Below are 95200 nucleotides of genomic sequence, written 5' to 3'. Positions count from 1 at the left end.
AGCGTTGGAGGATGCCGCGGCTTGGGATGAGGGCCGCGGGAGAGTGTTATGGCTCGGGTTCCGTCTCCAGCTCCCGCCTTGATCCACGTCGTTCCGGCGCCTTGAGCGACAAGCGCAACGTCCAAGAGAGCTCCTGAGGTGCCCCGCAGGGGCCTCGAAGGACGAGGCGGCATGCCGGCGTCTGCCGAGCGGTCGGGAATCAAGACGCGGTGCGCGACACCTCGGCCGGAACTGCAGTAAGATAGCCGGCAAGCTCGACCCTATTGCGGCCGCCGCGCTTGGCGGCGTAGAGCGCCTTGTCGGCGGCGCTCAGCATGGTGTCGAAATCGAGCGGCGTCGACCGGCCGGGCGCAACGCCGACGCTCACTGTGCATCTCAACACCTCACCGTCGATTGGAATCTCTCGCGCCTCGAAGGCCCTGCGGATCCGCTCAGCCGTCAGTTCTGCCCGGCCGGGCATGATCTCCTTCAGCACTATCGCGAATTCCTCACCGCCGAGCCTCGCGGCGGTATCGCCTGGGCGGCAATGGGCGGTCAGTTCCTCGGCGAAGACGGTGATCACTCGGTCGCCGCTCGCATGGCCATAGCGGTCGTTGACCGATTTGAAATGATCGATATCGAAGACGATGACGGCGGCGGTGGTGCCCATCGGGCGCGTGCCATACTGATCGAAGACGGCGCGGCGGTTGAGTAGGCCCGTCAGCGGATCGGTGATCGCCTCGAGACGATGGCGGGCGGCGAGCCGCCATTGATGCAGCGCCAGCGACAGCGCGCCGATCCCGGTCATGCCGGCGATGCAGACGGCGAGGCTCAGATCCTCCGCCCAGTTGCTCGGCGCCTTGCCGAGCACCAGCTTTCCATCGGCGATCAACACGGCGGCGCAGAGAACGAAGGAGATTGCCGTCAGCGTATAGAGTGCCGCAATGCCGAGGAGCGGCGCCGGCGCTTCGGCGCGGGCGAGCCAATATTGCCGAGCGGTGGCAAACAGCAGCAGGGCGATGGCGAGATTGTCGGCGATGAAGGCGAGGCCGTCGTAGCCGGCAACCATCGGGACGATGGAGAAAGCCATCGCCGCCAGCGCCCGGCTGGCGATGGCAAGGATTGACAGGCGGCCTGACAGGAACTGTTTGCCCGCGCCCCAGATGGTGGCAAAGCCGGCATGGAACAGCACGAAACTGCCAATGGCGGAGCCTATATCAGGCCTGCTCACATAGGCGCTGTAGATAAAAATGCCGCTGACAACGAGGACGAGACCGATGGTGGCGGTGAGCAGCACGGTTTCGGTCCGGCGCACAAGCCAACTGCCCATCAGGGTTACGGCCAGGCAGGCCGCGGAGACGCCGAGCGCCAACAGAAGGGAGTTGTAGTCAAGCATCATGCTTCTTCAGTCTCCGCAGCGGTGTCGCGCCGGACGATCGGCAGCTATGGGGTCCGCGAAGAGGAATGCCTTATGCATCCGTTAACAAATGATGCACTGCACAATGAAAATGTTACGCGCCTAACGTCACTGCAGCACTTAAAATGAATATTCTATTTAAAATAGAAAACGCAGCAGGCGAGTCCCTAGATCAACACCTGCCAATGAACGGGAAACATCGGATCGAAAACCGTCACCGGACCGGCGCCGGTTTCTATCTTGGCGGGAAAGATAACCGGCTCTGCCTGCTTGGAAAGCGTGATGCGTTCCTCGTTCGGCGACAGCCCATACCAGGCCGGTCCGTTCAGCGAGGCGAAGGCTTCGAGCCTGTCGAGAGCGCCTTCCTCCTCGAAGACATGCGCAAGGCAGCTCATCGTATTGATCGAGGTGTAGATGCCGGCGCAGCCGCAGGCGCATTCCTTCAGCGGATCGACATGCGGGGCAGAATCGGTGCCGAGGAAGAAGCGTTTGTCGCCGCTTACGGCGGCTGCGCGCAGCGCTAGCCGGTGGTTCTCGCGCTTGGCGACCGGCAGGCAGTAATAATGCGGGCGGATGCCGCCGACCAGGATGGCGTTGCGGTTGATGATCAGGTGGTGGGTGGTGATCGAGCCGGCGAGATTTGATTTGGCCGCCTTGATGTAATCGATGCCGTCTGCGGTCGTCACATGCTCCATCGTCACCTTCAGCTCCGGCAGGCGCCGCCGCAGCGGATCGAGCACGGTGTCGATGAAGACGGCCTCGCGATCGAAAATATCGACGTCGGGCTTCGTCACCTCGCCATGGACGCAGAGCGGCAGACCGATCTCAGCCATGCGCTCGAGCACCGGCATCGCCTTTTCCATGTCACGCACACCGCCATGCGAATTGGTGGTGGCGCCGGCGGGATAAAGCTTGACGGCGGTGATGAGGCCGCTCTTTGCACCCTCCGCCACATCGTCGGGGCTGGTATGTTCTGTGAGATAAAGCGTCATCAGCGGCTGGAAGCGGTGGCCGTCCGGCAGCGCCTTGAGGATGCGCTCGCGATAGGCCTTCGCATCCGCTGACGTGACGACCGGCGGCACCAGATTGGGCATGATGATGGCGCGGGCGAAGGTGCGGCTCGTATCGGCGATCACGCCTTCCAGCATGGCGCCGTCGCGCAGATGCAGGTGCCAGTCGTCGGGACGGCGGATGGTGATCGATTGCATGGCAGGCCTCCGAAGCGATGCGTCTGCCGCCTCGATAGCACTAAAGCGCGGCGGGTCAAACCGGCTTCATGCGACGCCGTCGCCCTTTACGCAAATCTGATCCCGGAGCCGTTCAAGACGTCCGGGCGGCATGCATCATACATCAAATGAACAATCGCGTCGGCGTCACGCCAGCGCAATCTCCAGCGTCACGTCGGCTGGGCGACGGTTTTCGAGGATCAGCCGGCCGTTCGGCAGGTCGTTGCCGTAGACTTTGGCGCTGGCGGCTTCTTCGCTGAGATTGTAACCGCGCCAGCGCGCCCAGAGCCGCTCTTCGAGAACCTCGATCGGCGGCGCCAGCATGATCGAAAAATCGAAGATGCCGTCGAGTTCGGCCCATTTACCCTGTGTGAAGAGCAGATAATTGCCCTCGACGATGATGAAGCGGTCCTCGGGATCGATTGGTCTGGCGGAAGCGATGGCGAGTTCGCGGGAGCGGTCGAAGACCGGCGCCAGAACCTCCTGGTCGGCCCGGCGGACGGCGCGGATGATATCGAGGAAGCCCCTGACATCGAAAGTTTCCGGGATGCCCTTGCGCGACAAGAGGCCGCGTTCGATGAGGATGGCATTGTCCATGTGGAAGCCGTCCATCGGCAGGACTGCGGCGCTTTCGCCTTTGGCTTTCAGCGCCGCCGCCAGATTGTCGGCCATGGTTGACTTGCCCGCTCCTGGCGGCCCGGCGACGGCAATCAGGAAACGTTTGGCATCGCCGGCGCGGGAAAGCACCTCGCCGGCGATGTCGTCGATGCGCAGGCTCATGCCGCAACGGGCTCCGTCGGCACCGCCTTGGCGCCGGTCATGAAGGCGACGGCGTCGGACATGGTGTATTCCTTCGGATTGATCACCGTCAGCCGCCGGCCGAGACGGTGGATATGGATCCGGTCGGCGACCTCGAAGACATGCGGCATGTTATGCGAGATCAGCACGATCGGCAGGCCGCGGGCGCGCACGTCGAGGATGAGTTCCAGCACGCGCCGGCTTTCCTTGACGCCGAGGGCGGCCGTCGGTTCGTCCATGATGATGACCTTCGAGCCGAAGGCTGCGGCGCGGGCGACGGCGACACCCTGGCGCTGGCCGCCGGACAGCGTTTCCACCGCCTGGTTGATGTTCTGGATGGTCATCAGCCCGAGTTCCGACAGCTTGTTGCGCGCCAGCTTTTCCATGGCCGGACGGTCGAGCATGCGGAACAGCGAGCCGAGCGGGCCCTTCTTGCGGATCTCGCGGCCGAGGAACATGTTGTCGGCGATCGATAGCGCCGGCGACAGAGCAAGGTTCTGGTAGACGGTTTCGATGCCGGCTTCGCGCGCCTCCATCGGCGAGCGGAAATGCACCTGCCGGCCTTCGAGCGTGATCACGCCCTCGTCAGGGGTGACCGCGCCTGAAATCGCCTTGATCAGCGACGACTTGCCGGCGCCGTTATCGCCGATGACGGCAAGGATTTCACCCGGATAGAGGTCGAAATCGGCATTGTCGAGCGCGGTCACGCGTCCATAACGCTTTACGAGGCCGCGGGCGGTGAGAATGGGTTCGACAGCCATGGTCATACCGAAACCTTTCTGATCCACTGATCAATGGCGACGGCGGCAATGATCAGCACGCCGGTCAGGAGGACTTTCCATTGCGGATCGGCACCGAGCATGTTGAGGCCCATCGACACGACGCCGACGATCATGGCCCCGAACAGCGTGCCGAGAATGGAACCGCGGCCGCCGAAGAGCGAGATGCCGCCGATCACGGTCGCTGTGATCGCCTGGAGGTTATAGTCGGTCACCGCCGAGGACGGGGAGATTGAGCCGTTGCGGCCGATCGACACCCAGGCGGCGAAGGCGGCGATGACGCCCGACAGCGTATAGACGGTGAGCAGCACCCTCTTCGTCTGGATACCGGAGAGCTTCGCCGCTTCCGGATCGTCGCCGACCGCATAGACATGCCGGCCCCAGGCGGTGTGATTGAGGATGTACCAGAACAGGAGGACGAGCAGCACCATGGCGATGACGCCGAGGGTGAGCACGGCGCTGCCGACCTTGAAGCTCGCGGCGAAAAGATGCAGCAGCGGCGCCTGTTCGTCGACATCGGTGTCGCGGATCGTCTCATTGGCGGAATAGATGAAATTCGTCGCCATGACGATATTCCAGGTGCCGAGCGTGACGATAAAGGGCGGCAGCTTCATGAAGGCGACGAGGAAGCCGTTCAGCAGTCCGCACAGGCCGCCGACCAGCAGGCCTCCGATCACCGCGATCGGCGTCGGGATGCCGTAGGTGATGGCGACATTGCCCATGATGACGGCTGAAATCACCATGATGACGCCGATCGACAGATCGATGCCGGCCGTCAGGATGACCAGCGTCTGGGCGGCGCCGAGAATGCCGACGATGGCGATCTGCTGCAGGATCAGCGTCAATGTGTATGACGAGAAGAAACGCCCGCCGAGCGCTATTCCGAAGATGATGATCGCCAGTACGAGTACGATCAGCGGCACGGCGGCCGGTGTCGAGTGCAGAAAGTGCTGGGCACGCTTGATCAGCGGGACGCCCTGGTGCTCGAAGGAGGCGACGTTCTTGTCGCTGCCGTCGAGGACGCGTTCGAATTCCTGTGCTCCGGTCATGGTTCCTCCTCCGCATCCGCGCGCCGAACCCGCGCGGAGGCCGTCACCCCTGTTGATCCGTTCGTTGCTTAGCCGGTGGGCGACGGCACATCGTCCGTCTAAAACGGCCGGGGATCAAGCCCCGGCCGGTGCGCTTTCAATCAAGCGGGGCTCAGCCCCAGCACTTGTCGGTGCCTTCCTTGGTGTCGATCGACTTGAGGCCGGAAACCGGCTTGTCGGTGACGAGCGAGACGCCGGTATCGAAGAAGGACTTGCCTTCGGTCGGCTTCGGCTTTTCACCTGAGTCGGCGAACTTCTTGATCGCCTCGATACCGAGCGACGCCATCAGCAGCGGATATTGCTGCGAGGTGGCGCCGATGACGCCTTCCTTGACCGACTTGACGCCCGGGCAGCCGCCGTCGACCGAGACGATCAGCACGTTCTTTTCCATGCCGACGGCCTTCAGCGCCTGATAAGCGCCGACAGCGGCCGGCTCATTGATCGTGTGGATGACGTTGATGCTCGGATCCTTCTGCAGAAGGTTTTCCATGGCCTTGCGGCCGCCTTCTTCATTGCCGTTCGTCACGTCATGGCCGACGATGCGCTTGTCGTCTTCGTCGCCGATCTTGTCCGGGTTCTTCGGATCGATGCCGAAGCCCATCATGAAGCCCTGGTCGCGCAGAACGTCGACCGTCGGCTGCGACGGCGTCAGGTCGAGGAAGCCGACCTTGGCGTCCTTGGCCTTGTCGCCGAGGGTTTCCTTGGCCCACTGACCGATCAGTTTGCCGGCGAGCAGGTTGTCGGTGGCGAAGGTGGCGTCGGCGGCATCGGCTGGCTCGAGCGGCGTGTCGAGCGCGATCACCAGCAGGCCGGCGTCGCGGGCCTTCTTGACCGCAGGCACGATGCCCTTGGTATCGGAGGCCGTCAGCAGAATACCCTTTGCGCCGTCGGCGATGCAGCTTTCAATCGCTGCGACCTGGCTTTCGCTGTCACCGTCGATCTTGCCGGCATAGGACTTCAGCGAAACGCCGAGTTCCTTGGCCTTGGCCGTCGCACCTTCCTTCATCTTGACGAAGAAGGGATTGGTGTCGGTCTTGGTGATGAGGCAGGCGGAAACGTCAGCCGCCATTGCCGGAGCAGAAAAAGCAACACCGAGCGCGAGCGCGCCAAAAGCGAGAACTGATTTCTTCATGAACTCCTCCCAGAGTTTGCCGGCGCCGCCCCTGCGGGCCGGAATTTTCAAATGTGACACTTCGCTCAGTCGCTGTCGCTCCAAAGCCGCCCGTGTCCTTGACGATGGCAATTAAGAGCGAAAGAAATCCGCTTGTCAATAAATAAATCCAATTGAATTATTAATTCCATGTGGCATGCTCGATGGAATTAGGGTGTCTGCGCCGCGGGTCTCGGAGGCGCAAGGGACGCCCTACCGCTTTGAGCTGCTGCAGGTTTCTCAAATCGTCTCGATCGGGAAAGTGCAGGAGGCGAACGCTCGGGAGGAGCGGCCATGTCGACTTTGGATGGACCGGAACACACACCGGTCCCGCCGCCGATTCTAAATCCGGCCGGGGGTGCGAACCAGGTCAGGGTGCGCGCCTATAACGAACGGCTCGTGCTGTCGCTGGTGCGCCTCTACGGTGCGTTGTCGAAGGCCGATATCGCGCGCCGCAGCGGGCTTTCGGCCCAGACCGTCTCCGTGATCATGCGGGTCCTGGAAAAGGAAGGGCTGCTGTCGCGCGGAGCGCCGGTGCGCGGCCGGGTCGGCCAGCCATCGATCCCGATGCATCTCAATCCCGACGCCGTCTATTCCTTCGGCCTGAAGATCGGCCGGCGCAGCGCCGATCTGGTGCTGATGGATTTCGTCGGCCGCATCCGGATGCAGCTGCACCGGACCTATGCCTATCCGCTGCCGCATGAAATCCTCGCCTTCGTCACCTCGGGCATCCGCGAGATCGAAGACCAACTCGACGAAAAGCAGCGCGGTCGCGTCGCCGGCCTCGGCATCGCCGCGCCTTTCGAACTCTGGAACTGGGCCGATGAGGTGGGAGCGCCGCCGGGCGCCATGGAGGTCTGGCGGGATGTCGACCTGCAGGCCGATATCGCCGCGCGCGTCTCCCATCCCGTTTTCCTGCAGAACGATGCGACCAGCGCTTGCGGCGCCGAACTCGTCTTCGGCGTCGGCCCCTCCTATCCTGATTTCGTCTATTTCTTCATCGGTTCCTTCATCGGCGGCGGCATCGTCCTGAATTCGTCGATCTTTTCCGGCCGTACCGGCACGGCGGGCGCGATCGGGCCGCTGCCCGTGCGCGACAGGAACGGCGAAACCAAGCAGCTGCTCGAAATCGCCTCGATCTTCGTCTTGGAAAATATGCTGCGCGAGCGCGGTATCGATCCCGAACCGCTGTGGTATTCCGCCGACGACTGGGTGGATTTCGGCGAGCCGATGGAGGCGTGGATCCAGGACAGCGCCAAGGCGCTCGCCCAGGCGATCGTCGCCGCCGCCTCGATCGTCGATTTCAGCGCGGCCGTCATCGACGGCGGCTTTCCCCATTGGGTGCGCAGCCGCATCGTGCAGGCGACGATCGACGAAGCCGCCAAGCTCGACCTGCAGGGCGTTGTCATGCCCGAAATCATCGAGGGCGCGGTCGGCGCGCAGGCACGCGCCATCGGCGGCGCCAGCCTGCCGATCTTTGCGCGCTATCTCACCGACCAAAACGTACTCTTCAAGGAGGTAGACCATGCTGAAGGGACTTGATCCGCTCTTGAGCCCGGAATTGCTCGCAACACTTCGGGCGATGGGCCATGGCGACGAAATCGCCATCGTCGACGGCAATTATCCCGGCGTCGAACATGCGCGCCGGCTGATCCGGCTCGACGGCCACCATCTCATCCCTGTGCTCAATGCCGTGCTCAGCGTGCTGCCGATCGACGATTTCGTGCCGGAAGCGATCTTCCGCTCGACCGTCAAGGCCGAGCGCGACAAGCTCGATCCGGTGCATGAGGAGATGATCGACTGCTGCGCCCGTCACGAACCGCACCGTCAGGTGGTGCCGCTGGTCGGCCAGGATTTCTACGGTCGGGTGCGGGCCGCCCATGCGCTGATCCAGACCAGCGAGCCCAGGCTCTATGCCAACATCATCCTGCGCAAGGGCGTGATCTATCCGAAGGAGGCAGGCGCTCAGCCGGGCGAGGTCGATCCGTTCGTCTACTAAAGGGTCGGTGCGCTTCCGTCACCCGTCGATTTCGACTTCCGCTTCGCAGTTTACCGGCGCATTCAAGGGGATGGCCATGCCGATGGACGAGCGGGCGTGGGCGCCGACGTCAGGCCCGTACAGCTCGAGGATCAGATCGGAATAGCCGTTAGTGACCAGCGGCGTCTCGTTGAAGCCAGGAGCTACGTTGACCATGGCGAAGACGCGAAGCCATGCCGTGACCCGATCGAGGTCCCCGACGGCCCGCTTGAGACTGGCGAGATGGGCGAGCGCAACGAGCCGCGCCGACGCGTAACCCTCCTCCGGCGAAACCTCGGCGCCAACCTTGCCAAGCGGATTTGCCAATGTTCCGTCGCGGTTGCATGCGACGTGGCCCGAGATGTAAGCGCGGGTGCCGCGCAGGCGAACCCAGGTGAAGGGCAAGCGCAGTCCGTCGCGAACCTTCAAAGGCTCGGGCAACTCCAGCCCCATTCCGGCCAGCCGTTGTTCGATAATGGCCATAATGCACCTCCCGGTGTGATTGGAGCATGCCGCGCCAAAGCCTGAGGCGGCTTTGCGCCGGGAACCGCCGGACAGTTCCGAAGCGACATGCATCACGGTACGATCTCGTCGAGCTCCGGCATCAGAACGACGCTTTCATTCGCGGCTGCGTCGTTGCGGGCGCCGAGGAATTCGGCGTCTTCGCTGCAGCGGTTGACGGCGACATGCGGAACGCCGGCCGGAATAAACAGGTAATCGCCGGGGCGGACCGTTTCGCACCGTTCAAGTGCTGCCCCCGACCAGATCTCGATCTCCCGACCTGCGATCATCAAGAGAGCCGTCTCGTGTCCCTCATGGCGATGGGCGCCGGTTCGCCGCCCCGCGGGCAGCGAAATCGTCCCGAGCCACAGCATGGTTGACCCAGCGCTTTCAGCTGAGACGCCGGAGCAATAGACCGATCCCTGCCTGGCGACATGACTGCCGCCGGCGCAGACGACCTTGGCGAGGAATGCTTCAGACTCTTTCGGTTGCGCTGCTTCCTTGATCATCGCTCTCACCACTTCGACCACTGCGATGGAGCCACTCTGCGCGCTCAGCCGCCGCAAGTCCTGAAGCGAAGCCGAAAAATTCCGAAAAGCTGCGAAATCGGCGTATCATTCCCGCCATGAAACCCCCACACCTTGTATTCGGCCGCTTCGAATTCATTGCCGAGAACGGATGCCTGCTCCGCGACAACATGCCTGTCGCCATCGGCGCCCGCGGCGCCAACCTGCTTGGCGTTCTGCTGTCGGCAAAGGGGGGTGTGGTCTCGAAGCCGGAATTGATGGATGCGGTCTGGCCGGGATTGGCCGTCGAGGAAAGCAATCTTTCCGTTCAGATTGCTGCCCTTCGCAAGCTCCTCGGACCTACATTGGACGGAAGCGAATGGATCGTCACGGTTCCACGGGTGGGGTACAGATTTTCGGGTCCGGTGGAGAGGCGGAGCGAGACAGCCGAGAGCGGCTGGCACGCACAAACCGGGTCGATGCCCGCGATCGCCGTCCTGCCGTTCGAAAATCTCGGCGGCGATGTGGAGAGACAGTATCTGGCCGAAGGCATTGCCGACGACCTGATCATGGCGCTCGCCCGGCTCAGATGGTTCCGCGTCGCCTCACGCGGGGCAAGCTTCGCCAGGAGGAATGGTTCCGGGGACCCGAGGTCTGTCGCGCTGGAACTCGGGGTCGATTTTCTGGTGGAGGGAGCCATCCGGCATACCGGCGATCGGATCCGGATATCGGTGCACCTCGCGGACGCCCCGAAGGGCGCCACCGTCTGGTCCGAGCATTACGATCTTCGACTGGCCGAGCTATTTGCCGTGCAGGACGCCATTGCCGAGCGGATCGCAGCAGCGATCGAGCCCGAACTGCTGTTGCGCCACGGGCTTCCGATCGCTCCGCACACCGGCAACATCACTGCCTGGGATCTCGTGCGGCAAGGCATGTTCCAGTTTCACAAGGTGACGCAACCCACCCACCTTCTCGCACGGCGCTTCTTCCGCGAGGCCGCCGAGCTCGATCCCATGCTTCCGGAGGCGCAGATCTGGCGGGCGCGGGTCAATGCCGGCCTCATCGCCTACGGCTGGACGGAAAACCCCGCCGCAGACGGGAAGGAAGGACTGGATGCGGCGCTGCGGGCGATCTATCTCGATGCGCGCAACCCCTATTCGCACTACGGGCTGGCGATCGTCTCGGCCTATACGGGCAGGGCCGAGCAGGCGATCCTGGCGGCGGAACGATCCATCGAACTCGGTTCGAGCTTCGCCCTGGGGCATCTCGTCCTCGGCATGGCTCGGCTTTTTTCGGGCGACGCTGCCGGGGCGCGCAAGCCATTGGCGCACGGCCTCGAGCTCAATCCGCACGATCCGCAGAACGGCGTCTGGTTCAGCCTGCTGATGCTGGCATTGTTCTTTTCCGGCGACGTCGAGGGCGCGCTCGATACCGGACGCCGGGCGCTGAAAGCGCGGCCCGACTGGCCGGCGCTGCTGCGCATCCAGGCATGCTGCCACGCGGCCGCGGGACACCGCCAGCAGGCTCACCGCCTTGCTGCCGCGGCACGCGATCTTCGCGAAGCTGCCGGCGATGCACTTGCTCCGTTCAGAGACAGCAACACGGAATGGACGGCCCGCCTGAACGCGCTGCTGCGGCAGGCAGAGCTTTGAAACTCGTTGACCGCCCGGAGCAATGACCGAAATGGTTCGTCAAAGCGGGGCTCGATCGCAACCCCGCACCTCTGCAAGGAGAAAGCAATGGACGACCATATCAAAATTCTCCAGCACATCTACGAGCGCTTCAACGAACGCGACATAGACGCCGTGCTGGCAGCGCTGGCCGAGGATGTCGTCTGGGCCAACGGCATGGATGGCGGCCAAGTCCATGGGCGCGAGGCGGTGCGGGAATATTGGACGCGTCAGTGGTCGATGATCGATCCCCACGTCCAGCCGGTCGGTTTTCACCGGACAGCGGACGGCGCAATCATTGCCGACGTCCGGCAGTCGGTCCGTGACCTGCAAGGCCAACCGCTCGAAGGAGAGAAGACGATCGGGCACGTGTTCCGGTTTCGGGACGGCAAGGTGGTCCGCTTCGACATTCGGGATGCCGCCTGAATTCGGCGAGCCGGGTCACCTCCTCTTCCCGGCGGCCTTTGAGGGTCGAGATGCAGCACGTCGATCTCGGCGTCGAGCGCACTGAGGTGAATCCAATTTGCGATGAAGATATCCGTTGCGCGCAGCGAAACGCCCAAACCTTCGCCGCGGAAACGCGCCATTAATCTTCGAAGACCACACTGAAATCCGGATTTACGAATGCCCGCAGTCTGGCCAGTGATCGAATTGCCGATGCCTTTGGCTCCACCCTATGAGTCGTGGCAGTCTTCGGCGCCGTCGATGCCGGCATTCGGCGGCAGGTCGTCGATCGGAATAAGGTCGGGGACGATGCGGTCTTCCGAGCTGGCCATGATGGCTCTTCACACACCAGGAGCCTGTTCATATGCCTCGCGTCCGACCCACCAGACCGCAGATGGAGATCCTGGCCTGGCTCTCGTGCTTCCTGCTTCTCTTCTGCTTGTCCTGGCGCTTCCAATGGCATGAGGGGCTGGATGAGTTCATCGAAAAGCATCATGACTTTCCACTGGACCACGCGCTGCTTGCCCTCAATATGTCCGGCTTTCTCGGGCTGATCTACTCGGCGCTGAGAATCCGGGATCTCTCGATAGAGGTTGACCGCAGGCTGCAGGCCGAAAAGAACGTGGACTGGATTGCCTGTCACGACACGCTAACCGAACTACCTAACCGCAGATTTCTGGAATCCGTCTGCGCGCAGTCGATGATCGATCAACGGGCGCAGGAAAGCAATGCCGTGTTCAGCATCGATCTCGACGGCTTCAAGAAGATCAACGACCTCCTCGGGCACGATCACGGCGATGCGGTGTTGAAGGCCGTCGCTCAGCGGCTTTCTTCCCTCTTTCCGCGTGATCACATTTTCCGCCTTGGCGGCGACGAGTTCGTCGTTCTGGCGCGGCGCACCGGAAATGCCGATCTCGTCGCTTTGGGAAACCGCATCGTGAGCGCGATCAGCAAGCCCTTCACATTCAATGGCGTCGCCGTCGATCTTGGCGCCAGTGTCGGCCTCGCGCTCCACCCTGAAAACGGCGACGATCTAAGCCAGGTCATTCGCCATTCGGACTGTGCGATGTATGTGGCGAAAAAGCAGGGGCGCAATCTGGTGAAGTCCTTTGTCCCTTCGATGCAAGAGGAGCTGGCGAAGCGAATCCGGGTGGAAGCGGATCTGCGAGCCGCCATCAAGAATGCTGAGATCGTCCCGTATTACCAACCTCTCGTCGACCTGAAGACGAAGGAGATTATCGGTTTCGAAGCGCTGGCGCGCTGGAAGACGGCATCCGGCGAATTCATCCCGCCGAACGAGTTCATCCCCGTGGCGGAAGAGGCCGGTCTGATCGTCGACCTGACGGACCAACTGCTGCGCCACGCCTGTGGCGATGCGCTTTCCTGGCCAAATCATCTGGTCCTGTCGTTCAACCTGTCTCCGATCCAGCTGAGCGACCGGTTGCTGGGCCTCAGGATTCTGAAGATATTGGGCGATGTCGGTCTGCCCGCGCATAGGATCGAGCTGGAGGTGACGGAGAGCGCCATCATCCAGGATGCCGCCACCGCCCGGATCGTCCTCGACGATCTGGTGAACGCCGGCGTCCGGATTGCTCTCGACGACTTCGGGACGGGCTATTCCAGCCTCTCGCAGCTCTCCAACTACCGGTTCGACAAGATCAAGATCGACCGGAGTTTCGTCGCTTCGTTCGAAACCAACGACAAGCAGGACAAGGTGATCAAGGCCATTATCGCGCTCGGCGCGGGCCTCGGCGTGACGATAACGGCAGAAGGCATCGAAGAGGAAAGCCAACTTCAACGGCTCCAGGATCTCGGCTGCGACATCGGCCAAGGCTACCTGCTTGGCAGGCCGGCACCGGCCGAGAGCCTTGCCGCAGACCAGATCAGCGCCAGGATTGCCCAACGTCGCTGATGGGCGGCAAAGAGGGTTCTCTTCCGGTGGCAAGTTGAGACAAGAAGTTCTCGCTTGCCAACGGCTCCCTCGGGACGTCGGTGATGGAGGGTGGTATGCGGGTCCGCCAGACCCCCTCCGTATCGCTGGTACGGGCTAGACCCTGGCGCAAACCGTCTGGAGCCACCGCACATTCGGCACCGCTCGAACGGTCAAATCTCCCCTGCCGACGGCCCCCAGACGTCCGTCAGGGCGAAGCCGCCGGGATGCGGGTCGAAGGGATCGAGCGCGACCTGGGTGAGGCCGAAGGTGAAGCCGCGGCCGGTGATGGTGGGGATGACCGCCGGGCGGCCGGCGACCTCGGTCACTGCCTGCAGGCCGACCTCGAACTCCGAGCCGATGATCGATTTCGAGGTGAAGACGTCGCCGACCTTGGCCTTGCCTCGGGCGTAAAGGGTGGCGAGATTGGCGGAATTGCCGGTGCCGCAGGGCGAGCGGTCGGCGCGGCCCGGCCACATGGTGGTGCAGGTGCGCACCGTGCCATCGGCCTCGGTGTCGCGGAACATCACATAGGCGACGCCCGAGATTGCCGGAATTTCGGGGTGGACGACCTTGATGTCGCGATTGATCAGCTCTTTCAGGATCATGCCGGCCTGAACGAGGCCGGCCGCATTGGCCTTCTCGATCGTCAGATTGATCTGGCCGACATCGACGAGGGCATAGAAGATGCCGCCATAGCAGAGATCGGCTTTGATCTTTCCCCAATGCGGCGTGTCGATCTCGACGTCGAGCTCATGGACGAAGGAGGGCACCATGGTGAGCCTGACCTTCTCGCAGCGCCCGTCATGGCAGGTCGCCACCGACTTGACGAGGCCGGCGGCGGTCTCCAGCGTCACGATCGTCTCAGGCTCCTTCATCTCGACGATGCCGGATTCGAGAAGCGCCGTCGTCACGCAGATCGAATTCGAACCGGAGCTGGCATGTGCCTGATCGGGCTGCAGGATGATGAAGGCGGCGTCGGCGTCGGGGTGCCTTGCCGGCAGCAGCAGGTTGACCGAGCCGATCGGGGCACCGCGCGGCTCCAGGCAGAGAAAGCGGCGGAGCTCGTCGCCTTTCGGATCGGTGTTCAGCCAGTGCAGCTGCGCAGCGATGGTTTCGCCGGGAATCTTTGGAACGCCGCCGATCGCGACGCGGCCGATCTCGCCCTCGGCATGAACGTCCAGCAGCTGTATCGTGCGCTTCCATCTCATCTCGAAACTCCAGTTCGGGCGTGACGGCTGACGCCGCCGACTCGGTTCCAACTTTTGTTTTAATGCAATTCCCGGCAAAATCGCGTCCCGCTTTGCCTGGGAAAACCGCTTCACACTTTTCCTGGAATTGCTCGCAATCAGTATCGGTCTATGCGGAACGGGGTTATATCGACCGACGGTTTTGCTCGGCTCACCATATCGCCGATCAACCGCGCTGTCGTTGCGGCATATGTCAAGCCGAGATGGCCATGACCGGTCGCATAGAAAACCCCCGGCATTTTCGAGGACGGCGAAATGATGGGGATCGTATCGGGCAAGGCCGGGCGATGGCCCATCCACTCCGTCGCCTCCTCGACCTTCAGACCCGGAAGCGCCCGCTGGGCGTGCCGCACCAGCACGCGCGGACGGCGGAAATCGGGCGCGGCGTCGAGGCCGGCGAGTTCGACATTGCCGCCGACGCGGATGCCGCCGGCCGTCGGGGTCACCATAAAGGCGCGATGAGGCCAGATCACTGAATAGCGCATTGAAATGCCCGGTTTCATGATCTGCGTGTGATAGCCGCGCTCGGTCTCGAGCGGAATCGGTTCGCCGAGTTTTGCGGCGAGGAAACGGGTGTGGACGCCGGCGGCGAGCGCCACGAAAGCGGCCTCGATCCGACGTCCGTCATCGAGGACGACGACGACCGTGCCATCGCCCTTGCGCTCGATGTTGCTCACAGCGCCGGAGGCGAAGGCTGCGCCCGCGGCGATGGCTGCGTCAGTCAGCCTGACGACCAGCCTATAGGGATCGCGGATCGACTTGTTGTCCGGCAGCAGCACGGCCTTGGCGATGACAGGCGAAAGGGCCGGCTCATGATGTTGGATGGCGCCATTGCTCAAGACCTCGAATTCGAGGCCGTAGCGCTGCATCATGGCAAGATGGCCACGGTCTGCGGCAAATTCCGCCTCGGTCTCGTAAATGGCGAGACAGCCCTCCTCCGTCATCAGCTCGGACGCGCCGATCGCCTGCAGCATCTCCCTGAAATCGCCGAGCGCCCGCAGCGACAGGCTCATGCCGGCATCCTCGATTTCCCGGAGCCGCGAAGGCCGGCCGGCCGCGAGGAAGCGCAGGAACCAGGGCAGCATCCGCGCGGCATAGGACGGCCGCAGCCAGACCGGGCCTTCGGGGTCGAGCAGCCAGCGGGGAATCTTCTTCCAGGTCGACGGGCCGGAGCCGGCGGCGAAATCGAGCGCGATGCTCGCCATATTGCCGAAAGAGGTGCCGCGCCCGGGCTCTCCCTTATCGATCAGCGTGACCTGAAATCCACGCCGCTGCAAATCGAAAGCGATCGAGGCGCCGATCACGCCCGCGCCGACGACGACCACCTTCTTCTTCGTTTCATCCGTCATGCAATCAACCCACCCGCACGGCAGACAGTATTGCCGTTCGTTAACCTGATATATCAGATCAGCGGTGCTGCCTACGAATTTTTACCGGCTTTCGGGCAGACCGGCGCCGACGCTGTCGCCGACCGAACCGACGGTATTGTCCATCGACTGGCCGAGCCGCTTCAGCTGCGCATCGTAATTGCGCCGGGTGCGCGGATCGAAGATCGCGATCGGCGTGCTGACGGCGACGCTGACGGCACTTCCGGCGGTCTGGGCAGCCCCCATCGCCACCGCACCGACCGCCTCGCCGAGACCGACATTGGAATCGGTGATCGTCTGGCCGGCGATCAGCCGGTCGCCGATCAGCTTCACCACTTCAGGGCTTTCGGCGAATTTCCCGTGGTTCAGCCTGTCGCCGCCCTTGAGCTTGGTGAGATCGAGCACGGTGATGCCGGCCCGCCTCCAGCTTGCTGCGATAGGGCTCGGCGGAGGGATCGATCTGGCCGAGCCGGTCGACATTGCCGGAGATGCGCCGCGACAGCGCCAGCGCCCGATCATCCCTGGAGACGAAGATGGTGAAATGCGGCTTGTCCTTGCCAAGGCTCATGAACTGACGGCCGAAGACGTCGACATCGAGATCCGGCGAGGCAAGGATAACATTGTTGATCTTCGACGCGACCTTACCGTTGCGGATCGCCATCTGCCGGAGCGCTTCGACGGTCAGCCAGGTGCCCATCGAGTGAGCCATGACGGTGACGTCGCCAACGGCCGGATTGGCGGCGGTACGGGTCAGCAGCTCCTCCAGCGCATCGCGGGAATAGTTGGTGCTTTCCTTGTCGTAATTGTAATCGAAGATGCTGGCGCGCGACGGCCAGGTGAAGACGACGGGGGCGACGTCGGCACGCGAATCGTGGACGATCTGCGCGAAGCGATAGACCGCGTCCTCATAGCGGTTGTTGAAGCCGTGCACGAAGACGAGCACGCGGCGGCTCTTCGGCATATGGCTCTTCAGCCAGCTCTCGCCTGCCCGCTCGCCCTCGAGCGGATCGACGGAAACGGTGACGAAGTCACGGAGCGGATCGGCCGGCAGCCGCTTCGGCCATTGCACCTGGCCGACCTTGCGATTGGCTTCCGGCGGGATCGAGACGTCGACGGCGTTGACGGCAAGCCCGGTGCCGCGTTCGCCGGAGAAAAGCACGGCCGGATTGTCGTCGGCAGCGCGCGTCGTCGCCACCAGGAGATCGACTTTCGACGTGCCCGGCGGCACGGTGCCGGCCGCCTGCATCACCCCGACCGGCCTGCCACCGCAACCGGCGAGCATTATTGTTGCAATCAGAAGCCCTGCCAGAGCCGCACGCGTGCCGCGCCATTTGCCGATCATGACCAAACTCCAACCGGTTCACGCGCCGGACGGACGGCACATGTTCAAATAGTCCGGCGAAGGCTGTCGAGTCAAACCGCACGCGGAAAGCAGGCCCGTGCGAAATGGTATTGGGGAAAAAGAAAAGAGCCTGGCGCGGGAGGAGGTGCGCCAGGCTCTTGATCCTGACCGACAACTGGGAGGAGGAGTGCTGTCGGTCCGATGTAAGAGCGCTTGGGAGGAGGAGTGCGCTGCTTACGAAGATAGTGATACCCCATTCATTTGATCGGGAATAGCGAAATTACCGCAATGCAGCAATGCACTAAGCGCAATGCTTGCCCAGAAAATGACAGGCGGACGCCTCATTTTGCAGCATGTTTGACCGGCTGGTCAAAATTTTGACTAAAGATCGGTCAGCGGCGGCAGCCCCTTCCGGCTGCCGCCACATTCTCCCCGCGGGCAAAGGGAATATGCCGCGACCTCTCCGTCCCTCGCCAACCTCTTGCAGGGCACGTCCCCTCGCCCCGTTTTACGGGGGTCTGCAGGACGGGTCGAGACCAGTGGCTCGCCCAGGTAAGGGTTAGGGTGAGGGGCGGCCATGCGGCGAAACGCAGCCGCCGCCGCAAGCTTGCATTGCCCCTCAAGCCGCCTTGAAGACCTTCCGGCCCTCGGCGTCCAGCGCCGCGAATTCCTCATCCGACAGCGTGATGTCCACCGCCGCGACGTTTTCTTCCAAGTGCTTGACCTTTGACGTGCCGGGAATCGGCAGCATCACCGGGCTGCGCTTCAGCACCCAGGCGAGCGCGATCTGGCTGGGGGCGGCATTGTGCTTCCTGGCGATCGTATCAAGCAGCGAGCCTGATTGGGCGAGATCGCCGGCGGCGAGCGGATACCACGGGATGAAGCCGATATTGTGCTTTGCGCAATAATCGAGCACGTCTTCACTGGTGCGATCGACCAGATTGTAGCGGTTCTGGACGGTGGCGACCTTGAAGTGCTTCGAGGCCGCCTCGATTTCGGCGACGGAGACTTCGCTCAGACCCGCATGGCGGATGAGACCGGCATCGAGCAGCGACCGGATCGCGTCGAACTGCTCCTTGGCCGGCACCTTCGGATCGATGCGGTGAAGCTGCCACAGGTCGATCTGCTCGACGCCGAGATTGCGCAGGCTCTTATGCGCCTGCTGGATCAGATATTCCGGGCGGCCGACGGGCAGCCAGATGTCGGGACCGTGGCGGGTCAGGCCGCCCTTGGTGGCGATGACGGATCCGGCGCCATAGGGATGCAGCGCCTCCTTGATCAGCCACTCGGAGACATCGGGGCCGTAGGAATCGGCCGTATCGATGAAATTGACGCCAAGCTCCGGCAGGCGCTTCAGCGTCCGGATGGACTCGGCATGGTCGTCGGGCTCACCCCAGATTCCTTTACCGGTAACGCGCATGGCGCCGAAACCGAGACGATTGACCTCGATCTCGCCGCCGATCCTGAAGGTGCCTGACTTGGCTGCGTTGTGACTGGACATGATCTTTCCTCTCTTGGTCAATAAAATCGTTCAATGTCGTTGAATTGGCCGAAGCCGCTCGCTTCACCGGCGCGGGGATGCCGAACTGGCGAAGATGGTTTCGGTTCTGAATGTCTGCCGTGTCTGGTGATGCCCGGCATGGTGATGACCCGGCCGTCGCGGCGATATCGGACATGCGGCCGCTGCGACGCTTGCAGATATAGGACGGGTCCGCGGGGATAACAGGGAGAGGCCGAAACATCGTCCCTCGACCGGCTGCCGCATGCGGGGATATATCGGCCGGGCTGCGTCGAAGCCTGTCGCTTCCGCTCAGCCGGTGCCGCGTTCAGCCGGCCGATTCGCCGGAAAAGGCGGCCACTTCGATCTCCGCGTCACGGAATCTCAGACGTTCGCGCGAGAGTTCCAGCGGCTTGCGGCGCGAGATCCGGTAGACGGAGGCCGGCGGCAGGTTGCGAACCGTACCGCCGATGCGCACCGCCTTCAGGCCGAGGCGGTCGAGGATCGGCCGCGGCACCGGACAGCGCGGACCATAGGTAAATTGATAGACCGCCCCGCCCGGGCGCATATAGGTGAAGACGCCGGCAAGGATCGAGGCGATCTTGCGCGGCGACATGGACAGAAGCGGCAGGCCGCTAATGACGGCGCCGACCGGTTCTCCCTCGAAAATATCGGCCTGGGCAAGGTGGGCTGCGTCCATTTGCAATATCCGCGCCGCCGGGAACCGCGTCTGCAGCGCATCGATGAATTCCGGGCCGTATTCGATCAGCGTCAGATCCGCCTCGCTGATGCCGCGGGCGAGCAGCGCCCGGGTGAAGACGCCCGTGCCCGGGCCGAGCTCGATGATCGGCCCATCGAGCTCCGCAATTTCGCTGGTCATGATCCTAGCAAGGGAATCACCCGATGGCGCGATGGCGGCCACCCGAAGCGGATTGCTGATCCAGGAGCGGAAAAAATGCAGGAAATCCGAGCATGCAGCCTTTGCGGTCATGACTGTCCCACCTGTCTGAAATTCAATTGATTATGAATGCGACCATCGCGGCCAGCATGGCAATTCCAAGGCAGAGACGTCAATCGCCCTTGTGAGCCGGCATTTCCCACCTCTTTTCCTACCGGCGTCCGGCATTTTTGCATCTGCGGCGGCTTTGACATAGCGAGCGCCGTCGTCTGCGGCGAAAAAGGGCGGCCGGGAAGCCGCCCCTCACCGCCACCGCAAAGCGCCCGGTTAATAGTTGCAGCCGGAGCTGCTCGTCGGGTTGAAGCCGAGCTTGCAATCCATGTTCAGCGGCTTCTTCGGGTTCATCATGTAGGGCGAGGCCATGCCCTTCGGGCTTCCTTCATCAATCGAACCGGTCGTGCCCCTGTCGTGCTGCACGCGGGTCTCATCCTGGACAACCTGCTGCTTGACCGAGCCCTGCTGCGTCGCGCTCGACTGGAGGGGTGCCGCTTGCGCTGCGAAGGCGGAAAGGCCGAGCATCGCACCGAGGGCTGCGGCCGCCAGGCCGCTCTTGAACGTCGTGATCATTGTCGTCTCCTTGGGAGGATCAGGTGAATTTACGCCGAGGAGTTAGGAAGCGGATCTGTCACAATCTACCGCATCGCAACAGAGGTCACGAACATGTGAGCGGCGCCCGAAACAGGAAAAAGGCGGCTCGCGCCGCCCCTTTCATTTGCCGGCTCAGTAGCCATTATCGCAGGGCATGCTGCCGGGACCGATCGATCCTGAAAACGTAGGGTTGCACATCGTCGGAGCCGCTGGTCTGTTCACCGGCTGGCGGATGATGGAACCGGTGGCGCCGGCCTCGACACCGAAAGCGGCAAGCGGATACCAGTAGCCATCGGAGTGACGGCGGGTGCCGGGGCGCTCCGTTCGGAAGCCGCGATAGCCATGCCAAAGACCGGGATGCGGCTTATACTGCACGGTTTTTACGTAGGAAATATTGGGCGGCCGCACCGTTTGAAGGGGAGCGGCTTCAGCTTGGCCGATCGGCGCGAGGACGAGAGGCACGCTGAGCGCGACGGCGGAACGGACAAGATTGAACATCTTCATGATAAACCCTCCTTCGTGGATTTATCCTGGGAAAATGCCTGTCCCAAGTGCGCAGTTCCGCGCGCACGCACAGTTTCCAAAACTCGTGATTGCAGGCGATCCCGCGTGAGTTTTTCGCGAGAAAACGTGAAAGTCGCGACAGCAAGAATGGCGCGAGGGGGCGCTGGCTAAGAATGCGAATTCTCTGTTCTCAATTCGCGTATAAAGCCCGGTAACCCTGGGCGGACAGGCAGGCGACATATTGGCGATGGGCAGCGGCGCGCGCCGTCGTTTCCTCTTCCAGCGCATCGGCCTCGGCATAGCCGGTCAACTGGGCGCGCAGATGATACTGCTTCTTCGCCTCGTCATACATCGCGTTGCCGTCGGTTACGCAGATGCCTTGGGCGACGGCAGGCGGATTGACCGGCACTCCGATGGGCAAAAGCACCGGCGCGTTCGCATGGTCGACGCAGCCGGCAAAGGCGGCCATCGTCGCCGCCGCGCCCAGAGCCCGAAAACTTCCCATCGCCATGCATTCCCCCGGCTGAAACGCCTCAAACATCATTAGGCTCGCGGATACACGAGCAAGGTTGCGCGAAACTAGACATGCCGGCAGCAGGCAACCACGCCACTAGAGCTTTTCGGGGTTAGATTGAAGCATTCTGACGGAGCAGGTTTTCGTCAGGGCAAAGGCGATTGGAGACGGGCATACCCCCAGGTACGTCCGAGCCGATCGCCTTTGATCCTGGCTAGAGATGCCCGGCCCACCGGCCGCACCGCTCCGCCGTGGCGAAGCGATTAGTGCGTCCGGCGATTCCAAAGTCTTGTAGACTTGCCAGGCAAATCTGCGGGAGGGTTGGCTGAAACGGGCCGCCTGATCGACCGGCCGACTCCGTTTGAGCCAACAGAATGGTTCAATCTAACCCGGAAAAGCTCTAGCTCCTGGTTTGATCTTGCGGGACTCATGAGGTACTCCCCAGCAAGATCTATATAGCACTGCGGAATCCCGAAATTGGTTGGGGCATTGAAATCATTGCGTGTTCCACGCCTCGACTTCTCACGAGGCGCGGCGAATTTCGGGATCCCGAAGCGGGGGAATTTCGCAATCCCGATGTGGCGTTTTTTTCTTCCTGCCGACCCGCCCGCGTTTGTCTGCGGCAGGCTTGCGGTCTATCTCCGACCACTTCCGGCACCTCTCCGCCGTGCATCGCTGCCAATCGTTCGTTGGCGGCGCGCCTTCATGGTCGCCGACAAAAGTCAGCGTGAACAGGTTGGGATGCGCGACACCGCTGCCCGCCCGGCCGCGGCGAACTTTGATAAGGCCCTTATATTCCAGCTTATCGAGGGCATCGGCCACATATTCACCGGTGACGCCGTAAGAGACGAACTGCGCGTGCGTCACGACAAGTTTGCCATTTTCCAGGGCGGCATGCGCGGTGTGCTCGATGATGATGCGGAAGAAGGCGCGGCTGGCATTGGCGCTCAGCGACGTGAACGCCGCCGATTCCAGCAGCTGAATCGTCAGCCATTGCCAGCGAAGGCTGCTGTCGTCGTTCCCGCTCGGCGGCGCGGTATGTTTGCGCACAAGCGATCGCGTCTTGTCGGCACTGGTTCGGCTCTTGTCGCGAGGATTGAATTCCGCCATCAGCCCCTCGTCTCGGCTGCCAGCACGTCCTTCCGAGAAACGGCAGAAGAACTCATTTTTTCAGGCGTGCGGAGGGAAAGACCCACCCAAGCACCCATATTACCAATCACTGCAAATTCTTCGACATTCAACATTCCATGGTTGCAACGGTGAGCAATCTAGCGTAAGAACGTTTCATGAACTAGGAAAATAATCTTAGAACGTTTTTGATATCACCTGATGGGTAATTGCGGGGAGGCCAGAATGCGAAAGAGTGGCATGAGGGAGAAGGGCGCGATGGTCTACGGCCAGCGGCTGATGGCATTGATTTCAATCTTGCTGGGGAGCGCCGTCCAGGCTTTTCCCTGCGATCAGCCAATCATGATATCGAATTGGTCGCTCTGCGCGATCGCCAATGTGAGCGACGAGGGTGGCCAGGCTGATTGGAAAGCCGTGCCTGCATGGACTCGTCAGAAAGCCATAAGCGCGTATTTCGGAAACGAGCCGCGGCTGCTAGCAAACCATGGACTCTGCAACGCCAAGTTTCAACGCGTCGTGCTCTGCCTGCCGGGATGGGACATGGGCGACCCGGATGAGTGCTCCTATCTGATTTGCAGCGGCTATTACTCATCCATGTCCGGGAAGAAAGACAGGGAAGACTTTGAGAAAGAGTTCAACTAGGCGATCTTTCGATACTTTTCGCTTTCCTCCATTGGGACTGAGAATCAAGCGGCGAAAAGAAGCGACTGCCGAAAAATAGGCGAGCCGAGTATGCCGATGTTTCACGAGCAGCTCACTGCTCCAGAGAACATCTTGTTCAGGCGGCCACCTCGCCACGCCGACTGAATTGTCTTATGTGAGCAGGCGGCGGAGAATACGCAGTGGAGATCCTGCAATAATGCAGACCCTATGGAAGAAGCCGGTGACGCTTGCCCTTGAAGGCCCGGATCAGTGGGTGGTCATCCAGACGACCCAGGCCGCAACATGGGCGCTGATCGAAGATTGGCCGACAGAAGAGGGCCCTGCGCTCGACAGAGCGTGTGCGGTTTGCGCCGATGTCATATCCGGCAAACGGAGCCGGGAGGAGGCGCGGCAGGCGTTCATCGAAGCTGCGATCGAAGCCCGGATCCCCATCAAGGAATGAGCGACATGCCCCGGTCTAGCATTCTCGCGGCCAACCTTCCCGCCGCTTCGAGCGCATTCCCGGAAAAGCCGCCGAAGCGCCCGCGCGACAGATGGTCAATGTCCATTAGCTGCAGCGCGCCGATGAAGGCGACGGGATCAGGCCAGCAGAGCAATTCGTTGGCTTGGTCAGATCGTGAAAAGCTCGTGGGTGCGATAGGCTGGAAATGATTTAGGCCAGCCAGGCACTTTCGCACTGGACAGGCCCGCAAGCCCTTTCGGGAGGTTTCTGTTGCGTCGGTGCGCGGAACCCGATCAAAGTTTGTGATGGTTGACGAGATAGACCGCCGTTCCGGCGATGATCAATCCGGCGATGGGCATCAGGAGCAGCGAAATCATTTCCATCGTCGTCATGGCTTCATCCTTTTGAGAACCGTGCTTGCCGAGTAATGTAATGTACATGCGGTCAAAAAACAAACGATGCTGACCAGCATCAGGAAAAGGGTCGGGCCGCCGGAATTATACAGGCTGGAAAATACAGGGGCCAGGCCGCCGACCGCAAACACCGAAATGCCGATGCCGTTCAGGAAGGTCGCAAGCAACTTCAGCCGCTCATTATGGATGGTAACTGCCAGTTTGTCGAAGTCGGGTTCGGTCATGGATATCTGCTGATGAAGTGACGGACAGAGGCGGGAAACGCCTATGATATTCGGAACCGATTTTCCAAAACAGGAGGTAGCAAATGAAGGGAAAGAATGGCGCACCCGAAGAGATTCGAACTCCTGACCCCCAGATTCGTAGTCTGGTGCTCTATCCAGCTGAGCTACGGGTGCGTGGCAGAAGCGGCGGCGCCGCTTGCGTGGGCGATCCTCTAAAGGGTCCTTTCGGACATTGCAAGAGCATTTCTGAAAAAATCGCTCTTTGTCTGCAACGGCCACGCTCCGGCGAAACTCCCATCACTTCTCACCCTGTGTCCGATTGCGGTAATCATCCAGTGAAACCGGGCGATCGGGGATCTCGATGCGGAACTGGGTGCCGACCGTCGGCTTTTCCACCAGCGCGATCGTGCCGCCATGGGCGAGCACCAATTCGCGGGCGATGGTCAGGCCGAGGCCGGTGCCGCCGGAACGGGCCGAGCCGCGAAAGGCGGCAAACAGGTTCTGGCGCGCCTTCAGCGGCATGCCGGGACCGGTATCGTCGACCGTGATGCTGACGACGCTGCCGACACGCTGGGCGGAAACGGTGATGCGCCTGATGGCGCCGGGGCCGCCCTCGCCCGGCGAAGTCAGCGCCTGCAGAGCGTTGCGGCAGAGATTGTGAATGACCCGGAACAGTTGCTCGCCGTCGGCATCGACCTCGAGATCGGCAGCGAACTGTTCGACAAACTCGATGCCGCTTTGCGGATCGATCGCCAGCATATCCTTGACGTCCTGTGTCAGTCCCAGCAACCGAACATGGCGGCGGCGCGGCGCCGATTCGCTCGCCTTGCCATAGGACAGCACCTCCGTCGTATAACCGACCGCGCGGTCGATGGTGCGCAGCAGCTTCGGCGCGAAGCTCTTGACCATCGGATCATCGACATCGACGAGCCGGTCCGACATCAGCTGCGCGGAAGCCAGAATATTGCGCATATCGTGATTGATCTTTGAAACGGCGAGGCCAAGAGCGGCAAGGTTCTTCTGCTGCTTCAGCGTCTTCTGCAGCTCCATCTGCATCGAGGTGAGATTGCGGCCGGCCACCGCCAGCTCGTCCCGGCCGCCGTCGCCGATATAGATATGGGCCGGATTCTCGGGATCGGAGGAGAATTGCTGCATGCTGCCGGTCAGCCGGCGAATCGGGCCGATCAGAATGCGGTTGATCGCAAAGAAGATCAGCGTCGCGGTGAAAAGCGAGATCAGCACCGACAGCAGCAGCACGTTGCGGGAATAGGCGAACATCGCCGTGCGCAGCGGCCGATCCTTCATGACAACCTCGACGCCGATCTTGTTTTCACCAACCGGACCATAGACGCGGATCATCCTGCTGCCGCCGAAAACCAGGGTGTCGAGCGCGTCGCGGATCGCCGTCAGCGGCGGCACGTCGGTGAGGTCATAGGATTCGTCGACGGAGGTCGGCATGTCAGTCGTTGCCAGCAGCCGCGAAGTGCCTTCCTTGCGCAGTACGATCGCCTTGGTGCCGGTCGCCTCCAGCGTTTCCTTCTGCAGGGCGCGCGGCAGCTCGATCGGCTGCAGCCCGTCGATGACGATGGCGGCGGCAGCGGCCGTGTTCAGCCTGTCCTGCAGCCAGCGCATCCGCATGCTGGCGACGGAGGGAAAGAAAATCAGGATCTCGGCAAGCATGATGAAGACAACGGTGAGCCAGAGCAGCTTGCCCGAAAGCCCGCCGAAGAAGCCGGACGGGCACCGCCCCTTGGCAGCCTCGGTGGCTGCTGGGGGTTCTGCCGAAGGATTGTCGCCCTGGTTTCGCACCGGCATTCTTGTCTCGCCCGATCGGCAGCGCTTTGGCCACCCTTACCGTTGGAGCTTTATATTAGACCAATAGGTTCCGCTTTCAAATCTTTGCGAGCGGCGTCACGTCGCCACAACGAAATGCTGCCGAAGGCGGCGTCGTGATTCGTTATGTTGGTGCAATTGCTCTCTGGTTGGCGCGACGGGCGGCCCCTCATCCGCCTGCCGGCACCTTCTCCCGTAAACGGGGCGAAAGGACATGCCGCACCGGCCTCCTCCATCTCAACGTCGCGCCTGGCACGTCCCCTCGCCCCGTTTTACGGGGAGAGGGTCAGGGTGAGGGGCAGCTACTGGGCGTTGGAAAAGTCTCAGAACTCTTCCCAGCTCTGCTCGGCTGCAGCCGCACTGCCGCCGAAGGCGCGGGCGACTTTGGCGATCGCGCGGTGGGCGGGTGAGGCGACCGGCTGCCTGTGCGGCTCGTTGCGTACAAGCGCCACGGGCGCCACCGCATCCGAAAGCTTGAAGCGGGCAATGAGGTGCACCAGCCCGTTGGCTTCGGCTGAAAGCCGGTGCGTGGCGGCAGAGGTTTCTTCCACCATTGCAGCATTCTGCTGGGTCACCTGATCCATCTGGTTGACGGCGGTATTGACCTCCTTGAGACCGGTCGACTGTTCGACCGCGGCCGTGGCGATCGAATGGATATGGTCGTTGATGGCGATGACGCGGGTGCCGATTTCCGACAGCGCCTCACCGGTCGCCTGGACGAGTTTGACGCCGACCTGCACCTCATCGCCCGATTTGGTGATCAGTGCCTTGATGTCCTTGGCGGCGGTCGCCGAACGCTGGGCGAGTTCACGCACTTCCTGCGCGACCACCGCGAAGCCCTTGCCGGCCTCGCCGGCGCGGGCGGCCTCGACCCCGGCGTTCAGCGCCAGGAGGTTGGTCTGGAAGGCGATCTCATCGATCACGTTGATAATCTGGCTGATTTCGCGCGAGGCCTGCTCGATGCGGCCCATGGCCTCGACGGCGTTGCGGACGACGACGCCGGAGCGGCCGGCATTTTCCTTGGCTTCTGAAACCATGACGGTCGCTTCATGCGCCCGCTCGGTGGAGTTCTGGACGACGGCTGTGATCTCGTCGAGCGCGGCGGAGGTCTGTTCGAGGGCCGCCGCCTGCTGCTCAGTGCGCTTCGACAGGTCGTCACTGGCATTGCGCAGCTCGGATGTGTTGCCGTTCATCGCTTCGGTCGTCTCGCGCACTTCGCGCATCGTCGCCTGCAGCGTTACGAAGCTGTTGTTGACGTTCTGCTGCAGCTCGGCGAAGGCGCCCTGGAAATTGCCGTTCATCGTCTGGGTCAGATCGCCTTCGGCAAGGCTTGCGATGACGCGGCGGGTCTCGCCGATTCCGGCATCGACGCTCGACAGCAGCGTGTTGATATTGCCGGCGAACTGGTTGAGGTTCTCGTCCTGATAGTCCTTGTCGATGCGATGGCTGAAATCGCCGGCCGCAGCCGCGGCCACGACGACCGACATGCTCGACTGCAGATCGTCGCTCTTGGCGCGCATCGCCGCCTCCTGAGCGTTCAGGCGCTTGACGGCAAGGCCGTTCTCCTTGAAGACCGCGACCGCGGCGGCCATCTCGCCGATTTCGTCCTTGCGGCCGGCAAAGGGAACCTCGGCGTCGAAATTGCCGTTGGCGACCTCCTTGATCGCGTGGGTGACGCGCTTGATTGGTCGGCTCAGATGGCTGGTGCCGATATAAAAGCCCATGCCGATGCCGACCGCGATGCCGATGCCGGTAATGCTGAGCACGAGCATCAGGACCCAGGAGCGGAAACTTTCGATCTCGGCGTTGACGGCCTCGAGCGCCGCCTTGTCGGTAGCGACGACCGCATCGATTTCAGCCTGGAAAGCCTTGCGATTGGCGCGATTGGCCTCGTTATTGCCCTGCTGGCTGGCGGCCTCGGGCCCGACCTCGGTGCCGAGGCGAGCCGTTTCCGTGCGGAAGGTGCGAAATTCAGCGGCGCGGGAGACGAGCTTGGCGAAGTTGGCCTTCTCGCTTTCGGGAACGAGCGGCGCCCAGCCGGCGATGACCTTGTCGATCTCATCGAGAGCGGCCGTGATGCCCTTGGCGAAGTTCGGCGTATCCTTGATCGTCTTCGCCGCATAGATGCCGCGCGACTCCATGACGACAGCGGTGACGAAACGGTTGAGGCGCTCGCCGGCATAGGCGCGTGCGGCGGCCTGTTCGTAGGCCGTCAGGTTACGGCTGTATTCGCGCATGGCGGACAATGCCGTCGCGCCGATCAGAAGCGCCACCGCACCCATCACGCAAACCAGCAAATTAATTTTCCCGCGGATCTTCAATGCAGTGCCTCCTAGCTACCCCAAACTGCCTGGAAAGCAAATTCCCAGCCGATGAGCCGACTATCGACGAAATTCATTAAAGTTGGATTTCTAATATTTACGATTATGACCACTGAAAATAAGCCATGCCGACGCCTGCCCAGGCTCAAGTCACTGAAATTTGTGACTTTCTTCCCCAATGGCGACAAAGTACAACCTTCTGGGGCAAAGAAAGCTTGTTAATACTTGTGTGCGAAACCACGGGCTGGCCAGCATTACCGGTGAAATGATCTGTCATAATTGACTTTGGCAGACTTCATCCGTATAAGCCGCCGCACGTCCGGTCACCTAAGGCCTTCATGGCCCGCCCGTTCGAAAAACAACGCTCCTTGCATCATGCAAATTCAAGAAGGGCCGCACTCCGCGGTGTTTAAATAAATGAAGCGTACCTACCAACCATCCAAGCTTGTTCGCAAGCGTCGCCACGGCTTCCGTGCGCGCATGTCCACGAAGGGTGGCCGCAAGGTCATCGCTGCCCGCCGCGCGCAGGGCCGCAAGCGTCTCTCGGCTTAAGGCCGGGTTGCCCGATAAGAGATGGCGGGCGAATTGACGACCAGTGAGAAGAAACACGCTGTCGGGCGGCTGAAGAGCCGCCCGCAGTTTCTTGCCGTGCGCGAGGGCGAAAAACGCCGGGGAGGACTCTTCCTTCTGGAAGTCCTCGACCGGAAGGACCCCGACAGCCAGGCCCGAGTCGGTTTTACAGTCACCAAAAAACATGGCAACGCGGTCGAGCGGAACCGCATGCGCCGCCGCCTGAAAGAGGCGGTGCGGCTTCATGCGGGGTTTGCAATGAAGCCCGGACACGACTATGTGGTTGTCGCGCGCAGGGACGTGCTCGACGCGTCCTTCCAGGAATTGGCCGCGGAATTGAAATCCCGCGTGGAAACCAGGCCGAAACACCGGCGCCCAGGAAACGGACGCCCCAGGAACCTATGATGGAAAACAACCGCAATTATTTCATTGCGATCGCTCTCTCGGTGCTGATCGTCCTCGGCTGGCAGTTTCTCTATATGAATCCGCGCATCGAAGCCCAGCGCAAGGCGCAGGAAGCCCAGAAGGCGCAACAGCAGACCGAGCAGACGCAGCAGCCCGCGGCAGGCGGCCAGGCACCGGCCCAGACGACCGGCGCGGCCCCGTCCGGCCAGGCGGCCGCGACGGCGACGCGCGAGCAGGCGCTCGAAAAGACCCCGCGTATCGCCATCGACACCCCTGCCCTTTCCGGCTCGATCAACCTTGCCGGCGCCCGGCTCGACGACCTGAAGCTCAAGGGCTATCACGAGACCGTCGACGACTCGAGCCCGACCATCACGCTGTTCAGCCCGGCCGAAACCAAGGATGGTTACTTCACCGAGCTCGGCTATATCGGCAGCGCCGCGACCGGTGCGGTCCCCGGTCCCTCGACGCTGTGGACAGCGCCGGAGGGCGCCAAGCTCACCGAGAAGACGCCGGTGACGCTCTCCTATACCAATGACAAGGGCCTGACCTTCACCCGCACGATCTCCGTCGACGACCGCTACATGTTCACCGTCGCCGACAAGGTTCAGAATTCGGGCCAGGCTCCTGCCTCGCTTTCCTCCTACGGCCGCGTGACGCGTTACAACAAGCCGACGACCCCCTCCGTCTACGTGCTGCACGAAGGTTTTATCGGCGTCATCGGCGACGACGGCCTGATCGAAAGCAAATATAGCGCCGTGGAGAAGGAAGCCGTGGCCCCGGCGAAATCCACCGGCGGTTGGCTCGGCATTACCGACAAATACTGGGCGGCGACGATCGTACCGCCGCAGACGTCAGCCTATGAGGCGCACTTCTCCTATTTTTCCGACGGTCAGCCGCGTTATCAGGCCGACTATAAGGACGATGCCTTCAGCGTTGCGCCGGGCCAGACGGTCGAGCTCAAGAACCTCGTCTTTGCCGGCGCAAAGGAAGTGCCCGTCATCGACGGCTACGAGGCCTCCTATTCGATCCCGAAGTTCGACCGGCTGATCGACTGGGGCTGGTTCTATTTCATCACCAAGCCGATGTTCAAGCTGATGGACTTCTTCTATCGCTTCTTCGGCAATTTCGGCGTGGCGATCCTCTGCACCACGATCGTCGTCAAGGCGCTGTTCTTCCCGCTCGCCAGCAAGCAGTACGCCTCGATGGCGAACATGAAGCGCATGCAGCCGAAGATGGAGGAGCTGAAGGCGAAATTCGGCGACGACCGCATGGGGCTGCAGCAGGCGATGATGCAGCTCTACAAGGAAGAGAAGATCAACCCGATCGCCGGCTGCTGGCCGGTGGCGCTGCAGATCCCGATCTTCTTTTCGCTCTACAAGGTGATCTATATCACCATCGAGATGCGGCACGCGCCCTTCTTCGGCTGGATCAAGGACCTTTCAGCGCCCGATCCGACGACGATCGTCAACCTGTTCGGCCTGCTGCCCTTCGAGGCGCCGACCTTCCTGCATCTCGGCGTCTGGCCGCTGATCATGGGCGTCACCATGTTCCTGCAGATGCGCATGAACCCGACGCCGCCCGACCCGACGCAGGCGATGATCTTCAACTGGATGCCGCTGGTGTTCATGTTCATGCTGGCAAGCTTCCCGGCCGGCCTCGTCATCTACTGGGCCTGGAACAACACGCTGTCGGTGATCCAGCAGTCGGTGATCATGAAGCGCCACGGCGTGAAGATCGAACTCTTCGACAATCTGAAGGGCCTGTTCCGGCGAAAGACGGCGCCGTCGAAATGATGCTTTCAAGCCCCGCTTCGGCGGGGCTTTTCATTTCCGGCCAACTTGTGAAGCAAGACGCTGCCCGCCTGAAAGCTTGACATCCGCCGCCAAAACCACGAAGCCGACAGAAGACTGAACCCGGAGATTGCCGAGCCCGCATGCCCGAAAACGAAAAGCCACTCTTCGGCCAGCCATGGATTTTTATCCGCGGCATCCCGTCGCTCAACTTCCTGCCGCCGGAAGGACCGCCGGAAGTGGCCTTTGCCGGACGCTCGAACGTCGGAAAATCGTCTCTCATCAATGCGCTGGTCGGTCAGAAAGGTCTGGCGCGCACCTCGAACACACCGGGGCGCACGCAGGAACTCAACTACTTTGTACCGGACGGATATTCCGGCGAAGCGGGCGACCTGCCGCCGACAGCGATCGTCGACATGCCGGGTTATGGCTATGCGCAGGCGCCGAAGGAACAGGTCGACAAGTGGACGAAGCTCGTCTTCGATTACCTGCGCGGCCGCGCGACGCTGAAGCGCGTCTACGTGCTGATCGACAGCCGCCATGGCATAAAGAAGAACGACGAGGAGGTTCTGACCCTGCTCGACAAGGCGGCCGTCTCGTACCAGGTGGTGCTGACCAAGACCGACAAGATCAAGGCGCCGGCCGTGCCGAAGCTTCTGGCCGACACGGCGGAAAAGATCCGCAAGCGCCCGGCCGCCTATCCCTACGTGCTGTCCACCTCGTCCGAAAAAGGTGACGGGCTCGATGACCTGCGCCAGGCGATCGCCGAAACCGTCGGCATTGCAGGTTGGAAATAAAAGCGGCGCTCCGCAGAGCCCCCGATGCCTCTGCCGATACGGATAGTTTTACATCGTCGGCAACAGCACTTTATCGACGACGTGGACGACGCCCTCGTCCTTGTCCTTGTCCTTGTCCTTGATTATCTTGGCGACGGTCCTGGCCATCGCATCGCGCGAGGCATCGTTATGGCCGGTGCACCTTGCCGCTCGCAATGACCGGACCGGTCACCTGTCCGCTCGGCGAGCCGCCGAAAGGCTCTAGGCTGACGGCAAGGGTTGCGCCATCGGCGACAATATTGCGCAGATCGGCGGGAATGACGAGTTCGCCGCTTTCGCCGGGCTGGAAGATGCCGAGCGATTTCGGCGCGCCGCTGCCCGGCACCAGCCAGAGTTCGAGCGATTTCTCCTCCGGCTTGCCGGCGGCAACAGGCACGATCTTCAGTCGGCCGCTCTGGATCTCATAGGAGGCGCGGAGATTGATCGCGTTGTTTTGGCCCGAAAGTTCGGCCACCAGCGGTGCCGGCCCCTGCGGCTGCGGCACAAGGCCGGAGGCGAAGATGACGGCACTGACGGCGACGACGATGCAGGCGAACGCCAATGAGCGCCAGAAGACCGCCGAATTCCACAGCCCCTGCGAATAGGATGCGGGTTTTCCGGCCTCGCCGAACAGCCGGGACTCGATCTGCTTGAAGGTTTCCCGGCTCGGCGCGACGCCGTCATATTCGTCGTTGAAGGCGGAGAGGTTGGTTTCCCAACGGCTGACGATCGCCGCAAATATCCGATCGCGGCGCATGCGCTCTTCCACCACCCGGCGATCCTGCTGCGATAGGACGCCCAAGACATATTCACCGGCGAGGACCTCGTCGCGGGAGCGGTTTCCCTTGCTTTTGTCGGGCGATGTCATCGTTCCATGCACTCTCTCAGTTTCAAGAGGCTGCGCCTGAGCCAGGTCCGCATCGTGTTCAGCGGAACGCCGAACTGATCCGCCAGTTCCTGATAGCTCAGCCCTTCGACATAAGCCCGTTTCACGGCGACCGCACGATCAGCTTCCAACTCTTCCATGCAGGTGTCAATCCGCCTTCCTTCATCCTTCGTCACCGTCTGTCTTTGCGGGTCGGGTTCGGAAGCGGCAAGATCGTAAACGCTCTCGAGTTCGTAGGTGACGGGCTTGCGCGCACGCCGCAGATCGATCGACCGGTTGCGGGCAATTGCGGCCAGCCACGCCGAGGACGATCCCGCGGCTGCCCGGAAGCTTCGAGCGCGTTGCCAGAGCTGATATAGACTTCCTGCAGGCATCCTCGGCCTTCGTGCGGTCCTTCAAGATGCGCAGGCAGATTGCGAAAAGTTTCGGTGCAGTCTGGTTGTGGAGGACAGCGAATGCCAGGCGATCGAGCGCGACGCGGCCGATCAGGTCCTTGATCTCATCGCCTTGCGTGCGTTCCCCATATCGTGCCTCGCTCAGCCGGCGGGTCCAACTCCTTTGGCTCCGTGCCAGATACGAAAAACTATTGCGGTCTGGATTATTCCCTCTGTCAGAAACTTGCGATAAAAGGCCCGCGATCAACTCCTGCGGGGTCCCCATGAACGAGTCCGAAAGCGAAATCCAGGCACGTCTTCTCGCCCAGGCGCTGCCTTTCATGCAGCGTTATGAAAACAAGACGATCGTGGTGAAGTACGGCGGCCATGCGATGGGCAATCCCGAGCTCGGCAAGGCCTTTGCCAGCGATATCGCGCTTCTGAAGCAGTCGGGCGTCAACCCGATCGTCGTCCACGGCGGCGGCCCGCAGATCGGCGCGATGCTGACCAAGATGGGCATCGAATCGAAATTCGAAGGCGGGCTTCGCGTCACCGACCAGAAGACGGTCGAGATCGTCGAGATGGTGCTCGCCGGCTCGATCAACAAGGAGATCGTCGCGCTGATCAATCAGACCGGCGAATGGGCGATCGGCCTTTGCGGCAAGGACGGCAACATGGTCTTCGCCGAAAAGGCGCGCAAGACCATCAAGGACCCGGATTCCAACATCGAGCGGGTGCTCGATCTCGGCTTCGTCGGTGAAGTGGTGGAGGTCGACCGCACGCTGCTCGATCTGCTCGCCCGCTCCGAGATGATACCGGTCATCGCGCCGGTGGCGCCGGGCCGCGACGGCGCGACCTACAATATCAACGCCGACACTTTCGCCGGCGCCATTGCCGGCGCGCTCAACGCCACCCGCCTGCTGTTTTTGACCGACGTTCCCGGCGTGCTCGACAAGAAGGGTCAGCTCATCAAGGAACTTTCCGTCGCCGAAGCGCATGCGCTGATCGCCGACGGCACGATCTCGGGCGGCATGATCCCGAAGGTCGAGACCTGCATCGATGCCATCAAGGCCGGCGTGCAGGGGGTCGTCATCCTGAACGGCAAGACCGCCCATTCCGTCCTGCTCGAGATCTTCACCGAGCACGGCATCGGAACGCTGATCGTGCCCTGATCAAGGACTCTGCGCCCTTCAGCGGAACGAGGGCGCATCTTCCTCACGCCGGCGCACCGCCTGCCCAACTCTACGCTCCTCCCGCGCTCCCTTATCCGGTGACCCGACGGCATAGGATTTGCCGGAGCAAGGTTGCGTAGCCTCTGCATCAGCCGCGTCAGAGGATAAGCGCAAAACCCCAAGAGAGCCTCACCCTGAGGCGCCCCGCAGGGGCCTCGAAGGGCGGGGCGGGTGCTCGGACGTTTGATGAATGAAAGGAGCGGCGTTGGCGCATGTCCTTCGAGGCTCCGGCCTTCGGCCTGCGCGCCTCAGAGTCTGTGAATCTTTTGGATTTCGTCGTTTTCAAAAGAGCTAAGTCATTGATTTAACGCGCATTGAAAAATTGGAAAATCGATAGATTCACAGGCTCTCAGGATGAGGACCGTTGAAGGATGCCCGCGCCGAAGCAAAGAGGTGTTGAAGGATCGCATCCCATGCAATAACTGGCATTGAAGCGCGGCAAGGCAGAGCCAATGCGGGTGCGCCCTCAGCAGAGGATATGGATCATGCGCCTCAATCAGGTGACCGTTACGATGCCTGACCTCGATGCGGGCTGGCATTTCTACTACGTCCTCGGTCTTCGCCCCGTTGTCGATGCGCGTCCCCGGTATGCGCGTTTCGTCTGCCCCGATGGGGACAGCACTTTTTCGCTTCACCAGGGCGAGAAAGGCGGCGGCGGGACGACGGTCTATTTCGAGTGCGAGGATCTGGACGAAACGGTCGCCAAGCTTAGCGCAGCCGGACTTCGGTTCGCAAGCGGGCCGGAGGACAAGAGCTGGCTGTGGCGTGAGGCGGAGCTGTTCGATCCCGGCGGCAACCGCGTCGTTCTTTATTTCGCCGGATCCAACCGCGTCGATCCGCCATGGCGGGTGGGATGAGCGGCCAATCTTCGCGCCGAGAGGTCGCAAATCGTACAATGAAGCCTTGGCAAGATTTCGAATCGTGCTTTAGGTTGCGCCCCGAAAATCAACGGCTCGAGCAAAAAGATGCGCCTTACAGACTGCTATAACTTCCACGATTTCCGGCGCATGGCCAAGCGGCGTCTTCCAGGGCCGATCTTCGACTATATCGACGGCGCCGCCGATGACGAGGTGACGTATCGGCGCAATACCGCAGCCTTCGACAATTGTGATCTGGTGCCCGATGTTCTCAAAGGGGTGGCCGAGGTCGATATGTCGGTGACGGTCATGGGGCAGAAGCTCGCCATGCCGGTCTATTGCTCGCCGACGGCGTTGCAGCGGCTGTTTCACCACCAGGGGGAACGGGCGGTCGCGGCGGCGGCGGCGAAATACGGCACGATGTTCGGCGTCTCCTCACTCGGCACGATCAGCCTGGAGGAGGCCAGGCAGATCAGCGACGGACCTCAGGTCTATCAGTTCTATTTCCATAAGGACCGCGGGTTGAACCGCGAGATGATGGTGCGGGCGAAAACGGCGGGCGTGCAGGCGATGATGCTGACGGTCGACAGCATCACCGGCGGCAACCGCGAGCGCGACAAGCGCACGGGTTTTTCCATTCCCTTCAAGCTCAATCTCGCCGGCATGATGCAGTTTGCGATCAAGCCCTCCTGGGCGATCGGCTGGATGACGCATGAGGGTTTCCGGCTGCCGCAGCTCGAAAACCATGTCAAGATGGATGGCGGCGCGCTGTCGATCAGTCGCTATTTCACCGAAATGCTCGATCCCTCCATGTCGTGGAACGACGTGGCCGACATGGTACAGGCCTGGGGTGGGCAATTCTGCCTGAAGGGCATTATGTCGGTGGAGGACGCCAAGCGCGCGGTCGAGATCGGCTGCACCGGCATCGTGCTGTCCAACCATGGCGGCCGCCAGCTCGACGGCTCGCGCAGCGCCTTCGATCAACTGGCCGAGATCGTCGATGCCGTCGGCGACCGGATCGACGTCATGATGGATGGCGGCGTGCAGCGGGGAACGCATGTTCTCAAAGCGCTGTCGCTGGGGGCCAAGGCCGTCGGGCTCGGCCGTTACTACCTCTTCCCGCTGGCAGCCGCCGGACAACCCGGCGTCGAACGGGCGCTGGAGACGATGCGCACCGAGCTCGAGCGCGACATGAAGCTGATGGGCTGCACCTCGGTCAGCCAGCTGACGCGGCGCAATCTGCGCTTCCGTTCCTGAGCAGAGCGATCATTCCGGGCCGCAACCTTTCCTCGGGATGCGGCCTCGCGCGGATTGGCCTCAGAGCAGGCTGTAGATCGCCGCAGCCTCCTGCCTCAGCTTTTCCATCATCGACCGGTAAGGCCCCGGCCCATAGCTGATGCGGCCGACCCCGAGCTTTGCCAATGTTTTCACATCAGGCGCGCCCGTCCGCATCATGATGTTGACCGGCAGCGACGAGGCTGCGCAGATCTTTTCGATCAAGGCGGGATCGATCAGGCCCGGAACGAAGAAGCCGCTGCCGCCGGCCGCGGCGTAGGCCCTGCCCCGCTCGATCGCCTCATCCACCAGGCCGGTATGTTTGGAGAGGTCGCTCTCGGCCAGGAAGAGGTCGGTACGGGCATTGACGAAGAAAGGCATGTCTTTGCTGTCGGCCATGGCGCGAATGGCGCGGATGCGGGCCGCCTGGCTTTCGACCGGATAGAGCCCCTCGCCCGCAACCACCCGATCCTCGAAATTGATGCCGATGACGCCGACCTCCATCAGCTTGGCGACATTGGCGGCCGCACCCTGAGGGTCTGCCGAATAAGCCCCTTCGAAATCGACCGAAAGCGGCAGGTCGACGGCATCGGTGATGGATTTCGCCGTCTCTACAAGCACCGACATCGGCAGTTTCTCGCCGTCGGCAAAGCCATGAGCTGCGGCAACCGACCAGCTTCCGGTGGCAAGCGCCTTGGCGCCGGCATCGGCGACGGCCTTCGCCGTCCCCGCATCCCAGATATTGTAGAGGACGATCGGGTCGCCCTTCTTGTGAAGCGCGCCGAATGCCTTGGCCTTTTCAGTCCGGTTCATGCTGTCTCCTCCATCCTTGTCTCCATGCTGATCTTCTCTTCGTGGCGCAGCAGCCATTGCTTGCGCCAGAGGCCGCCGCCGTAACCGGTCAGCGAGCCGTCCGCACCGAGGATACGATGACAGGGCACGATGATGGCAAGCTGGTTGGCGCCATTGGCGCGGCCGACTGCCCGTACGACCTCCGGCCTTTCCATCTCCCTGGCGAGATCGCCATAGGCGCGCGTCTGCCCGACCGGGATCTCCATCAGCTTTGCCCAGACATGCTTTTCGAAGGGCGTGCCGCCAAGCGCCAGAGGCGTCCTGAAGACGGTCAACCGGCCTTCGAAATAATCGCGGATCTCCCCCTCGATCTGATCTATCGCGGGGGTGCGGCCGATTGCGAGGGAGGAGCGAACGCGCTTCTGCAGCGCTTCGAGTTCGCTCAGCAGCGCCTTGCGATCGTGAAATTCGAGAAGATGCAGACGCGTCTTGTCGGCGACCGCGATCATCGGCCCGAGCGGCGTATCGAACCAGTCGGCAAAAAGCAGTTCGCGATTCTGCGAGAGTGCCGGCGCCTTGCCGACGAGCCGCTGGAACGCCGCCCGGAAACCGCTCGGAGATTCGTACCCCGCGTCGATCTGGGCATCGATGACACGCGCCCCATCCGCCAGCTGCCGGGCCGCTTCGCCGAGCCTGATATAACGGACGATGTCATGGAAGGTCATGCCGAGCGCCCGCTTGAAGGCGCGCCGCACGGTCGAGGGATCATGGCCGCGGCGCACGAGCTCCTCCTCGCTCCAGCGAACCTCCGGCTCGTCGTCGAGTGCGGCAAGCAACAGATCGACGACCGGCTCCCTGCCCGGTTGCTCCAACGGCCTGCAGCGCCGGCAGGGGCGGAAGCCGGAATGCATGCAGGCGGCGATTGTCTCGAAGAACAGCGTATTTTCCCGCTTCGGCTTGCGCGCCGGACAGGTCAGACGGCAGAAGATGCCTGTCGTCTTGACGCAGACATAGGCCTGGCCCTCATACTCGGCGCTGCGCGCGATCAGGGCATCATAGAGCGTGTCATCGTCGGGGCGTTCGAAAAGCATGACCGCTTTCTAACATCCCTGGCCTGCCGCGTCCGCCGAAAATCGGGCGTCTATTTTTTCTCTGTCGATTTCCTTGGGCGACCAGCCGTGCCATAAGGGCGGCCATGACCAAGATCGACCGTACGCCTGAAAAAGCCGATTTCGAACACGTGACAGATTGGGTGTTCGATCTCGACAACACGCTCTATCCCCATCACATCAATCTCTTCGCGCAGATCGACAAGAACATGACCGCCTATGTCGCGGCGCTGTTGCAGATGGAGCGGGAAGAGGCGCGCAAGCTGCAGAAGCAGTATTATCTCGACCACGGCACGACGCTGCAGGGCCTGATGATCCATCACGGCATCGATCCGAACGACTTCCTCGAAAAGGCGCATGCGATCGACTATTCGGCGCTGACGCCGCAGCCGGAACTCGGCGAAGCGATCAAGGCGCTGCCGGGGCGCAAGTTCATCTTTACCAACGGCAGCGTCAAACATGCAGAGATGACCGCCGGAGCGCTCGGTATCCTCGAGCATTTCGACGATATTTTCGACATCGTCGCCGCCGAGTACGTGCCGAAGCCGGCGCAGGCGACCTATGACAAGTTTGCGGCGCTGAAGCGGGTCGAAACGAACAAGGCGGCGATGTTCGAGGATCTGCCGCGCAATCTGACGGTACCGAAGGCGCTCGGCATGCAAACCGTGCTGCTTGTGCCGCGCAACCTGGAAGAAACGGTTGTCGAATGGTGGGAAAAGACCAGCGGCGACGAGGATCACATCGATTTCGTCACCGACGACCTCGTCGCGTTTCTCGGCAAGGTGACCAGATCCGGCGGCTGACCGCCAGGTTACGAAAGTTTCACACAGCTTACCGATGTTTAACTGGGTCTTTCAGGCCCGCTGCCATAGCTTCTTTCGTGAGGGGACACCTTACGAAAGGGAAACACGATGTACCGCAACAAGCTGATACTGGCAGCGCTCTCCTCCGTCCTAATCTTCGGCGCTGCAACCGGCGCAAGCTTTGCCGCGCCGGGCGACGGGCCGCGCCCGCATCATACCGGCATGGACCGCCCGGGCCGCGACGCCTTCCTCGAAATCACCTATGTCCGCGTGCTCAAGCAGTTCGACGCGAACAAGGATGGAAAGGTCTCCAAGGAGGAGGCGACGAGCGGCCTCGACAAGATTTTCGCGGCGATCGACACCAACAATGACGGGTCGCTGACGCCCGGCGAAATCCGGCAGTACCGGCAGACGCAGCTGCAGGCGATGAGAGATCAGCACAAACAGGACGCCGGCGACGAGAAGGACGCGAATGCCGCGCCCGACATGCCGGACAGCGAATCCGGGCAGCGGCCGCGCGACGGCCATGACGGTCATCGCTGGATGCGCCATGGCGGCAATATCATGCGCGCTTCGATGATCATGCATCGGATCGACACCGACGAGAACGGGCAGATTTCCAAACAGGAGGCCGTGGCCGCCTTCGACAAGCTGTTCACGCGCATGGACCGCAACAAGGATGGCGTCATCTCGATCGACGACATGCCGGATCGGCCGCTGCTGTAAGCGCGGACGAACCGTTGCCCCTGCTCTTTCCCCATCCGACGGGGAAAGAGCATATCTCAGAGACTCTGGCCCGGTTCGCGGTGTTCGTAGAACTCCTGGACGATCTTCCACGCGGCGTCAGCCGTGTCGACGAAGCTTATCAGCTTGACGTCATCCGGCGCGATCGTGCCGAATTCCGCCAGGGCGTCGAAATTGATGATGCGGCGCCAGAAGGCCTCGCCGAAAAGGATCAGCGGCAGACGCTCCATGCGGCCGGTCTGGATCAGCGTCAGACATTCGAAGAATTCATCGAGCGTTCCGAAACCGCCGGGGAAGACCGCGATCGCCTTGGCGCGCACCATGAAATGCATCTTGCGAATGGCGAAATAGTGAAAATTGAAGCTGAGTTCGGGCGTGACATAGACGTTCGGAGCCTGCTCGTGCGGCAGCACGATGTTGAGACCGATCGACGGCGCGCCTTCGTCGGCCGCACCGCGATTGCCGGCCTCCATGACGCCGGGGCCGCCGCCGGTCACGATGACATATTCCTGAAAGTCGAAGCCCGCCGAATATTTCGAGCAGAGACGGGCAAATTTGCGCGCCTCGTCATAATAGACGGAGGCCGCCTCCAGATTGGCGCGCTGGATCTCGTTGCGCGCCGCCCAGGCACTCTGGCCGGGAGCGGGAATGCGGGCGCCGCCGAACATGACGACGGTCGACCGGATGCCGCGCTCGGTCAGCATCATCTCCGTCTTCAGCAGTTCCAGTTGCAGGCGGATCGGCCGCAACTCCTCACGGCAGAGGAAATCCTCGTCGACATAGGCTAGGCGATAGGCCGGCGACAGCGTCTGCGGCGTCTTCGGCACGGCCTCGGCGCGCTGCCTGTCGGTCGAGCTGCTCTTCAACGGGTCCCATACGCCGTCCTTGCGCCTAGAACCGCCGTTTCGTCCCTTCGCCATGTCGAAATGCCTTTCAGTATTGCCGGCCGTGAAACCGGATATGTCGCTATAACGCCTTGAATCCAGGTATGATCTTGTTCGAAAAATCATTCCGTTCTACGCGTGCATGCTGTAGAGCAGGACAAACCCACGCCGATCGCATGTCCGGAGACTCCGCCGTCTCCACGATAAACATCGAAGTTTAAGGAATTCTCATGAGCGCCACCGACCTCGCATCCCTGGAAAAGACCATCGAAGCGGCCTTCGACAATCGCGATAATGTGAACGTCTCGACGAAGGGCGAGGTCCGCGATGCGGTCGAAGCGGCGCTCGATCTGCTCGATTCCGGCAAGGCCCGCGTGGCGACCCGCGGCGCCGATGGCGCCTGGACGGTCAATCAGTGGCTGAAAAAGGCGGTGCTCTTGTCCTTCCGCCTCAACGACATGGAAGTGGTCAAGGGCGGCTCGGGCAATTCCGTCTGGTGGGACAAAGTCCCCTCGAAGTTCGAGAACTGGGGCGAAACCCAGTTCCGCGCCGCGGGTTTCCGCGCCGTGCCGAACTGCGTCGTGCGCCGGTCGGCCTATATTGCCCCGAATGCGATCCTGATGCCCTCCTTCGTCAATCTCGGCGCCTATGTCGGCGAAGGCACGATGGTCGACACCTGGGCAACGGTCGGCTCCTGCGCGCAAATCGGCAAACATGTGCATCTGTCCGGCGGCGTCGGCATCGGCGGCGTGCTCGAACCGATGCAGGCCGGCCCGACCATCATCGAAGACAATTGCTTCATCGGCGCCCGTTCCGAAGTGGTCGAAGGCTGCATCATCCGCGAAGGCTCGGTGCTCGGCATGGGCGTCTATATCGGCAAGTCGACCAAAATTGTCGACCGCGCCACCGGCGAGGTGATGTATGGCGAAGTGCCGCCCTATTCCGTCGTCGTCGCCGGCTCGATGGCCTCGGCCAATGCTACGATGGCAAACGGCCAGCCGGCGCCGCATCTCTACTGCGCCGTCATCGTCAAGCGCGTCGACGAACAGACCCGCTCCAAGACTGGTATCAACGAGCTGCTTCGCGATTGATGACATCGGGAGATTGATCCGGTAAACAGACGGCGTCTTTTTGCGCGAGGCGGCCCCGCCTTGCCATGTCTTTGCCATTGCCGCTGGATAATTCGACCGCCATGACCGTTACCGATCCCGTCGCCAATCTGCAGACGCTGATTCGCTGCCCCTCCGTCACACCAGCCGAAGGCGGCGCGCTGACGGCCCTCGCGGCGATGCTTGCGCCGCTTGGCTTCAAAGTCGACAAAGTGAGAGCGAGCGAAGAGGGAACGTCCGATATCGAGAACCTTTATGCCCGCCTCGGCAGCAACGGCCCGCACTTGATGTTTGCCGGCCATACCGATGTCGTGCCGGTTGGCGATGAAGCCGCCTGGACGCACCCGCCTTTTGCCGCGGAGATATCAAAGGACGAACTCTTCGGCCGCGGCGCCGTCGACATGAAGGGCGGCATCGCGTGTTTCGTCGCCGCCGTTGCCCGCCACATCGAAAGGAACGGGCCGCCTGCCGGCTCGATCTCTTTCCTCATCACCGGCGACGAAGAAGGCCCGGCGATCAACGGCACGATCAAACTGCTGCAATGGGCGGCGGAGCGCGGCGAACGCTGGGACGCCTGCCTTGTCGGAGAACCGACCAATCCGGACCGGCTTGGTGACATGATCAAGATCGGCCGGCGCGGCTCGCTATCGGGCAGGATCATCGTACACGGCGTTCAGGGCCATGCCGCTTACCCGCACCTCGCCGACAATCCGGTGCGCGGTATACTGCAGCTGACGCAGGCGCTGATGGATCCGCCTTTCGACGGCGGCACCGACGATTTCCAGCCGTCGAACCTCGAAGTGACGACGGTCGATGTCGGCAATCCTGCGACGAACGTCATTCCGGCCAAGGCATCGGCAAGCTTCAATATCCGCTTCAACGACAGCTGGACCGTCGAAACGCTGCGCGCCGAAATCCTGCGCCGGCTCGAAGCCGCCGCCGGCAATGGCCAGCTGCGTCCGGGCCGCGAGCCAGTCAAATACGATATCGTCTGGGCGGACCAGCCGAGCCATGTCTTCCTGACCCGCAACAACGCCCTGATTGCTTCGCTATCGTCTGCCATCGAAAGCGTGGCCGGCCGGTCTCCGGCGCTTTCGACGACCGGCGGCACGTCGGATGCGCGCTTCATCAAGGATTATTGCCCGGTCGTCGAGTTCGGCCTGGTCGGCCAGACGATGCATATGGTCGACGAGCGCGTTACTCTTGCCGATCTGGAGACGCTGACGGCGATCTACGAGACCTTCATCGACCGCTGGTTCGCCCATGCCGGGTCTTAGGGAAGTCCAGTATTACCTGGCCGGCCTCTGGCTGCTGATCCGGATGGATCCGCGCGGCTTCCGCTTCCTCGATCTGTCGGAGCGCGGCGTCAACCGGTCGTTCTGGGCGATGGCCTGGTGCCTGCCGCCGATGGGCATTTCCTGGCTCTGGTGGCGACAGGCCTTCCTGCGGTCGATGCCGCCGGAGGCCGATGTCGATCTTGCCTTCTACATCAGGCTCGGCCTTGTCGAGGTCGCCAACTGGTTCGTGCCGCTGGTCTTTGCCGGGCTGCTGCTGCTTGCCTTCCGCATGGGCGAGCGCTTCGCCCCCGTCGTCGTCAGCGTCAACTGGCTCGGCGTGCCGCTCTCCTATATCAACGGTCTGCTGCTGGCGCTGGTGTTCTTCCTGCCCGGCACGGTCGGCCTCGTCTCGCTGCTACTGCTCGCCTTCATGCTGGCGCAGGTCTTCGCTTTGGCGCGCATTCTCAGAATGATCTGCCACGATCACGCGCTGATGGTCGGGGCGCTGACGCTGGTGCTGCTGGTGCCATCGATGATCCTTTCGGAATATCTGCAGCACTTTCTCGGCATCTACCCCGCCTGACCAGCCTCGGCGGCGGCGGCTTTACGACGGATCGTCGTTTTCGTCGCTCGGCCTTCGCCGGTCGGTGATCACCTCGGGATAATCCACCTGCATGAAATAGAGGCCTTCCGGCGGCGCCACCGGGCCGCAAGCCTTGCGATCCTGCGCCTCCAGCGCAGCCTGGACATCATCAGGCGTCCATTTGCCTTCACCGGCGAGCTTCAGCGTGCCGGCGAAGGAACGGATCTGGTTGTGGAGGAAGCTCTGCGCCGTGGCGCGGATCTCGATCAATTCGCCATTTTGCGTCACGTCAAGCCGGTCGAGCGTGCGCACCGGGCTGTTCGCCTGACAATGGGCGGAGCGAAAAGTGGAGAAATCGTGCCTGCCGACCAGCCGCTGAGCGGCGGCGTGCATGACCTCGTGATCGAGCGCCTTCGGCACCCACCAGGCCTTGCCGGCCTCGAGCGCCAGCGGCGCCCGGCGGCTGACGATGCGGTAGAGATAATGGCGCCTGAGGGCGGAGAAGCGGGCATCGAAGAAGTCGGGCACCGCCTCGACGTCGAGAATAGAGACACGCTCGCCGGCAAGCCGCAGATGCGCGTTCAAGGCATTTTGCAGCTTGTAGGGCGACCAACTCTTGGAAAGATCGGCATGGATCACCTGTCCCATGGCGTGGACGCCGGAATCGGTGCGGCCGGCGCCGCGGATCGACACGGTCTCGCCGGTCAGCGACAATACCGCCGCCTCGATCGCGCCCTGCACCGAGGGTCCGTTCTCCTGCCGCTGCCAGCCGACATAGGGGCCGCCGTCATATTCGACAGTCATGCGGAAGCGCGGCATCAGGAAAGCCTCGTGCCGGCCGCAAGCGGCGTGCCTCGGAGGAAATCCGCCGCGACCAGCGGCTTGCCGCCGGCCCTCTGCAGCCGTGTCAGCCGCACCGCACCTGAAGCGCAGGCAATCACGAGATCATCCGTCAGCAGCTCTCCGGCAGCGCCGTGCCCTGGTGCCAGCTCCGAGCCCAGCACCTTGACCCGTTCCTGCTTGCCGCCGATCTCAAGCTCGAACCAGGCGCCCGGGAATGGAGCGAGGCCACGGATATGATTGTGCACATCACGGGCATCTCTGGCAAAATCGATGCGCGTCTCGGCCTTGTCGATCTTGGCGGCGTACAGCACGCCCTCCTCCCGCTGCGGCGTCAGCGGCAGGTCGTTCATCTCCAGCTTCACCATGGCTTCCGCCATCGCCTTGGCGCCGACCTGCATCAGCCGGTCGTGCAATTCGCCCGCCGTCATGTTCGGGCCGATCTCGACTTCGCGGGTCAGCGCGACCGCGCCGGTGTCGAGCCCCTTGTCCATCTTCATCACCATCATGCCGGTCTTGTCGTCGCCGGCCATGATCGCCCGCTGGATCGGCGCAGCACCGCGCCAGCGCGGCAGCAGCGAAGCATGACCGTTGTAACAGCCCTCGCGGGTGCCGTTCAAAACGGCCTCCGGCAACAGCAGTCCGTAGGCGACGACGACGCCGACATCGGCCTTGAAGGCGGCAAACCGCTCGCGCTCCTCGGCATCTTTGAAATTGACCGGCGTGAAGACGGGAAGACCGAGCAGTTCGGCCGCCTGATGCACCGGCGATTTCTGCAGATCGAGCCCGCGGCGTCCGCCCGGCCGCGGCGGCTGTGTGTAGACGGCGACGATTTTGTGGCCGGCGTCGACGAGCAAGCGCAAGGTCGGAACCGAGAACTCAGGCGTTCCCATAAAGATGATGCGAAGAGACATTTTATCTCGCCAGTTGAGGATCAGCCGTCTTCAAACGGGTTTATGAGCTTGAGATCAAGCCCCTCGAAATCTCTGGTGTTGCGGGTGGCAAGCGTCGCACCGTTTACAAGGCAAATGGCGGCAATCATGGCATTCTGAACCGAAATTGGCCGTCCCACGCTTTCGCGTCTTGCGCGCAGACGGCCCGTTGCCATTGCCGCTTCCAAATCCCAACCGACGATACGCTCACGAAATTGGCCCTTCACCAAATTCTCTATGGCACGGAAGAAGCGGTCCGATCCTGTCTTCAACAGAACCCTTTCAGCGCTATAAATCTGCTCCATCAACCCGACGGCGCAAAGCCAGATCCGCGAACCATCCTGCCGCTGCAACCAAGCCTTCACTTTTTCATCTGGCATTAACTTTGCGAATTCTGATACTACATTCGTATCCAGAACGATCATTCGATATCCTCGAACGGCCGACCGAAATCCTTTTTCCGCGCGGCCTCGACTTCTTTCATGACTGCGACAATTTCGTCGTCCACCGCGTTTTCGCTTACGAACGCGGCGCGTATCGCTTCATATGCCGACATAGGCTCAGGCTTGGCCTCGGCTTTTCTTTGAAGCGCTTCTCGCAAAAGCTCCTTGGCCTCATCAGAAAGGCTGTTCCCACTCCGTTGGGCCGCTTCCGCGATGTCTCGCTTCATTGCGTCGGAAATATTTCGGATCAGAAGGTCGCCCACTCAAAGCCTCCATTATGATATCAATGATATCATAATGCCGTTGAGGCCCATTTCAATCGTCGTCAGAGGGCCTTGGACTTTGCCGCCTTGGTGAACTTCTTGATCACCATCTCCCGCTTCAGCCGCGAGATATGGTCGATGAAGAGCACGCCGTTCAAGTGATCGATCTCGTGCTGCAGGCAGGTGGCAAGCAGCCCGTCGGCTTCCACCATCTGTTCCCTGCCGTCGCGGTCGAGGTATTTGACCGAGACGACAGCCGGGCGCTCGACCTCGGCATAATAGTCCGGAATCGACAAGCAGCCTTCCTCATAGACCGAGCGCTCGTCGGACGATTTGACGATTTCCGGGTTGATGAAGACCTGCGGCTGCTTTTCCTCGCCCTCGCGGGAGACGTCGATAACCAGCATGCGGCGCGGCACACCGATCTGGATTGCGGCAAGGCCGATGCCCGGCGCGTCGTACATGGTTTCCAGCATGTCGTCGGCAAGGCGCTGCAGGTCGGAATCCACACGCTCGATCGGCTTGGAGAGCTGACGGAGAACAGGGTCGGGAAGAATGATGAGTGGCTTGATGGTCATGGGCGTTCCCATAACCCATCTTTTCCCGCTATGGAATTATCCGCCGGGCGGGGAAGACGCTTTTTTGTATCCCCGCCCGGAATTTCGCCATATTTGAGTCAGGCCGCCCGGCGGGCAGCGGCGACGGCGTGGCCTCCCGAACGGACGCGGAAGCGGCGCAGCAGCTCGATCAGCTGGTCCACCTCGTCCTTGAGGCGGCGGGTTTCCGCCGACGTGCGCTCGACCATGCCGGAATTCTGCTGGGTGATCTCGCCCATGCTGCGGATCGCCACGCTGACCTCGTTGACCCCGGTTGCTTGATCGCGGGCGGCAGCGGCGATATCGGCGACGAAGCGGTTGATGATGTCGATGCGGCTGATCATGTCGCTCAGCGCCTCGCCGGTGCTCGAGACGATGCCGACACCCTCATTGACCTGGGTCGAGCTCTGCGAGATCAGGTTCTTGATCTCCTTGGCAGCATCGGCAGTGCGCTGGGCGAGTTGGCGGACTTCCTGGGCGACGACGGCAAAACCCTTGCCGGCATCACCGGCGCGCGCCGCCTCGACGCCGGCGTTCAGCGCCAGAAGATTGGTCTGGAAGGCGATCTCGTCGATGACGCCGATAATTTTGGAAATCTCCGTCGAGGATTTCTCGATGCCGGCCATCGCCGAGACGGCGCTGGTAACGAGTTCGCCCGAATTCTTCGCCTTCTGCTGCGTCTCGCGTACGGCGTCCGAAGCCTTCTCGGCATTGGCGGCGGTCTGGCCGACGCTGACGGAAAGCTGCTGCAGGGCAGCCGAACTCTCCTCGACGCCGGCCGCCTGCTGGGCAGTGCGCAATGCGAGATCGTTGGTCGCATTGGAGATGACGTCGGCGCCATTCATGATATGGCCCGACGTGTCGCGCACCGATGCGAAGGAATGGCGCAGCGCCTTGACGGCACGGTTGTAATGCTCGGCCATCTGCCGAAAATTACCGGGCAGGTCGGATGGCAGAGTGGCCTCGAGATCGCCGCTCGACAGCGCCTCCAGACCGCGGCGCAGCTGCTCCAGCGCCATCGCCTGATCGGCCTCGGCCTGGGCACGCTGCTCTTCCAGAGCCTGGCGCTTGGCTTCAAGCGTCTCGAGGTAGACCGAGATCGAATAATCCATGTCGAGCATGCCGGCCTTGATGACCGCCGACAGCCTTTCGGCGAGCAATTTGCCCTGCTGGCGCGCAAAGACCGACGGCCACTGCTTCTCCATGATGCCCTTGACGAGCTCGGACAGAACCAGGGCATAGCCGCCGACATACCAGCGCGGCTCCAGCCCGATGCGGGCGTGCGTGCGCCCGACCGATGTCACGCCGTCGACGTAGGTTTCGTCGAAGGCACCGCCTGCAAGCTTGCCCCAATGATCCTGCTGCCGCTTCTTGGCATGAGCGACATGGTTCTTGTCGGCGAAAAAGCCTGAGACGGCGGGGGTCTTGGCGATCTTGGCATAGAACTTGTCGAGGGCACCGCCGATTAGCTCTGATATGACGGGGCTGAGATCCCGTATCGACCGGCGCGCCGCCTCGTCCAGTTCGATGAAATCGAGGCGCTGCCTGAGTGCACTGTCGGTCTGCTGGGATGTCATGGAAATCTCTGTACTTGGCGCAACGGCGCTGGAGGGAATTCTGCGGCACAGATTTTGGCGAATATGGTTGAGCAATGGTTAAATCGGCGGCGATTTTCTGCATCGGCGAGGAAAAAGGCGACAGAGGATTTCGTTCACGTTTTGATCTATGTATTGCCGCAGCTTCTGTTATGGTTGCGGCATGACCGTTCATTCCGAATCGCTCGCCCTCTCCAACGCCTCGCTGAGCCCGGCCATGCTGGCGCTTGCCGGCGGCGTTTTTGTCGCCTTCGTGCTTCTGGTGATCATCCTTCTCTTGCGCAGCGCCAGCCTCCGCCGCGAGCAGGCGGAGGAGGCGAGCCTGCGGGCTGGCGAAAGCGAGGCGCGCATGGCCGAGCTTTTGAAGATCCAGGCGGAGATGCAGGGCCGCATCACGGCCATGGCCGAGGTTTTTGGCGCGCGTCAGAGCGAGCTCAACCAGGCAATCAGCCAGCGTCTCGACGGCATGTCGCAGCGCGTCAGCTCGACGATCACCGAGCAGACGAAATCGACGCATGAGAACCTGCAGCGGCTGCAGGAGCGGCTGGCGATCATCGATGCCGCGCAGAACAATATTCAGACGCTCGCCAAGGACGTCGTCGGACTGCAGGCTATTCTCTCGAACAAGCAGACGCGCGGCGCCTTCGGCCAGTCGCGGATGGAGACGATCGTCGCCGACGGCCTGCCAATGGGCGCCTATGCCTTCCAGCAGACGCTCTCGAACGGTTCGCGGCCGGACTGCACGATCCGCATGCCAAACGGCGCGCCGCCGCTCGTCATCGATGCGAAGTTCCCGCTCGAAGCCTGGAACGCCATCCGCGACGCAGCCAGCCCCGAGGCCGGCAAGATAGCCGGCCAGCAGTTCCGCCGCGACATGGAGATCCATATCCGGGATATTTCAGAGAAATATCTGATTCAGGGGGAAACCCAGGAGACGGCTTTTCTCTTCGTGCCGTCGGAATCGATCTTCGCGGAGATCCATGAGAACTTCGAGGCCTTGGTGCAGAAGGCACACCGCGCGCGCATCGTTATCGTCTCGCCATCGCTGCTGATGCTGTCGATCCAGGTCATCCAGGCGGTGCTGAAAGACCAGCGCATGCGGGCGCAGGCGCATCTGATCCAGGGCGAGGTGGCGCTCCTGATGAACGATCTCGGCCGCCTCGACGAGCGGGTGCGCAAGCTGCAGGGCCATTTCGCCATGGCGCAGAAAGATATCGACATGGTCGTCACGTCAGCCGACAAGCTCACCAAACGCGGCGCCAAGATCGAGGCGCTGGAATTCGAGGCAGGCGGCGACGCAAAGCCTGCCGGCGACGGCGAGGTCCCGGCCAAATCCGTGGAAAGCCGTACCGGCCTTCTCAAGCTTCGGGTGGTTGACGAGGAGTGATCGCTTCGGGCAGTGTCTCGCCCCATGAAATAGCAGGAGCATGATGTCATTGGCATGCTCCAAAAGACGGGACAGCCTGATGATCACAGTTTTCGGATCCATCAACATGGATCTCATCGCCACGACCGAGCGCCTGCCGAAGCCCGGCGAAACAGTGGCCGGCAACGGTTTTGCCACGGCCGCCGGCGGCAAGGGCGCCAACCAGGCGCTGGCAGCCCGCCGCGCCGGTCGCTATGTGCATATGGCCGGTGCCGTCGGCAAGGATGCTTTTGCTGCCGATGCTCTTTCTCTGCTCGATGAGGCAGGAACCGATCTCTCCCTCGTCAAGCATATCGACGGTCCCACAGGAACGGCGCTGATCCTGGTCGGCGGCGACGGCGAGAACATGATTGCCGTGGTGCCGGGCGCCAACGGCCTGGTCGCGCCCGCCGATGCGGAAACCGCGATCGGCCGCATGCACGAAGGCGACATACTGATGTTGCAGCTTGAGGTGCCGGTCGCGGCCGTCGAACGCGCGCTCTCGGCCGCACGCGCCAAGGGCATCACCAGCATCCTCAACCTCGCCCCATTGATTCCCGATGCGCCGCGTCTCGGACGCCTCGCCGATATCGTCATTGCCAATGAGACTGAGTTCGAGCGGCTTGCCGGACAGGACGGCATGGACGCAGGAGCGCGCGAGGCAGCGCTTGTCCGCCTGCATCAGGAAACCGGCCAGACGCTGATCGTGACGCTCGGCGGCGATGGCGTCATCGCCATTCGTGACGGGGTCCTCTCAAGAGCGCAGGGGCTGGCGATCGATCCTGTCGACACGGTCGGAGCGGGAGACACCTTCTGCGGCTATTTCGCCGCCAGCCTCGATGACGGGCTTGATTTTCCGACAGCGTTGCGCCGCGCGGCAGTCGCCGGTTCGCTCGCATGTCTCAAATCAGGAGCGCAACCGTCGATTCCTTTGAGTGGGGAAGTCGCAGACAGAATATAGCCTGGCCTGCCTGCGAAACGCCGGCAGATGTCCTTCAATTTTAAAGGAGATTTCTGCGGTTTTGCTCATATAACCACTCAAGTTTCATTTAAATTTAACAGGTCTCCGGCGATCTTCCCAGCGATCGCCGGATCGTCGCACATGCGGATCCGCGGCTGATGCGGCTGCTCCATGACGGAGCCATGCCTTCGCTCCTGCGCCGAAGAATGCCCGTTCGGCGCATCCTTGCCTGAGGAACCCATGTTCATTTTTCGCATGAAATCGCTTGCGGCGAAACTTATCGCCATCACCGGCATCGCCATCGCACTTGTTCTCATCGCTTCGAACTTTTTCCTCATCGGCCAGACCCGGGATCGCGTTCAGACGCTGACGATGGATCAAGCCAATCTCGAGGCAAAGTCGATCGCCAATGAGATCGCCGCCAATGTCGGCGAACTCGCCAGCGCTGCCCGCAGCATGTCAGGCGTTATCGGCCGAGCCCACGATGGAAAGTCGCTCGATCGCAAGGGCATGATCAACGTGCTGAAAGCCAATCTGGAACAGAATGCCTTCGCCTTCGGCAGCTGGTTCTGCGAGCAGCTTGGTGCGCTGGACGGAAAGACGACCGAGATCGCCAACAACAATGACGAAGGCACCAACAAGAACGGCGCCTTCACGCCCTATTGGTCGAAAACCAAGGATGGCGGCGTCCAGTATTCGACCTTCGACAATGATTATACAGCTGAGTGGTGGAAGCTTGCTGCCGACAGCGGCAAGGGCGCGATCACCACGCCCTACATGGCCGAGGGAACCGACGTACCGACGCTGCTGACTTCCATTGCCTATCCCGTCATGTCGGGCGGCAAGATGATCGGCGTCGGCGGCGTCGACATCTCGCTGAAGTCGCTGACCGATAAGCTGCAGGCGCTGCACCCCTTCGGCTCCGGCCGCGTGACGCTGCTGTCGCAGGCAGGCAACTGGATCGTCGCGCCGGTCGCCGATCTGATGACCAAGCAATATGACGGCGAAGGCACCGAAGTCGTCAAGGCGGCGCTGTCGAACAAGCAGCCCGGCCTCGTCCGAAACCTCACCTATGACGGCCTCGATCCTTTCGACCGCGTCGTCTATCCATTCGAAGTCCCCGGCGTCAACGCCACCTGGGTCGTGCTTGTCGACGTCCCGCACACCGCGATCAACGCGCCGGTGCAGGATCAGACCTACATGATGATCGCCACCGGCCTGATCGTGCTCGGCGCGGTGATGCTGGCGCTCTATTTCGCCGTCCGCTCGCTCGTGCAGAGGCCGCTCGGCAGCCTTGTCGCCAGCGTCAAAACGCTCAGCGACGGCGAATATGCCGAACCCGTCGCGGCCCAGGACCGTACCGACGAAGTCGGTTCGGTCGCAAAGGCCCTCGAAGGCTTCCGCTTCAAGCTCGCCGACTCCAGGCGCCTCGAAGACGAGGCCACCCACCAGCGACAGGCCGCAGAGGCCGAGCGCGGCCGTTCGGAATCGGAACGGCAGCAATCGGTGTCGCTGCAGCGTCGCATCGTCTCGGTCGTCGGCGCCGGCCTCTCGGAATTGTCTCAGGGCAATCTGGGTTACCGCATCACCGAAGATTTCCCCGGCGAATACGGCAAACTGAAGCAGGATTTCAATGCCGCGCTTGCAAGCCTCGAAGAGACCATCAACACGATGAATCTCAGCGTCGTCAATATCGGCGCCGGCACCGGCGAGATCAGCAACAGCGCTTCCGATCTCGCCAAACGTACCGAGCAGCAGGCAGCAAGCCTGGAAGAGACGGCGGCAGCCCTCAATGAGCTCACCGCCCAGGTCGATTCCAGTGCCGAGAATGCCCGCACGGCTGCCGACAACGTCAATCTCGCCTGCCAGGATGCCGAGAAATCAGGCGAAGTTGTGCAGAAGGCCATCGCCTCCATGCAAGGGATCGAGCAGTCTTCGACGGAGGTATCGCGGATCATCGGCGTCATCGATGAGATCGCCTTCCAGACGAACCTGCTGGCGCTGAACGCCGGCGTCGAAGCGGCCCGCGCCGGCGAAGCCGGCAAGGGTTTTGCTGTCGTCGCCCAGGAAGTGCGTGAACTCGCGCAGCGTTCGGCCACTGCCGCCAAGGAGATCAAGACGCTGATCAACACCTCGGCCGTCCAGGTCAAGGAAGGCGTCGATCTCGTCGGGCGCGCCGGCGGGACGCTGCACAAGATCGCCGAACAGGTGATGGGCATCAACAGCCTGATCCGGCAGATCTCAGCATCGGCCAGCGAACAGGCGGTGGGGCTGAAGGAAATCAACCAGGCCATGAACCAGATGGATCAGGTGACGCAGCAAAATGCGGCGATGGTGGAGGAAGCGACCGCCGCCAGCGTGGCGCTCAACGACGAGGCGCAGACGCTGAAGACGCTCGCCACGCGCTTCAGGGTGTCCGGCTCCGCCAACGCGACCGCGCTCGCCTCCGTGGCGAGGCAGATGCGTGCGCCGGCTGCGGCCCCCTCGCACTTGGCAACCGCTCCTGTGGTCCGCCACGCGCCGGCGACCCGCCGCACCACACCTCAATCGCATGGCTCGGCCGCCGTGGCTGGGGATAACTGGGAAGAGTTCTGACCGTTCAGCCCTGGGTAAATAAAAAATGCGCCTGCGAAATCAGGCGCCTTTTTTCATTTAGGGATTATGCAGCTCAAGCAGCGTTCGACGTCTGCTCTTCGTTGAGGAAGGCGTAGATCGCCGAGGCGGAATCGGTGGCCCGCAGCTTTGCAACCAGGTCTTGATCGCGCAGGACGCGGGCGATGCGCGACAGGGCTTTGAGATGGTCGGCGCCGGCGCCCTCCGGCGCAAGCAGCAGGAAAACGAGGTCGACGGGCTGGTCGTCCAGCGCTTCAAAATCGACAGGCTGCTCCAGCCGGGCAAAGATGCCGACGATGGAATGAATGTTCACCAGCTTGCCGTGGGGAATGGCGATACCGTTGCCGACGCCGGTCGAACCCAGGCGTTCGCGCTGCAGGATGACGTCGAAGATCTCCCGTTCGGAGAGCCCGGTGATCCTCGCGGCTCTTGCCGCCAATTCCTGAAGCAACTGTTTCTTGGAATTTACTCTGAGGGCGGGAATGATCGCATCCTGATGGAGCAAATCTGCCAATGCCATTTCTTTTTCCTTCTGTCGCCGGGATCAGTTGATGCGAGGAGCGGCGGCGATACCGCCGCTCACCACTCTGATCTCAGCCTTTGATATTGGCCGAATCGATCCAGCCAATATTTCCGTCGTGCCGACGATAAACGATATTCAGATGTTCCTTGCCGGGACTGCGGAACAGGAGAAGCGGCTCGTCGGTCATGTCGAGCGCCATCACGGCGGTGGCGACGGACATGGTCTTCAACTGCTTCGTGCTTTCAGCGACGATTGCCGGGGCGAAATCGTCGGGAATTTCATCCTCGTGATCAGGAACGGAGTCCATGACCGTATAGGAGACTTCTGCAAAGCCATTCAGGTGGTTTCCGGCATGGTGGTCCTTCAGCTTGCGCTTGTAGCGACGCAGGCGTTTCTCGATGCGTTCGGAAGCGGCGTCGAAAGCAAGCTGCGGATCCGTCGCTTCGCCGGCGGCATGGAGCACCACCCCGCTGTCGAGATGAAGCTTGCAGTCTGCCGAGAAACGAGAACTCGCCTTTTCGACGGTCACCTGGCCGGAATACCCCCCATCGAAGTATTTCGTGATGGCCGTTCCAATTTGGTCCTCGATCTTTTGGCGGAAGGATTCACCAATTTCCATATGTTTCCCGGATACACGCACACTCATGGAGTTTCCCTTCTTATGGTCGTTTGCGGGTATCAGTTTACGCCAAGCCTCGGGTTCATCCAAGCACTTCGCGCAATCTCAAGCAAGATCGGCGTAGGCCTGCTGTCCTCGGTGCCCTTGGGATGATGGGGATAACTTCAAAACGCCGTTCACGGCGACGATTGCGGCGGGCTTCTAGCCAGAGGTTGCCGGAAAGTCAATAGGGCGCCGAATCAGCTCCGGGCGCGCTCGCAGAAGGTGTAGCAAATCTCCTACGGAAGGAGCCTTCCGGCGACTTTCCCTTCATCAGCTCCCGCGCTTCGTGCCTGCGTTGCGCGCGGCATCGTCATGGCGATGACACCGAGAATGACGCAGACCAGTCCGATCCACGCCGTCGGGCTCAGCCTCTCGCCGAGAAAGACGATACCGATCGCCACACCGATCGGCACACGCAGATAGGCTTGCGACGTGGTTCCGACCGAACCCAGCGTCTGAACGAGGCGGAAATAGATCGTAAAGGCAAGCGCCGTCGAAAAGGCGGAAAGGGCAAGCAGCGCCAGCACCGATGCGGCCGAGGGATCGAGCCCCCAGGGCCGGTCGACGAGCAGGCTCACAGGCATCAGAATGACCGCGCCCGAGATCAGCGAACCGGCCGCCGGCACGGCAGGATCGAGGCCTCTAAAGTTCTTGCTGAAAATCGCGGCCCCTGCGTAACAGATGGTTGCCAGCATGATGGCGAGCTGCGCCATCAGGCTTTCACCTAGACCGCCGAGCGCTTCGACGCCGATGACGAGGCAGATGCCGGCAAGCCCGGAGACGACGCCGAAAAGCTTTCGCGCCGTGGCCGGCTCATGGCGGGTTATCGACACGGTCAGCAGGAAGGTGAAAATCGGCGTCGCCGAATTCAGGATCACCGCCAGTCCGGCATCGACAGACTGCTCCGCCCAGGCGATCAGCGTGAAAGGGAAGACGCTGTTCAGGCAGGCCTGAACGACGAACAGGCGCCATGTCGCGCGATCGCGCGGCAGGCGGACATGCCGATGGCGAAGCACGGCCAGCAGAATGGCGCCGGCGATCAGTGTGCGCACCGCGATCAAGGTCACCGGCGGGATCGTTTCGACCCCGATCTTGATAAAGGTGTAGGAAGAACCCCAGAGGGTCGCAAGCACCAAAAGCAGGACAAGTTCTCTGGTAAGGTTCGGCTTTTGCGGCGTCATAGGCACATCGATCTTCGTTCGGGACACCGGAGAAGTAGGCCAATTTGGAAGGTGGATGCTTCGATCCAGATCGAAGCGTGCTGCTGCGTCAGAAGCCCGCGACTTTGGCGAGCGCCCGCTTCTCGCGGCGGCGCTGCACCGAGGAAGCGATGTTCATCGCTTCCCGGTATTTCGCGACCGTGCGGCGGGCGAGATCGACACCGCCCTTCTTCAGCATGTCGACGATATCGTCATCGGAGAGCACCGCGTCGGGACTCTCCTGCATGATCAGCGCGCGGATCTTGTGACGCACGGCCTCGGCCGAATGGCTGTCGCCGCCCTCGACCGCGCCGATCGATACGGTGAAGAAATATTTGAGTTCGAAGAGGCCGCGCGGCGTCAGCATATATTTGTTCGAGGTGACGCGGCTGACGGTAGATTCATGCATCTTGATCGCCTCGGCCACCGTCTTCAGGTTCAGCGGCCGCAGGTGGTCGACGCCGTGCAGCAGGAAGGCGTCCTGCTGGCGGACGATCTCGCTTGCCACCTTCATGATGGTTTTTGCCCGCTGGTCGAGGCTGCGGGTCAGCCAGTTGGCGCTCTGCAGGCACTCGGAAAGGAAGGCATGATCTTCGCCGTTCCGGGTCACGCGGGAAAAATAGGACTGATTGACGAGCACGCGCGGCAGCGTATCCGGGTTGAGCTCGACCAGCCACCCACCCTCAGCGGAGGGCCTGACGACGACATCGGGCATGATCGCTTCGGAAACGCCCGTCTCGAAACCGCTGCCGGGCTTCGGATTGAGCTGGCGAATCTCGCCGAGCATGTCGAGAAGATCTTCCTCATCGACGCCGCAGAGCCGCTTCAGCGTGGCGAAGTCGCGCCGCGCCAGGAGTTCGAGATTTTCGACCAGCGCCTGCATGGCTGGGTCGTAACGGTCTTTATGCCGGAGCTGGATCGCCAGGCATTCGGCGAGGCTGCGGGCGAAAACACCCGGAGGATCGAGCGTCTGCAGGGCGGCGAGCACGTGTTCGACCTGGGTGAGGTTCGTGCCGAGCCGCTCGCCGGTTTCGACGAGATCGACCTGAATGTAACCGGCATCGTCGAGCTGATCGATGAAATTCTGCGCGATCAGCCGGTCGCTCATATCAGGCAGGACGAAGGGGATCTGCTGCGCGAGATGATCGCGCAGGGACACCTGACCGGCGACAAAATCGTCAAGATCGTAATCGGCGGCGTCGGCGCTGCCCGGCATCGACTTCCACTGACCGACGAGTTCCGGTGCGTCGAGGCGCTGCGGACCACCATCATCGGGAAAGACATTGGTGTAATTGGCGTCGAGCTCGTCGTTCAGCCGGCCGGTGCTTTCGCTGCCGCCATTGTCGTACCAGTCACTAGAAAGCGCCTCGGCGCGATTGTCGGCGCCGTCGTCCGCGCCGGCGTCCTCCGGCGAATGAGCGAACTGCTCGTCCTCGCCTGCCGCCCGTTCGTCGCCCGCCTCGCCATCATTCGACGGAAATTCGAGCAGCGGGTTCTTCTCCACTTCCTGAGCGATGAACTGGGTGAGCTCAAAATGGGTCATCTGCAGCAACTGGATGGATTGCATCAGTTGCGGCGTCATGACCAGGGACTGGCTCTGGCGCAGAAATAGATTGGCGGACAGTGCCATGACGGACGCGAAACTCCCTCGACTCCTCCGGGAAACCACGGCCGATCCACGCTTCAGGCCACGGAAATCCGAGTTGGCCCAAAAATTGCTTTTTTATCTCATTTGGTCAAGCGGAACTACGCGGCAAGGTGAATCAGCGCGGGATCAAAGGCTGAAATTGTCGCCGAGATAGAGCCGGCGTACTTCCGGATTGTTGACAATGTCATTCGCACGGCCGTGGGTCAGCACTTCGCCGGCATGGATGATATAGGCGCGGTCGATGAGGCCGAGCGTCTCACGCACATTGTGGTCGGTAATGAGAACGCCAATGCCGCGGGCCGTCAGATGGTGGACGAGGTTCTGGATGTCGGCGACCGAGATCGGGTCGACACCGGCGAAGGGCTCGTCGAGCAGCATGAAGGTCGGGTCGGTTGCAAGCGCTCGGGCGATTTCGAGACGGCGGCGTTCGCCGCCGGAAAGGGCGACAGCGGCACTCTTACGCAGCTTCTGGATATGAAATTCCTCCAGCAGCTCGTTCAGCTTCTGCTCGCGCTCGGCCTTGTCCTTCACATGCACTTCGAGGACGGCACGGATATTTTCTTCCACCGTCAGTCCGCGAAAGATCGAGGCTTCCTGCGGCAGGTAACCGACGCCGAGGCGCGAGCGGCGGTACATCGGCATGGTCGTGACATCGTTTCCATCGATCTCGATCGTGCCTTCATCGACCGGCACCAGACCGGTGATCATGTAAAAGCAGGTCGTCTTGCCGGCGCCGTTCGGACCGAGCAAGCCGACGGCTTCGCCGCGACGCACCACAAGGGAGACGCCGTTGACGACACGCCGCGTCGCATAGGTCTTCGTCAGACCACGGGCGATCAGCGTTCCCTGATAGCGGCTCTTGTCGGCGGCACCTGCAGCTTGCGGCTCAGGCCGGCCGAACATGGTGGATAACGATGATAATTTCACGGGGGAGGCCGGTTCAGTTCTGCTTCTGCGCGTTCGGCTGCGATTTCGGATCGAGCTGAATCTGGACACGACCGCCGCAGCTTTCAAGCTCCGCCTGGCCGGTTTGCATGTGAACGGTCAGCTTGCAGCCGGTAAAGACGTTCGGACCGTCCGATAGAATCACCTTGTTTCCCTGATCCGCGGTCAGGATGAATGTCTGCGAGGCCATGTCGAAATTGCCGTCGTCGGCTGTCGCCGTCTGCGTGCCCGACACCAGGTAGACCTTGTCCGTCACCAGGATCTTGTCGATATCCGCACTTCCTGATGCCAGCGAGGCCGACTGCTCGGGCTTCGCCTCGGGTTGAGCCGGCGCGCCGGCGCCCGGCTTTGCCGCCTTGTCCTTGTAATAGACGGTCATCTTGCCGGACTGCATCGTCGTCGTGCCCTGGACGACCTTGACGTTGCCGGTGAAGAGCGCCGTGTGCTCCTGATCATGGATCTCCAGCTTGTCGCTTTCGATTTGGATCGGCTGATCGTTGGAAAGCTTCATGCCCGACATGGTGGTTGACTGCGCCCCCGCGCCCGAGACCGTCAGAATAAGGGCAAATGCGCCGGCAACGAATGCGATGCCTGTCTTGCAAGCTGAAATGCGACAATCTTTTGTCATGAGTGACCCGGCTGGTTAAGTGCCCTGTTTATGAATGGTGGATGGATCGACATTCATGCGAACATTCCCCTCGAATGTGATCACGCGCCCCTTATCGGTTATCTCCAGCGTCTTCGCAACAATGGAAGCATTGTCCTTTGTGATCGTGACGGGATCGTCGCTGCGCATGTTGCCGCCCTTGATGTCGAGCCGGGCGGACTGGAATTGCGCGTTGAGGCCGCTGCTCAGCACCAGGGTGAAGGGAGCCGTCATATGCAGGTTGTCGGTGGCGCGATTATAATCCGCAGTCGAAGCGATGACGCGGGCAATCAGCCCGTCATTCATCGGCACGGCGGCCTTGATGGTCTCGAGGGTGATGAGATCAGGATTGCGGATATCCTGCAGCGCCCTTTCCGCAAGCATAGAATAATTGACACCGTCGGAGTTGCGTCCGGCAATTGCCGGCTTTTCCATCACGACCTTGCCGTTCTCGATCTTGGCGCCTTCCATCTTGATATTCTCGGGCAGATATATCTTGACCAGTGCAACCGCCGTGAGGCCGGCCGCGATGACGAGGGCGGCCAACGGCAGCAAGATCTTCAGCCGCCGCACGCGGGCGGAATGGAACAACGCATCGCCATAGGGGCTCCGACCGGAGCCCGCATAAGCGGCATTTCCGTTGTTCTTCAGGGTATCGAGCATAGGTCTCGTTCCATGTGCGATGATTGCCCCGCCTGCGTAACAAAGCGGCCGGCAATCACAGTTCGTTTCGCATTATTACATTGGCTTGCCAATATGGAATTTTTTCTGCAACAAGCAACAAAACGGAAAAACATACAAAAGTGGCATTCGTACGCGCCGCTGCGATCAATTTCACCGGACCCATCGGCGCCATGCCGACCCCGGGCCAGCGCTGGAGGTTTCTATGGACAGTTCGATCATCGCGGATCGCCGGCGGCTGCGCCGCAAACTCGGCTTCTGGCGCATCGTCGCGGTCGCACTCATCGTGGCGCTTGGTTTTGCCTTTTACCGCTTCGCCCTCGGCGGAGCCGGCACGGCAAGCCCGCATATCGCCCATGTGACGATATCGGGGCTGATCGTCGATGACGACGAGCTGCTGGAGCGGCTGAAGAAGGTCGAGACCAGCGATCAGGTGAAGGCCGCGGTGATTTCGATCTCCTCGCCCGGCGGCACGACCTATGGCGGCGAAAAAATCTTTAATGCGATCCGGGCGATATCAGCCAAGAAGCCTGTTGTCTCGGACGTGCGCACGCTGGCCGCCTCCGCGGGCTACATGATCGCCACCGCGGGCGACACGATCATTGCCGGCGACAGCTCGATCACCGGCTCGATCGGCGTCATCTTCCAGTATCCGCAGATCCAGCCGCTGCTCGACAAGATCGGCGTATCGCTGCAGGAGATCAAATCCTCGCCCCTGAAGGCCGAGCCCTCGCCCTTCCACGAGGCGAGCGAGGAAGCCAAGGCGATGATCCGCAACATGGTGGTCGACAGCTATAACTGGTTCGTCGACCTGGTCGCCGACCGGCGCAAGCTGCCGCGCGACGAGGTGCTGAAACTCGCCGACGGCACGATCTATACCGGCCGGCAGGCGCTGAAGGCGAAGCTCGTCGATACGATCGGCGGCGAGGCGGAAATCCGCGCCTATCTCAAGTCGCGCGGCGTCGACACCGATCTGCCGATGGTGGATTGGGACAAGAAGAGCAACACGCCTTTTCTGCTCGCAGGAGCTGTTTCGCGGCTGGTTACTATCTTGGGTTATGATGATCTGGTCAAAGGCCAGGATATCAATGGAATCCTGCCCCCAAAGTTGCTTCTTGACGGGCTGCTTTCAGTTTGGCAGGTTGGCCGGGATTGATAAGAAATCAATAATTTAAGGGGGCGACTGTGATCAAGTCCGAATTGGTGCAGATTGTTGCGGCACGCAACCCGCATCTCTATCATCGCGACGTCGAAAATATCGTCAACGCGGTTCTCGACGAGATCACCGATGCACTGGCTGCGGGCAACCGCGTCGAATTGCGCGGCTTCGGCGCGTTTTCAGTCAAGAACCGCCCTTCCCGCTCCGGCCGTAACCCGCGCACCGGCGATACCGTCTTCGTCGAGGAGAAGTGGGTTCCCTTCTTCAAGACGGGCAAGGAACTGCGCGAGCGGCTCAATCCCGGCCAGGCCGACGAAGAGGATTGAGCTGCGCGAGCCGCCTGCGGCGAAACCGCACTTGAACTTGAACACCGTTTTCCTATTCTGCTAGCGCATCGGCCCGAAAGTCGGAATCGATTTTCGGGCCGATGCATCTAAGACGCATGGAGAGCTCAAATGGCCAAGAAGATCGTCAACCTGTTGATTCTGCTGCCGCTCGGAGTCATCCTAATCGTCTTCTGCGTCGCCAACCGGCAGAGCGTCACGCTGGCCTTCAATCCCTTCAGGCCCGAAGACCAGGTGCTTGCGGTTTCCGCACCCTTCTTCGTCTTCCTGTTCATCGCATTGATAGCAGGCATGCTGATCGGATCGGCCGCCACCTGGTTCAGCCAGGGCAAACACCGCAAGCGCGCCCGCACCGAGGCCAAGGAAGCCATTCGCTGGCAGGGCGAGGCCGATCGTCACAGGTCCCGCGCGGAGGAGATCGCCGGCCAGCTGCCGTCGCGTTAAGATCGGCTCTCGCCCCGAGTCAAACCGGAGAAAAGCTCAGCTCCTCATAATCACCTTCCGGCGACGCGCCATTGCCGGTCACCGCGAAACCGTGGGAAAGGTAGAAAGCCTTCGCCCGCCGGTTGTTCACCAGGCATTTCAGCCGGTACTTATGTCGCGGCCATTCCGGCAGCGCCCTGAGCAGCGCCGTGCCGGCGCCGAGCCCCTGGAACTCGGGCCTTATATAAAGCATGTGAATGAAATCGTCCTCTGGCCAGAGCGACAGGAAGCCGGCGACGCTCCGATCGGCATGCTCGCAGACGAAGATCGTCTCGCCATTGGTATGGGCAGAGAAATCCTCACGGTGAAACTTGCCGGGATCGACCCAGACGAATGTCTGGCGGCGCACGGAAAGATAGATGTCCGCGAGCATTTCCTGGTCTTCCGCCCGTGGCGGCCTGATGGTCCATGTCATCATGTCGCAATAGCTCAGGCGCAGGTCCGCGCCAAGCCGCAGCGAAAGCCTTCGGCGCTCAATCCGCAGCCATTTTTGTAACGATCGCAGCATTGAAATCCGAGAAGAAACCTTCGGCCAGCCGCTGCGAGGTCGAATCGAGCAGACGTGCGCCGAGCTGGGCGAGCCTGCCGCCGAGTTCGGCTCTTGCCCGGTAGTGCAGGATCGTCTCGTCGCCCCTCGCCTCGAGCACGACATCGGCGCTGCCCCTGGCGAAGCCGGCAAGGCCGCCCTTGCCTTCGGCCGACAGCGTATAGCTTCTCGGCGCATCGATATTGGAAAGCGTCAGCAACCCGTGGAAGGTGGCGGAGAACAGGCTGAACTTCACCTTGATCGTCGCCTCGAAAGCGCTTGGCGACAGCCGCTCGATGTTCTGACACCCCGGAATGCAGCCGCGCATGATCTCCGGATCGTTGAGCGCTGCCCAGACCATGTCCCGCGGCGCGGCGATGCGTTCTTCGCCGGTGAAATCCATTCGACAGCCCCATCTGCGATTCGCCTGATTTATCCCAGCGGGAAGGCCTTTTGCCAAGGTGCGGAGGAATGTTATGGCGGGCTTTCGATCCGAGCGAGCGAGGAATTGACCGTGCGGCAGTCTCCAACGGCCCTCATCCTGCGCAGCCCATAGGGCGAAGCCTCGAACGTCACGCCGCAGCGCTGCGCCTTGCATTCATCCGGCGTCTGCGCGCCCGCCTCGCCCTTCGCGGCCCCTTCGGGGGCACCTCATGAGGCTCTCTTGAGCCGCGGTCCGTATTCGCTGCGCTTCCATACCTCGCCGTCAGTCACAGTTATGTGGTGATAATCGGCTGCATGCGCAGGCGTCCGAGAAGTTGAAATAACGCCCGCGCCGGCGCGCAGTTGATCCGGGCTGGTTTTCTGGGCTACTGCATAATTCAAACATATCCACGACAGAGACGCGGAAGAGCACGTTGAAACAAAGAGAGCGCCGGCCGGGCCAGAAGAAGACATCAGGTCCCGCCGGTGAAAGCCGCAGGGACGATCGGGCCGGCCGAGCACCAAAGCCCGTGGCACGTCCCGCGGCCACACGCGATACGGTTCGCGAGAGTGCGACGCCGGCTGCGGTTTTGCGCCCGCTCATGACGCGCAGCGGCGATCGGCCGGCGGAGCGCGTGCCGGTCATTCTCGAATCGCTCGGCGCCGGCGATTTCCACCTGATCGACAGCGGCGATGGCCAGAAGCTGGAGCAATATGGCCCCTACCGCATCATCCGCCCGGAAGCTCAGGCGCTGTGGCGGCCTTCGCTGGCGCCGCAGATCTGGGGGAAGGTGGATGCCGTGTTCACCGGCGATACCGACGAGGAAGGCACCGGCCGCTGGCGCTTCCCGAGGGAGGCACTCGGCGAGACCTGGCCGCTCAACCTGCTCGGCGTCGATTTCCTCGGCCGCTTCACCTCGTTCCGTCACGTCGGTGTCTTTCCCGAGCAGATCGTCCATTGGAGCTGGATGAAGGAGGCTGTCGAAAAGGCCGGCCGACCGCTGAAAGTGCTGAACCTCTTCGGTTATACCGGTGTCGCGTCGCTGGTCGCCGCCGCTGCCGGCGCCGAGGTCACCCATGTCGACGCGTCGAAGAAGGCGATCGGCTGGGCGCGCGAGAACCAGGCGCTCGGGCGCATGGAGAAGCTGCCGATCCGCTGGATCTGCGAGGATGCGATGAAATTCATCCTGCGCGAGGAACGCCGCGGCAGCCAATACGACATCATCCTCACCGATCCGCCGAAATTCGGCCGCGGCCCCAACGGCGAAGTCTGGCATCTCTTCGAGCATCTGCCGCTGATGCTCGATGTCTGCCGCGAAATCCTCTCCCCGAGGGCAGTCGGCCTGGTGCTGACGGCTTATTCGATCCGCGCCAGCTTCTATTCGATCCACGAGCTGATGCGCGAGACGATGCGCGGCGCCGGCGGTGCGGTCGAATCCGGCGAGCTGGTGATCCGCGAGGCAGGCCCCGACGGCAAAACGCCGGGCCGCGCGCTTTCCACATCCCTCTTTTCCCGCTGGGTGCCGCAATGAGCAAGGACTTCCACGATCAGGGGCCGCGAAGGGTCGGGCAGGTGAAGGAAGTCACCTCGCTCGCCAATCCGATCATCAAGGACATCAAGGCGCTGACCAACAAGAAGTCGCGGGAGGAAAGCGGGACTTTCCTCGCCGAAGGGCTGAAGCTCGTCATCGATGCGATCGAGCTCGGCTGGACGATCCGCACGCTGGTCTTTGCCAAGGCCGCCAAGGGTAAGCCGCTGGTCGAGCAGATGGCGGCAAGGACCGTCGCCTCGGGCGGGCTGGTGCTCGAAGTCAGCGAAAAGGTGATTGCCGCGATCACCCGGCGCGACAACCCGCAAATGGTCGTCGGCATCTTCGAGCAGCGCTGGACGCCGCTCAAGGGCATCCGGCCGCAGGAGGGTGAGACGTGGGTGGCGCTCGACCGCGTGCGCGATCCGGGCAATCTCGGCACCATCATCCGGACGGCCGATGCGGCCGGCGCGGCCGGCATCATTCTCATCGGCGAGACGACCGATCCCTTCTCGCTGGAGACCGTGCGGGCAACCATGGGCTCGGTCTTCGCCGTTCCGGTCGCGCGGGCGACGCCGGAGGAGTTCCTGGCCTGGCGGAAATCGGCCGGCGTTTCCATCGTCGCCACCCATCTGGCCGGCGCGGTCGACTATCGCACAATCGACTACCGCAAGAAGCCCACGGTCCTCCTGATGGGCAACGAACAATCCGGCCTGCCGGACCAGCTCGCCAGGGAGGCCGATGCGCTCGCGCGGATCCCGCAGCAGGGCCGCGCCGACTCCCTGAACCTCGCCGTCGCCACTGCCGTCATGCTTTTCGAGGCGCGCCGCCATCTCCTTTCACTTGCCGAGGGCAAATGACCGAACCGACGCATGCACGCCCCGCGCTGTTTTCGCGCCCGGCACCGATCCTGATTTTCATCCTTCTCGCCGTTCTCATCGACCAGGTCGTCAAGATCGCCGTCGATCATACCCTGCCGCTGCAGGAAGCCGTTCCCGTCATCCCGATGCTGGCGCTCTACCGCACCTATAATCTCGGCGTCGCCTTTTCGATGCTGGAGGGCATGGACGGCTGGATCATCGTCGGCATGCGGCTCGTCATCGTCGCCTTCGTCATCTGGCTGTGGTACCGCACGGCAAAAGACCGCTGGCTCGCGCATCTCGGCTATGCGCTGATCATTGCCGGTGCGATCGGCAATCTTGTCGATCGCTTCGCCTACGGACATGTGATCGACTACATCCTCTTCTACACCGAAAGCTGGTCTTTCGCCGTGTTCAATCTCGCCGACAGTTTCATCACCGTCGGCGCCGGCTGCGTCATCCTCGAGGAGCTGCTGCTGCCGAAAAAGGCCGGCCGCTAAAATCTTATCGAATTCCTGAAGGCATTCGGAATAAGCCTCATGTTATCCAGATACCATGCAGAGTCTGGGACAGTTGCAGGAAAGATTGTCCGCCGCCTTCGGCGGAACCGCCGTCAAGCCGCATCAGGAGCGGACGGAGGAAACCTCTTCGCGTCCCGGAGCATCGACAGCGCGCACGGGGGCTGCTTCCCTATCAGGGCCTGCAGCGACGCGGCGCCTGCTGTTCTACTGGCTGAGCGGCGCCGGCTTTCTGGCCGCGATGGTCCTGACGCTGCTCGCCCATGCCGGCGAGCCGTTGCTCCTTTCGGGCGGTCTCGTCGCTCTCGGCCTTGCCGTCATCGCCTGTTACGCCGTGCTGATGGTACGCCGGCAGAGAAGCAGGCAGCCCGCCGGTCGATCCGCTCCGAACGGCGATGATGGCGCGAAGCTCTTCGCCGAGGTGCATGACGTGCTCGGCGACATCACCCTCACCCGTGCCATGGACCGTCGCATCATCTCGGCCAACGACACCTTTCGCCGTCTGACCGGCCGGCTGCGCCCGGAAGGGCGGACCTGCGAAGAGATCGGGCTTGCCTTCCGTCCCGGCCCGATCCCGCACTGCTACGACGTCGAGATATCGACGCCGGAAGGCCAGCGTATTTTCCTGTGGCGCGACGTGGTCACCCGCGATCCGGGCAGCGGCCACCTGCTGCTGCAGAGTGTTGCCCGTGATGTGACGGAGGAGCGGCTCGTCGCGCAGAGCCGCGAGTCGGCCCGCCAGAAAGCCGAGTATAACAGCGCCGCGAAATCCCGACTGCTTGCAACCGTCAGCCACGAGGTGCGCACGCCGCTTTCCGGCATTCTCGGCATGACGCACCTGCTCGCGGAAACGCGGCTGACGCAGGAACAGCAGAATTATCTCGCCAACATCCGCCAATCCGGCCACGCCTTGACGCAGCTTGTCGAGGATCTGCTCGATTTTTCCACCATCGAAGTCGGCCGTTTCGAGCTTCACCCGCGCTCGGAATCGCTGCGGAAGCTTCTGGAAAGCGTCGTCGAAATGCTCGCCCACCGGGCACATGAAAAGGGGATCGAGATCGGCGCCACCGTGTCGTCAGACGTTCCGGAGAAAATGAGCTTCGATGCGGCGCGGCTGCGCCAGGTTCTGTTCAACGTCATCGGCAATGCTGTCAAATTCACCCAGGCCGGCGGCGTTTTCATCCGCGTATCGCTCGATGCCGGCAACCTGATGATTACCGTCACCGACACGGGTCCGGGCATGACGGCGGAGGAGCTGGCGCGCGTCTTCGGCGAGTTCGAACAAGGTGGAAACGTTGCCGACAAGAGCGGCGGCACCGGGCTCGGCCTTGCCATCTCCGCCCGCATCATGCGGGAATTCGACGGCGCCTTGACGGTCACCAGCGAAAAGGGCAAAGGCAGCACATTCACCATACGCTTCCCGATTGAACTCGACAGCGAGCGCTCCGAACGGCGAAACACCCTGCTTGCCGGCAACAGCGTCGTGCTGCTGGCGCCGGCAGGGGCGGCCCGCTCCGCCATTGCCGAAACGATCACCGTGCTCGGCGGCACCTGCCATCTTGTCGACAGCGGCGAGGCTGCGCGCGCGAAGCTGCTCGGAATGGCAAGCGGCAGCCGCCGGCCGACCGATATTATCGTCGATCATCGCATGTCGGCGGAATTTTCAGCGCATCTCGCCGATCGCGCCGAAATCGCTGCCCTTGGCCTGCGCAAGGTCCTGCTCGTCAATCCCGAAGAGCGCAGCGCCCATCCGCTTGACCTGTTCGATGCCTGGCTCATCCGGCCGCTGCGCGAACAGTCGCTGATCGATGTGCTGCGCGGGCGCATGCGCGGCATGGAGAAGCGCGACGCGCTGAACGACAACCAACCGGGTTTCGGCCTGCCGATGACCGAGACCGTGGTTGCCGCACACGGGCTGCGCATCCTGCTCGGAGAGGACGATCCGATCAATGCGATGCTGGTGCGCGTCATGCTCGAAAAGGGCGGACACAAGGTGCACCATGTCCAGGATTTCGAGACACTCCTCGATTGCGCCCTCGGCGAGGCGAACGCCCGGCCCGAGATCATCATCAGCGATCTGTCGATGCCCGGCGGCAACGGCATCGACATGCTGGGGCGGCTGCGCGGCCACGAAAGGCGGCTCGATCTTGACCCGGTGCCGGTGATCGTGCTCACCGCCGACAAGAGCGACGAGTCGCGCCGCCAAGTCTTGCTCAATGGCGCCAACCGCGTCATGGTAAAGCCGGTCGACCCGGTGCGGCTGCTGACGGAAGTTCAGGCGGTCGCCGCGCTTTCCGCCCGCCGGGCAGAGGCGCGGTAGGTCGCTGGATTGACTGCGCAGGCTGCTTGCGCCGGGAAATTCAATATGTCACTTTCCTGTCGCACAGAAGTGTTTTATGGCGTCGATAAGCCGGCAACGGGAGAATCGCCATGTCCTCCATCGACATCCTGAATCGTGACGTCACCGCGGAGGCTGCACGGCCGTCGACGGCTGCGCAGCAAGACGGCGAGATCCTCGGCCGGATCGGTAATCTCGAAACCCGCCTTGCCCGCACGGCACGCGAGATCGATGCGGCCCAGGCCGTGCGCTACCGCGTCTTCGTCGAAGAAATGAAGGCGCAACTGCCGCCGGAAGCCATGCGGCGCGAACGCGATTTCGATGCCTATGACGCTTTCTGCGACCATCTTCTCGTTCTCGACCGCTCGCTCGAGGGTGATGCGGAAGACCAGATAGTCGGCACCTACCGGCTGCTGCGCCAGGATGTCGCGATCGCCAATGGCGGTTTTTACTCGGCTTCCGAATTCGAAATCGAGAGCCTCCTCGCCAGGCATCCGGACAAGCGTTTCATGGAACTCGGACGCTCCTGTGTGCTGCCGGAATACCGAACCAAACGCACCGTCGAGCTTCTGTGGCAGGGCAATTGGGCTTATGCATTGAAGCACGGCATGAGCGCCATGTTCGGCTGCGCCTCGTTCCCCGGCGTCTATCTCGAAAGCCACGCACTGGCGCTGTCCTTCCTCTACCACAATGTGCTGGCGAAGGACGAATGGGCCATCGGCGCACTGCCGCACCTCGCCCGCAACATGGATCTGATGCCGGCCGAGGCCGTCAACCCGAAGCGGGCGCTGATGGCCTTGCCGCCGCTGATCAAGGGCTACCTCAGACTCGGCGCGATGGTCGGCTCCAGCGCCGTCATCGATCATGCCTTCAACACGACCGACGTGCTGATCGTGCTGCCGATCTCCAGCATTTCCGACCGCTACCTGAACTACTACGGCGCCGACGCCGGTCGCTTCGCAAGCTGATTGCAGTCAGGCGAAGCAGAGATTGCCAGTGCTGCCCCTCACCCTAACCCTCTCCCCGTTCTGACGGGGAGAGGGGACTTGCCGCACGAGCCGTGGATGGGGCGGAGAGGTCGCGGCTTATCCCTTCGCCCCGCAAGCGGGGAGAAGGAGCCGGCAGGCGGATGAGGGGCTGATCTCGCCGATCTCCCTGATCACTGAATATCTCGCTGTGCAGGCAGATGGCCTTATGACCCGCCATAGGCGGCGATCGCCGCCATGTTGACGATGTCGCTGTCCTTGGCGCCCATCGAGGTGATCTGCACCGGCTTGTCGAGGCCGACGAGGATCGGGCCGATGACCGTGGAGCCACCGAGTTCCTGCAGCATCTTGGTCGAGATCGAGGCCGAGTGGAAGGCCGGCATGACGAGGACGTTGGCGGGACCGGAGAGCCGGCAGAAGGGATATTGCTCCATCACCTTGCGGTTCAGCGCCACATCGGCCGCCATCTCGCCGTCATATTCGAAATCGACACGGCGCCGGTCGAGGATCTTGACCGCTTCGCGCACCCGCTCGGAGCGCTCACCGGAGGGATGGCCGAAGGTGGAATAGGCCAGCATGGCGACGCGCGGCTGATACCCCATGCGCCGTGCGAGACCGGCAGCTTCTTCGGCGATATCGGCAAGTTCTTCGGCCGTCGGCATGTCATGCACCGCCGTATCGGCGACGAAGACCGTGCGGCCGCGGCAGAGCGCCAGCGACACGCCGATGACGCGGTGGCCGGGCTTCTCGTCGATGCAGCGGCGCACATCTTCGAGCGCGGTGGAATAGTTGCGGGTGATGCCCGTCACCATGCCGTCGGCGTCGCCGAGCGCCACCATGGTGGCGGCGAAATGGTTACGGTCATTGTGGATCAGGCGCTGAGCATCACGATGGAGATAACCGTGCCGCTGCAGCCGGGCATAGAGATAATCGATATAGGCCTCGACACGGGTCGAGATACGGGCATTGACGATCTCAAGGCCGGGCCGGTTAAGATCGATGCCGGCGCGCTCCGCCGTCGCACGGATCAGGTCTTCGCGCCCGAGCAGGACGGCGGTGCCGAGCTGCTGGTTGGCGTAGGACATGGCGGCGCGCAGCACCTGTTCTTCCTCGGCCTCGGCAAAGACGATCCGCTTCGGGCGGCGGCGGACACGTTCGTAGAGGCTGGCAAGCGTCGAGGCGATCGGATCGCGGCGCGCCGAAAGCTCCCGAGCGTAACCCGCCATGTCGGTGATGACCTTGCGGGCGACGCCGCTTTCGATAGCGGCCTCCGCGACCGCCACCGGAATTGCAGAGATCAGGCGCGGATCGAAGGGAACGGGAATAATGTATTGGGGCCCGAAACGCGGCCGGTTGCCCTGGTAGGCGGCGACCACGTCATCCGGCACGTCCTCACGGGCAAGGTTTGCCAGCGCCTTGACGGCGGCGATCTTCATCGCGTCGTTGATGGTGGAGGCGCGCACATCGAGGGCGCCGCGGAAGATATAGGGAAAGCCGAGAACGTTGTTGACCTGGTTGGGGTAGTCCGAGCGACCCGTTGCCATGATGGCGTCGTCGCGGATGCGGGCGACCTCCTCGGGGGTTATCTCGGGATCGGGATTGGCCATGGCGAAGATGATCGGCCGATCGGCCATCGAGCGGATCATCTCGGCCGAGAAGGCGCCTTTCTGCGACAGCCCGAAAATGACATCGGCGCCGTTCATCGCCTCTTCGAGCGTGCGCGCGTCGGTTTTTGCCGCATGCGCGGATTTCCACTGATTCATGCCCTCGGTGCGGCCCTGGTAGATGACGCCCTTGGTATCGCAGAGGATGATGTTTTCGGGCGCAAAGCCCATCGCCTTGATGAGTTCGACGCAGGCGATCGCCGCAGCGCCGGCGCCATTGCAGACGAGCTTCGTCGTCTTCAGGTCGCGGCCGGTCAGTTCCAGCGCGTTGATCAGGCCGGCGGCGGCGATGATCGCCGTGCCGTGCTGGTCGTCATGGAAGACGGGAATGTCCATCAGCTCGCGTAGCCGGCTCTCGATCACAAAGCAGTCCGGCGCCTTGATATCTTCGAGATTGATGCCGCCGAAGGAGGGGCCGAGGAAGCGGACGCAGTTGATGAACTCGTCGACATTGTCCGTATCGATTTCGAGGTCGATGGAATCGACGTCGGCAAACCGTTTGAAGAGCACCGACTTGCCTTCCATGACCGGCTTGGAGGCAAGCGCACCGAGATTGCCGAGACCGAGGATGGCAGTGCCGTTTGATATGACGGCGACCATGTTGCCGCGCGCCGTATAGTCATAGGCGGTCTGCGGATCGGCGGCGATCGCCTTGACCGGAACGGCGACACCCGGGGAATAGGCAAGCGAGAGGTCGCGCTGCGTCGCCATCGGCTTGGTCGGGTTGATCTCCAGCTTGCCGGGGCGGCCCATGGCGTGAAAATCGAGCGCCTCCTGATCGGTCACCGAGGTCACCGGCCGGTCCTTCTTATCAATATCGGGCATAAATCCTCCAACGTCCTGTGGGCGACGCTTCGCTCTTCCTCAAATGCAGTTGTCATCTATAGCGGCGCGCGGATAGGGTTGGCACCTGTTTTTTTGGGAAAAACTGCGCCTCCGTGAACGCACGAATAGACATTGGGAATGAAGCCTTTTCGGCTGCCGAGCTCGCCACGGCGGAAAGCCGCGCCTCCGCGACGCCGATGATGGAGCAATATATCGAGATCAAGGCGAACAACCCGGGTTCGCTGCTGTTCTATCGCATGGGCGACTTCTACGAGCTCTTCTTCGAGGATGCGCTGGAAGCCTCCCGCGCGCTCGGCATCACGCTGACGAAGCGCGGCCAGCACATGGGCCAGGATATCCCGATGTGCGGCGTGCCTGTGCATGCGGCCGACGACTATCTGCAGAAGCTGATTTCGCTCGGCTTCCGGGTGGCCGTCTGCGAACAGATCGAGGATCCGGCCGAAGCGAAAAAACGCGGTGGCAAATCGGTCGTCAAGCGTGACGTGATCCGCCTCGTCACGCCCGGCACGATCACCGAGGAGAAGCTGCTTTCACCCTCGGAATCCAACTATCTGATGGCGCTTGCCCGCATCCGCGGCGGCGCCGAGCCGCAGCTGGCGCTCGCCTGGATCGATATTTCCACAGGCGTCTTCCGGCTTGCCGAGACGGAAGCCTCGCGGCTGCTTGCCGATATCCTGCGCATCGATCCGCGCGAATTGATCCTGCCCGACACGATCTTCCACGATGCCGAGCTCAAGCCGGTCTTCGACGTGCTTGGCCGCACGGCGGTGCCACAGCCTTCCGTGCTCTTCGACAGCGCCAGCGCCGAAGGCCGGATCGCACGCTATTTCGGCGTCTCGACGCTTGACGGCTTCGGCAGCTTCTCGCGCGCCGAGCTGGCGGCGGCCGCAGCCGCCGTCGCCTATGTCGAGAAGACGCAGATCGCCGAGCGGCCGCCGCTTGGCAAGCCCGAGCGGGAAAGCGCCGCTTCAACGCTGTTCATCGACCCGGCCACCCGCGCCAATCTGGAGCTTGCCCGAACTCTGTCGGGAGATCGCAACGGTTCGCTCCTGAAGGCGATCGACCGCACCGTCACTGGCGGCGGCGCACGGCTTCTGGCCGAGCGGCTGATGTCGCCGCTCACCGATCCTGCCCGCATCAATGCGCGACTCGATTCGATCGGCTTCCTGATCGAGGAGCCCTCGCTCTGCGGCAGGCTGCGCGACACGCTGAAACATGTGCCCGATATGCCGCGCGCGCTCTCCCGCCTGGCGCTCGACCGCGGCGGGCCACGCGATCTCGCTGCGATCCGCCAGGGGCTGCAAGCCGCCAAGGGTGTTGCGGAGATGCTCGCAACAGCCATGCTGCCTGATGAGCTCGGCGAGGCGCTGTCCGGCCTGAAAGCGCTTCCCGCGCCGCTGTACGAACTGCTCGCCGAGACGCTCGCCGATGAATTGCCGCTGTTGAAACGAGACGGCGGTTTCCTGCGCGATGGCGCGAGCGCCGAGCTTGACGAGGTTCGGGCGCTGCGCGACCAGTCACGCCGCGTCATCGCCGGACTGCAACTGCAATATGCCGAGGAAACCGGCATCCGGTCGCTGAAGATCAAGCACAACAATATCCTCGGCTATTTCATCGAGGTGACCGCCGGCAATGCCGCCCCGATGACGGAGACGGCGGAGGCGAAGGCCCGCTTCATCCATCGCCAGACGATGGCGAGCGCCATGCGCTTCACCACCACCGAGCTTGCCGATCTCGAAAGCCGTATCGCCAACGCCGCAGACCGAGCGCTGACGATCGAACTCGACGCCTTCGACAGGATGACGACGGCCGTGGTCGCTGAAGCCGAAGCGATCAAATCCGGTGCGCGGGCGCTTGCCGTGATCGACGTCGCCTCAGGCCTGGCGCTGCTTGCCGAAGAGCAGGCCTATTGCCGACCGCAGGTCGACGGCTCGAAAATGTTTGCGATCGAAGGCGGGCGCCATCCGGTCGTCGAACAGGCGCTGCGCCGGCAGGCGGGCGGCCCCTTCGTCGCCAACAATTGCGATCTGTCGCCGAAGACCGGCGACAAGGATGGGGCGATCTGGCTGCTGACCGGCCCGAACATGGGCGGCAAATCGACCTTCCTGCGCCAGAACGCCTTGATCGCGATCCTGGCGCAGATGGGCTCCTTCGTGCCGGCGACATCGGCCCATATCGGCGTCGTCGACCGTCTGTTCTCGCGCGTCGGCGCCTCCGACGATCTGGCGCGCGGACGCTCCACCTTCATGGTCGAGATGGTGGAAACGGCTGCCATTCTCAACCAGGCGAGCGACCGCTCCCTCGTCATCCTCGACGAAATCGGCCGCGGCACCGCCACCTTCGACGGTCTGTCGATCGCCTGGGCCGCCGTCGAGCACCTGCATGAGGCCAATCGCTGCCGCGGCCTCTTCGCCACGCATTTCCACGAGCTGACCGTGCTGTCGGAAAAGCTTGGCCGGCTATCGAACGCCACGATGCGCGTCAAGGAATGGGACGGCGATGTCATCTTTCTCCACGAGGTCGGGCCGGGTGCGGCCGATCGTTCCTACGGCATCCAGGTCGCTCGCCTCGCCGGGCTTCCGGCCTCGGTCGTGGCGCGGGCCCGCGACGTGCTCACCCGCCTCGAAGATGCCGACCGCAAGAACCCGGCGAGCCAGCTGATCGACGATCTGCCGCTCTTCCAGGTGGCGGTGAGGCGAGAAGACATTTCTCGCGGCCCATCGAAGGTCGAGGAGGCGCTGAAGGCGATGAGCCTCGACGACATGACGCCGCGCGAGGCGCTGGATGCGCTTTACGATCTCAAGAAAAAGCTGAAATAGGAGCGCAGTCCATGTTCATGGAGAAGCTGGTTCGCGAAACCGAGCGCCTCTCGCTCATCTGCTCCATGCTCGACACGATGCGGCGCGCCGACAAAGATCGCAACGCCCGCGGCTGGACATCGCCGATCGGCCTGCTGAAAATCACCCGCTCCTGCGCTATGATATCCGAACTCGGAACGTCGATTGCCAAGGCGGGCTACCGCGAGTGCGACAGGGCGACGCTCGAGGAGATCCAGCGCGAGACCCGGCAGGTGCTGTATTCGCTGCATGCGCAGGCCGCAGACTGAGACTTTACGGAAGGTTTGCGGCAGAGCGTCCCGCATCGCAGCATTGGCAACACCATTTCGCCAAATTTAAAGGTTCTTGCAGTATGAAGGCCCGTGTCAATCGCCGGGCAAAGAGGTTATAGCGCATGCAGACGAAACGTGAGGCGAGCCCCAATCAGGCAGCCCGGCATGAACAGGAAACCGCCCCTGTGAGCGCGACGCGCAACCTCGATTTCTCGGAGATCCTCGACGCCGAGCTCTTGCAGAAGCAGTGTGAAGCCGTTGCCGAAGCCAATCGAAACCGACCCGACATCATGCGCGCCGATCTTCTCGCGGCTCTGAAAAGGGCGAGCACGGACGGCCGGCAGAAGGCGCGCGCGGCCCTTGCCGCCGACGGAAGCGGTCTCAATTGCGCCTATCGGATTTCCTGGCTGCAAGACCAGATCATCAGTGTCCTCTATAATTTCGCCACCACCCATATCTTTCCGCTGCAGAAGGACAAATTCGCGGTCACCGCCGTCGGCGGCTATGGCCGCGACACGCTGGCGCCGGGCTCCGATATCGACCTGCTCTTCCTCTTCCCGCCGCGGCCGGCGGAGGAGACGCACAAGGCGGTCGAATTCATGCTCTACGTGCTCTGGGACATGGGCTTCAAGGTCGGCCACGCCACCCGCACGGTGGAGGAATGCATCGCGCTTTCCAGGTCGGACATGACGATCCGTACCGCGATCCTCGAGATGCGTTATATTTGCGGCCTGCAGCGGCTGGAAACCGAGCTCGAAGCCCGTTTCGACAAGGAGATCGTCACTGGAACCGGGCCTGAATTCATCGCCGCCAAACTAGCAGAACGCGACGAGCGCCACCGCAAGGCGGGCGACACGCGTTACCTCGTCGAGCCGAACGTCAAGGAAGGCAAGGGCGGGCTTCGCGACCTGCACACGCTGTTCTGGATCTCGAAATATTACTACCACGTGCGCGACCAGGCGGAGCTGATCAAGCTCGGCGTTCTGTCGAAACACGAATATCGCCTTCTGCAGAAGGCGGATGATTTTCTCTGGGCGGTGCGCTGCCATATGCACTTCCTGACGGGCAAGGCCGAGGAACGTCTGTCCTTCGACATTCAGCGCGAGATCGCCGAGGCATTCGGCTATCACACCCGCCCTGGCCTTTCGGCGGTCGAGCGCTTCATGAAACACTATTTCCTCGTGGCCAAGGATGTCGGCGATCTCACGCGCATTCTGTGCGCCGCACTCGAAGACCAGCAGGCGAAGTCGATCCCGGGTCTCACCGGCGTCATCAGTCGCTTTACCCATCGCACCCGCAAGATTGCCGGCAGCGTAGAATTCGTCGAAGACCGCGGCCGCATCGCTCTTGCCGACGCCGATGTCTTCAAGCGCGATCCGGTCAGCATCCTCAGGCTCTTCCACGTCGCCGACATCACCGGGCTGGAATTCCATCCGGATGCGCTGAAACGCGTCACCCGCTCACTCGCCCTGATCGACAACAGCTTAAGGGAAAACGACGAGGCAAACCGTCTCTTCATGTCGATCCTGACGTCGAAACGTGACCCTGCGCTGATCCTGCGCCGGATGAACGAGGCCGGCGTGCTTGGCCGTTTCATCCCCGATTTCGGCAAGATCGTCGCGATGATGCAGTTCAATATGTATCATCATTATACGGTCGATGAGCATCTGATCCGCACCGTCGAAGTTCTCTCGGAGATCGACAATTCACGAGCGGAGGACCTGCATCCGCTCGCCAACAAGCTGATCTCGGGAATCGAGGACCGCGAGGCGCTCTATCTCGCCGTTCTCCTCCATGACATCGCTAAGGGCCGCCAGGAGGATCATTCGATTGCCGGCGCCCGCGTCGCCCGCAAGCTCTGCGCCCGCTTCGGCCTCTCGCAGAAGCAGACGGAACTCGTGGTCTGGCTGATTGAGGAACATCTGACGATGTCGATGGTGGCGCAGACCCGCGACCTCACCGATCGCAAGACCATTATCGATTTTGCCGACCGCGTACAGTCGCTCGACCGGCTGAAGATGCTTCTGATCCTGACGATCTGCGACATTCGCGCCGTGGGCCCGGGCGTCTGGAACGGCTGGAAGGGCCAGCTTCTGCGCACGCTCTATTACGAGACCGAGCTGCTGCTGGCCGGCGGCTTTTCGGAGGTGTCCCGCAAGGAGCGGGCCCATGCCGCCGCCGAGGCGTTGCGCGGCGCCCTATCCGACTGGAGCCAGAAGGACCGCAACACCTATACCAAGCTGCATTACCAGCCATACCTGCTCTCGGTGCCGTTGGAAGACCAGCTCCGCCACGCCGATTTCATCCGCCAGGCCGACAAGGCGGGGCAAGCGCTAGCCACGATGGTGCGCACCGACAGTTTCCACGCCATCACTGAGATCACCGTGCTGTCGCCCGACCACCCCCGGCTGCTCGCCGTCATTGCCGGGGCCTGTGCTGCGGCCGGCGCCAACATCGTCGACGCGCAGATCTTCACGACCTCGGACGGACGGGCGCTCGATACGATCCATGTCAGCCGCGAATTTGCCGATGATGCCGACGAACTGCGCCGCGCCGGCACGATCGGGAGGATGATCGAGAACGTGCTGTCCGGCCGCAAGCGCCTGCCCGAGGTCATCGCCACGCGCACGCGTAACCGCAAGAAAAGCAAGGCTTTCGACATTCCGCCTTCGGTCAACATTACCAACAGCCTGTCGAACAAGTTCACGGTCATCGAGGTCGAATGCCTCGACCGGCCGGGCCTGCTGTCGGAGATCACTGCCGTGCTCTCCGATCTGTCGCTCGATATCCAGTCGGCGCGCATCACCACCTTCGGCGAGAAGGTAATCGACACCTTCTACGTCACCGACCTCGTGGGTCAGAAGATATCGGGCGACAGCAAGCGCGCCAATATCACCGCCCGCATGAAGGCCGTGATGGCGGAGGAGCAGGACGAGCTGCGCGAGCGCATGCCCTCCGGCATCATCGCGCCCGCCGCCACCCGAACATCGCCCGCAGCCGAAAAGAAAGCCGATTCCCCCGCATGAGCCCCAAAGCATGAGCCTCGTCAAGAAATTCGCGACCGTCGGCGGCGCCACTCTCGGCAGCCGCATCTTCGGCTTCGCCCGTGAAACGCTGATGGCAGCGGCGCTCGGCACCGGGCCGATGGCCGACGTCTTCTACGCCGCCTTCCGTTTTCCGAACCTCTTCCGCCGGCTGTTTGCCGAAGGCGCCTTCAACGCCGCTTTCGTGCCGCTCTTTGCCAAAGAGATTGAGGCGAACGGCACGGATGGCGCCAAGCGCTTTTCGGAAGAAGTCTTCGGCGTATTGTTTTCGGTGCTGCTCCTCATCACCATCGTGATGGAGCTTGCCATGCCGCTCTTGGTGCGCTTCATCATCGCGCCGGGCTTTGCCGACGATGCCGAGAAATTCTCGATCACGATCCGCATGGCGGCCGTGATGTTTCCCTATCTGATGTGCATGTCGCTGACGGCGATGATGAGCGGCATGCTGAATTCGCTGCATCATTTCTTCGCCGCCGCCATCGCCCCCGTCTTCCTCAACGTGGTGATGATCGGAGCGCTGTTTTACTCGCTCTATACCGGCGCCGATCCGCTCGCGACGGCCTGGTATCTCTCCTGGGGCGTTCTTGCCGCCGGCGTGCTGCAACTCGCCGTCGTCTATGTCGGCGTGCTGGCAGCTGGCATGAGCATCGGCCTGCGCTTCCCGAAGATGACTGCGAATGTCCAGCGGCTGCTGATCCTTGCGGTGCCCGCCGCCGTGACAGGCGGCATCACTCAGATCAACCAGCTGATCGGCCAGGCGATCGCCTCCTCCCGCGACGGCGCGATTGCGGCGCTACAGTATGCCGACCGCATCTATCAGCTGCCGCTCGGCGTCGTCGGCGTCGCCGTCGGCGTGGTGCTGCTGCCGGAGCTTGCCCGGGCGCTGAAGGGCGGAGCGCTGCGCGAAGCGGCAAACCTGCAGAACCGCTCGATCGAATTCGTGCTGTTCCTGACCATCCCCGCCGCTTTCGCGCTCTGGATCCTCTCCGACGAAATCATCCGCGTGCTCTACGAACGTGGCGCCTTTCATCAGGAAAACACCGCCGTCGTCGGCTCGATCCTGGCGATCTACGGCATCGGCCTGCCCGCGTTTGTGTTGATCAAGGCGCTGCAGCCGGGCTTTTATGCCCGCGAGGACACCAAGACGCCGATGCGCTTCTCGGCGATCGCAGTGGGGACCAACTGCGCGACGGCGCTGACCCTCTTCCCCTTTATGGGCGCGCCCGGCATCGCCGTCGCCGAAGCCACCGCCGGCTGGATCAGCACGCTTTTGCTGTTCACCACGCTTTTGCGCCGCGGCCATCTGATCTGGGAATGGGCGCTGGCAAAACGCGCCGCCCTGCTGATCGTCGCCTCGGCCGTCATGGGCGCGGCAATCGTCTTCCTCAAGCAATATTGGGCGCCGTGGCTCGCCTCCGGCGCGCCGCTTCTGACCAAGGTCGGTACGCTGGGGCTGCTGATCGCAATCGCAATGCTCATCTATTTTGCCGCCGCCTTCCTGATCGGCGGAGCCGACCTCGGCATGATTCGGCGCAACCTGAACCGCAAGCCGGTGCCGGCGAAGGATGCACAAAGCTAGTTGATTGCCGAGAAAGCCCCTCATCCGGCTGCCGCCACCTTCTCCCCGTTCTGACGGGGAGAAGGGACTTGCCGCGCCGCCGCGCCTCTCTCAGGCCTCTCATAGGCACGTCCCCTCGCCCCGTTTACGGGGAGGGTTAGGGTGAGGGGCAAAAGTAGCCGGCGCAAACCTGACCGCCGTGGCACACCCCTCGCAAACCTTGCTCTCGCGCTTAGCAATCGACCCATCGCCGTTGCGGGCCGACATCGACATGAATGATGCCGTTGCAGTAGCTGCCGATGCCGCCGATGCCTGGAGCTGTCTTGGCGGCAGCAATGATGGTTCGTTCCGAGAGGCCCGGCACCCGGATATCGGCCGCCAGGCATTTTCCATGCAGGGAGCCATGACGGCGGGGATGTGGCCGTAGGCCGGAGGTAACGATCGGGCGGCGTCCGGTCTTTGCGGCGATATGCGAGAGGATCGCTCGCAGGCGCTCTGGAAAACAGCCGGCGCGCACGCTGACGGTCTGAACCGCATAGGCGAGTCGCGTTTCATGCTTGGGAAGATGAACGGCCGGTCTCTTGCTGTCTTGACCGACGGCGTCGGTTGCGGATTGTAGGGCGAAAAGGCCTGCCATGACGAGCAAACGGGTGTTCTGCATGGTCCCCTCCGGGCGGTTGGCCTGGCGACTGACGGGTCGCCAGTGTGCGGAGAGGATTTTCAGTTCAATAAAAGCTTTTCTGTGAAATTTTATACTCAATTTGAACTAAGGACGCTGATCAATTCGGCTTAAAAATGAGCATCCTTCGCGTTCTAGATGGAATAAACATCCAAACATGGGAGATCACATGACTGTCCAGTCTCTTTTTCTCGTCACGCTCGTCGTTGACGATTACGACCGCGCCAAAGGTTTCTATTGCGGCACCCTCGGTTTCGATTGCCTTCAGGACGAGCCCCAGCCGGAGGGCAAACGCTGGGTGGTCGTGAAGCCGAAAGGCGGGGATGGCGCAGCCTTTCTGCTGGCGCAGGCGGCAAACCAGACGCAGCGCGCGGCGATTGGCAATCAGACGGGTGGCCGCGTCGGCTTCTTCCTGAAGACCGACGATTTCGCCCGCGATTATGCCGCGATGCTCGGCGCCGGTGTGCGCTTTCTGGAGGAGCCCAGGCATGAGGTTTACGGCACGGTCGCCGTCTTTACGGATCCTTACGGCAACACCTTCGACCTGATCCAGCATGCCGCAGCCCGAACCACTTGATTGCGACGGGTTGCCCGTGCATAAGCCGCGGCGTTAGCAACATGGGCGAACAGCCCTGGGGCCCTCCACCAGCCTATTGAGGACGACATGAGCGAATTCCAAAAACTCGTATTCTCCGGCGTGCAGCCGACCGGCAATCTGCATCTCGGCAACTATCTCGGTGCGATCCGCCGCTTCGTGGCGCTGCAGGAAGGCAATGACTGCATCTACTGCGTCGTCGACATGCATGCACTCACCGCCCATCTGGTGCACGAGGACATGCCGAGCCAGACGCGCTCGATCGCCGCCGCCTTCATCGCCGCCGGCATCGACCCGGCAAAGCACATCGTCTTCAATCAGTCGGCCGTGCCGCAGCATGCGGAACTTGCCTGGATCTTCAACTGTGTCGCGCGCATCGGCTGGATGAACCGCATGACGCAGTTCAAGGACAAGGCCGGTAAGGACCGCGAGCAGGCTTCGCTCGGCCTCTACGCCTATCCAAGCCTGATGGCCGCCGACATTCTCGTCTACCGCGCCACCCATGTGCCAGTCGGCGAGGACCAGAAGCAGCATCTGGAGCTTGCCCGCGACATCGCGATGAAGTTCAACCTCGATTATGCCGAGCATATTCGCAAGAGCGGCTACGGCATCAACATCACCGTCGGCGACGAGCCGGTGCATGCCTATTTTCCGATGGTCGAACCCTTGATCGGCGGACCGGCGCCGCGCGTCATGTCGCTTCGCGACGGCACCAAGAAAATGTCGAAATCCGATCCTTCCGACCTTTCGCGCATCAATCTGATGGACGACGAAGAGGCGATCTCCAAGAAGATCCGCAAGGCCAAGACCGATCCGGACGGTTTGCCGAGCGAGGTCGACGGGCTCCAGGGCCGTCCGGAAGCCGACAATCTGGTGGCGATCTATGCCGCGCTGGCCGACAAATCGAAGGCCGAGGTGCTTACCGAATTCGGCGGCCAGCAATTCTCGGTCTTCAAGCCGGCGCTGGTCGATCTCGCCATCCATGTGCTGGCGCCGATCACCGGCGAGATGCGCCGGCTGATGGACGATACCAGCCATATCGACGCGATCCTGCGCAAGGGCGGCGAACGCGCCAGGGAGCGTGCCGAAGTGACGATGAAGCAGGTGCGCGACGTCATCGGCTTCCTGTACTGAGACAACGCCCTGTCCTTCGGGGAACAAGGGAATCCCCAGAGGCAGAGGCGCCAAAAACTGCGCTTGCAATTTTTCCGCTTCGGGTGTCAGAGTCCGCCCCATGGTATCGAAGCGACTCTCACGGCTCGAAGGCCACCGCCGAAAATTCATGGCGGTGATCGACGGGACACCCGAATGCCAGCGCGCCGTTCATTATGCCGGCCGGCGCGCGAAGAATTCCAATGGCGGCCTGGTGCTGCTCTATGTGATCCCCAACGGCGATTTCCAGCAATGGCTCGGCGTCGAGGAGATCATGCGGGCCGAGGCGCGCGAGGAAGCCGAGGCAACGGTTGCCAAGATCGCCCAGATCGTGCGCGAGACGATCGGCATCGAGCCTGAGGTCGTCATCCGGGAAGGCAGTGCCGCCGAGCAGATCAACGCCGTGATCGAAGAAGACCGCGATGTGGCGATCCTCGTTCTTGCCGCCGGCTCGGCAAAGGAAGGTCCCGGACCACTGGTTTCGTCGGTCGCCGGACGCGCGGCGGCGTTTCCGATCCCGGTCACTGTCCTGCCGGATACGCTGACCAATGAGGAAATCGACGCCCTCTGCTGAGCCTATTTCTTGAGTACAAGTCTCTTGATTAGGTTGGGCAATGGGCTTATCTTCTTTGGAAGAATTCTAAAGACGGCCGAGGTCTCGAGCCTGTCACATGGAGAGCCAGATGTTCATTCAGACCGAAGCCACGCCGAACCCCGCCACACAGAAGTTCCTGCCGGGCAAGGTTGTCATGGAAAACGGCACCGCCGAATTCCGCAGCGCCGAAGAGGCTGAAGCCTCGCCGCTCGCCGCCCGCCTGTTCGAAATTCCTGGCGTCACGGGAGTCTATTTCGGCTATGATTTCATTTCCGTCTCCAAGGACAACGCCGAATGGCAGCATCTTAAGCCGGCTATCCTTGGCTCGATCATGGAGCATTTCATGTCCGGCAAGCCGGTCATGGGTGATGCTTCCATCCTTTCCGAAGATGCCGATGCCGGCGACGAGTTCTTTGATGAAGGCGACGAGTCGATCGTGCTGACCATCAAGGAGCTTTTGGAGACCCGTGTGCGTCCGGCCGTCGCCCAGGACGGCGGCGACATCACCTTCCGCGGCTTCAAGGACGGCAAGGTCTATCTGAACATGAAAGGCTCCTGCTCCGGCTGCCCGTCTTCGACGGCGACGCTGAAGCACGGCGTCCAGAACCTGCTGCGCCATTTCGTTCCCGAAGTGCAGGAAGTGATTGCCGCTTAAGAATTTCAAATTCGCTCCGGCCGTTCATCTCAGGTTCGGCCGGAGGGTCTATGGTTAGGCGACAAACAGTTTATTCGGAAATTGATGGCATGATCGTTCTGGCGCTCGACACGGCAGGTGTGGATTGCGCTGCCGCCGTTTATGACAGCGGCAGGAATACGGTGCTGGGGGAGGCATCGGACATGATCGGCAAGGGGCATGCTGAACATCTGATCGGGATCGTCGATCGCGCGCTGGATCAGGCGGGTGTCACGCTTTCTGACGTCGACCGCCTTGCCGTCACCATCGGCCCCGGCTCGTTTACCGGCATCCGCGTCGGCGTTGCCGCAGCCCGGGGTTTTGCGCTTTCCCTCAATGTGCCCGTCGTCGGCGTCACCACGCTCGAGGTGATGGCATCAGCCCAGCGTGCGAGGACGCCGGGCCGTGCCGTGCTGGCGGCGATGGACGCCAAGCGGGACGAAATCTATCTCCAGTCCTTCGCCGCCGATGGTTCCCCGCTGGATCAGCCGCGGGCGGCAAGCGTTGCCGAGGCTCAGGCTTTCGCCGCCGGCTTCGATGGTGAAATCACCGGTTCGGCAACGCCGCTCCTGAAGGCCGGCGCCGGTGGCGACCACCCCAACGTCTTTCCGATTTCGATTGTCGCGCGTCTGGGGGCTGCGGCCCCTGCCGACGCCGGAAAGCCCAAGCCCCTTTATCTGCGCGGACCGGATGCCAAGCCGCAGGCCGGATATGCGATTGCGCGACGAGTGTGACATGCTGGAAGCCTATCTGACGCTGAAGCCGGAATTCGAAATCATCGCCATGGAGCGCGAGGATTGCCGCGACGTCGCCGTCCTGCATGGCGAGCGTTTCGCCCAGGCCTGGGGCGACGGCGAATTCCACAGCCTGCTGTCGCAGGAGACTGTTTTCGGCTTCGTCGCGCGCCAGACCAACGCCATCCTGAAAAAGCCGCTTCCCGGCTTTATCCTTGCCCGCCAAGTCGCCGGCGAAGCCGAGATCCTGACGATTGCCGTGCAGGCGAAAGCCGCCCGTGCCGGACTGGGCTGGCGGCTGATGCAGGCGGCGATGCGCGAGGCGCGGGCGCGTGGCGGCGAGAGCATGTTTCTTGAGGTCGACAGCGGCAATACGGCAGCACTCGGCCTCTACCGCAAGCTCGGTTTTGAAAAGGTCGGCGAGCGCCAGGGCTACTACAAGCAGGAAAACGGCGCCCCTTCCACGGCGCTTGTCATGAAGCGCGTTCTTCGATAGTTCCCTGGCAGAGCAGGACATGCGGACCGGCGCAAACGCCGTGCAGGCATTGTGGAAACGCGATTACTTTTGAAGGCGGGCCATGACCGACGTAGCCAAGACCCTCGAGGAGCTTTGCGCCGAACGCGGCATGCGCATGACCGAGCAGCGCCGCGTGATCGCGCGCATCCTCGAAGAATCCGAAGACCATCCCGACGTCGAAGAGCTTTACCGCCGTTCTGTGAAGGTCGACGCGAAAATCTCGATCTCCACGGTCTATCGCACCGTCAAGCTGTTCGAGGATGCCGGCATCATCGCCCGCCACGATTTCCGCGACGGGCGCTCGCGCTACGAAACGGTGCCGGAAGAGCATCATGACCATCTCATCGACCTGAAGACCGGCACGGTCATCGAATTCCGTTCACCTGAGATCGAGGCGCTGCAGGAGCGCATCGCCCGCGAGCACGGCTTCCAGCTGGTCGACCACCGCCTGGAGCTCTACGGCATTCCGTTGAAGAAGGAAGATCTCTGAAGCGATGGCCGCCCGGGAGTGCCGCATTTGATCGCCTGGCTGCGCATTGCCTTCGCTGCGGTCGTCATCCTTGCCGTCAGCATCGTGCTCATGCCGCTGCAGCTGTTGGCCCTGCGTTTCGACTGGCGGCTGCGCCGCAGACTTCCGCGCGTCTGGCACCGTATCATCTGTTATTGTCTCGGCATCCGCGTCCGGGTGACGGGCAGGCTGGAAGACCGCCGACCGCTGATGCTCTGCTCCAACCATTCGTCCTGGCTTGACATCATGGTCATGTCGGCCGTCGCCGACGTCGCTTTCATTGCCAAGATCGAGGTCAGAGACTGGCCGATCTTCGGCACGCTCGCCAAGCTGCAGAAGAGCGTGTTCGTTGTGCGCGAGGAAAGGCGCAAGACCGGCCATCAGGCATATGAGATCGCCGGGCGCATGGCCGACGGGGAAATCGTCGTGCTTTTTCCGGAGGGCACGACCTCGGACGGCAACCGGTTGCTTGAGGTCAAGTCGTCGCTGTTCGGCGCTGCCGCGATGGCGGTGCCTTATTCGCCGACGGGAACCGTCGTGGTGCAGCCGGTGGCCGTTGCCTATACCAGAGTGCATGGCATTCCGATGGGGCGCTACCACCGGCCGCTCGCTGCCTGGCCGGGGGATATCGAGCTCCTGCCGCATCTGATCGACATCCTCAGATGCGGCGCCATCGACGCCGAAGTTTCCTTCGGCGAGGCGGTGGAATACCGCGCCGAGAGCAATCGCAAAGAGGTGAGCGCGACGATCGCCTCGCGCATCCGCAGCCTTCTCAACACAAGCCTGCGCGGGCGCAATGTCGGGTGAGCCGAGAGTCTCTTTTCTCCGACGGCAAAAACCACTAAATAGCGCGCCATGACACAGGATAACGCCCTTCTTCAGGCCCCGGAGGTTTCTCTCCGTGACGGCAGCAACAGCCGCAAGGTCTTCATCAAGACCTATGGCTGCCAGATGAACGTCTATGATTCCATGCGCATGAGCGATGCGCTTGCCCGCGACGGCTACGAACCGACCGAAGACATGGAACAGGCGGATCTCGTTCTGCTCAACACCTGTCATATCAGGGAGAAGGCGGCCGAGAAGGTCTATTCGGCGCTCGGACGGCTGCGCGAGATGAAAAAGAAGAAGGCAGCCGACGGCCGGGAGATGATGATCGGCGTAACCGGCTGCGTCGCCCAGGCCGAAGGTGAGGAGATCCTGCGCCGGGCGCCGGCTGTCGACGTCGTCATCGGGCCGCAGACTTATCACCGCCTGCCGGAGGCGCTGCGCCGGGCCAAAGAGGGCCAGCGCGTCGTCGATACGGAATATGCGATCGAGGACAAGTTCGAGCATCTGCCGATTGCCGAGAGCCGCAAGATCCGCGCCCGCGGCGTCACCGCCTTCCTGACGGTGCAGGAGGGCTGCGACAAGTTCTGCACATTCTGCGTCGTGCCTTATACGCGCGGCTCGGAAGTATCGCGGCCGGTCTCGCAGATCGTCGAGGAGGCCGAAAAGCTCGTCGAAGCCGGAGTGCGCGAAATCACCCTGCTCGGCCAGAACGTCAATGCCTGGCATGGCGCCGGACCGCGTGGCGAGGCATGGAGCCTCGGCGACCTGCTCTACCGGCTTGCCGAGATCCCCGGCCTGGCGCGGCTGCGTTATACCACAAGCCATCCCCGCGACATGGACGACCGGCTGATCGAGGCGCATCGCGACCTCCGGGCGCTGATGCCCTACCTGCACCTGCCGGTGCAATCGGGCTCCGACCGAATCCTGAAGGCGATGAACCGCCGTCATACGGCGGCCGAATATCTCAGTCTGATCGAGCGCATCCGCGCCGTGCGTCAGGACATCGCGCTATCGGGCGATTTCATCACCGGTTTTCCGGGGGAGACAGACAAGGATTTTGAGGATACACTCAGACTTGTGGAGGAAGTGCGCTATGCGCAGGCCTTCTCGTTCAAATACTCGACTCGGCCGGGCACGCCCGGCGCGGAACTGAAGGACCAGGTGCCGGAAGAGATCAAGGCAGAACGGCTGGAACGCCTGCAAGTGCTTCTTTTGAAGCAGCAGCAGGAATTTGCCGAATCCTGCATCGGCAAGGAGATCGATCTACTGCTCGAAAAGCCCGGCCGCATGCCGGGTCAGCTGATCGGACGTTCTCCCTGGCTTCAATCCGTGAATGTTGATGCAAAAGCATCGCAAATCGGTGACATTATCAAAGTGCGAATCACCGGAACCGGAACGAACAGCCTGTTTGCCGAACGCGCAGAGGCTACGGTCTAACCCAAGGAGCCCGACCGCTTGAACGGACAAGAATTGGTTTCTTCTTCACCGCGCCACCCCCGCACGCCGAGCGACACCAATCACTTCGTCCTGACGTTCGAGAATAATCGGTTCGCCAGCGAACTCTTCGGGCAGTTCGACCAGCATCTAAAGCTGCTCGAGGAGCGGCTGAATATCGATGCGCGGGCACGCGGCAATTCCGTCGTCATATCGGGCGATGTCGTGACCACCAATCAGGCGCGGCGCACGCTCGATTATCTCTATGAAAAGCTTCAGAAAGGCGGCAGCGTGGAACGATCCGACGTCGAGGGCGCAATCCGCATGGCGGTCGCCGCCGACGATCAGCTCAGCCTTCCCACCATGGAGCGCAAGGCCAAGCTGACAATGGCGCAGATTTCGACGCGCAAGAAGACGATCATCGCCCGCACGCCGACGCAGGACGCCTATATCAGGGCGCTGGAGCGCGCCGAGCTCGTCTTCGGCGTCGGCCCGGCCGGCACCGGCAAGACCTATCTCGCCGTCGCCCATGCCGCCCAGATGCTGGAGCGCGGCGCGGTCGAAAAGATCATCCTGTCGCGCCCGGCCGTCGAGGCCGGCGAGCGCCTCGGCTTCCTGCCCGGCGACATGAAGGAAAAGGTCGACCCCTATCTTCGCCCGCTCTATGACGCGCTCTACGATATGATCCCGGCCGACAAGGTCGATCGGGCCATCACCGCCGGCGTCATTGAAATTGCGCCGCTCGCCTTCATGCGCGGCCGCACGCTCGCCAACGCCGCCATCATCCTCGACGAAGCGCAGAATACGACGTCGATGCAGATGAAGATGTTCCTGACGCGTCTCGGCGAAAATGCCCGCATGATCGTCACCGGCGACCCTAGCCAGATCGACCTGCCGCGGGGCGTCAAATCCGGTCTCGTCGAGGCCCTGGAGCTGCTGAACGGCGTTGAGGGCATCTCGATCGTGCGCTTCAAGGACACCGACGTCGTGCGCCATCCGCTGGTCGGGCGCATCGTCAGAGCCTATGACGCCACCTATCTTGTCGAAGCCGAAGACGTCGGTCGGCAGGACTGATGGCTGAACTCGATATCCAGATCAGCATCGAGAATATCGGCTGGCCCGGCGAGGAAACGCTGCTGGTTTTTTGCGAGCGTGTGCTCGGGGCCGCCGCGGTCTATCTTCGCGACAATGAGAAGCAGCCCTTCCCGAAGATGCCGCCTGAAGTTTCGCTGGTCTTTACCGACGATGCCTCAATCCAGGACATCAATGCCGAATGGCGCGGCAAGGACAAGCCGACCAATGTCCTTTCCTTCCCGGCCTTTCCGGTTGAGCGCGGCAAGCTGCCCGGGCCGATGCTCGGCGACATCATCATCGCCCGGGAGACGGTGGAGCGGGAAGCCCAGGAACTCGAGAAGAGTTTTGACGACCACCTGACCCATCTTCTGGTGCACGGTTTCTTGCATCTTCTCGGCTACGACCATATGAATAATGCCGAAGCCGAAATTATGGAGGGGCTGGAGACTCGCATTTTGGCGCAGCTCGGCCTATCTGATCCCTACGAGGGTCAAGACCTTAAAATGGAACCATGAGCGACTTTACGACGAAGCCGGCGGCAGACGCCAAGGACTCCGAGCCATCCTCTTCTTCGGATGAGGTCGGCAGTAGTAGTCGGCCATCCGGCCGATCCCAATCCTTCTGGTCGCGCGCCGCCCGCATTCTCCGCCCGCAGCAGGGCTCGCGACTGCGCGAGGATCTTGCAGATGCGCTGATGACCGATGCGGCCGGCGACGACGCTTTTTCGCCCGATGAACGGGCGATGCTGCACAATATCCTGCGCTTTCGCGAGGTGCGCGTCGCCGACGTGATGGTGCCGCGCGCCGATATCGAGGCGGTGGACCAAAATATCACCATCGGCGAGCTGATGATCCTTTTCGAGGAATCCGGCCGCTCGCGCATGCCTGTTTATGCCGATACGCTCGATGACCCACGCGGCATGGTGCATATCCGCGACCTGCTCTCCTACGTCGCCAAGCAGGCGCGCAACAAGCGCCGTGGCCCGGCAAAGCCGGCCGCTGCAGCCCCGGCGATCGAAGTCGCGCCGGAGAACATCCAGAAGCCGCCGCGCTCGAGCAAGCCGAATTTCGATCTTGCCCGGGTCGACCTGCAGAAGACGCTCGCCGAGGCCGGCATCATCCGCAAGATCCTGTTCGTGCCGCCGTCGATGCTGGCCTCCGACCTCTTGCGCAGAATGCAGGTGAACCGTACGCAGATGGCGCTCGTCATCGACGAGTATGGCGGCACCGACGGTCTCGCCTCGCACGAGGACATCGTCGAAATGGTGGTCGGCGACATCGACGACGAACATGACGACGAAGAGGTGATGTTCAAGCGCGTCGCCGAAGACGTCTTCGTCGCCGACGCCCGTGTCGAGCTGGAAGAGATCGCTGAAGCGATCGGACCGGATTTCGACATCAGCGAACAGGTCGACGAGGTTGACACGCTGGGCGGGCTGATCTTCTCCGCGCTCGGCCGCATCCCCGTTCGCGGCGAAGTCGTCCAGGCCCTGCCGAACTTCGAATTCCATATTCTTGACGCAGATCCGCGCCGCATCAAGCGGCTGCGCATCACCCGCAAGCGCCACGCGATCCGCCGCCGCGCCAAGGAGGCTGGCGACATCACGCCCGGATCCGAGACCGGCGACGACCGGCCGGCCGAATCGACCACGAACTAGGCATCAGTACGAAAATCGGGTCGCCTTTCAGGGCCGTTGCGGAAACAGGACAAAGAGCCGCTTTTTTGAAAGACTGCGCATGGGTTGATTCGCGGTTTGATGGGAGTGCGCATGGAGCGGCTTGCGGACAGGGTTATCCTCGTCTGGGGGTTAAAACGGTCGTTGGTGGCCGTCGCCGCTGGAGCATTCGCCGCTCTGGCGCTGCCGCCTTTCGGTTTTTTCGCTGCGATGTTTCTCTCCTTCACGCTGCTCGTCTGGCTGCTCGACGGGGCGGCGGCTTCTCCTGAAAGCGGCCTGATCGGCAGGCTATGGCCGGCCTTTGCCGTCGGCTGGCTGTTCGGCTTCGGCTATTTCGTCGCCGGCCTCTGGTGGATCGGCCATGCCTTGCTGGTCGATTCGGAGGAATTTGCCTGGGCACTGCCCCTGGCAGTCCTCGGACTGCCGGCCGGCCTTGCGGTCTTCTATGGGCTGGCGACTGCACTTGCCCGGATCGTCTGGTCGGACGGCATGGGACGGATCGCCGCACTTGCGGCCGGTTTCGGCCTGATGGAATGGCTTCGAAGCGTGATTCTCACCGGATTTCCCTGGAATGCCATCGGTTACGGCCTGATGCCCGTTCCGCTGATGATGCAGTCGGCGCATGTGATCGGCGTGACGGGGGTGACGACACTTGCCGTCTTCGTCTTTTCCGCCCCGGCGCTGATCGGGACGCGACAGGGCGCGAAGCCTGGAATTGCGCTCGCCGCCCTGCTGTTTGCCGCCCATCTCGGTTACGGCGCCTATGCCCTCCATCTGGCGCCGCGGCCGCAGCCCTTGCCCGAGGACAAGCGGCCCGTGGTGCGGCTGGTGCAGCCGGCCATCGATCAGGCGGCGAAGATGGACAACGACGCCGACCGCAATGTAATCTTCGAGACCCATCTGAAGCTTTCGGCCGAAGCGCCGAGGAATGGCGGACGCAAACCCAACATCATCGTCTGGCCGGAAACCTCGATCCCCTTCATCCTCACCGACAACCAGGATGCGCTGACGCGGATCGCCGATACGCTCGACGACGACCAGATCCTGATCGCCGGCGCAGTGCGCGCCGAGGAGATAGGGCCCGGCACACCGGTGCGCTACTACAATTCCATCTATGTGATCGACGGCCGCGGCCAGATCATCGCCGCCTCCGACAAGGTGCATCTCGTGCCTTTCGGCGAATATCTGCCCTTTGAGGACATCCTCACCGAACTCGGCATCCAGAACGTCGTCGAGATACCGGGCGGCTTTTCGGCCGCCGCAACCCGGCACCTGTTGGCGCTGCCCGGCGGCCTCAATCTCTACCCGCTGATCTGCTATGAGATCATCTTTCCGGGCGAAATGACCGGCGACATCGTGGATGCCAACGCGCTCCTCAACCTCACCAACGATGCCTGGTTCGGCATCACGCCCGGACCCTACCAGCATTTTCAGCAGGCGCGGGTGCGGGCAATCGAGACCGGCCTGCCGCTGATTCGCGACGCCAACAACGGCATATCGGCACTCGTGAACGCGCATGGGGAAATCATCGCAGGCCTCGGTCTTGGTGAGACCGGCTTTATTGATGCAACTGTTGATGGGTTCGGCAATGGGTTCGGAACCACATACCCCCTTCAGACATACTTCTGGTTGACCGAAGCACTGCTGATATTGATTGCGCTAATTTCACGCGGAGGTTTTATTTTAGGGTTGAATTGACCAAAAACCCCTAAAATTGCATAGTGGTGTCAATCGGCGTTCTTAACGTATGTTTATCGGCGGGTTCCCGCCGCTTACAACGTGGCGTTTTGGGATGGATCAGGGGCATGCCGGTTGGAAACAGAAATTCGTAGCTAGGGCACGACCATGATTGAAAATAAGAAGAAGCCGAATCCGATCGACATCCATGTTGGCAGCCGCATTCGCCTTCGCCGGACGATGTTGGGCATGAGCCAGGAAAAGCTTGGCGAAAGCCTCGGCATCACCTTCCAGCAGATCCAGAAATATGAGAAGGGCACCAACCGTGTCGGCGCAAGCCGTCTGCAGAACATCTCGAGCATCCTCAATGTTCCGGTCTCCTTCTTCTTCGAAGATGCGCCCGGCGAACATGCCGGCGCCGTCGGCGGCATGGCCGAAGCCTCCAGCTCGAATTACGTCGTCGATTTCCTCTCCTCCTCGGAGGGTCTGCAGCTCAACCGTGCCTTCGTCAAGATTTCCGATCCCAAGGTACGCCGCAAGGTCGTGGAACTGGTCAAGGCGCTCGCTGCCGAAGCCGACGCTGACTGATCCAGCTCTCATCGCAAAATAGGAAAGGCGGTCGAAAGGCCGCTTTTTTTGCGTTTTTCGGGCAAAATTTGTCACATCGCCGCAGATATAAAGATATATTTATGTCCTTGTGCGCTTGTCATCAGCGCTCGAACTGAGTACCTACTAGCTGGCTTTTATTCTTTGAGGGGAATCCCGGAATGCGCGCGAATTATCTCTTTACCAGCGAATCTGTTGCCGAAGGTCATCCGGACAAAGTGTGTGACCGCATCTCCGACGAGATCGTCGATCTGGTCTACCGCGAAGCGGCCAAGACCGGCGTCAATCCGTGGGGCGTGCGCATTGCCTGCGAAACGCTGGCGACGACCAATCGCGTCGTCATCGCCGGCGAGGTCCGCCTGCCGCCGAGCCTGATGAAGAAGGACAAGGACGGCAAGGACGTCATCAATCCCTCGAAGTTCAAGGCCGCTGCTCGCCGCGCCATCAAGGATATCGGCTACGAACAGGACGGCTTCCACTGGAAGAAGGCAAAGATCGACGTGCTGCTGCACTCGCAGTCGGCCGATATCGCCCAGGGCGTCGACAGCGCCGCCGACCAGCAGGGCGACGAGGGCGCCGGCGATCAGGGCATCATGTTCGGTTACGCCTGCAAGGAAACGCCGGACCTGATGCCGGCTCCGATCTATTATTCCCACAGGATTCTGCAGCTGCTTGCTGCGGCCCGCAAGAAGGGCGACGGTGAAGTCGCCAAGCTCGGCCCCGACGCCAAGAGCCAGGTGACCGTGCGTTACGTCGACGGCAAGCCGTCGGAAGTGACCTCGATCGTGCTTTCGACCCAGCATCTCGACGAGAGCTGGGATTCCAAGAAGGTCCGCGCCGTCGTCGAGCCCTATATTCGCGAGGCGCTCGGTGAACTGAAGATCGCCGAGGATTGCAAGTGGTACATCAATCCGACCGGCAAGTTCGTCATAGGCGGACCGGACGGCGATGCGGGCCTGACCGGCCGCAAGATCATCGTCGACACCTATGGCGGTGCGGCTCCACATGGCGGCGGCGCATTTTCCGGCAAGGACACGACCAAGGTCGACCGTTCGGCTGCCTATGCCGCCCGCTACCTCGCCAAGAACGTCGTCGCCGCCGGCCTCGCCGACCGCTGCACGATCCAGCTCTCCTACGCCATCGGCGTCGCTCAGCCGCTGTCGATCTATGTCGACCTGCACGGCACCGGCAAGGGTGTGTCGGAAGACCAGGTTGAAGCGGCGATCCGCCAGAATATGGACCTGTCGCCGTCGGGCATCCGCCGTCACCTCGACCTCAACAAGCCGATCTACGCCAAGACCTCGGCCTATGGTCATTTCGGCCGCAAGGCTGGCCGCGACGGCTCGTTCTCCTGGGAGCGCACCGACCTCGTCAAGGCGCTCAAGGAAGCCGTCAAGACCAAGGTCGCTGCATGACGGATATGGAGCGCCGGGGACGGGCGACCGAAGCCTTTTTCGGTCGCCGCAAGGGAAAGGCCCTGCGCGAACAGCAGGCGGAAACGCTGAATAGCCTGCTCCCGGCATTCCTCATCGATCTCTCGGCGGCTCCCCCGGAGCCGCTGACCTCCCTCTTTCCGGTTCCGGTCAAGACATTGCGGCTGGAAATCGGTTTCGGCGGCGGCGAGCATCTGATGCATCGCGCGCTGGAGACCCCGTCCACCGGCTTCATCGGCGTCGAGCCCTTCGTCAATTCGATGCAGAAGCTTTTGTCACGCGTCGGCCAGACGGGCGCGCAGAACATTCGCGTCTATAATGACGATGCGACGCAACTGCTCGACTGGCTGCCGGACGCTTCGCTCGACCACATCGATCTGCTCTATCCCGATCCCTGGCCGAAGCGGAAGCACTGGAAACGCCGCTTCGTCTCGAAGACCAATCTCGACCGCTTCCACCGGGTGCTGAAGCCCGGCGGCCTGTTCTGCTTCGCCTCCGACATCGACACCTATGTGAACTGGACGCTGATCAAATGCCGCGACCATGGCGGCTTCGACTGGCTGGCCGACAATGCGGCGGATTGGCTGACCCCCTATGAGGGCTGGCCGAGCACGCGCTACGAGGCCAAGGCACGCCGCGAGGGCCGCTCTTCGGCCTATCTGACCTTCAGGAAGATCTGAGGCTGTCGGCAATTTCCGGCATCCTGCTCTAAAACCGACGACGAAAACAAACCGAACTGAACGCGCTACGCTCTCACTTGTGGCGCGTAGAGTTCCGCCGTGGAACGGTTGCAATTGCCGCTGACGCGACTATTTCCGTGCTGGCCACCCTCCGCTCAAATGGAAGGGAGAAAATGACCGGGAGCATGTCATGTGCCGAAATGATGATCCTATATCTGGCTTCCACTGCGGCGACAGTGTTGATTTTTCAGGTCGGTATTGGCTTCATGAGCGGCGACTGTGTTCAGGAACCGGTCGAGCATCGAGTTGAAGCTCTCCGGCTTTTCCCAGAAGGGCGCGTGTCCAGCCCCTTCTATTACATGCGCTTTGCCTTCGAAGAGCAACTGGATGTTCAGGCCCGAAAAATAGCTGAGTTTGACAAAGGGGTCATAAGATCCATTCACAAAAGCAATGGGTATATCAGCCTGTTCGACGGTGCGGCGCTGATCCACGCCCTGCCCCCGCAACATTGCGCGAGAAAAAACGCTCCTTAGTCTCCCGTCCGCGCGCGCTATGGCATCGCGAAAGGAGGGGTTGCTCGTGTCTCCAAAGCAAAGAGACTGAAACCGCTCCACATCACGCGATGTAAAGTTCTCTTTTGATGCCAGAAGAATATCAAATGATGGATGGAATCCCCGCAGCATTCCGAGGAGACCGCTGTGGATCGGTGGCGTGCCGCACAACATCAGGCCCGAAACGCCGTTGCTGCTGCCCGCCATCTCAATCGCGACGTGACCGCCAAGCGACCATCCCAGCACGGGAAAGCGACGGAGCCCCAGGCGGGCTGCCACCTCTCCTATGCAGTCGGCAAGACCGGTGACGGTGTAAGTTGACTGCGGATCTCGAGCGTCGCTCGATTCGCCATGTCCCGGAAGATCGAGCGCAATCAGACGCCAATTCCGGGACAA

91 protein-coding genes, 1 tRNA gene and 2 pseudogenes (1 of these 94 running past the window's edge) are annotated in these 95200 nt (G+C 62.1%); 50 read left to right on the top strand and 44 right to left on the bottom strand.

Features of this window, described 5'->3' with window-relative positions; genetic code table 11:
• Positions 1-199: 199 nt before the first annotated feature.
• The 6 genes from ACQ7C1_RS10955 to ACQ7C1_RS10930 form a co-directional block, all read right to left on the bottom strand.
• Complete coding sequence (locus ACQ7C1_RS10955) at positions 200-1378, bottom strand: GGDEF domain-containing protein (protein WP_430958273.1); 1179 nt, start codon at positions 1376-1378, stop codon at positions 200-202.
• A gap of 185 nt (positions 1379-1563) precedes the next feature.
• Positions 1564-2604 (bottom strand): dihydroorotase, encoded by a 1041-nt coding sequence (pyrC, locus tag ACQ7C1_RS10950; RefSeq protein WP_430958272.1) that lies wholly within the window; start codon positions 2602-2604, stop codon positions 1564-1566.
• A gap of 165 nt (positions 2605-2769) precedes the next feature.
• Positions 2770-3402, bottom strand: coding sequence for a nucleoside triphosphate hydrolase (locus ACQ7C1_RS10945; RefSeq protein ID WP_430958271.1), 633 nt, complete (start codon positions 3400-3402; stop codon positions 2770-2772).
• Entirely contained in the window at positions 3399-4181 is a 783-nt protein-coding gene (locus tag ACQ7C1_RS10940) for an ATP-binding cassette domain-containing protein (protein WP_064707825.1), read from the bottom strand. Before ACQ7C1_RS10940 ends, ACQ7C1_RS10945 begins: the two co-directional genes overlap by 4 nt.
• A gap of 2 nt (positions 4182-4183) precedes the next feature.
• Entirely contained in the window at positions 4184-5248 is a 1065-nt protein-coding gene (locus tag ACQ7C1_RS10935; protein WP_085776788.1) for an ABC transporter permease, read from the bottom strand.
• A gap of 151 nt (positions 5249-5399) precedes the next feature.
• Positions 5400-6419 carry a sugar ABC transporter substrate-binding protein gene (locus ACQ7C1_RS10930; RefSeq protein WP_184460047.1) on the bottom strand — a complete coding sequence of 340 codons (1020 nt, stop codon included), beginning with the start codon at positions 6417-6419 and terminating at the stop codon, positions 5400-5402.
• A 312-nt stretch (positions 6420-6731) separates the two neighbouring features.
• Here ACQ7C1_RS10930 and ACQ7C1_RS10925 point away from each other — a divergent pair, with 312 nt between their 5' ends.
• A complete protein-coding gene (locus tag ACQ7C1_RS10925; RefSeq protein WP_430958270.1) occupies positions 6732-7979 on the top strand; it encodes an ROK family transcriptional regulator in 1248 nt (415 codons plus the stop codon).
• A complete protein-coding gene (locus tag ACQ7C1_RS10920; RefSeq protein ID WP_097599558.1) occupies positions 7963-8436 on the top strand; it encodes an RbsD/FucU family protein in 474 nt (157 codons plus the stop codon). The genes ACQ7C1_RS10925 and ACQ7C1_RS10920 overlap by 17 nt, the downstream gene beginning before the upstream one ends.
• Before the next feature lie 18 nt (positions 8437-8454).
• On the opposite strand, the gene ACQ7C1_RS10915 is transcribed toward ACQ7C1_RS10920, so the two are convergent.
• Positions 8455-8937 (bottom strand): RidA family protein, encoded by a 483-nt coding sequence (locus tag ACQ7C1_RS10915; RefSeq protein ID WP_097599390.1) that lies wholly within the window; start codon positions 8935-8937, stop codon positions 8455-8457.
• A 92-nt stretch (positions 8938-9029) separates the two neighbouring features.
• Positions 9030-9464 (bottom strand): cupin domain-containing protein, encoded by a 435-nt coding sequence (locus tag ACQ7C1_RS10910; RefSeq protein WP_430958269.1) that lies wholly within the window; start codon positions 9462-9464, stop codon positions 9030-9032.
• Between the two features lie 116 nt (positions 9465-9580).
• Here ACQ7C1_RS10910 and ACQ7C1_RS10905 point away from each other — a divergent pair, with 116 nt between their 5' ends.
• From ACQ7C1_RS10905 to ACQ7C1_RS10895, 3 genes are all read left to right on the top strand, one after another.
• Entirely contained in the window at positions 9581-11113 is a 1533-nt protein-coding gene (locus tag ACQ7C1_RS10905) for a winged helix-turn-helix domain-containing tetratricopeptide repeat protein (protein ID WP_430958268.1), read from the top strand.
• 87 nt (positions 11114-11200) lie between these two features.
• Positions 11201-11557 (top strand): nuclear transport factor 2 family protein, encoded by a 357-nt coding sequence (locus ACQ7C1_RS10900; protein ID WP_430958267.1) that lies wholly within the window; start codon positions 11201-11203, stop codon positions 11555-11557.
• Positions 11558-11939: 382 nt separating this feature from the next.
• Positions 11940-13487, top strand: a complete 1548-nt coding sequence (locus ACQ7C1_RS10895) for a putative bifunctional diguanylate cyclase/phosphodiesterase (RefSeq protein WP_430958266.1) — start codon at positions 11940-11942, stop codon at positions 13485-13487.
• A gap of 191 nt (positions 13488-13678) precedes the next feature.
• Here the strand turns inward: ACQ7C1_RS10895 and ACQ7C1_RS10890 are convergent, their stop codons facing one another.
• The 9 genes and pseudogenes from ACQ7C1_RS10890 to ACQ7C1_RS10850 form a co-directional block, all read right to left on the bottom strand.
• A complete protein-coding gene (locus ACQ7C1_RS10890) occupies positions 13679-14716 on the bottom strand; it encodes a 4-hydroxyproline epimerase (protein WP_430958265.1) in 1038 nt (345 codons plus the stop codon).
• 137 nt (positions 14717-14853) lie between these two features.
• Positions 14854-16104, bottom strand: coding sequence for an NAD(P)/FAD-dependent oxidoreductase (locus ACQ7C1_RS10885; RefSeq protein ID WP_430958264.1), 1251 nt, complete (start codon positions 16102-16104; stop codon positions 14854-14856).
• 81 nt (positions 16105-16185) lie between these two features.
• Positions 16186-17464: pseudogene (locus ACQ7C1_RS10880) on the bottom strand (alpha/beta hydrolase).
• A 619-nt stretch (positions 17465-18083) separates the two neighbouring features.
• Entirely contained in the window at positions 18084-18965 is an 882-nt protein-coding gene (locus ACQ7C1_RS10875) for an aldo/keto reductase (protein WP_097599398.1), read from the bottom strand.
• A gap of 325 nt (positions 18966-19290) precedes the next feature.
• On the bottom strand, positions 19291-19953 hold the full coding sequence (locus ACQ7C1_RS10870; protein ID WP_183706616.1) for a class I SAM-dependent methyltransferase: 663 nt from the start codon (positions 19951-19953) through the stop codon (positions 19291-19293).
• Positions 19954-20187: 234 nt separating this feature from the next.
• A complete protein-coding gene (locus ACQ7C1_RS10865) occupies positions 20188-20487 on the bottom strand; it encodes a hypothetical protein (protein WP_430958263.1) in 300 nt (99 codons plus the stop codon).
• Between the two features lie 153 nt (positions 20488-20640).
• A complete protein-coding gene (locus ACQ7C1_RS10860) occupies positions 20641-21012 on the bottom strand; it encodes a cell surface protein (protein WP_430958262.1) in 372 nt (123 codons plus the stop codon).
• 190 nt (positions 21013-21202) lie between these two features.
• Entirely contained in the window at positions 21203-21523 is a 321-nt protein-coding gene (locus ACQ7C1_RS10855; RefSeq protein WP_430958261.1) for a hypothetical protein, read from the bottom strand.
• A 525-nt stretch (positions 21524-22048) separates the two neighbouring features.
• Positions 22049-22636: a hypothetical protein gene (locus ACQ7C1_RS10850; protein ID WP_430958260.1), complete on the bottom strand. Its 588-nt coding sequence runs from the start codon at positions 22634-22636 to the stop codon at positions 22049-22051.
• A 243-nt stretch (positions 22637-22879) separates the two neighbouring features.
• Here ACQ7C1_RS10850 and ACQ7C1_RS10845 point away from each other — a divergent pair, with 243 nt between their 5' ends.
• Positions 22880-23296 (top strand): hypothetical protein, encoded by a 417-nt coding sequence (locus ACQ7C1_RS10845; protein WP_430958259.1) that lies wholly within the window; start codon positions 22880-22882, stop codon positions 23294-23296.
• A gap of 217 nt (positions 23297-23513) precedes the next feature.
• A complete protein-coding gene (locus ACQ7C1_RS10840; RefSeq protein WP_430958258.1) occupies positions 23514-23759 on the top strand; it encodes a DUF982 domain-containing protein in 246 nt (81 codons plus the stop codon).
• A 388-nt stretch (positions 23760-24147) separates the two neighbouring features.
• On the opposite strand, the gene ACQ7C1_RS10835 is transcribed toward ACQ7C1_RS10840, so the two are convergent.
• The 4 genes from ACQ7C1_RS10835 to ACQ7C1_RS10820 form a co-directional block, all read right to left on the bottom strand.
• Positions 24148-24396: an amino acid transporter gene (locus ACQ7C1_RS10835; protein ID WP_430958257.1), complete on the bottom strand. Its 249-nt coding sequence runs from the start codon at positions 24394-24396 to the stop codon at positions 24148-24150.
• Positions 24397-24493: 97 nt separating this feature from the next.
• A tRNA-Arg gene (locus tag ACQ7C1_RS10830) sits at positions 24494-24570 on the bottom strand.
• 123 nt (positions 24571-24693) lie between these two features.
• The gene (locus ACQ7C1_RS10825; protein WP_097599409.1) at positions 24694-26211 is read right to left on the bottom strand and encodes an ATP-binding protein; all 1518 of its coding nucleotides are present in this window, start codon (positions 26209-26211) and stop codon (positions 24694-24696) included.
• Positions 26212-26552: 341 nt separating this feature from the next.
• A complete protein-coding gene (locus ACQ7C1_RS10820) occupies positions 26553-28550 on the bottom strand; it encodes a methyl-accepting chemotaxis protein (protein WP_430958256.1) in 1998 nt (665 codons plus the stop codon).
• A gap of 417 nt (positions 28551-28967) precedes the next feature.
• Here ACQ7C1_RS10820 and rpmH point away from each other — a divergent pair, with 417 nt between their 5' ends.
• The 4 genes from rpmH to yihA all read left to right on the top strand — a co-directional run bounded on the left by rpmH (position 28968) and on the right by yihA (position 32112).
• Positions 28968-29102, top strand: coding sequence for a 50S ribosomal protein L34 (gene rpmH, locus ACQ7C1_RS10815; RefSeq protein ID WP_008524438.1), 135 nt, complete (start codon positions 28968-28970; stop codon positions 29100-29102).
• 21 nt (positions 29103-29123) lie between these two features.
• The gene (gene rnpA, locus ACQ7C1_RS10810) at positions 29124-29525 is read left to right on the top strand and encodes a ribonuclease P protein component (protein WP_430958255.1); all 402 of its coding nucleotides are present in this window, start codon (positions 29124-29126) and stop codon (positions 29523-29525) included.
• The gene (gene yidC / locus ACQ7C1_RS10805; protein WP_430958283.1) at positions 29525-31318 is read left to right on the top strand and encodes a membrane protein insertase YidC; all 1794 of its coding nucleotides are present in this window, start codon (positions 29525-29527) and stop codon (positions 31316-31318) included. The genes rnpA and yidC overlap by 1 nt, the downstream gene beginning before the upstream one ends.
• Positions 31319-31458: 140 nt before the next feature.
• The gene (yihA, locus tag ACQ7C1_RS10800; RefSeq protein ID WP_430958254.1) at positions 31459-32112 is read left to right on the top strand and encodes a ribosome biogenesis GTP-binding protein YihA/YsxC; all 654 of its coding nucleotides are present in this window, start codon (positions 31459-31461) and stop codon (positions 32110-32112) included.
• Between the two features lie 166 nt (positions 32113-32278).
• Here yihA and ACQ7C1_RS10795 read toward each other — a convergent pair whose 3' ends face one another.
• Both ACQ7C1_RS10795 and ACQ7C1_RS10790 read right to left on the bottom strand, forming a co-directional pair.
• The gene (locus ACQ7C1_RS10795) at positions 32279-32998 is read right to left on the bottom strand and encodes an anti-sigma factor (RefSeq protein ID WP_430958253.1); all 720 of its coding nucleotides are present in this window, start codon (positions 32996-32998) and stop codon (positions 32279-32281) included.
• Positions 32995-33556 (bottom strand): annotated as a pseudogene (locus ACQ7C1_RS10790) (sigma-70 family RNA polymerase sigma factor). The gene ACQ7C1_RS10795 and the pseudogene ACQ7C1_RS10790 overlap by 4 nt, the downstream one beginning before the upstream one ends.
• A 118-nt stretch (positions 33557-33674) precedes the next feature.
• On the opposite strand from ACQ7C1_RS10790, the gene argB reads away from it, so the two are divergent.
• From argB to ACQ7C1_RS10775, 3 genes are all read left to right on the top strand, one after another.
• On the top strand, positions 33675-34562 hold the full coding sequence (gene argB, locus ACQ7C1_RS10785; RefSeq protein ID WP_011423809.1) for an acetylglutamate kinase: 888 nt from the start codon (positions 33675-33677) through the stop codon (positions 34560-34562).
• A gap of 545 nt (positions 34563-35107) precedes the next feature.
• Positions 35108-35479, top strand: coding sequence for a VOC family protein (locus ACQ7C1_RS10780; RefSeq protein WP_430958252.1), 372 nt, complete (start codon positions 35108-35110; stop codon positions 35477-35479).
• 108 nt (positions 35480-35587) lie between these two features.
• Complete coding sequence (locus ACQ7C1_RS10775) at positions 35588-36736, top strand: alpha-hydroxy acid oxidase (protein ID WP_430958251.1); 1149 nt, start codon at positions 35588-35590, stop codon at positions 36734-36736.
• A 60-nt stretch (positions 36737-36796) separates the two neighbouring features.
• Here the strand turns inward: ACQ7C1_RS10775 and ACQ7C1_RS10770 are convergent, their stop codons facing one another.
• Positions 36797-37567, bottom strand: coding sequence for an isocitrate lyase/PEP mutase family protein (locus ACQ7C1_RS10770; protein ID WP_430958250.1), 771 nt, complete (start codon positions 37565-37567; stop codon positions 36797-36799).
• Positions 37564-38637, bottom strand: a complete 1074-nt coding sequence (locus ACQ7C1_RS10765; protein ID WP_183700482.1) for a bifunctional transcriptional activator/DNA repair enzyme AdaA — start codon at positions 38635-38637, stop codon at positions 37564-37566. Before ACQ7C1_RS10765 ends, ACQ7C1_RS10770 begins: the two co-directional genes overlap by 4 nt.
• Positions 38638-38741: 104 nt before the next feature.
• Between ACQ7C1_RS10765 and ACQ7C1_RS10760 the strand changes: the two genes are divergently transcribed.
• Together ACQ7C1_RS10760 and ACQ7C1_RS10755 are read left to right on the top strand one after the other, a co-directional pair.
• The gene (locus tag ACQ7C1_RS10760) at positions 38742-39458 is read left to right on the top strand and encodes a pyrimidine 5'-nucleotidase (protein WP_085776758.1); all 717 of its coding nucleotides are present in this window, start codon (positions 38742-38744) and stop codon (positions 39456-39458) included.
• Positions 39459-39566: 108 nt separating this feature from the next.
• Positions 39567-40184 (top strand): calcium-binding protein, encoded by a 618-nt coding sequence (locus ACQ7C1_RS10755; RefSeq protein ID WP_430958249.1) that lies wholly within the window; start codon positions 39567-39569, stop codon positions 40182-40184.
• Positions 40185-40240: 56 nt separating this feature from the next.
• Here the strand turns inward: ACQ7C1_RS10755 and ACQ7C1_RS10750 are convergent, their stop codons facing one another.
• Complete coding sequence (locus ACQ7C1_RS10750; RefSeq protein ID WP_221127692.1) at positions 40241-41122, bottom strand: LOG family protein; 882 nt, start codon at positions 41120-41122, stop codon at positions 40241-40243.
• 194 nt (positions 41123-41316) lie between these two features.
• On the opposite strand from ACQ7C1_RS10750, the gene dapD reads away from it, so the two are divergent.
• The 3 genes from dapD (at position 41317) to ACQ7C1_RS10735 (ending at position 44055) form a co-directional block, all read left to right on the top strand.
• Positions 41317-42177 (top strand): 2,3,4,5-tetrahydropyridine-2,6-dicarboxylate N-succinyltransferase, encoded by an 861-nt coding sequence (dapD, locus tag ACQ7C1_RS10745; RefSeq protein WP_097599424.1) that lies wholly within the window; start codon positions 41317-41319, stop codon positions 42175-42177.
• Between the two features lie 101 nt (positions 42178-42278).
• Positions 42279-43472, top strand: coding sequence for a succinyl-diaminopimelate desuccinylase (dapE, locus tag ACQ7C1_RS10740; protein WP_430958282.1), 1194 nt, complete (start codon positions 42279-42281; stop codon positions 43470-43472).
• Positions 43459-44055: a hypothetical protein gene (locus tag ACQ7C1_RS10735; protein WP_085776754.1), complete on the top strand. Its 597-nt coding sequence runs from the start codon at positions 43459-43461 to the stop codon at positions 44053-44055. The genes dapE and ACQ7C1_RS10735 overlap by 14 nt, the downstream gene beginning before the upstream one ends.
• Before the next feature lie 21 nt (positions 44056-44076).
• Here ACQ7C1_RS10735 and truA read toward each other — a convergent pair whose 3' ends face one another.
• The 6 genes from truA to ACQ7C1_RS10705 all read right to left on the bottom strand — a co-directional run bounded on the left by truA (position 44077) and on the right by ACQ7C1_RS10705 (position 48706).
• Positions 44077-44874, bottom strand: a complete 798-nt coding sequence (truA, locus tag ACQ7C1_RS10730; protein ID WP_430958248.1) for a tRNA pseudouridine(38-40) synthase TruA — start codon at positions 44872-44874, stop codon at positions 44077-44079.
• Positions 44874-45809, bottom strand: coding sequence for a methionyl-tRNA formyltransferase (gene fmt, locus ACQ7C1_RS10725; protein WP_430958247.1), 936 nt, complete (start codon positions 45807-45809; stop codon positions 44874-44876). The genes truA and fmt overlap by 1 nt, the downstream gene beginning before the upstream one ends.
• A gap of 20 nt (positions 45810-45829) precedes the next feature.
• On the bottom strand, positions 45830-46252 hold the full coding sequence (locus tag ACQ7C1_RS10720; protein WP_430958246.1) for a type II toxin-antitoxin system VapC family toxin: 423 nt from the start codon (positions 46250-46252) through the stop codon (positions 45830-45832).
• Positions 46249-46533, bottom strand: coding sequence for a FitA-like ribbon-helix-helix domain-containing protein (locus tag ACQ7C1_RS10715; protein WP_430958245.1), 285 nt, complete (start codon positions 46531-46533; stop codon positions 46249-46251). The genes ACQ7C1_RS10720 and ACQ7C1_RS10715 overlap by 4 nt, the downstream gene beginning before the upstream one ends.
• Before the next feature lie 62 nt (positions 46534-46595).
• The gene (gene def, locus ACQ7C1_RS10710) at positions 46596-47111 is read right to left on the bottom strand and encodes a peptide deformylase (protein ID WP_430958244.1); all 516 of its coding nucleotides are present in this window, start codon (positions 47109-47111) and stop codon (positions 46596-46598) included.
• Between the two features lie 98 nt (positions 47112-47209).
• Positions 47210-48706: a methyl-accepting chemotaxis protein gene (locus ACQ7C1_RS10705; RefSeq protein ID WP_430958243.1), complete on the bottom strand. Its 1497-nt coding sequence runs from the start codon at positions 48704-48706 to the stop codon at positions 47210-47212.
• A 181-nt stretch (positions 48707-48887) separates the two neighbouring features.
• Between ACQ7C1_RS10705 and ACQ7C1_RS10700 the strand changes: the two genes are divergently transcribed.
• The 3 genes from ACQ7C1_RS10700 (at position 48888) to ACQ7C1_RS10690 (ending at position 53685) form a co-directional block, all read left to right on the top strand.
• Positions 48888-50111 (top strand): DNA recombination protein RmuC, encoded by a 1224-nt coding sequence (locus ACQ7C1_RS10700; protein WP_430958242.1) that lies wholly within the window; start codon positions 48888-48890, stop codon positions 50109-50111.
• A gap of 79 nt (positions 50112-50190) precedes the next feature.
• Positions 50191-51090, top strand: a complete 900-nt coding sequence (locus ACQ7C1_RS10695) for a ribokinase (RefSeq protein ID WP_430958241.1) — start codon at positions 50191-50193, stop codon at positions 51088-51090.
• 240 nt (positions 51091-51330) lie between these two features.
• A complete protein-coding gene (locus ACQ7C1_RS10690; protein WP_430958240.1) occupies positions 51331-53685 on the top strand; it encodes a methyl-accepting chemotaxis protein in 2355 nt (784 codons plus the stop codon).
• A 73-nt stretch (positions 53686-53758) separates the two neighbouring features.
• Here the strand turns inward: ACQ7C1_RS10690 and ptsN are convergent, their stop codons facing one another.
• The 7 genes from ptsN to lptC form a co-directional block, all read right to left on the bottom strand.
• The gene (gene ptsN / locus ACQ7C1_RS10685) at positions 53759-54223 is read right to left on the bottom strand and encodes a PTS IIA-like nitrogen regulatory protein PtsN (RefSeq protein ID WP_011423788.1); all 465 of its coding nucleotides are present in this window, start codon (positions 54221-54223) and stop codon (positions 53759-53761) included.
• 73 nt (positions 54224-54296) lie between these two features.
• Positions 54297-54872, bottom strand: a complete 576-nt coding sequence (hpf, locus tag ACQ7C1_RS10680) for a ribosome hibernation-promoting factor, HPF/YfiA family (RefSeq protein WP_085776747.1) — start codon at positions 54870-54872, stop codon at positions 54297-54299.
• Positions 54873-55123: 251 nt separating this feature from the next.
• Complete coding sequence (locus ACQ7C1_RS10675; RefSeq protein ID WP_430958239.1) at positions 55124-56068, bottom strand: DMT family transporter; 945 nt, start codon at positions 56066-56068, stop codon at positions 55124-55126.
• An 88-nt stretch (positions 56069-56156) separates the two neighbouring features.
• Positions 56157-57716 carry an RNA polymerase factor sigma-54 gene (gene rpoN, locus ACQ7C1_RS10670; protein WP_221127685.1) on the bottom strand — a complete coding sequence of 520 codons (1560 nt, stop codon included), beginning with the start codon at positions 57714-57716 and terminating at the stop codon, positions 56157-56159.
• Positions 57717-57860: 144 nt separating this feature from the next.
• Positions 57861-58637: an LPS export ABC transporter ATP-binding protein gene (lptB, locus tag ACQ7C1_RS10665; protein WP_085776744.1), complete on the bottom strand. Its 777-nt coding sequence runs from the start codon at positions 58635-58637 to the stop codon at positions 57861-57863.
• Positions 58638-58674: 37 nt separating this feature from the next.
• Entirely contained in the window at positions 58675-59307 is a 633-nt protein-coding gene (locus tag ACQ7C1_RS10660) for an LptA/OstA family protein (RefSeq protein ID WP_085776743.1), read from the bottom strand.
• A 15-nt stretch (positions 59308-59322) separates the two neighbouring features.
• Complete coding sequence (gene lptC / locus ACQ7C1_RS10655) at positions 59323-59988, bottom strand: LPS export ABC transporter periplasmic protein LptC (RefSeq protein WP_097599436.1); 666 nt, start codon at positions 59986-59988, stop codon at positions 59323-59325.
• A 223-nt stretch (positions 59989-60211) separates the two neighbouring features.
• Between lptC and sppA the strand changes: the two genes are divergently transcribed.
• The 3 genes from sppA (at position 60212) to ACQ7C1_RS10640 (ending at position 61953) form a co-directional block, all read left to right on the top strand.
• Positions 60212-61162 (top strand): signal peptide peptidase SppA, encoded by a 951-nt coding sequence (gene sppA, locus ACQ7C1_RS10650; protein ID WP_097599437.1) that lies wholly within the window; start codon positions 60212-60214, stop codon positions 61160-61162.
• Between the two features lie 29 nt (positions 61163-61191).
• Positions 61192-61491, top strand: a complete 300-nt coding sequence (locus ACQ7C1_RS10645; protein ID WP_003544934.1) for an integration host factor subunit beta — start codon at positions 61192-61194, stop codon at positions 61489-61491.
• Between the two features lie 129 nt (positions 61492-61620).
• A complete protein-coding gene (locus ACQ7C1_RS10640) occupies positions 61621-61953 on the top strand; it encodes a LapA family protein (RefSeq protein WP_085776740.1) in 333 nt (110 codons plus the stop codon).
• 19 nt (positions 61954-61972) lie between these two features.
• Here the strand turns inward: ACQ7C1_RS10640 and ACQ7C1_RS10635 are convergent, their stop codons facing one another.
• Both ACQ7C1_RS10635 and ACQ7C1_RS10630 read right to left on the bottom strand, forming a co-directional pair.
• Complete coding sequence (locus ACQ7C1_RS10635; RefSeq protein ID WP_430958281.1) at positions 61973-62407, bottom strand: GNAT family N-acetyltransferase; 435 nt, start codon at positions 62405-62407, stop codon at positions 61973-61975.
• A 58-nt stretch (positions 62408-62465) separates the two neighbouring features.
• Positions 62466-62921 carry an SRPBCC family protein gene (locus ACQ7C1_RS10630; protein ID WP_430958238.1) on the bottom strand — a complete coding sequence of 152 codons (456 nt, stop codon included), beginning with the start codon at positions 62919-62921 and terminating at the stop codon, positions 62466-62468.
• Positions 62922-63375: 454 nt separating this feature from the next.
• Here ACQ7C1_RS10630 and ACQ7C1_RS10625 point away from each other — a divergent pair, with 454 nt between their 5' ends.
• The 5 genes from ACQ7C1_RS10625 (at position 63376) to ACQ7C1_RS10605 (ending at position 69154) form a co-directional block, all read left to right on the top strand.
• Entirely contained in the window at positions 63376-64473 is a 1098-nt protein-coding gene (locus tag ACQ7C1_RS10625; protein ID WP_430958237.1) for a class I SAM-dependent methyltransferase, read from the top strand.
• Positions 64470-65330, top strand: a complete 861-nt coding sequence (locus ACQ7C1_RS10620; protein WP_430958236.1) for a TrmH family RNA methyltransferase — start codon at positions 64470-64472, stop codon at positions 65328-65330. Before ACQ7C1_RS10625 ends, ACQ7C1_RS10620 begins: the two co-directional genes overlap by 4 nt.
• A complete protein-coding gene (lspA, locus tag ACQ7C1_RS10615; protein WP_430958235.1) occupies positions 65327-65830 on the top strand; it encodes a signal peptidase II in 504 nt (167 codons plus the stop codon). Before ACQ7C1_RS10620 ends, lspA begins: the two co-directional genes overlap by 4 nt.
• A gap of 55 nt (positions 65831-65885) precedes the next feature.
• The gene (locus tag ACQ7C1_RS10610) at positions 65886-68168 is read left to right on the top strand and encodes an ATP-binding response regulator (RefSeq protein ID WP_430958234.1); all 2283 of its coding nucleotides are present in this window, start codon (positions 65886-65888) and stop codon (positions 68166-68168) included.
• A 110-nt stretch (positions 68169-68278) separates the two neighbouring features.
• On the top strand, positions 68279-69154 hold the full coding sequence (locus ACQ7C1_RS10605; protein WP_430958233.1) for a GNAT family N-acetyltransferase: 876 nt from the start codon (positions 68279-68281) through the stop codon (positions 69152-69154).
• A 224-nt stretch (positions 69155-69378) separates the two neighbouring features.
• Here ACQ7C1_RS10605 and ACQ7C1_RS10600 read toward each other — a convergent pair whose 3' ends face one another.
• On the bottom strand, positions 69379-71661 hold the full coding sequence (locus ACQ7C1_RS10600) for an NADP-dependent malic enzyme (protein ID WP_430958232.1): 2283 nt from the start codon (positions 71659-71661) through the stop codon (positions 69379-69381).
• A 113-nt stretch (positions 71662-71774) separates the two neighbouring features.
• Between ACQ7C1_RS10600 and mutS the strand changes: the two genes are divergently transcribed.
• The 4 genes from mutS (at position 71775) to murJ (ending at position 79414) form a co-directional block, all read left to right on the top strand.
• A complete protein-coding gene (mutS, locus tag ACQ7C1_RS10595) occupies positions 71775-74501 on the top strand; it encodes a DNA mismatch repair protein MutS (protein ID WP_430958231.1) in 2727 nt (908 codons plus the stop codon).
• Positions 74502-74512: 11 nt separating this feature from the next.
• Positions 74513-74788 carry a hypothetical protein gene (locus ACQ7C1_RS10590; RefSeq protein WP_085776730.1) on the top strand — a complete coding sequence of 92 codons (276 nt, stop codon included), beginning with the start codon at positions 74513-74515 and terminating at the stop codon, positions 74786-74788.
• 125 nt (positions 74789-74913) lie between these two features.
• Complete coding sequence (locus ACQ7C1_RS10585; protein WP_430958230.1) at positions 74914-77817, top strand: [protein-PII] uridylyltransferase; 2904 nt, start codon at positions 74914-74916, stop codon at positions 77815-77817.
• Positions 77818-77827: 10 nt separating this feature from the next.
• Entirely contained in the window at positions 77828-79414 is a 1587-nt protein-coding gene (gene murJ, locus ACQ7C1_RS10580) for a murein biosynthesis integral membrane protein MurJ (protein WP_430958229.1), read from the top strand.
• Positions 79415-79625: 211 nt separating this feature from the next.
• Here the strand turns inward: murJ and ACQ7C1_RS10575 are convergent, their stop codons facing one another.
• Positions 79626-80054 (bottom strand): YcbK family protein, encoded by a 429-nt coding sequence (locus ACQ7C1_RS10575; RefSeq protein WP_085776727.1) that lies wholly within the window; start codon positions 80052-80054, stop codon positions 79626-79628.
• Between the two features lie 187 nt (positions 80055-80241).
• Here ACQ7C1_RS10575 and ACQ7C1_RS10570 point away from each other — a divergent pair, with 187 nt between their 5' ends.
• The 16 genes from ACQ7C1_RS10570 to trmB all read left to right on the top strand — a co-directional run bounded on the left by ACQ7C1_RS10570 (position 80242) and on the right by trmB (position 94253).
• A complete protein-coding gene (locus ACQ7C1_RS10570) occupies positions 80242-80649 on the top strand; it encodes a VOC family protein (RefSeq protein ID WP_085776726.1) in 408 nt (135 codons plus the stop codon).
• Positions 80650-80736: 87 nt separating this feature from the next.
• Positions 80737-81801 (top strand): tryptophan--tRNA ligase, encoded by a 1065-nt coding sequence (gene trpS, locus ACQ7C1_RS10565; protein ID WP_430958228.1) that lies wholly within the window; start codon positions 80737-80739, stop codon positions 81799-81801.
• 100 nt (positions 81802-81901) lie between these two features.
• A complete protein-coding gene (locus ACQ7C1_RS10560; RefSeq protein WP_011423764.1) occupies positions 81902-82393 on the top strand; it encodes a universal stress protein in 492 nt (163 codons plus the stop codon).
• A gap of 109 nt (positions 82394-82502) precedes the next feature.
• On the top strand, positions 82503-83069 hold the full coding sequence (locus ACQ7C1_RS10555; RefSeq protein ID WP_064693562.1) for a NifU family protein: 567 nt from the start codon (positions 82503-82505) through the stop codon (positions 83067-83069).
• 89 nt (positions 83070-83158) lie between these two features.
• The gene (gene tsaB / locus ACQ7C1_RS10550; RefSeq protein ID WP_085776724.1) at positions 83159-83821 is read left to right on the top strand and encodes a tRNA (adenosine(37)-N6)-threonylcarbamoyltransferase complex dimerization subunit type 1 TsaB; all 663 of its coding nucleotides are present in this window, start codon (positions 83159-83161) and stop codon (positions 83819-83821) included.
• 1 nt (position 83822) lies between these two features.
• Positions 83823-84317, top strand: coding sequence for a GNAT family N-acetyltransferase (locus tag ACQ7C1_RS10545; RefSeq protein WP_430958227.1), 495 nt, complete (start codon positions 83823-83825; stop codon positions 84315-84317).
• 82 nt (positions 84318-84399) lie between these two features.
• On the top strand, positions 84400-84828 hold the full coding sequence (locus ACQ7C1_RS10540) for a Fur family transcriptional regulator (protein WP_085776722.1): 429 nt from the start codon (positions 84400-84402) through the stop codon (positions 84826-84828).
• Between the two features lie 27 nt (positions 84829-84855).
• The gene (locus ACQ7C1_RS10535; protein ID WP_430958226.1) at positions 84856-85653 is read left to right on the top strand and encodes a lysophospholipid acyltransferase family protein; all 798 of its coding nucleotides are present in this window, start codon (positions 84856-84858) and stop codon (positions 85651-85653) included.
• A gap of 48 nt (positions 85654-85701) precedes the next feature.
• A complete protein-coding gene (gene miaB / locus ACQ7C1_RS10530) occupies positions 85702-87111 on the top strand; it encodes a tRNA (N6-isopentenyl adenosine(37)-C2)-methylthiotransferase MiaB (RefSeq protein WP_183700525.1) in 1410 nt (469 codons plus the stop codon).
• A gap of 18 nt (positions 87112-87129) precedes the next feature.
• Positions 87130-88182: a PhoH family protein gene (locus tag ACQ7C1_RS10525; protein WP_085776720.1), complete on the top strand. Its 1053-nt coding sequence runs from the start codon at positions 87130-87132 to the stop codon at positions 88180-88182.
• Entirely contained in the window at positions 88182-88697 is a 516-nt protein-coding gene (gene ybeY, locus ACQ7C1_RS10520; RefSeq protein WP_097599452.1) for an rRNA maturation RNase YbeY, read from the top strand. Before ACQ7C1_RS10525 ends, ybeY begins: the two co-directional genes overlap by 1 nt.
• Complete coding sequence (locus tag ACQ7C1_RS10515) at positions 88694-89839, top strand: hemolysin family protein (RefSeq protein ID WP_085776718.1); 1146 nt, start codon at positions 88694-88696, stop codon at positions 89837-89839. Before ybeY ends, ACQ7C1_RS10515 begins: the two co-directional genes overlap by 4 nt.
• Before the next feature lie 111 nt (positions 89840-89950).
• Positions 89951-91555 carry an apolipoprotein N-acyltransferase gene (gene lnt / locus ACQ7C1_RS10510; protein ID WP_430958225.1) on the top strand — a complete coding sequence of 535 codons (1605 nt, stop codon included), beginning with the start codon at positions 89951-89953 and terminating at the stop codon, positions 91553-91555.
• Between the two features lie 147 nt (positions 91556-91702).
• Positions 91703-92122: a helix-turn-helix domain-containing protein gene (locus ACQ7C1_RS10505; RefSeq protein ID WP_064707753.1), complete on the top strand. Its 420-nt coding sequence runs from the start codon at positions 91703-91705 to the stop codon at positions 92120-92122.
• Between the two features lie 179 nt (positions 92123-92301).
• Positions 92302-93555 carry a methionine adenosyltransferase gene (metK, locus tag ACQ7C1_RS10500; protein ID WP_085776717.1) on the top strand — a complete coding sequence of 418 codons (1254 nt, stop codon included), beginning with the start codon at positions 92302-92304 and terminating at the stop codon, positions 93553-93555.
• A complete protein-coding gene (gene trmB, locus ACQ7C1_RS10495; RefSeq protein ID WP_085776716.1) occupies positions 93552-94253 on the top strand; it encodes a tRNA (guanine(46)-N(7))-methyltransferase TrmB in 702 nt (233 codons plus the stop codon). Before metK ends, trmB begins: the two co-directional genes overlap by 4 nt.
• Before the next feature lie 209 nt (positions 94254-94462).
• Here the strand turns inward: trmB and ACQ7C1_RS10490 are convergent, their stop codons facing one another.
• Positions 94463-95200, bottom strand: the 3' portion of a protein-coding gene (locus ACQ7C1_RS10490; RefSeq protein WP_430958224.1) for an alpha/beta fold hydrolase. 141 nt of this gene lie beyond the right edge of the window; 738 of the gene's 879 nt are visible here — the last part of the coding sequence; its start codon lies off the right edge, out of view — the gene reads right to left on this strand; it ends in the stop codon at positions 94463-94465.

It is taken from the genome of Rhizobium sp. Nf11,1 (assembly GCF_050587665.1).
GTDB lineage: Bacteria > Pseudomonadota > Alphaproteobacteria > Rhizobiales > Rhizobiaceae > Rhizobium.
Note: the sequence above shows the minus strand (reverse complement) of the source record. Positions and strands in the feature narration are given on the sequence as shown.

Coding starts and splice junctions, on each gene's coding strand:
- ACQ7C1_RS10955 (WP_430958273.1), bottom strand. CDS start 1,378: ATGATGCTTGACTACAACTCCCTTCTGTTGGCGCTCGGCGTCTCCGCG.
- pyrC (WP_430958272.1), bottom strand. CDS start 2,604: ATGCAATCGATCACCATCCGCCGTCCCGACGACTGGCACCTGCATCTG.
- ACQ7C1_RS10945 (WP_430958271.1), bottom strand. CDS start 3,402: ATGAGCCTGCGCATCGACGACATCGCCGGCGAGGTGCTTTCCCGCGCC.
- ACQ7C1_RS10940 (WP_064707825.1), bottom strand. CDS start 4,181: ATGGCTGTCGAACCCATTCTCACCGCCCGCGGCCTCGTAAAGCGTTAT.
- ACQ7C1_RS10935 (WP_085776788.1), bottom strand. CDS start 5,248: ATGACCGGAGCACAGGAATTCGAACGCGTCCTCGACGGCAGCGACAAG.
- ACQ7C1_RS10930 (WP_184460047.1), bottom strand. CDS start 6,419: ATGAAGAAATCAGTTCTCGCTTTTGGCGCGCTCGCGCTCGGTGTTGCT.
- ACQ7C1_RS10925 (WP_430958270.1), top strand. CDS start 6,732: ATGTCGACTTTGGATGGACCGGAACACACACCGGTCCCGCCGCCGATT.
- ACQ7C1_RS10920 (WP_097599558.1), top strand. CDS start 7,963: ATGCTGAAGGGACTTGATCCGCTCTTGAGCCCGGAATTGCTCGCAACA.
- ACQ7C1_RS10915 (WP_097599390.1), bottom strand. CDS start 8,937: ATGGCCATTATCGAACAACGGCTGGCCGGAATGGGGCTGGAGTTGCCC.
- ACQ7C1_RS10910 (WP_430958269.1), bottom strand. CDS start 9,464: ATGATCAAGGAAGCAGCGCAACCGAAAGAGTCTGAAGCATTCCTCGCC.
- ACQ7C1_RS10905 (WP_430958268.1), top strand. CDS start 9,581: ATGAAACCCCCACACCTTGTATTCGGCCGCTTCGAATTCATTGCCGAG.
- ACQ7C1_RS10900 (WP_430958267.1), top strand. CDS start 11,201: ATGGACGACCATATCAAAATTCTCCAGCACATCTACGAGCGCTTCAAC.
- ACQ7C1_RS10895 (WP_430958266.1), top strand. CDS start 11,940: ATGCCTCGCGTCCGACCCACCAGACCGCAGATGGAGATCCTGGCCTGG.
- ACQ7C1_RS10890 (WP_430958265.1), bottom strand. CDS start 14,716: ATGAGATGGAAGCGCACGATACAGCTGCTGGACGTTCATGCCGAGGGC.
- ACQ7C1_RS10885 (WP_430958264.1), bottom strand. CDS start 16,104: ATGACGGATGAAACGAAGAAGAAGGTGGTCGTCGTCGGCGCGGGCGTG.
- ACQ7C1_RS10875 (WP_097599398.1), bottom strand. CDS start 18,965: ATGTCCAGTCACAACGCAGCCAAGTCAGGCACCTTCAGGATCGGCGGC.
- ACQ7C1_RS10870 (WP_183706616.1), bottom strand. CDS start 19,953: ATGACCGCAAAGGCTGCATGCTCGGATTTCCTGCATTTTTTCCGCTCC.
- ACQ7C1_RS10865 (WP_430958263.1), bottom strand. CDS start 20,487: ATGATCACGACGTTCAAGAGCGGCCTGGCGGCCGCAGCCCTCGGTGCG.
- ACQ7C1_RS10860 (WP_430958262.1), bottom strand. CDS start 21,012: ATGAAGATGTTCAATCTTGTCCGTTCCGCCGTCGCGCTCAGCGTGCCT.
- ACQ7C1_RS10855 (WP_430958261.1), bottom strand. CDS start 21,523: ATGGCGATGGGAAGTTTTCGGGCTCTGGGCGCGGCGGCGACGATGGCC.
- ACQ7C1_RS10850 (WP_430958260.1), bottom strand. CDS start 22,636: ATGGCGGAATTCAATCCTCGCGACAAGAGCCGAACCAGTGCCGACAAG.
- ACQ7C1_RS10845 (WP_430958259.1), top strand. CDS start 22,880: ATGCGAAAGAGTGGCATGAGGGAGAAGGGCGCGATGGTCTACGGCCAG.
- ACQ7C1_RS10840 (WP_430958258.1), top strand. CDS start 23,514: ATGCAGACCCTATGGAAGAAGCCGGTGACGCTTGCCCTTGAAGGCCCG.
- ACQ7C1_RS10835 (WP_430958257.1), bottom strand. CDS start 24,396: ATGACCGAACCCGACTTCGACAAACTGGCAGTTACCATCCATAATGAG.
- ACQ7C1_RS10825 (WP_097599409.1), bottom strand. CDS start 26,211: ATGCCGGTGCGAAACCAGGGCGACAATCCTTCGGCAGAACCCCCAGCA.
- rpmH (WP_008524438.1), top strand. CDS start 28,968: ATGAAGCGTACCTACCAACCATCCAAGCTTGTTCGCAAGCGTCGCCAC.
- rnpA (WP_430958255.1), top strand. CDS start 29,124: ATGGCGGGCGAATTGACGACCAGTGAGAAGAAACACGCTGTCGGGCGG.
- yidC (WP_430958283.1), top strand. CDS start 29,525: ATGGAAAACAACCGCAATTATTTCATTGCGATCGCTCTCTCGGTGCTG.
- yihA (WP_430958254.1), top strand. CDS start 31,459: ATGCCCGAAAACGAAAAGCCACTCTTCGGCCAGCCATGGATTTTTATC.
- ACQ7C1_RS10795 (WP_430958253.1), bottom strand. CDS start 32,998: ATGACATCGCCCGACAAAAGCAAGGGAAACCGCTCCCGCGACGAGGTC.
- argB (WP_011423809.1), top strand. CDS start 33,675: ATGAACGAGTCCGAAAGCGAAATCCAGGCACGTCTTCTCGCCCAGGCG.
- ACQ7C1_RS10780 (WP_430958252.1), top strand. CDS start 35,108: ATGCGCCTCAATCAGGTGACCGTTACGATGCCTGACCTCGATGCGGGC.
- ACQ7C1_RS10775 (WP_430958251.1), top strand. CDS start 35,588: ATGCGCCTTACAGACTGCTATAACTTCCACGATTTCCGGCGCATGGCC.
- ACQ7C1_RS10770 (WP_430958250.1), bottom strand. CDS start 37,567: ATGAACCGGACTGAAAAGGCCAAGGCATTCGGCGCGCTTCACAAGAAG.
- ACQ7C1_RS10765 (WP_183700482.1), bottom strand. CDS start 38,637: ATGCTTTTCGAACGCCCCGACGATGACACGCTCTATGATGCCCTGATC.
- ACQ7C1_RS10760 (WP_085776758.1), top strand. CDS start 38,742: ATGACCAAGATCGACCGTACGCCTGAAAAAGCCGATTTCGAACACGTG.
- ACQ7C1_RS10755 (WP_430958249.1), top strand. CDS start 39,567: ATGTACCGCAACAAGCTGATACTGGCAGCGCTCTCCTCCGTCCTAATC.
- ACQ7C1_RS10750 (WP_221127692.1), bottom strand. CDS start 41,122: ATGGCGAAGGGACGAAACGGCGGTTCTAGGCGCAAGGACGGCGTATGG.
- dapD (WP_097599424.1), top strand. CDS start 41,317: ATGAGCGCCACCGACCTCGCATCCCTGGAAAAGACCATCGAAGCGGCC.
- dapE (WP_430958282.1), top strand. CDS start 42,279: ATGACCGTTACCGATCCCGTCGCCAATCTGCAGACGCTGATTCGCTGC.
- ACQ7C1_RS10735 (WP_085776754.1), top strand. CDS start 43,459: ATGCCGGGTCTTAGGGAAGTCCAGTATTACCTGGCCGGCCTCTGGCTG.
- truA (WP_430958248.1), bottom strand. CDS start 44,874: ATGCCGCGCTTCCGCATGACTGTCGAATATGACGGCGGCCCCTATGTC.
- fmt (WP_430958247.1), bottom strand. CDS start 45,809: ATGTCTCTTCGCATCATCTTTATGGGAACGCCTGAGTTCTCGGTTCCG.
- ACQ7C1_RS10720 (WP_430958246.1), bottom strand. CDS start 46,252: ATGATCGTTCTGGATACGAATGTAGTATCAGAATTCGCAAAGTTAATG.
- def (WP_430958244.1), bottom strand. CDS start 47,111: ATGACCATCAAGCCACTCATCATTCTTCCCGACCCTGTTCTCCGTCAG.
- ACQ7C1_RS10705 (WP_430958243.1), bottom strand. CDS start 48,706: ATGACATCCCAGCAGACCGACAGTGCACTCAGGCAGCGCCTCGATTTC.
- ACQ7C1_RS10700 (WP_430958242.1), top strand. CDS start 48,888: ATGACCGTTCATTCCGAATCGCTCGCCCTCTCCAACGCCTCGCTGAGC.
- ACQ7C1_RS10695 (WP_430958241.1), top strand. CDS start 50,191: ATGATCACAGTTTTCGGATCCATCAACATGGATCTCATCGCCACGACC.
- ACQ7C1_RS10690 (WP_430958240.1), top strand. CDS start 51,331: ATGTTCATTTTTCGCATGAAATCGCTTGCGGCGAAACTTATCGCCATC.
- ptsN (WP_011423788.1), bottom strand. CDS start 54,223: ATGGCATTGGCAGATTTGCTCCATCAGGATGCGATCATTCCCGCCCTC.
- hpf (WP_085776747.1), bottom strand. CDS start 54,872: ATGAGTGTGCGTGTATCCGGGAAACATATGGAAATTGGTGAATCCTTC.
- ACQ7C1_RS10675 (WP_430958239.1), bottom strand. CDS start 56,068: ATGACGCCGCAAAAGCCGAACCTTACCAGAGAACTTGTCCTGCTTTTG.
- rpoN (WP_221127685.1), bottom strand. CDS start 57,716: ATGGCACTGTCCGCCAATCTATTTCTGCGCCAGAGCCAGTCCCTGGTC.
- lptB (WP_085776744.1), bottom strand. CDS start 58,637: ATGTTCGGCCGGCCTGAGCCGCAAGCTGCAGGTGCCGCCGACAAGAGC.
- ACQ7C1_RS10660 (WP_085776743.1), bottom strand. CDS start 59,307: ATGACAAAAGATTGTCGCATTTCAGCTTGCAAGACAGGCATCGCATTC.
- lptC (WP_097599436.1), bottom strand. CDS start 59,988: ATGCTCGATACCCTGAAGAACAACGGAAATGCCGCTTATGCGGGCTCC.
- sppA (WP_097599437.1), top strand. CDS start 60,212: ATGGACAGTTCGATCATCGCGGATCGCCGGCGGCTGCGCCGCAAACTC.
- ACQ7C1_RS10640 (WP_085776740.1), top strand. CDS start 61,621: ATGGCCAAGAAGATCGTCAACCTGTTGATTCTGCTGCCGCTCGGAGTC.
- ACQ7C1_RS10635 (WP_430958281.1), bottom strand. CDS start 62,407: ATGACATGGACCATCAGGCCGCCACGGGCGGAAGACCAGGAAATGCTC.
- ACQ7C1_RS10630 (WP_430958238.1), bottom strand. CDS start 62,921: ATGGATTTCACCGGCGAAGAACGCATCGCCGCGCCGCGGGACATGGTC.
- ACQ7C1_RS10620 (WP_430958236.1), top strand. CDS start 64,470: ATGAGCAAGGACTTCCACGATCAGGGGCCGCGAAGGGTCGGGCAGGTG.
- lspA (WP_430958235.1), top strand. CDS start 65,327: ATGACCGAACCGACGCATGCACGCCCCGCGCTGTTTTCGCGCCCGGCA.
- ACQ7C1_RS10610 (WP_430958234.1), top strand. CDS start 65,886: ATGCAGAGTCTGGGACAGTTGCAGGAAAGATTGTCCGCCGCCTTCGGC.
- ACQ7C1_RS10605 (WP_430958233.1), top strand. CDS start 68,279: ATGTCCTCCATCGACATCCTGAATCGTGACGTCACCGCGGAGGCTGCA.
- ACQ7C1_RS10600 (WP_430958232.1), bottom strand. CDS start 71,661: ATGCCCGATATTGATAAGAAGGACCGGCCGGTGACCTCGGTGACCGAT.
- ACQ7C1_RS10590 (WP_085776730.1), top strand. CDS start 74,513: ATGTTCATGGAGAAGCTGGTTCGCGAAACCGAGCGCCTCTCGCTCATC.
- ACQ7C1_RS10585 (WP_430958230.1), top strand. CDS start 74,914: ATGCAGACGAAACGTGAGGCGAGCCCCAATCAGGCAGCCCGGCATGAA.
- murJ (WP_430958229.1), top strand. CDS start 77,828: ATGAGCCTCGTCAAGAAATTCGCGACCGTCGGCGGCGCCACTCTCGGC.
- ACQ7C1_RS10575 (WP_085776727.1), bottom strand. CDS start 80,054: ATGCAGAACACCCGTTTGCTCGTCATGGCAGGCCTTTTCGCCCTACAA.
- ACQ7C1_RS10570 (WP_085776726.1), top strand. CDS start 80,242: ATGACTGTCCAGTCTCTTTTTCTCGTCACGCTCGTCGTTGACGATTAC.
- trpS (WP_430958228.1), top strand. CDS start 80,737: ATGAGCGAATTCCAAAAACTCGTATTCTCCGGCGTGCAGCCGACCGGC.
- ACQ7C1_RS10560 (WP_011423764.1), top strand. CDS start 81,902: ATGGTATCGAAGCGACTCTCACGGCTCGAAGGCCACCGCCGAAAATTC.
- ACQ7C1_RS10555 (WP_064693562.1), top strand. CDS start 82,503: ATGTTCATTCAGACCGAAGCCACGCCGAACCCCGCCACACAGAAGTTC.
- tsaB (WP_085776724.1), top strand. CDS start 83,159: ATGATCGTTCTGGCGCTCGACACGGCAGGTGTGGATTGCGCTGCCGCC.
- ACQ7C1_RS10545 (WP_430958227.1), top strand. CDS start 83,823: ATGCTGGAAGCCTATCTGACGCTGAAGCCGGAATTCGAAATCATCGCC.
- ACQ7C1_RS10540 (WP_085776722.1), top strand. CDS start 84,400: ATGACCGACGTAGCCAAGACCCTCGAGGAGCTTTGCGCCGAACGCGGC.
- miaB (WP_183700525.1), top strand. CDS start 85,702: ATGACACAGGATAACGCCCTTCTTCAGGCCCCGGAGGTTTCTCTCCGT.
- ybeY (WP_097599452.1), top strand. CDS start 88,182: ATGGCTGAACTCGATATCCAGATCAGCATCGAGAATATCGGCTGGCCC.
- ACQ7C1_RS10515 (WP_085776718.1), top strand. CDS start 88,694: ATGAGCGACTTTACGACGAAGCCGGCGGCAGACGCCAAGGACTCCGAG.
- lnt (WP_430958225.1), top strand. CDS start 89,951: ATGGAGCGGCTTGCGGACAGGGTTATCCTCGTCTGGGGGTTAAAACGG.
- ACQ7C1_RS10505 (WP_064707753.1), top strand. CDS start 91,703: ATGATTGAAAATAAGAAGAAGCCGAATCCGATCGACATCCATGTTGGC.
- metK (WP_085776717.1), top strand. CDS start 92,302: ATGCGCGCGAATTATCTCTTTACCAGCGAATCTGTTGCCGAAGGTCAT.
- trmB (WP_085776716.1), top strand. CDS start 93,552: ATGACGGATATGGAGCGCCGGGGACGGGCGACCGAAGCCTTTTTCGGT.